Source organism: Streptomyces cinnamoneus (genome assembly GCF_002939475.1).
Taxonomy (GTDB): Bacteria; Actinomycetota; Actinomycetes; order Streptomycetales; family Streptomycetaceae; genus Streptomyces; species Streptomyces cinnamoneus_A.
This window is the reverse complement of record NZ_PKFQ01000001.1, coordinates 3635953-3748935: the sequence shown is the minus strand read 5'-3', so window position 1 is coordinate 3748935 and position 112983 is coordinate 3635953. Positions and strand designations below refer to the sequence as shown.

The following is a 112983-nucleotide window of genomic DNA, read 5'->3' as shown; positions in this document are numbered from 1 at the left end:
GCGCCCGGGCGAGGACGGGCGTGAGGTCCCGGTCGCCCGAGGCCGCCAGCACCTCCGGAACCGTGGCGTAGGGCACCAGGGAGCGCAACGTGGAGATGGTCGGCGGCATCATCAACAGCTCGCCGCGGTCGTAGCCGGCGGCCGCCTCCGCGGGCGCGGCCCAGACGGTGCGGTCGGCTTCCGTGGAGGCGTTGCGCGTGCGCTGGCCCTCGGGCAGGGCGGCCACGAAGAACCACGTGTCATAGCGGCGCGGTTCGAACTCCGGTGTGATCCAACGGGCCCACGCGCCGAGCAGGTCGCTGCGCAGCACCAGGCCGCGGCGGTCCAGGAAGTCGGCGAACGCCAGCTCGCGGCTGACCAGCGCGGCCCGGTCGGCCTCCCAGTCCTCGCCCGTCGTGTCCGCGACGACCGTGTCCGGCGCCGGGCCGGCGAGCAGCACGCCCGCCTCCTCGAAGGTCTCGCGGACGGCGGCGCAGACGATGGCCTGCGCGGTGGCCTCGTCGGTCCGCAGGCGGTGTGCCCACTGCGCGCGGGACGGCCCCGCCCAGGGCACGTCCCGCTCGTCGCGCGGGTCCACCGAGCCGCCCGGATACGCGTACGCGCCTCCGGCGAAGGCCATGGAGGCGCGTCTGCGCAGCATGTGCACGGCGGGGCCGGCGTCCCCCGAGCGCAGCAGCAGCACGGTCGCGGCACGGCGGGGCGCCACGGGCCGCAGCGTGCCCTGGCTGAGCGCTCTGATCCGGTCCGGCCACTCCGGCGGGTACCACTGGCCGTTCGAAGGTGACATGGCCGGATGCTATGCGCTTACGGGCGGATGTTCGAGAGGGCCAGGTCGGAGAGGCTTCGCCCCTCACGACCTGCTCTCACGACCGGCTCTCACGGCGGCGCTTGTCACCACTTCCGCCCGGAGCCGGACACGGTCAGTGCCGGCGGTCCAGGTCGATGCCGGTCAGGGCCCTTCAGTCCCGGACTTCCACCAGGAACTCGACCTCGACCGGCGCGTCCAGCGGCAGGACCGCCACGCCGACGGCCGAGCGCGCGTGCACGCCCTTCTCGCCCAGCACCTCACCCAGCAGCTCGCTCGTGCCGTTGATGACACCCGGCTGACCGGTGAAGTCCGGCGCGGAGGCCACGAAGCCCACGACCTTGACGACGCGCACGATCTTGTCGAGGTCGCCGATCACCGACTTCACGGCGGCCAGGCCGTTGAGCGCGCAGACGGCCGCCAGCTCCTTGGCCTGCTCGGCGCTGACCTCGGCGCCGACCTTGCCGGTCACCGGGATCGAACCCTTGACCATGGGCAGCTGGCCGGCGGTGTGGACGTACGCGCCGGAGCGCACGGCCGGCTGGTACGCGGCCAGCGGCGGCACCACGTCCGGCAGGGTCAGGCCGAGCTCGGCGAGCTTGTCCTCGACGGCGCTCATGCCTTCTCCCGCTTGAGGTAGGCCACGAGCTGCTCGGGGTTGTTGGGACCCGGCACGACCTGGACCAGCTCCCAGCCGTCCTCGCCCCAGGTGTCCAGAATCTGCTTGGTCGCGTGCACGAGGAGCGGCACGGTCGCGTATTCCCACTTGGTCATGGGCCCGACTGTAATGCCTCGCGCCGACAGCCCCGCGAACGCCCGGAGCGGCCGGCCGGACCGTGACCGGTCAGGCCGCGCTCCGCTCGGCGGCGCCCGCCTGCCACTCGCGCCCGATCGTCCGCAGCAGCGCCGGGTACACCAGCAGGTACCGGAAGGGCTTGATGGCCGCCATGTACGCGACGCCGAGCAGGCCGTTCGGCTTCACCAGGACGGCCATCTGGCCGCGGTAGCCGCCTGCCCCGTCCGGGACCCAGCCGATGTGCATCAGCGCGTGCACCGTCCGGTTGCCCATCTCGGCGACCCATTCGTCGTGCGTCTGGTAGACGGAGGTGAACGGAGTCGACGCCGTGTCGGGACCCCTCGGGCCGTCCCGGAGGTCCGCCGGCAGCCGGTCGTGCAGCGTCGGCACCCGGGCGCCGACGCCGGAGTCGTCCTTGTCCCAACCGAGCAGCTTCCCGAGCTTCCAGCGGACCGCGAAGAGGAAGCTCGCCACGGGGGAGGAGACGGGCGACGCCGCCTCCGGGTCTCCGTTCGCGAACTGGCGGACCAGCCAGGCGAGGTCGTCAGGCCCGCCCGGTGTGGGCAGGGCCCAGACGTCGTCGATCCGGAAGTCGCCGGCGATCTCGTGGATCCGCCAGGGGCGGGAAGTGTGTGCGGAATTGGGCAGTCTCATGGGTGGCCCCCCGTCTATACGATGCCGTATAGAACGAGGTTAGACCCATCTATACGGCACCGTATAGATGGGGGCAGACGTGAGGGGAGACACACCATGGGCGCGGCCCGCACGCCTCGCGGCGCATGGATCGAAGAGGGCCTGCGGGCCCTGGCCTCCGGCGGCCCCGACGCCGTCCGCATCGAGTCGCTGGCGCAGGCGCTCGGCGTCAGCAAGGGCGGCTTCTACGGCTACTTCCGCAACCGGGGAGCACTGCTCACCGAGATGCTCGACACGTGGGAGCACGAGGCCGCCGAGGGGATGGTCGAGCGGGTGGAGGCCGGGAGCGGGGACGCCAGGGCCAAACTGGACCGGCTGTTCACCTTCGTCGCGTCCGCCGAAGGCCCGGCGACGGGCGTCGCCACCGAACTCGCCGTCCGCGACTGGGCCCGGCGCGACGAATCCGTCGCACAGCGCCTGCGGCGCGTGGACAACCGGCGGATGGACTATCTGCGCTCGCTGTTCGGCTCCTTCTGCCCCGACGAGGACGAGGTAGAGGTCCGCTGCATGATCACCTTCTCGCTGCGGATCGGCACGCATCTCATCGCGGCCGACCACGGAGCATACGACCGCGACGCGGTCATGGCGCTGACCAGGCGCCGACTCCTGGCGTAGCCGGAGGCTGGAGGACAGCCGGAGGGCAGCCGGAGCGCCGCTGGCGCCAGGGGACGCCGTCGGCCCGCACCCGGCCCTGGGCGGGCCGCCGCCGAGCCACCGAGCCGCCGAGCCGACAGTCCAGCGGTGCGGCGGTCCAGCAGCCCGGCGGTCCGCCAGTCCGGCAGTCCGGCAGTCCAGCAGTCCAGCAGTCCGCCGCCAAGTCCGCGGGATACCGGGGGCGGTGGGCGTGGAAGGCGCGTGGCCGCCCTCGCCGCGTGCCTCACCCCTCACCCCCCGTGCCTCACCCTCCGCGCCTCGCCACTCGAACGACCTGAAGTCACCACCTGGCGCCACGCGGCCGTTGCGGACGAATTAGGCTCCGAATCATGAGCAGGCTCCATGTCGTAAGCGGCAAGGGCGGTACCGGCAAGACCACGGTCGCCGCGGCCCTCGCGCTCGCCCTCGCCTCCGAGGGCAAGCGCACCCTGCTGGTCGAGGTCGAAGGCAGACAGGGCATAGCGCAGCTCTTCGAGACGGAGGCGCTGCCCTACGAGGAACGGAAGATCGCCGTCGCACCCGGGGACGGCGAGGTGTACGCCCTCGCCATCGACGCCGAGCAGGCCCTCCTCGACTACCTCCACATGTTCTACAAGCTCGGCAGCGCCGGGCGGGCGCTGAAGAAGCTCGGCGCCATCGACTTCGCGACGACCATCGCGCCGGGGCTGCGGGACGTCCTGCTGACCGGCAAGGCGTGCGAGGCGGTGCGCAGGAAGGACCGTACGGGCCGCTTCGTGTACGACCACGTCGTCATGGACGCGCCGCCCACCGGCCGGATCACCCGCTTCCTCAACGTCAACGACGAAGTGGCCGGGCTGGCCCGCATCGGGCCCATCCACAACCAGGCGCAGGCCGTCATGCGCGTGCTCAAGTCACCCGAGACGGCGGTGCACTTCGTGACGCTGCTGGAGGAGATGCCGGTTCAGGAGACGGCGGACGGCATCGCGGAGCTGCGGGCGGCGAACCTGCCGGTGGGCGGCGTCGTCGTCAACATGATCCGGCCCGCGATACTCGACGAGGCGGCCGTCGAGGCCGCCTCGAACGGCCGGCGTGAAGACGTGGCGCACGCCCTCACGTACGCCCTGGAGCGCACCGGCTCGGGCGGCGCGCGGCGCACGGGACTCGTGGAACCGCTCGTCGACCCCCTGCTGGAGCAGGCGCGCGAGCACACGGAGCGCCTCGCGCTGGAACAGCGGGGCCGCGCCGACATCGCCCGTCTCGGCCTGCCCACCTACGAACTCCAGCTGCTCGGCGACGGCGTCGACCTGGGCGGCCTCTACGGCATGGCGCGCGCACTGCGGAAGCAAGGATGCCCGTGACCGGCACCCACGCGACGGCCGCGCCACGGACGACGACGACCGAGACAGCCGTACCCCCGCGCCGCACGGGCGGGAACGGGGGGAGCCCCCGGCCGGAAACCGGGGCAGAAGCAGACAAGGGGGGCTCAGTGAGCCTCGACTCGGCAGCGGCGCCGCTCGACATCGACACCGTTCTGGACAACCCGCGCACCCGCATCGTCGTGTGCTGCGGCTCCGGCGGCGTCGGCAAGACCACCACCGCGGCCGCCCTGGGCGTACGGGCGGCCGAGCGCGGCCGGAAGGTCGTCGTCCTCACCATCGACCCGGCGCGGCGGCTCGCCCAGTCGATGGGCATCGAGGAACTCGACAACGTGCCCCGGCGGGTGCCCGGCGTCGACGGCTCCGCCGGCGGCGAGCTGCACGCGATGATGCTCGACATGAAGCGGACCTTCGACGAGATCGTCGAGGCGCACGCGGACAAGGAGCGCGCCCGGGCCATCCTGGAGAACCCCTTCTACCAGTCCCTGTCGGCCGGTTTCGCCGGCACGCAGGAGTACATGGCCATGGAGAAACTCGGCCAGCTGCGCGCCCGCGACGAGTGGGACCTGATCGTCGTCGACACCCCGCCCAGCCGCTCGGCACTGGACTTCCTGGACGCGCCGGGGCGGCTGGGGTCGTTCCTGGACGGCAAGTTCATCAAGGTGCTGATGGCCCCGGCGAAGATCGGCGGCCGGGCCGGCATGAAGTTCCTGGGCGTCGGCATGTCGATGATGAGCGGGCCCCTGAACAAACTGATGGGCGGCCAGCTGCTGCGCGACGTACAGACCTTCGTCGCCGCGATGGACACCATGTTCGGCGGCTTCCGTACCCGTGCCGACGCCACCTACCGGCTGCTCCAGGCACCGGGCACGGCCTTCCTGGTAGTCGCCGCACCGGAGAGCGACGCCCTGCGGGAGGCCGCGTACTTCATCGAGCGGCTGGCCGCGGAGCGGATGCCGCTCTCCGGGCTGGTCCTGAACCGGGTCCACGGCAGCGGGGCGGACCGGCTCTCCGCGCAGCGCGCGCTGGCCGCGGCCGAAACGCTCACGGACGTCGCCGGGCCTCCTTGCGATTACACAGAAAATCTTGCCGGTTCCGGCATTGTGGATCGTGGCAGCGGGCAGGCTGGCTCACGTACCGCTGATGGCCCTGGCACCCTCGCTCCCACGGACACGTCCTCTCCCGGCGCTCCCACTGTGCTCGACATTCCCGAGAGTGGCTTCCCCCAGCCCACGCACTCAGGAGCCACAGAGCCGGGAGACACGGAGCCGGTGGTCACAGGCTCGACGGTGGCGATCGATCCACAAGATCCAGAAGATGCAGAAAATGCAGAAGCATCGCCCGATCCAGAAGCGTCGCCCGAGGGGGCGCCCGAAGGCGACTCCAGGGCGCCCGTGGAGGCGGCCTCGGCAAGGCTGGCGGCGGGACTGCTGCGTCTGCACGCCGAGCGCATGCAGGTGCTCGCCCGCGAGCAGCGCACGCGCGACCGCTTCACCGCCCGGCACCCGGAGGTCCCGGTGGCACAGGTGCCCGCCCTGCCCGGCGACGTGCACGACCTGGCGGGCCTGCGGGCCATCGGCGAACGCCTCGCGGACCAGAGCCGGCCGGAGGATTGATCACCGGAAGCACCGGAAGCACCAGCCGCCGGAAGTACTTCCTGCCGGAAGCGCCGATCGTCGGCAACGCCGGCTCAGCTCAGGGACGGACGGACCGCCCGGCCCGGAGGCCTGACCGCCGGGAGCGCTGACTGTCCGAAGCGCTGACCTGCCGAGCACCGGGCTGCCGGAAGCGCCGGCTGCAAAAAGCCGCCGAAGGACCGACCCGCGGAAGACTGCTGCTCATGCGTCGCCTGTGCACGCGTCGACCGTTCACACAGCGACCGCTCACGCACCGACCACTCATACGTCACCCGAGGACCGGACGGCGGCCGGGTCGGGGGTGCCGGGACTCCTAGCCGACGGCCGCGTACTCGTCGTACTCCGGGTCGCCCAGCGGCAGGATGCCGGCGCCGCGCTCGTACTCGCTCCGCGCGGTCTCCAGGAGCCTGCGCCAGGAGGTGACCGTGGGCCTGCGACGCAGCAGAGCGCGCCGCTCCCGCTCAGTCATCCCGCCCCACACGCCGAACTCGACGCGGTTGTCCAGCGCGTCGGCAAGACATTCGGTCCGCACGGGGCAGCCGGTGCAGACCGCCTTCGCCCTGTTCTGCGCTGCGCCCTGAACGAACAGTTCATCCGGATCGGTAGTGCGGCAGGCGGCCTGCGCACTCCAGTCGGTTACCCAGCCCATGCTGGCGCCGTCCTCTCCCGAATCGGGGCTCCCCCACGGCGGCAGCGGCATATTCACCGTTGCCAGTTGAGGACGTTACGGAAGGCGGGCAGGGGGCAACACCCCCTTCGGGCCCAATCTTGAATGGCCCGAACGGACTATGCGTACGCGGCAGATCACCCAACGGAGTGAGCTGGCGACATCAGCGACTTTCCCTGACACAAATGGGTGATTCACCCACCTCGTGAAGGGCAGCCGGTGACACAGGTGGCAATACGGGCACATCTCATCACTCACAAGAGTGAGAGCAGTGGTGATGCTGAACCGCATCGCAGTGACTGGCGTGAAACAGCGTAGGCGAACACACCTGCGTCTGTCCGCCGAATGAGAACGTAGGCTTCGCCCCATGGCTATGAAGCGCTCGGGCGGGGGTCCGACAGTGACCAGGCAGGCCGCGAAGTTCCTCGGCGTCAGCGTGCTCTCCGGAGTCGTGCTGGCGGGGCTGGCCCTGCCGGGCATCGGAGCTTTCGGCCTGGCCGCCAAGGGATCGGTCGAGGGGTTCGACGAGATCCCCGCAAACCTCAAGACCCCACCGCTCAGCCAGCGCACCACCATCCTCGACGCCCAGGGCGGAGAGATCGCGAAGGTCTACTCCCGGGACCGCACGGTGGTGCCGCTGAACGAGATCTCGCCCTATATGCAGAAGGCGATCGTCGCGATCGAGGACTCGCGCTATTACGAGCACGGCGCGGTCGACCTCAAGGGCGTCCTCCGCGCGCTCAACAAGAACGCCCAGTCCGGCGGCGTCTCCGAGGGTGCCTCCACCCTCACCCAGCAGTACGTCAAGAACGTCTTCATCGAGGAGGCCGGCGACGACCCCGACAAGGTCGCCGTGGCCACGCAGCAGACCCTCGGCCGCAAGGTCAAGGAGCTGAAGTACGCCATCCAGGTCGAGAAGGAACTCGGCAAGGACCGCATCCTCAACAACTACCTGAACATCACCTTCTTCGGGCAGCAGGCCTACGGGGTCGAGGCAGCCTCCCAGCGCTACTTCAGCAAGCACGCCAAGGACCTCACCCTCGGCGAGTCCGCGCTGCTGGCCGGCATCGTCCAGTCCCCCAGCCGCTACGACCCGGTCATGGCCCCCAAGGAGGCCACCAAGCGCCGCAACACCGTCCTCCAGCGCATGGCCGAGCTGAAGAACGTCACCCCCGCCGAGGCGGCCGCCGAGCAGGCCAAGCCGCTGAGCCTCAAGGTCAGCAGGCCCAAGAGCGGCTGCATCACCGCCGTCGACGGGGCCGGCTTCTTCTGCGACTACGTCCGCGAGACCTTCCTCCAGGACCCGGTCTTCGGCAAGACGAAGGAGGCCCGGGCCAAGCGGTGGAACGAGGGCGGCATGACCATCCGCACCACCCTCGACCCGCAGACCCAGAAGTCCGTCCAGAAGTCGATCACCGATCACGTCTACCAGAGCGACCCGGTCGCCACGGCCGTCTCGATCGTCGAGCCCGGCACCGGCAAGGTGCTCGGCATGGGCCAGTCCCGCCCGTACGGCTTCGGTGAGAACCAGACGCAGATCAACCTGTCCGCCGACCACGCCATGGGCGGATCCAACTACGGCTTCCAGGTCGGCTCGACGTTCAAGCCGATCCTCGCCGCGGCGGCCCTGGAGGAGGGCACCTCCCCCAACAAGACGTACTCCTCGCCGTACTCGATGCCCTACCCGAGCGAGGTGGAGACGTGCGGCAAGCCCTGGAAGAACGGCGGCGGCGAGACCGTCAACAATGAGAACCGCAGCGAGCGCGGCCCGTACGGGATGAAGGAGGCGACCGCGAAGTCGGTCAACACCTACTTCATCCAGATGATCGAGGACATCGGCATCTGCCCGGTGACCAAGATGGCGGACAAGCTGGGCGTGAAGCCCGCCGACGGCAGCAAGCTCCAGCAGGTGCCGTCGATCGCCCTCGGCACCTCGGGCATGTCCCCGCTCACCATGGCCTCCGCCTACGCGGCCTTCGCCAACCGCGGCACCTACTGCACCCCGGTGATCGTCGAGTCGGCCACCGGCCCCGACGGCAAGGCGCTGCGGGTGCCGAAGACGAAGTGCTCGCGGGCGATGTCCGAGCAGACCGCCGACACCGTCAACACCCTCCTCCAGGGCGTGATCGAGGACGGCACCGGCAAGGAGGCCGGGCTCTCCGGCCGTGACAGCGCGGGCAAGACCGGCACGACCGACGAGCGCAAGGCCGCCTGGTTCGTCGGCTACACCCCCAACATGGCGGGTGCCGTCTGGGTCGGCGGCCCGGGCAGCAAGAAGGTGGAGATGGAGAACATCACCATCGGCGGCGTCTACCACGACAAGGTCTACGGCGCGGACACCCCCGGCCCCATCTGGCGCGACGCCATGGCGGGCGCGCTGGACGGCAAGGACGCCCCCACGTTCGGCACGGTGAAGGTCTCCGACTCCGAGCGGGACGCGGGCGGCGACAAGGGCGACAAGCGCACCCCGAACCGCCCCGCCAAGCCCGGCAACAAGCCCGGCGCGAACAAGCCGGGGTCCGGCAAGCCGGGCAAGCCCGCCACCAACAAGCCGCGCAGCGCCACCGACGGCGACCAGCCCGACCCGGCGCAGCCGAACGGCATCCTCCCGGGGATCATCGGCGGCCCCGACGAGCGGTGACAAACCTTCCGCCTGCGGAAGAGAAGAGGGGCGCCCGGACCGTGATCACGGTCCGGGCGCCCCTCTTCTTCTGGTGTCCCGTGGAGTCCGTACGGGGGCGGTCAGCCGGTCCGTACGGGGGCCGGTCAGCCGGTCGTCCGTACGGAGGCGGTCAGCCGGCCAGCCGGCGCTTGACCTCGGCGGCGACGCGGCCGCCCTCGGCGCGGCCGGCGACCTTCGGGTTCACGATCTTCATGACGGCACCCATGGCCCGCTGGCCCTCGGCGCCGCCGGCCTTGGCCTCGGCCACCGCGTCCGCGACGATCGCGGCCAGCTCCTCGTCCGACAGCTGCTTCGGCAGGTACTCGGCGAGCAGGTCGCCCTCGGCGCGCTCCCGCTGGGCCGACTCGGCCCGGCCGCCCTTGTCGAACGCCTCGGCGGCCTCGCGGCGCTTCTTCGCCTCGCGGGTGATGACCTTCAGCACCTCGTCGTCGGACAGCACGCGCGGAGACTTGCCCGCGGTCTCCTCGTAGCTGATCGCGGAGAGCGTGAGGCGCAGCGTGGCGGAGCGCAGCTCGTCTTTCGCCTTGATGGCGGCCGTGAGGTCGTCCTGAAGCCTGGACTTGAGCGTGGTCATGCCGCAATCTTCGCATCCCGCCCCGGCGCGCGCCCCGCATTAACCGCCGGCCGCCCCGCCCGGCGCGGCTTCCCGCCACCCCGGTGGGGGCAACTCCCTTGCCCCCACCGGCCGGTGAACCAGCACCCCGCACCGTCTGCGACGATGGGCACCATGCGTGCGCGATACGGAGTACCCCTGGGAATCACGGCGGTCGGCGCGGCAGGCCTCGCCTATGCCGCCGGCTACGAAGTCCGCTCCTTCCGGCTGCGCCGGGTCACCGTGCCCGTGCTGCCCGCCGGCATGCGGCCGCTGCGGATCCTCCAGGTCTCCGACATCCACATGGTCGGCGGACAGCGCAAGAAGCAGCGCTGGCTCCAGTCCCTGGCGGGCCTGCGCCCCGACTTCGTGATCAACACCGGCGACAACCTGTCCGACCCGGAGGGCGTGCCCGAGACCCTGGACGCGCTCGGCCCGCTGATGGACTTCCCCGGCGCGTACGTCTTCGGCTCGAACGACTACTACGGCCCCAAGCTGCGCAACCCCGCCCGCTACCTGCTCGAGAAGGCCACCGGCCGGCACGGCCTGAACGGCAACGCCCCGGCCGTCGGCGTGATCCACAACCCCTGGGAGGAGCTGCGCGACGGCTTCGACGCGGCGGGCTGGGTCAACCTGACCAACACCCGCGGCTCCCTCAAGATCGACGGGCTGGAGATCGCCCTGACGGGCCTCGACGACCCGCACATCAAGCGGGACCGGTACGAGCACGTCTCCGGGGGCCCCGAGGAGGCGGCCGACTTCTCGCTCGCCGTCGTCCACGCCCCCTACCTGCGGGTCCTGGACGCCTTCACGGCCGACCGCTACCCGCTGATCCTCGCCGGCCACACCCACGGCGGCCAGCTGTGCATCCCCTTCTACGGGGCCCTGGTCACCAACTGCGACATCGACACCCGCCGGGTGAAGGGCCTGTCCACCCACCGCGCGGGCGGCCACCAGTCGTACCTGCACGTCTCGGCCGGCTGCGGAACGAACCGCTACACCCCGGTCCGCTTCGCCTGCCCCCCGGAAGCCACGCTGCTCACGCTCGTCGCCCGCGACTGAGCCCCCACCGGCGCGGGTGAGGGCCTTCCACCCCCTCACCTGCGCCTCCCCGGGGAAACCGGATTTCGCCTCCGCGCTCCGGTCCGCTAAAGTAGTTCTCGTTGCACCGGGGTGTAGCGCAGCTTGGCAGCGCGCTTCGTTCGGGACGAAGAGGTCGTGGGTTCAAATCCCGCCACCCCGACTGGCGTAACAGCAGCTCAGGGCCGGTCTCCTTATCAAGGAGACCGGCCCTGAGTCGTTTTTGGAGTGCCTGGGAGTCCCGCGGGGAGTGAGCGGGGAGTGGATCAAGGAAAGCGGAATCCCATAGGTCACCCCTGGGGTGCCCGCAGCAGCTCATCCAGGACGCGCACAGGTGATGTAGGGCACATCGCGCGTCGTGTAGCCAGCGCTGCTTCCCAAACCTCGGTCAGCCCCTCCATCAGTCTCCGGCGCATCCCCGGGGTGATGTGGTCGTACCGAGCCTGAACCGAACCGTCCAGGTGGCCCAGACGCTCGTCCATCAGCTTGGGCGGCGTCCGGAGATCCCGCATGATCTTCTTGTTGGTGTGCCGGAGCCCGTGCGGAGTCAACCCCTGTGCAATCGGCACCCAGCACATCTCAGCACGGCTGGCGGCGTTCCTCCCCCGTGCCGGCACCCCCGGCCATGGATCAGTCAGCAGCGGCACCGGGCGCGCCACCTGTGGGGCCTTCTTCGGGTACCACCCGGTGGCAGCCGGCTGGAACAGCCAGGTGGCGAATCCCGATCTACGCCAGTGAGCCGCGTGCTGCCCCGGCACGCCTCTGCCCCGCACGTAGCCCAGCTCTGCGATAGCCGCCTCCACCCTCAGCCGAGTCTCCTCCTTCACCGCCCCGGGCCTCCTCGTACGAGGCCACCAGCAGCCCGCCCGGCCGACTGGAGGTGGGGGTGTGACGGTCGTCGTCGCCGCTCTGGCCGTCGGTGCCTGATGATTCGCCGGGCAGTCCGTGGCGGGCCGGATCAGGCGCGACCACTTGCCGCGGCCGCCATGAGCGGTTCCGCGGCCTCCTCGGTCGTATCCGGAGGCACGACCAGCAGGTCCCAGCGCCCCCGGCCGGGGGCGAGCAGGATGATGGTGTGCGGGGCGGATGCCGCCACGGTCCTGCGCAGGCGTACGACCTGGTTGAAGACGAGCGTCCGGCCGGGCACCGCGGACCACGTCGTTCCGTTGACGGTGACGCTGGTGATGTGGCCCCACGCGCGCGGCAACCCGGCGAGCAGCCAGGGGAGTTCGGCGAGCAGGTCGTGCGAACGGGGCCACCACGCTCCGTCGATGGGCCGGGGCATGCCCGCGTGGGGAGCCAGGCGCAGGCGGAGAAGAGGTCGGGACGGAGGAGGGGGTTGCAGCGCGGTGGTCATGAAAGCTCCTGTCGACTGCCGTGCGGCGGAGGAGGTGAGTGACCGGTGTCAGGCGCGGCGGGCGGCCACGCGGTCCGGAGTGGGCCAGCGCACGTCGTGCACCCAGCCGAGGCGTTCCAGGAGGCGGATGACGGCGGCGGAGGGGTCGAGCTGGCCGCGGTCGACGCCGTGGCGGGCGCTGGTGGGGTCGGCGTGGTGGAGGTTGTGCCAGCTCTCGCCGAACGACAGCAGGGCGAGGGGCCACAGGTTGGTTGCCCGGTCGTGACGCCGGGTGCGGAACGGGCGCTCACCGACCATGTGACAGAGGGAGTTCACGCTCCAGGTGACGTGGTGAAGCAGCGCGATACGCACAAGTCCCGCCCACAGCAAGGCGGTTACGCCGTACAGCCACGTACCGCCGATGACCCAGCCCACCGCGAACGGCAGGGCGAGGGTGAGGACGCACAACGCCGGGAAGGCGCGGGCGACGGCGCGGATGTCGCGGTCGGCCAGGAGATCGGGGGCGTAACGCTCCGGCGGCGTATGGTCGTTGCGGAACAGCCAGCCGACGTGCGCGTGCAGCAGACCGCGCAACTGGCCGCGCAGATGCGTGCCGTAGCGGTACGGGGAGTGCGGATCACCCGGCCGGTCGGTGAAGGCGTGATGGCGGCGGTGGATGGCTACCCATCCGATGACGTCACCCTGGAAACTCATCGAACCGGCGACCGCGAGCGCGATCCGCACGGGGCGGACGGCCCGGTAGCCGACGTGGGTGAGGCCACGGTGGAAGCCGACCGTGACGCCGAGGCCCGTGATCGCGTAGAGGACGAGGGCGAGCACGATGTCGGCGGGATGGATGAGACTCCCCCACAGCAGCCAGCCGGCCAGGCCGATCGCCACGAACGGCAGGACGACGATCACCGCCGTCACCGTGACGTACAGCCGCTCACCGCCGTCGCGCGCGGGCGCCGGGCCGTCCTGTGGGAAGGGGGACGTCCCGTCGTAGCCCTGAGGCGGCAGGACGGGGGCCGACGGTGTGACCGTCGTGGACCTGGTCGGACTGAGTGGCATACGTTGCTCCTCGGCCTGGATGCGGATGGCGCGGCCGGGGTCACGGGCTGCCCATGTGAGGGGAGTCGCGAGAACGGGGCCGGTTCGGACACCGGCATTCGAAGAGCCCTCGCCTTCTCCACCGTACTCCCGCACGCTCCGTAACGAGGCGGGCCGAATCGCGTGGCCGCCGCGTTGACACGGACCGTTGCCGGACGTTGACTGGCAGCACGGTGCAGGGCCATGCCACCCCGGAACGCACGGCGAAGCATTCCGCCTTCCCGCCTCGCCCAGCCCCCGCGGGAACCCATCTACCGGACAACAGCGAGGCCGGCCATGACCGTTTCACGGGCCATCAGGAACCAGGCGCAGACGATGCAGGGAAGGATCACGGAAGAGCTCGGACGGGTCGCCCGCAACAGGCGACTGCAACGCCGGGGCGGGGCCGACCGGGTCTCCGGAGGCCTGAAACAGGCCGTCGAGAAGGCCAAGGAAGCCTTCAGGCGGAACGGAAGCGGTCCCCGATGATGTACGACCAGACGCGCGCCCAGCAGCCCGCGGGCCGAACTCCGGATCCGGCCGGGCGCCGCGGCCCGGGCCCGGAGCCGCTGCTCCCGTCGAACGAACAGGACGAGATCATCCAGCGCCTCCGGCACGCCCTCAACACCTTCGCCGACGCCCCGCTCGAGGCGCTGGAAGAGGCCGAGAGCGCCTATGACGAAGCCACCGCCCAGCTCGTGAACGCCCTCGCAAAACGGCGGCGTCTCCTGCGCGCCGGCTGGCAGGACCAGGGCCCCGGAACACAGTCCGACGAACTCCGACACGCGCTGAGGCAGTACCGGGAGATCACTCAACGACTGCTCCACATCTAGGCCGCCGCATACTCCGCGCGGCGGCGGAGCGCGGAGTAGTGTGGGCAGTACCGAGAGCATTTCGCACACCGGCTTCCACGCCGGGTCGTTCTCGGCGAACCATGAAACCCGGGCCGCCGCAGAAGCGGCCCGGAGACGGGTCCGCATCATGTTGGCGACCTTGCTTCCACCTCTGCCGCACACCGAGCCCGTCGCAGCCCCGGCCGCGCGTCTCACCCTGAAGACCGACGGCACCTCACGCGGGCTCCTGGACGGTGCCTGGTGGCCCCGCTCCCGGGATCTGATGAGCGAACTACCCGCACTGACCGACGTGTTGGACCCCTTGTGGGGCCGCATCACCCGCATCGCCGTCAACCCGAAGCACTGGCCGGTCGTCCCCCGCAAGATTCCCGTGGACGGGCACATCGTCAAGGTCGGCTGGTTCGCCCCGGAGATCGACCCCCACAAGCTGCTGCTGCTCTCCTACAGCACCGGCCGCTGGGACCTGCTGATCATCCCGCCCGAAACCGGGGCGGAGTCGGCGGCCCGGCTGATGGCTGCCGCGTCCGACTTCGATGGCCCACCACTGACCGCGAGCGCGCTCATCGCCGCGGACGAGGCCCGGCACGGCGTGTTGGCGACGCACGGCGTGTTGGCGACCGACGAGCCACTGGACCCGGACGAGGCATGGGAGTTCGAGGGCGGCGCCGCCGCGGTGTCCGCAACCGTTCCCCGACAGACCGGTCCGCCCGGCCGGGCCAGCCGCCTGATCATCGGTATGTGAGGTGGCCGCCATGAACGCCTTCCTGACAGCCGCCTCCTTCGTGGTCCTCGTCGCAGCGGCGGCGTACCTGATCCACCGGCTCAACATCCAGCACGCCGACAGAATCGCCGTGCACCAGTACAGCGCCCGCCTGCCCGGCCGCCGCGGCCGCGGCACGCCGCAGCCCCTGGTGGAACCGGGCCGGTTCGCGTCGCCGACCACCGGCGAACGGCAGGACTATCGCGACGGGGGCCGCGGCCGTACCACTCACCACGGGTGACCAGCCAGCTTCCGTCAGCGGCCTCGCGCACGGACCATCGACTCCACTCGTACCCCCGCGTGTGGGCTGGGGGGTGCGGACTCTTCGTCTGTCACCCGGCGCATCCCTGGAGGGAACGGGGTGGGTCCTCTGTCCTGCTGCGCAGGCTGTCGGACCGGCCGTTGCTCCGCCTCCGCCGAAAATACGCCCCTGCCGGAGCGGGCACCGGGAGCCGGAACTCCGGCTCCCGGTGCCCCCCGGCGGATGGTCTTCCGAACCGAGGCGTCATGTCCCTCTCACAGCTCACCGTCCACCTTCCGTCCGGCCACCTACGACCTCCCCTCGGCGACACCCCGGACGCACCCCTTTCGGCCCCGCCGCACCGGTCTGTCCCCCTTGCGCCTGTTCTCCCGGGAGATGCGCGATGAAGGCCGAACCAGGGCGGGGACAGACACGGAAGCCGGGGGACGGCGAGCTCTCAGCCATGACTCCGGTGCGGTTGCGTCGGCTGAGCCGCTGGCTGGTGGAGGACCTGCGTGAGGATCTGGCGGGGCTGTACGTGGGGTCCCGCGCAACGCCGCCGGGTGATCCGTACCGCCGCCCCAGCCGCCAGAACTTCGTGGACCGCCTCATCGTGGACATGCGCCGACCGGAATTAGCCATGGTGATCGCCGAGACGGACCGCCTCATGGGATGCGCCTTCGGATTGCCGGTACAGTGCGACGGCTCCTGGTGGCTCGGCTTCGAAGGGACACTGCCGCGCAGCGTCGGGCAACTCACCGTGTCCGGGAACGCCTTCGCGTTCACCGGCATTCTGATCCGGCCGCATCCGCAGGACCGGGGACTCGCCCGTCAGGTGCAGGAGCGGCTGCTGACCGGCCATCAGGCCATGCTCGGCGCGACCCTGGTGGACCGGGCCGATCGCCCGACCCTCGCTGCGTTCCGCTCCTGGGGGTGGCTGGACATCGGAGAGCTTCGCAGGCCCCTGGGCGCCGCCACGCTCCGCGCGCCGGTGTTTCCCCTCGGGGAACGCACCACGGTGAGGCTGGAGGGCCTTGTCACCATGCCGGGAGACGGTGGCCCGGGTGGGGCCTGACAGGCGGTCGGCCCGCGTTCGGATGCTGGTGGCCGAGCAGGCGGTCCGACGAGGTGCCCGGGTGAGTGTGGTGGACGTGTGCACCGCGGCCGTGGCCGCGCTGCCGGTCGGCGGGGCCGGCCTGTCGGCGATGTCCCGGACCGCGGCGAGCCATCCGCTGTGCAGCACCGACGACATCAGCGAGCAGTTGGAAGAGCTCCAGCTCACGCTGGGCGAGGGGCCCTGCGTGGACGCCTATGTACGTGGCTCGGCCGTCCTCACACCCGATCTGCTCACCAGCGGACTTCAGGATCACTGGGCCGTGTTCGCGGACGCGGCCCTGGAGGCCGGAGCGCGCGCGGTGTTCTCGCTCCCCCTGCAGAAGGGGGCGATCAGCCCCGGGTTCTGGACCTGTACGCCGGCGTTCCGACCGTACTGGACAAGGAGGAACTGGCCGACGCGCTGGCGTTCGCCGATCTCGCGACGCTGCTCCTGCTCGATACGAGGATCGACGAGGCGGGCGCGCCGACCGGCGGGCCGATGCCGGACCGCGGCTTCGAGGATCTGGGCACGTACCGGGCTGAGATCGACCAGGCGAGCGGGATGCTCACGGTTCAGCTCGGAGTCGGCATCGAAGAAGCCTTCGTCCGGCTCCGCGCCTACGCCTATGCGCAGGGACGCCGGCTCGCGGACGTGGCCGCCGACGTGGTGGCCCGACGGCTTCGTTTCTCCCCGGACGCGGAGCCGGATCAGGCCGAGGAGGAACCCTGACGCATCGGTCCCGGCCAAGGAATGTGCCGTACTTCCCGTCCCCTCGGGCAAGGACTAGTCTCGATCGAGGGTGCCCACGATGGATCAACAGCTTCTGGCCAAGACCTTCGTCGAGCTGGCCGACAACCTGGTCGCCGACTTCGACCTCATCGATTTCCTGCGCCTGCTGACCGACCGGTGCGTCGGCATGCTCGACGTCAGCGCCGCCGGGGTACTGCTCGCCGACCGGGACGGCAAACTCCGCGTCATGGCCGCCTCCGACGAACAAGTGCGCCTGCTGGAGCTCTTCCAGCTGCAGAACGATGAGGGCCCCTGCCTTGAGTGCTTCCGCACCGGCGTACCGGTGATCGTCTCCGACCTCGGTACGGTGACCGCCCGCTGGCCGCGCTTCGCGGTGGCGGCCCGGCGCAGCGGGTTCGGGGCGGTCCAGGCCCTGCCGATGCGTTTGCGGGACGAGGTCGTCGGCGCCCTGAACCTCTTCAGCACCGCCCCCGGCCCCTTCGACCCGGCCGCCGTACCCGTCGCCCAGGCCCTGGCCGACGTGGCCACCATCAGCCTGCTGCAACAACGCACCGCCCAGCGCAGCACGGTGCTCAACGAGCAACTTCAGACGGCGCTGAACAGCCGGGTACTGATCGAACAGGCCAAGGGGAAACTCGCCGAACGCCAGGGCATCGATATGGAGCAGGCGTTCACCGCACTGCGCGGTTACGCCCGCTCCCACAACCGGCGCCTGGCCGATGTGGCCCGCGCCCTCATCGACGGCTCGGAACCCCTCGCCGGTCTGGGGTCCTGACCCACGCCCTTGCCGGGGCTCGCTCCGGCGCCGCCTGTGCCCCGAGCGTCGTCACACTGCCCTCCTGCGATCGTGGGCCTCGGCCATCACCTGGTCGCGCAGGCGCGCACAGGTGCGGTAATCAGCCCGGAGACGTGCATCTGCGAGAGACCGAGTTGCAGGGTGATGCGGCCTCGGTCCGCAGATCCCACCGCTCCTCTTGGATCACTCTTGTGCGCTGCGCGGCATACACCTCTCAACGATCAAAACGCGTCCGGCCGGGCTGAAGCCGTCCCGGAACCTCCGTCTCCCGGGCCACTCCACGGATCACTTGCGGAGTTCGCGGTCCCTACGGTCCTCGCGCCGCCAACGCGCCCGGTGCTGACGGCTGTAGCGGCGGTCCCAGCGGTCCTGACGATCGCGGCGCGCCTGGTAGTCCCGATAGTTCCCCAGACCGGAACCGTCGTCGTGGATCCAGCCTCCCCCTCGTGCGCGGCCGTGCCGGGTGACGCCGAAGACCAACACGGCCGCAGCCACCCACCAGATGGGGCTGAAGAAGCCGAGGCCGAACAAGACCACGATGAGGATGAGGAGCAGCACGAACACGGTGGGCCTCCCCGGGAGCGGGACACAGCATCGATACCGGGGACTGGGGCTTCACCCCACAGCGTAGTCCTGCCGCAACGGTTGTGGATACCGTGCGTCGTCAGAGCGTCCAGTGCGGCATGAATGGCTGCTTGACACCTGTCGGGGGACTGCGGCGAGGGCTAGCGTCGACATGCCGCCCCTGCCCCCGGCAGCGTCGCACCGCCAGATCCCGCCACCCCGACTTGGTCGCGCCAGATCAGGACCCTGATCCTTTCGGGGGTCGGGCCCTGGTCCCTTTCCTGGGCTGTTCGCGGATCCGGGGTTACCCTCGCTCCTGCCAATGATCTTGAGGTTGGGGGAGTAGAACCGTGCGCAGCGCCACCGTGACACCCGAGGGCGACAGGATCCGCTGGGCCGAGCTGCCGGGGCGTGAACCCACCCGTGTCTACGTCCATGGCCTGGGCTCCACCTCGCCCGCCTACTTCGCCGAGGCGGCGGCCCATCCGCTGCTGGCGGGGCACCGTTCCCTGCTGATCGACCTGCTCGGGCACGGCATCAGCGATCGGCCCGGCACCTTCGACTACACCCTGGAAGCCCACGCCGACGCCCTTGCCGAGGCGCTCACCTCCGCGAACGTCGCCGGTGCCGAGCTGATCGCGCACAGCATGGGCGGGTCGGTCGCCATCGTCCTGGCCGCCCGGCACCCGCACCTGGTCTCCCGCCTGGTGCTGATCGACGCCAACCTGGACCCGATGCAGCCAACGCCCGGTTCCGGTGGCAGCAGGGGCATAGCCGCGTACTCCGAGGAGGAGTTCCTCGCGGGCGGCTGGCGGGAGGTGCGCGACCGGGCGGGGGCGCACTGGTGGTCCACCATGCGCCTGGCCGGGCGGGAGGCGCTGCACCGCAGCGCGGTGCACCTGGTGCGCGGCAGCGTTCCCACCATGCGGGAGCTGCTGCTGGACCTGACGATCCCCCGCACCTACCTCGTGCCGGAGGCCGACGGTCCGGTGGTCGGCGGCGATGCGCTCGCCGAGGCCGGGGTCGCCGTGGTGCCGGTCCCCGACTGCGGGCACAACATCATGCTGGACAACCCGGAGGCCTTCGCCCGCGCGACCGCCGAGGCGCTCGGGGGGCCGGACGCCGAGGAGTAGGGTCAGCCGGCCGCGTTGCGGCGCAGGCGGCCGGGAGTGGTGCCGCGGCGTTCCCTCAGGAGCGAGGTGAGCGTCGTGGCGTTCTCGTAGCCCACCCGGCGGGCCACCGCCTCGGTCGGCAGGTCGGTGGTGCGCAGCAGGTGGGCGGCCTGTTCGAGGCGGATGCTCTGGGCGAAGCGCAGGGGCGAGACGCCCATGACGCGGTCGAGGGCGCGCTGGAGAGTGCGTTCGCTGGTGCCGAGGGCACGGGCCGCGTCAGCGATGCGCAGGGGCTGGTCGAGGTGTTCGCGCACCCAGCGCTCGTAGGCTCCGACGGTCGGGTCGGCGCGGGCGAGGTGCCCGGGGATCGCGTAACTCGCCTGCGTGGGGCGGCTGTCGATGACCAGATAGCGCGCCGCCAGGTCGGCGAGGGGCGGACTGCTCTCGCGGACCAGGGCGAGCGCGAGGTCCAGGTGGGCCATGGCGGCGCCCGCGGTGGTGACGCCGGGGGCGTGGGTGAGCATGTGGGTCTCGTCCAGGGCCACTTGGGGATAGCGCTGCCGGAAGTCCGGCGCCAGCCACCAGCTCGTGGTCGCCTGCAGCCCGTCCAGCACCCCGCTCTCGGCGAGGACGAAGGTGCCCGTGCAGGCGGCGGCCAGGGGCACCCCGGCCGCGCGGGTCTCGGCCACGATCTCGCGGACGGCCTTCTGGGCGGGCGCGCTGACCCAGTCGGTGAGCGGTCCGGGCTGCCTGTGCCCGACGCCGGGGACGACCAGCAGGTCCGGGCCGGGGGCCGCTTCGGGTGCCACCGCGTTCACCCGGTGCCCGGCGGCAGTGCGCACCGGCCCGTAGGGGCTGACGCACGTCACCTGCCAGGGCGCCGGGGGCTGCGACAGCTCGCCGCGGAGTTCGTTGGCCGTCTGGAGCACGTCGAGCACCGAGGCGAGCCCCGAGTCGAAGACTCCGTCGACCACCAGCACCGAGATCTTCATGTCGGAAACGGTAAGGGACGTGTCGGCTACGCCACCGGGGAGGCACTCCGGCAGTCCATAGTTTGATCACATCGGATGACGACGGAGCCGAACGGACGGCAGGCGAGGGCACGGTCAGGGGTACGGGCGCGGGCGAGGCCGAGCTGTACTGCTCGGTCCTCGGCCTGCCCGTCAGCGCCGGAGCAGACGGCGCGTTGACCGAACTCTGCGTACGTACGGACGAGGAGCCCCGCCCTACGAGCACTGACACCGCCGCCGTCACCGCCGCCGTCACCGGCACCGGCACCGCGGTGAGGGCCCCGGGCGGGAACCGACCGGGAACCGGCCGGGACTACCGCGTCAGGCGGTTCTCTCCTGACCGCCTGCGTCCGGTCCCTTCTGACCGCCGGCGGCCGGTCTCTCCTGACCGCCGGTGTCCGGCCGGCCCATGGCCTCGGGGTTGATGAAGGTGAACATCTTCTCCGCCTCGATCCGGGCCCACGGCATCTCGTGCATCCACTCCTCCCACGCCGTCCGCCCGTAGACCTCGATCAGGAACCGTTCCAGAACGGGGTCCTCGGCCGGGCTCACCTCCACCGCCTTGCCGTGGACGGTGATCTGGAGCAGCTCACCGTCGAAGACAGTGGCGCTGACGGCCGGGCGGGCGCGGAGGTGGCGGAAGCGGGCGGAGTCCGGGCCGGAGCCGAAGAGGAAGTGGCCCCGGAGGAAGAGACCGTCGACGGGTCCCACCCGGGGCTCGCCGTGAGCCGTCACGGTGGCGAGGGCCATGGTGGAGACGCCTCGCAGGCGCGCCACGACACCGGCGGCGTCGAGACGGCGGTCCTCGTCGATGATCGACCGCAGGTGCGGACCCGCGGTCGCGTAACTGTCGTCCAGGAGCCGCTGGAGGGCGGTCATGTCTTCTGGAGTCTCGTACATGCTGCCGATTGTGGGGGGCGCGACTGACAACGGGACGGCTCCCGGCGGTTGCCTGGCCCACTCCCCCTCGACCGGGTGAGCGAGTTGTGCACAACTGCCGAGTAATCCACAGACTGCGACGCTCCGGCCCGAGTCGTCAGCCGTCCGGCGCAGAATGGGGGGCATGACTGAGAGCAACGGGTCCCCGCGGGGCGATACGGCCATGCCGGACTGGGAAACGCGCTTCCGGGCGCCGCGCGTGGGACTGCCGCGATGGGCGAAGGACGCGCCGGACCGGTCGCTGTTCACGTCCAACGCCACGGGGACGTTCGAGCTGTACGCCTGGGACCGCACCACGGGCGAGCACCGGCAGGTAACCGACCGGCCGAACGGGACGACGGGCGGCGTGCTCTCGCCCGACGGCGAATGGATCTGGTGGTTCTCCGACACCGACGGCGACGAGTTCGGCGTCTGGGTGCGGCAGCCGTTCCACGGCGGCGAGGACCGGCCGGCGACGCCGGGGCTGGAGCCCTCCTACCCCGACGGCCTGGCCCTGGGCCGGGACGGCACGGCGGTCGTCGGCCGCTCCACGGACAAGGGCGGGTCGACGGTCCACCTCGTGCGCCCCGGCCAGGAGCCCGTGGAGATATACCGGCACCAGCAGTCGGCGGGCGTCGGCGGTCTGTCGCACGACGGGTCGCTGATCGCCGTCGAGCACACCGAGCACGGCGACGCCATGCACGCGTCGATCCGCGTCCTGCGGGCGGACGGCAGCACCGTGGGCGAGCTCGACGACACCCGCGGCGGCACCGAGGAGCTGGGCCTGTCCGCGATGGGCTTCGCCCCGGTGGACGGGGACTCCCGGCTGCTGGTCGGGCACCAGCGGCGCGGCCGCTGGGAGCCGATGATGTGGGACCCGGTCACGGGAGAGGAGACCGCGCTGGTCATCGACCTGCCGGGCGACCTCGACGCCGACTGGTACCCCGACGGCACCGCACTGCTGATCGACCACAGCCACCACGCGCGCAGTGAACTGTGGCGGTACGAGCTGGCGAGCGGCGAGCTCACCCGCCTCGACACCCCGCCGGGCACGGTGTCCGGGGCGCTGCCCCGCCCCGACGGGACCGTGGAGTTCCTCTGGTCCTCCGCGGCCAAGCCCCCGGTGGTGCGGTCGACGGCCGGCCACGTCGTGCTGACCCCTCCGGCGGTGCCGCACGGGATCGCCCAGGCTCCGGACTCGGTCCCGGTCTCCGACATATGGGTCGAGGGACCCGGCGGCAAGGTGCACGCGCTGGTGCAGAAGCCCGCCGGGGAGGGGCCGTTCCCGACCGTCTTCGACATCCACGGCGGCCCGACCTGGCACGACAGCGACGCCTTCGCGGCCGGGCCGGCAGCCTGGGTGGACCACGGCTACGCGGTCATCCGGGTCAACTACCGCGGCTCGACGGGCTACGGGCGGGCCTGGACCGACGCGCTCAAGCACCGCGTGGGGCTGATCGAGCTGGAGGACATCGCCGCGGTGCGGGAATGGGCCGTGGCGTCCGGCCTCGCCGACCCCGAGCGGCTGGTGCTGGCCGGCGGCTCGTGGGGCGGCTATCTGACGCTGCTCGGCCTCGGCACTCAGCCCGAGGCCTGGGCCGTGGGGCTCGCCGCCGTACCCGTCGCGGACTACGTGACGGCGTACCACGACGAGATGGAGGCGCTCAAAGCCCTGGACCGCACCCTGCTGGGCGGCTCCCCGGAGGAGGTGCCGGAGCGCTACGCCGCCTCGTCACCGCTGACGTACGTCGACCGGCTCCGGGCGCCCGTGTACATCTCCGCCGGGATGAACGACCCCCGCTGCCCGATACGCCAGATCGACAACTACGTGGAGCGGCTCGAAGAACTCGGCCACCCCCACGAGGTCTACCGGTACGACGCCGGTCACGGCTCGCTGGTGGTGGAGGAGCGGATCAAGCAGCTCCGGCTGGAGATCGCGTTTGCGGACCGTCATCTGAACCCTCGGGGTTCTCAGGGCGGCCCGGCTGAGCCGGCCCTTCCGGGTCCTCGGGGGTGATGCCGAGTTCGAGGTCCCGGGCGGCCTCGGCCTCACGGCGGAAGAGACGGAACCACATGAAGAGGGTGAAGCCCGCGAAGACGAACCATTCGCCGGTGTAGCCGAGGTTCTGGAAGGCCTTGAGATCGAGGCCGCTGCCGGGGGCGGTGGCCGGCGGCACGGCGGTCAGGGGGGAAGCCGCCTTCGACACGGTGATCCACGCGTCGTACACCTCGTACGGCACGAGGTTCACCAGTGAGGCCGCGCTGATCACACCGAGCTGTCCGGCGGGCAGCCCGCCGGACGCCCGGACGCCCTTGGACGTGGGGCTCTCGGAGGACTGGAGCGCCCCCGTCACGGTGACCTGGCCGGAGGGCGGGGCGGGGACCTTGGCGGAGTCGTCCTTGGAACCGGCGTCGCCGGGCAGCCAGCCCCGGACGACGGGCACCGCCTTGCCGCCGTCCGTGCGCAGCAGCGTGAGCACGTAGAAGCCCTTGCGCTCGTCCAGATCGCGGTCGGGCACGAGGAGTTGGTGATCGGTGTCGTACCGGCCGGTGACGCTGGCCTGCCGGCCCGACGTCTCGGTGGTCACCGGCAGCAGATCGCGCAGCGGTGCCGCGTCGGCGGTGCGGGCCTCGTCGGTCTGGGCCTGCTGCTCACGATGGGTGTCGACACGCGTTTCGAAGCGGCCGAGCTGCCAGCTGCCCATGAACAGGCACACCGGGATCGCGAGCGCGGTGAAGACGTTGATCCCCCACCACCGGGGAGTCAGCAGGAACCGATACACACCACCACGGTACGGGCACCGTGGCGCGCCCCCTCCGGCGGGGGACGTCGTGGGGCACTCCGGCAGCCCTCCCCCGGCGCTCCCCCGGCAGCCCCCAAGTCGTCGGCTAAGACGTCGGCTAAGACGTCGGCGTCGTGGTCGCCAGGGGGCCCGTGCGGTAGATCGTGCCGGCACAGGCGTTGGGGATGGTCGTGTCGACGGCCTTCGGTTCGCCCACGTCCGGGGTGTGGCTGAGGACGACGCTCGCCGGGGGGCTGCTCGGGGCGGGGGCATTGGCCTGGGGCTTCCCGCCGGCTGCCGCCGTGCCGGAACCGGGGGCGGCCGAAGGGCTGGCCAGGGGGGCCGGGGTGGCGGGGGCGGGCTTGGCGCAACCGCTGGGGCCGCCGCCGGCGGCCGGCACCCAGGCGAACTTGACCTCGTACGCCTGCCCCGGCTGAAGGATCACCTGGCTCGGCTCGGTGGCGGGGTCGGGCAGGCCGGCGGCCGCGTCGCCCGCCGTGTGGTCGACGACCGAGACGCGCGTGCTCTCGGCGCTGCCCTTGGGGCGCGCGGTGACCTCTCCGGGACCGCCCACGGTGCAGACGGTGCGGGAGACGTTGACGACGCGGAAGACGCCGTAGACGCGGCCGTGATCGTCGGCGGCACCGACGCTGCCGCTGCCCTGTCCGAGCTGGTCGCGGTCACATGTGGGCGAGGCCGCGGCGAGCGTCGGGCCGGGGGTGGTGGTGCCGCCGGTGGCCGAGCCCGAGGGACTGTGGGCGTCCCCGCTCGGCTTCCGCTCGTCGCCCTTCGTCTTCTCGCCGTCCTTCTGCCCGTCCTGGCCGGTGGTGGTCTCCTCGCCGTCGGTGCCGTCACCGGACGCGTCGTGGTGACGCCCCTCAGCGGCGTCGTGGGTGCGTTGACGGCTGCTGGAGGCGTTGGCCGGGCGGTCCTCGGTGGCGTTGCCGGCCGTGGTGGCCGCATGGATGAGTACGGGCAGAGCCGTGGCCCCGAGGATCACCACCGCCGCGGCACCGACGACGGCCTGGCGGCGCCGGGTGCGCCGGACCGGAACGGCGTGGCGCAGCTTCTCCAGCGCGTCGCCGGACGGTTCGAGACCGCCGACGGTGTCGTGCAGCAGGCGTCGCAGCGCCTGCTCGTCGAGAGCGGGACGGGCGAAGTCGGAGCCCGGGCAGGCGGAGTTCTGGCCTGCGGAGCTCTGACCCGCGGAGCTCTGGCCGGCCGCAGGGCCGGTGTCCCCACCGCCTACGACGGCCGCGAGGCCGTCAAGCCCCGGGCCGGGCTCCTCGAATCCCCAGCCGGCGAAGCCGCCTCCGCGAACGTGCCCCTCACCCTGGCGCTGGCCCCGGGCACCAACCGACCCGGCGCCCTCAGACATACCGGTGCACTCGGGCACGTCAGGGCCCTCAGACCCACTGATGCCCTCAGACATACCGGCGCCGTCCTCGGGCACGCCAGCACCCTCCGGCATTCCAGAACCATCCGGAAAACGGCGGCTCATACCGGCGCCTCCATGGCGATCCGGAGCGCCGCGATGCCGCGTGAGCCGTACGCCTTGACCGAGCCCAGGGAAAGCCCCAGGGTCTCCGCGACCTGGGCCTCGGTCATGTCGGCGAAGTAGCGCAGGACCAGGACCTCGCGCTGGCGACGCTGCAGTCCACGCATCGCTTTGATCAATTGGTCGCGCTCCAGCTGTTCGTACGCCCCTTCTTCGGCGCTCGCCATGTCGGGCATCGGCTTGGACAGCAGCTTCAGTCCGAGGATGCGGCGGCGGAGGGCAGATCGGGACAAGTTGACGACAGTCTGCCGCAAGTAGGCGAGGGTCTTCTCCGGGTCGCGGACGCGCCCGCGCGCGGAGTGCACCCGGATGAAGGCTTCCTGCACCACGTCCTCACAGGAGGCGGTGTCGTCGAGGAGCAGGGCGGCCAGGCCGAGCAGCGACCGGTAGTGGGCGCGGTACGTCTCGGTGAGGTGGTCGACTGTGGTGCCGGCCGCCCGCGCCTCGTCAGCGTCCGCCGGCACTGTGGTCATCGAGGACACCGCGGACACGGACGGCATGGGCGACGCGGACGACATGGGTGACGACATGGGCGATACGGACGCCACGGACGGCATGGCCGACAGAGGCGACATGGACGGTACGGCCGGCATCGACGCGACGGATGTCACCGGCTGTACGGCCGCGACCGGCGGGACGGCCGAAACGGACGACACCGCCGCGGACGCCTGGGACGCCGGTGACGCCGCAGGCGCGGCGGACACCCCGGGCGCGCCCGGAGACATCTGCGGCGGCATCTGCGGAGGCGCAGCGGGCGAGGGGACGGACGGCGGCGGAGTCGCCGACGCCGGCGACTGTGCGGGGCGGGGGGCTGACCAGGGAGCGATCACCGGCATGCCGCCCGGACTGCCGGGACGTGAGCGCACCGGGGCGCCACCTCGTCTCGGGACGGTTGCGATGCTGATGACCTCTGCCACGCCTGTTGGACACGCTTCCCCCCGTCAGGGTTGTACGCGTGAGGCATCGCGGTGGCGATTGATGACGCGTCGGTCGACGATGCGCCCTTTGCCCTCATGCGTACCAGCTCTTCCTCGATGCCCCTGTTTTGGTCCCGCCGCGAGAGACGGCAACAAAGACGCTCCCCGCCCAGACCGCGGTTGCAGTTGGGCGGGGAGCGAAATCGTCGAACAGATCGTCTGCCCAGTTCAAGAGGTCTGGACCAACAAGTTGATCACACGACCTTCACGTTGGTCACGGGACCTTCACGCACCGCCCCAGTATTACGGAGCAGTCAGCTCCGACGCCACGGATTCCGCGATCTGTGCGGTGTTCAGAGCCGCCCCCTTACGGAGATTGTCGCCGCAGACGAAGAGCTCGAGCGCCTGGGGGTCGTCCAGTGACCGCCGCACCCGCCCCACCCACGTCGGGTCGGTCCCCACCGCGTCGGCGGGCGTCGGGAACTCCCCATCGGCCGGGCTGTCGCACAGCACCACACCGGGGGCGTTGGCCAGGATCTCGTGGGCCCGCTCGACGGTCACCTCGGTCTCGAACCGCGCGTGCACGCTGAGCGAGTGGGTGGTGATCACGGGTACGCGCACACAGGTCGCGCTCACCCTCAGATCCGGCACCCCGAGGATCTTGCGGGTCTCGTCGCGGACCTTGAGCTCCTCGGACGACCAGCCGTCCTCCTTCAGCGAACCGGCCCACGGCACCACGTTCAGCGCCACCGGCGCCGGGAACGGCCCGGTGTCGTCACCGACCGCACGCCGTACGTCGCCGGGCTGCGTCCCCAGCTCCGTGCCGACGACGGCCGCGAGCTGCGTGCGCAGGGCGTCCACGCCCTCCTTGCCCGCCCCCGAAACGGCCTGGTACGAGGAGACGACCAGCTCGCGCAGCCCGAACGCGGCGTGCAGCGCGCCCACCGCGACGATCATCGACAGCGTGGTGCAGTTGGGGTTGGCGATGATCCCGCGCGGGCGCAGGCGTGCGGCGTGGGCGTTGACCTCGGGCACGACCAGCGGAACGTCCGGGTCCATCCGGAACGCAGCCGAATTGTCCACGACCACCACGCCCTTGGCCGCCGCGATCGGCGCCCACTGCGCGGCGACGGCCTCCGGCACGTCGAACATGGCGACGTCGACGCCCTCGAACACGTCCTCGCTCAACGCGACGACCTCGACCAGCTCCCCCCGGACGGTCAGCTTCCGCCCTACCGAGCGCGCGGACGCGACGAGACGGATCTCGCCCCAGATGTCCGCGTGCTGGGAGAGGATCTCCAGCATGACCTTGCCGACGGCGCCGGTCGCGCCGACGACGGCGAGCGTGGGCCCGGCGGCGCGGCCACGGGCGCCCGCGCCGAGGCCCGTACGGGTACGAGCCTCCGCACCCGGACGGTCATCCGCACGCTCACTCCCGGGGTCACCGGCACGGCCACCCGCATGACCACCTGCACGGTCACCTGCATGACCACCCGCACGGCGACCTGCGTGGCCGTCCGCGGGGCCACCCGTACCGGCGATCCCACCGACAGCCCCACCGCCGAAACCCTCGACGCGCTCGAAGCCCTCGGAGCCACCCGGCAGGACCGGACGGCCCTCCGGGTGGGCGGCCGTCATCGGCCGGTGCCTCCGTACACGACCGCCTCGTCGCTCTCGCTGTCCAGGCCGAAGGCGGTGTGGACGGCGCGGACGGCCTCGTTCACGTCGTCGGCGCGCGTGACGACCGAGATGCGGATCTCGGAGGTCGAGATCAGCTCGATGTTCACGCCGGCATTCGACAGGGCCTCGAAGAACGTCGCGGTGACGCCCGGGTTCGTCTTCATCCCGGCGCCGACGAGCGAGATCTTCGCGATCTGGTCGTCGTAGCGCAGCGAGTCGAAGCCGACGCGCGTCTTCGTCTTCTCCAGCGCCTCGATCGCCTTGTGGCCCTCGGTCTTCGGGAGGGTGAAGGAGATGTCGGTCAGGCCGGTGGACGCCGCGGAGACGTTCTGGACGACCATGTCGATGTTGATGTCGGCGTCCGCGATCGCACGGAAGATCGTCGCGGCCTCGCCCGGCTTGTCGGGCACCCCGACGACCGTGACCTTCGCCTCGGAGGTGTCGTGAGCGACACCCGAGATGATCGCCTGCTCCATCGGCTGGTCCCCTTGCGGCTCGTTGCTGACCCAGGTGCCCTTCAGTCCGGAGAAGGACGAACGGACGTGGATCGGGATGTTGTAGCGGCGGGCGTACTCCACGCAGCGGTGGAGCAGCACCTTGGAACCGGAGCTGGCCAGCTCCAGCATGTCCTCGAACGAGATCCAGTCGATCTTGCGGGCCTTCTTCACGACCCGCGGGTCGGCGGTGAAGACACCGTCGACGTCCGTGTAGATCTCGCACACCTCGGCGTCCAGCGCGGCCGCCAGCGCGACGGCGGTGGTGTCGCTGCCGCCGCGGCCCAGGGTGGTGATGTCCTTCTTGTCCTGGGACACACCCTGGAAGCCGGCCACGATCGCGATGTTGCCCGCGTCGACGGACTGCTGGATCCGGCCCGGCGTGACGTCGATGATCCGCGCTTTGTTGTGGACCGAGTCGGTGATGACTCCGGCCTGGCTGCCCGTGAAGGACTGCGCCTCGTGGCCGAGGTTTTTGATCGCCATCGCCAGCAGCGCCATGGAGATGCGCTCTCCGGCGGTCAGCAGCATGTCGAACTCGCGCCCGGCAGGGATCGGCGAAACCTGCGCGGCGAGATCGATCAACTCGTCCGTCGTGTCACCCATCGCGGAAACCACGACGACCACCTGGTGGCCGTTCTTCTTGGCTTCCACGACTCGCTTGGCGACCCGCTTGATGCCTTCGGCATCGGCAACGGAGGAGCCTCCGTACTTCTGCACGACAAGGCCCACGTGCGCTCCTAGCAGCTATACGTCTTGCGGTCGGTTCAGTCTAACGAGCGCCCCGAACCGGCCATGCGGATATCGCATCGTGAGACAGGCCGCCCGGCGAACCCGACGAGCAGGGGCGCGCGGGCGTGACACCGCCCCGCCGCGCCGGCATCGGGCCCCAGGTCGTACGGGCCCAGGCCGCGAGGGGCCGGGCGTCGTACGGGGCCGGGCGTCGTACGGGTGCCGGCGTACGGGTCCGGCGTACCGGGCTTACCGCGGCCCGCCCTCAGGACCCCGCAGCCCCCGACGCCCGTTTCGCCGCTCCGCCGATCTCCGCGGCCATGAGCCGGCCCGCCTCCTCGGCCAGCTGCTCCTCCGTGCCGACCGCGTCCGTGTCCAGGCCGTCCAGCTCGCCCAGCGGCTGGTCCAGCCGTACGTGCGCGACGAGGGACTGGAGGGCGCGCAGGCACGCCGAGGCCGTCGGGCCCCAGTTGGTGAGGTAGGAGAACTGCCACCACCACAGGGCCTCGTTGACGCGGCCGTCGCGGTAGTGGGCCATCCCGTGGCGCAGGTCGGTGATGATGTCCGCGAGGTCGTCGGAGATCCGGCAGGCCACGGGGGCGCTGCGCGGCACGTACGGGTCGAAGAGCTCGGAGTAGACGTCGATCGGGTCGAGCATGGCCGCGAAGCGTTCGCGCAGCTCGTCGACGTCCGGCTCGGGCCCGACGTCCGGCTCGTAGCGCTCGTCCGGCACGAAGTCCTCGTGCGCGCCCAGCCGGCCGCCGGTGAGGAGGAGCTGGGAGAGCTCCAGGAGCAGGAAGGGCACCGCGCTGTCGGGCTCGTCGCCGCGGGACACCTCGGTGACGGCCACGATGAAGCTCTCGACCGAATCCGCGACGGAGACCACGAAGTCGTCGGGGTCGCGCTTCGCGTCGTGCAGGGTTGCGTCAGACATCGAGAAGTCGTCTCCCTTCGAAGGCACGCCCGAGCGTGACCTCGTCGGCGTATTCGAGATCCCCGCCCACGGGCAGCCCGCTGGCGAGCCTGGTGACCTTCAGCCCCATGGGCTTGACCATGCGCGCGAGGTACGTGGCGGTGGCCTCGCCCTCCAGATTGGGGTCCGTGGCCAGGATCAGCTCGGTGACCGAGCCGTCCGCGAGCCGGGCCAGCAGCTCGCGGATGCGGAGGTCGTCCGGTCCCACGCCCTCGATGGGGCTGATCGCCCCGCCGAGCACGTGGTAGCGGCCGCGGAACTCTCGCGTCCGCTCGATCGCGACGACGTCCTTGGGCTCCTCCACGACACAGATGACGGCGAGGTCGCGGCGCGGGTCCTGGCAGACCCGGCACCGCTCCTCCTGCGCCACGTTGCCGCAGACCGCGCAGAACCGGACCTTCGCCTTGACCTCGGTCAGCGCGTGGGCCAGCCGGCGGACGTCGGCCGGTTCGGCCTGGAGGATGTGGAAGGCGATCCGCTGCGCGCTCTTGGGACCGACGCCGGGCAGCCTGCCCAGTTCGTCGATGAGGTCCTGGACCACGCCTTCATACACGGATCGGGTTCTCCTTCGGACTCTGCTTCTGCTTCGGCGTCCGCCTCTGCTTCTGCCTCTGCGATTGTGCTGTGGACTTCTGGGACGGCGCCCACCGGACTGCGATCTTCTGGGCTGTGATCTTCCGGGCTGTGATCTTCGCTGCGGAGGGCTTCGCCGTCGTGTCGGCCGGGTTACGGGTCCCGGAACGCCCCCGGAACGCCGCTCCGGCCGGACCGGCTAGAACGGCAGGCCGGGGATGCCTCCGCCGCCCAGGCCCTGCGCCAGCGGGCCGAGCTTCTGCTGCTGCACCTGCTGGGCGGTCGCGTTGGCGTCCCGCACGGCGGCCAGCACGAGGTCGGCGAGGGTCTCGGTGTCCTCCGGGTCCACGGCCTTCGGGTCGATGACCAGGCCCTGGAGCTCACCGGCACCGGTGACCGTGGCCTTCACCAGGCCACCGCCCGCCGTGCCCTCGATGAGCGTGCGCGCCAGTTCCTCCTGGGCCGCCGCGAGGTCCTGCTGCATCTTCTGGGCCTGCTGGAGCAGCTGCTGCATGTTGGGCTGGCCACCACCGGGGATCACGGTCTCGCTCCTGGCTGTCGACAACTGTTTCTTCATGCTTCGGTAGCCCGAGCCTACGTGCTAGCCGGGCAGCGCGCCCTACGCCGCAGGAAGGAGAACGTGTGGAGAGTGGGAGTGGCCGGGACGCGCCGGTGTGCGCCTGCCCGGGAGCCTTCCCGCTACTCGTTCTTCCCGCTTTCCCCGCGCTCCCGGCCCTGCCCGTCGCGTCCCTCGCCGCTCTCCTCGTCCTGCGCGTCCTGCCCGTCCTGCCCCTCGTCCTACTCGTTCGCGATCTCTTCGATGACCGTCGCGCCCAGCTCGCGCACGATCAGGTCGTGCCCGGTGAGGGCGGTGTCGTCGAGGTCCGGGTCGTCCTCTGCGGGGACGTCGTCCTCGATCGGGACGGGTGGCGGCTCCGGCTGGCGGTACTGCTGCGAGGGCCCGGCGGCCGGGGGCGCGGACTGCGCCGGGCGGGCCTCCGGGGCGGGGCCGGGGGGCGCCTGCTGGGGTGCGGGCGCGGGAGCCGGCGTCTGGGGCCGGGCGTAGGCCGGGGCGGCCGGAGGGGCGGCGGGGGCTCCCCCGCCGAATCCACCGCCCATACCGCCGCCGAAGCCGCCACCCGGGGGCGTGGCTCCTCCGCCGGGCGGGTTGCCGCCGCCGGAGGGGTCGACGAGCAGCTCGGTCTTCCACGGCAGGCCGAGGTCGCCGAGGGCCTGGCGCAGTACGTCCTCGCTGCCGCTGTTGGCGAAGCTGTCCCGCGCTCCGGCGTTGGAGAAGCCCACCTGGAGGGTGGTGCCGTCGCAACCGGCGACCTGGGCGTTCTGGCTGAGCAGGATCCAGGTGAAGCGGCGGCGGTTCTTGACGGCCTCCAGGATGTTCGGCCACAGCTGTCGTGCCTGTGTGGCGTCGCCCTGGGGTCCGCCACTGCCGGGTCCGGCGGCGGGCGCCGCCGGCGTCTGGGCCGGGGCCGGGGTCGCTGCCGTAGGCCAGGCGCCCGTCTGGGGGGCGGAGGCGGGGGTGAGGGCGCTGGTGGACGCGGCGGGACTCGCCGCAGCCGTGGGCCAGGCACCGGCCTGCGGTGTGGCGGGCTGCTCTGGGGGCTGCTGGCCGGGGGTCGCGGCCATCGGCCAGGCGCCGGGGCGGGAGCCGCCGGGGGCCACGGGCGGTTGTACGGGCTCGGGAGCGGCCGGCGCCGGGGCGGCGGGGGCCTGGGCCACGGGGGCGGGCGGGGCGGCGGCGGTCGGCACGCCGGTGCCCGACACCGCGGCACGGGCCGCGGCCGCGCCGGACAGCCCCGCGCCCGGCTCCACCACCGGAGCGTGCGCCTCCGGCCCGGGTACGTACCCCACGGCGCCGCCGGCCGGGACGCCCGCGGCCACGCCGCCGGCGAGGGCCCCCGCGGCCGCCCCGCGCTCGAGCCGGTCGAGCCGGGCCCGTACCGAGCGCTCGTCGTCGAAGGCGGCGGGCAGCAGCACCCGGGCGCAGATCAGCTCCAGCTGGAGCCGGGGGGAGGTGGCGCCGCGCATCTCGGTCAGGCCCTGGTTGACCAGGTCGGCGGCACGGCTGAGCTCGGCGGCGCCGAAGACGGAGGCCTGGGCCTGCATGCGCTCGATCACGTCGACCGGGGCGTCGATGAGGCCCTTCTCCGCCGCGTCCGGAACGGCGGCGAGGATCACCAGGTCCCGCAGCCGCTCCAGCAGGTCGGCCACGAAGCGGCGGGGGTCGTTCCCGCCCTCGATGACCCGGTCGACGACCTCGAAGGCCGCCGCCCCGTCGCCGGCCGCGAAGGCCTCGACGACGGCGTCGAGCAGGGAACCGTCCGTGTAGCCCAGGAGGGACGTCGCCATGGCGTACGTCACACCGTCCTCGGCGGCACCGGCCAGCAGCTGGTCCATCACGGACATCGAGTCACGCACGGAGCCGGCACCGGCGCGGACGACCAGCGGCAGCACGCCGTCCTCGACGGGGATCTTCTCCTGCTCGCACACCTCGCCCAGATAGTCACGGAGGGTGCCGGGGGGGACGAGCCGGAACGGATAGTGGTGCGTACGCGACCGGATCGTCCCGATGACCTTCTCGGGCTCGGTGGTCGCGAAGATGAACTTGAGGTGCTCCGGGGGCTCCTCGACCACCTTCAGCAGGGCGTTGAAGCCCGCCGAGGTGACCATGTGCGCCTCGTCGATGATGTAGATCTTGTAGCGGCTGGAGGCGGGTCCGAAGAAGGCCTTCTCCCGCAGCTCACGGGCGTCGTCGACGCCACCGTGGGACGCGGCGTCGATCTCGATGACGTCGATCGATCCGCGGCCGTTGCGCGCGAGGTCGAGGCAGGACTGGCACTCGCCGCACGGCGTCGGCGTCGGGCCCTGCTCGCAGTTCAGGCAGCGCGCGAGGATGCGCGCGCTGGTCGTCTTGCCGCAGCCGCGCGGCCCGCTGAACAGGTACGCGTGATTGACCCGGTTGTTCCGCAGCGCCTGCTGCAACGGGGTGGTGACATGCTCCTGCCCGATGACCTCGGCGAAGGACTCGGGACGGTAGCGGCGGTAGAGCGCGAGGGACGACACACCTACGACGATATCGGGCCCCACTGACAAGTGGCCTCGCTCACATTTTCCAGGCCCCCCCCACCAGGGCCGACCGGCGGAAACGGCCCGGGAAACACAAGGGCCCCCCACGTACCCGCCAGAGCCCACTTACCCTTGCTGCCTTCCGGCCCTGGGGGAGTTGGGTGAGATAGCGCCACGCGAGGGGCTTACCCCCACCCTAGCGGATCCCGGAGGGTGCGAGGACACCCCCGGCCCCCGGAGGGACCCCTCGGCGAATCGGGTTCGCGAGCACTGCTCCGGGTCTTGTATTGTTTGCGGCGGAGGATTCGCCTAGAGGCCTAGGGCGCACGCTTGGAAAGCGTGTTGGGGGCAACCCCTCACGAGTTCGAATCTCGTATCCTCCGCCAGTGCCTCACCGGGCACGATGTCGAAGGGCCCCACCGCTTGCGGTGGGGCCCTTCGACGTTCCGTGGTCTCAGTTTTGGTCTCAGTTGCGCGGGGTGGACGGCTGCGGAGCTCCACGGACAGACTTCCGGTGGGCTCCGCCGAGGAGCACGTCGCTGACCTGCGAGCGCGAGCCTCCTTCCCGGCCTCGCCGCAGCATCACGACAGCGATCGCCAGGCGCCCCCTTCCCATCCGCAGGGCGGGCAAGCTTGATCAACAAGCAGGCGCCTGATCACGATGCTTGTTCGGGTCGTTTGCTACTTTTCGCGGCCCTGGGGAGGGATATCGTTACTCCCCCAGCAGGACACGCCCGTCGTGTACATGCCGGACGCGCCCGAAATAGGGTGACCAGTGGGACCACCGCGGCCCTCGGTCGCCGCCCTTATGACGAGCAAGGACACCCCGACTGATGGCAGTGACCCAGCAGGAGATCGAGAACCGCTTGTGGGACGCCGCTGACGAGTTGCGCGTGGCGATGCCCGAAGCGCAGTACTCCTCGGTCGTCTTCCCGCTGATGTTCTGGAAGTACCTGTCGGACACCTGGGAGCACCACCACCAGGAGTTTCTGGCCGAGAATGAGGGCTTGGACGGCCTCTCTGCCGAGGAAGCCCGAGAGATCGAGTACCGCGACTACCAGTCGTTCGAGATCCCGTTCATCCACCCCGGTACCGTCCAGGAGCGTCGTGCCTCCTGGTCGTCCATCCTCGCCACCGTCACCCAGCCCGGCCTGGGTCAGCGGATCCGCGCCTCCCTGCAGGCCATCGAGACGGCCAACCCTGACAAGTTCTCCCGCCTGTTCGGCAACATGGCCTGGACCTCCGAGGAGGTGCTGTCGGGGGACGTGTTGGCGGCGGTCATGCAGGCGATGGATCGCACCCCGAAGATGCATGAGGGCAACATGTCCCATGACGTGCTCGGTGGGGCGTACGAGTACCTGCTGAAGCGGTTCTCCGACGGCTCCGGCACCCGCGCCGGCCAGTTCTTCACCCCGCGCGAGGTCGTCGAGCTGATCGTTGAGGTCCTGGAACCCAAGGGGTACGAGTCGGTGTACGACCCGACCTGCGGGTCGGGCGGCATGCTCATCGCCTCCGCGAACCTCCTGAAGACGCGTGGCGGGCGTGGCTACACGCTCAAGCTGTACGGGCAGGAGGCCGTACCAGACACTGCGGGTGTAGCACGCATGAATCTCTTCATGCACAACCTCACCCAGTTCAAGGTCGAGGTCGGCGACACCCTGAAGGACCCGCGCTTCACCAAGCCGGACGGGTCCGTGAAGCAGTTCGACGTGATCCTCGCCAACCCGCCCTACAGCCTGAAGTGGAAGCCCTGGGCCAAGGACCCGCGTGCCATCGGCGGGGTCGCCCCGCAGTCGACAGCGGACTGGGCGTTTGTGCAGCACATGATCGCAAGCATGGACCCGAAGAAGGGCCGTGCCGGTGTCGTCCTTCCCCACGGTGTCCTCTTCGCAGGGGCCAGGAAGCAGCCATCCGCCAACGCGTCCTGGACGACAACCTCCTGGAAGCCGTGATCGGTCTGCCGGCGAACCTCTTCTACTCAACCGACATCCCGACCTGCATCCTCGTATTCCGTGCCCCCGGCACCAAGGCCGAGGAGCGCCGGAACGGGGTGCTGTTCATCGACGCCTCCAAGCGGTTCACCAAAGCCAAGAACCGCCATGTCCTGACTGAGGCGGACATCGCCGATGTGGTGACTGCCTACCACTCAAAATTCGACGCCGCCGGCAACCCGGTGGACCCCAATGGACCAGATGGGCTCTCGGTGCGGCTCGTCCCCACCACGGAGATCGTGGCGAACGGGTACGACCTCAACATCGGCAGGTACATCAAGCAGGCCGCAGCTGAGGCCGAAGACCTCGACACCCTCATCAAGGCGTACAACGTCGCCCGAGCCGAGCGTCAGAAGACCGAGCAACGGATGCTCGAGGTACTCGTCGCCGCCGGGATCGAGGGCTTCAATGAGTGACGGCTATCCGATTCGTCCGCTCGGAGAGGTGATGCGCCTCGACATCCAGCGCACACCGATGGAGCCTGCAACCACCCACCGTCTGGCCGGGGTCCTGAACGCAGGACAGGGGCTGGTCGCAAAAGGCGAACTCGACGGCGGAGACACAGAGTACGCGGCGATGAACGTGCTGCACGTTGACCAGGTCGTGATGCGGAAACTGACCGCCTGGGAAGGCCCGATCACCGTAGTACCTGCCGAGTTCGACGGATTCGTCGTCAGCAACGAGTTCCCGACGTTCACGCTTGGCCCAGAACTGATGCCCGACTGGATGAGGCACGTCTGTCGCTCACCGCGACTGTGGGCAGAAATGAAGAACCGAGTAAGCGGGACAGTCCAACGGCGCAAGCGTCTCAACCCAGAGCAACTCTTGCAGATCCAACTGCCGATCCCTCCCCGCGAGGTACAGGCGCGGATCATCGAGATGCTCGACGCGGTCGACGACCAGATCACCGCACTCGACGCCGAGGCCGACGCCCTGTCTAAGGTCGAGTCGGGCCTCCGGCGCAACCTCTTCAACAGGCTCGTGGTGCCCGTGGTTCCGGCGGGCGAGAAGTTCGAGATGCGGCTCGGGCGGCAGAAGTCAGCCCGACAGTCCATTGGTGACCACGTACACCCATACCTGCGTGCGGCCAACATCGGTGTCGGGACGCTCGATCTGAGTGATCTGAAGACCATGAACTTCGAGCCTCGGGAGCAGGAGAAGTATGCCGTACACCCTGGCGACGTCCTCCTAGTGGAAGGCGGGTCGATTGGCCAGGCGGCGCTCTGGGCGGGCGAGGTCGACGGATTCGTCGGCTTCGACAAGCATGTCATCCGCATCCGGGCACGAGAGGGCGTCTCGACACCGGAGTACGCACTCCAGTGGTGTCACTGGGCACGCGAGGATGGTCAGTTTGCAGGGCAGGCCACCGGTATCACCATCAAGGCGCTCGGCTTCTCCCGCGCCAGCAACATGAGCGTTCCTGACCTCCCCGTCGCGCAGCAGGCCAGGTTGACTGGTCCCCTGGCGGCAGCCGCCGAGCAGGTGGTAGCGACACGCGCGGAGGCCAGCCGTCTTCGTCAGGTCCGGGCGGCGCTGCTGTCGGGATTGCTGGACCGCACCATCGACATTGAGTCTGCCGATTCGGAGGTCTAAGGCGTGGCGAAGGGCATTCGGGAACGCGAGTTCCAGAACCTGATGATCCAGTGGTCCCTCCCGATGGGCTGGGGCTTCACAGCGGGCAGGTCGCTACAGCGTGAGACCACGCAGACGGTAATCGCCGGACAACTGCGGGACGCCATCGTCCGGTTAAACCCCGGTGTAATCGACGGATTCGACGTGGATGCGGTGGTCGAGGAGATCGTCACCACGGTCAACGCCGTTGAAGGCGGACTCGTACGGGCCAACGAGCAGGTGCTGCGCCTGCTGCGCGGGTATAAGGAGTTCCGGGACACCGACGGCGTGTGGCACGCCCTGAAGGTCATCGACTTCGCACGCCCGACTGCCAACACCTTGGTCGTGTCGGACGAGGTGACCATAACCGTCCCCGGCAAGACCTCTCGCCGCTTCGACCTCGTGTACTGGGTCAACGGCCTGCCCCTGGTAGTGGTCGAGGTGAAGTCGCCGACCGCGAAGTCGGCCTGGGCCGACGCCGCCCGTGAGATCAACAACGTGTATGCCACCGAGTACCCGTGGTTCTTCACGCCCAATGTCTTCGCCGTTGCCTCCGACGGATTAAAGCTGCGGTTCGGTGCCGTCGGCTCGCCCACGAATCTGTGGCAACCGTTCCGGTCTACCGCCGACGACGAGAACTTGTCCGGGCAGGCAGACGTGCAGCGCTCCGCCCAGCTGCTTCTCAACCCGTCGACCGTCCTGGACATGCTCGCCAACTTCACCCTTTTCGACACCGCTGGCGGCGGGGCGGACAAGAAGTATCTGCCCCGCTACCCGCAAATGGAGGCCGCGCACCTGATCCACGAGCGGGTCCTGGAGGGCGGCTCCAAGGGCCTTGTCTGGCACCACCAGGGGTCCGGGAAGACACTGCTGATGGTGTTCGCCGCCTCGCTGCTGTTGGCCGACACCCGAACCGAGTCGCCCACGATCATCCTGCTCTCGGACCGGACCCATCTCGTCCGGCAGACCTCCGGGGTGTTCACCTCCGCGATGGGGGACGCCTACTTCCACCAGCCGGCCACCAGCAAGGAATTGCGCTCCCTACTGGCTGACGATGTGCGGGGCGTCATCTCCACGACCGTCCACAAATTCGCCGACGCCGGCAAGCACCTGTCCACCCGAAACAACATCATCGTGCTGGTCGACGAGGCACACCGCACCCAGTCCGCCAAGTCGAAATCCCTGGCCGGCCAGATGCGCGCAGCCTTGCCACACGCGAAGTTCTTCGGCATGACGGGCACCCCCATCAGAAACCTCGCCACCGACACCTTCGCCCTCTTCGGCGAGGAGGCCGACCCGGGCAGGGTGATGCACCGGTACTCAGTGTCCCGGTCCCTGCTGGACGAGGCGACCGTACCGGTCATGCTGGCCCCGCGCCCTGTCTCCTTCGAGATAGACGACCAGGCGTTGCAGGCCGAGTTCGACCAGTTCGCCGACGACTTCGATCTCGACGACCCCGACCGTGAGACCTTGTCCCGCAAGTTCGGTCGCCTCACCTCGGTGTTCGCCAACCCCGAACGCATCCACGCGGTCTGTCAGGACATCGTGGACCACTACCTGGCCGGCGCCTACCGCAACGGCCTCAAGGCCCAGGTCGTGGCGTTCAACCGTGAGCTGGCCGTGGCGTACACGGACAAGATCAACGAGCTGCTGGCCGGCTTCGAGGCGTCACAGGTGCTCGCCGAGGTCGGGAAGCATGGCCGGATCACCGCCGAGGTGAACATCTCCGTCTCGGACTCCAAGGATGAAGATCCCGCCATGCGGCCGTACCAGCTCTCGGAGACCGAGGAGGAGGAGCAGAAGCGCCGGTTCCTCGCCGCCGACGACCCGCTGTGCTTCCTGGTGGTGACCGCGAAGCTGATGACGGGCTTCGACGCCCCCAACGAGGGTGTCCTCTACCTGGACAAGCCGCTGAAGGCCCACACCTTGTTCCAGACGATCACCCGCCCGAACCGCACCTGGGTGTCTCCGACCGGGTTCGTTAAGACGTCGGGCGTGGTGGTCGACTACATCGGCCTGGCCGAGGAAGTCCAGCGGGCCGTTGTCGACCCGACCACAAGGGGGACCGGCAAGGGGGGCGGGTTCGTCACCGACCTGTCCGAGCTGGTCGCCGAATTCCGCACCATCTTCGCCCGTATCGAAGACCTGTTCGCGGACGTGGACGACCTGGATCTCACTGTCCACGGATACGAGTCCGTGCGAGCCATCAACGTCTTCCTGGACTCCAATCCCGGCGCCGCCGAGGTTTTCTCCAGGGACTACCGGCTCCTGGCCCGCCTGTACCCGCTCATCAACACCGACAAGCGGGTCGCCAAGTACCGTGACGGTTTCGCGCTGTTCGGATCCGCCTACACGACCCTGTTCAAGAAGTCGTCCGACGAGGAGAGGAAGGAACGGCTGGCCGAGCTGGGGCCGATGGTCCTGGACATCATCAACGCCCACGTTCACTCATTCTCCGTGGTCGCCTCCCAGGAGGAAGCCCTCGTCCTGGACGCCCAGGGCATTGCCATACTCAAGGAGCTGCTGGCCCTCGTCCGCCCCAAGAGCGACAAGGGCGGCGGCGAGGACAAGAGGCCGCCGTCCGCGGCGGAGATCCTGGCCCATATCAAGGCCGCCCTCGACAAGGGCGTCGAACCGGGGTCCGCAAAGTACACGGCCCTCGCGGAGCGGATCAAGCAGCTGCGAGACCGGATTATCCAGAACGCCCAGGACGCCCTAGAGTTCCTGTCCGAGGCACTTCGGATCGCCCGCGCCATCGTGAACGCCGAGAAGCACCCCGACGAAGCAGTCGTGCTCGACGACGACCATGTGGGTGTCCTGTCGCGGATCATCCACGACCACGCACCGTCCGGCCTCACGGTCACGGAAAGGAACCTGGCCGAAGAAATCGACCAGGTGGTCACTCGCACCCTCGCCCAGGCATGGGACAACGCGGACGCCCGCAACCGAGGCGCCCGGCGCGCAACCGCCGCGGTCTTCCGCCGATACATGTTGAAGCCGGTCGGGGAACCGTACGACTCCACCGTCGCTTACATCGAAGCCCACTACCTCGTCGACTGACGAATGCACGGAGGCCCGGCAACCCGTGGCAGTTGCCGGGCCTCGTCGCGCTGTGTGGGCCTAATGCGCTCCCTGGCGCTCACCTGGCCCGTGCTCCAGTGTGGTTCGGCCGCGGTGAGCGGCATTCCGGCGTGCTACCACTCGTTGGAGTCGCCATACCTCTTGTCCGAGCCCCACAGCAGGCCACCGACCTTGGCGGCGGTGTCCTGCAGGACGCGGCCCGTCAGGTGCTGGTAGCGGCGGCGCATGCGTGCCGACTTGCCGGGCTCCCAGCCCATGATGGCGTCGACGATCGCGTCGGGGACGCCGAGGATCAGCAAGACCGTGGCGGCCGTGTGGCGGGCGTCGTGGAGGCGGCCTTCGCGGACTCCGGCCGCCTTCAGCAGGTCCTTCCACTTGTGGTAGTCGGTGTTGGGGTTCAGCGGCTCACCCGTCGGTGAGGTGAAGACGTACCCCTTCTCCACCCACAGGTCGCGTGCCAGGCGGCGTTCCCGGTCCTGTTCCTCCTTGTGCCGTCGGAGGAGCTTCATCAGCTCCTCCGGCACGCCGATGGGCCGCTTGCCCGCGCGGGACTTAGTGTTCTTGGTCTCGCGCCGGATGTTGATCTTCTGCGGGCAGTACCCGGGGTTGCGTCCGCAGCGGTTGCCGCAGCCGTGCTTGTACCGGGGGCGGAGCCGACCGCGGCTGACGCGGATCACCCCGGCCTCCCAGTCGACGTCGGTCCACTGGAGGCCGAGCACCTCGCCCTGGCGGAGGCCGAGGGCCAGGGCGATGACCCAGCGGGCGGTGTTGCGGTGGCGTTCGGCCTCCAGCAGGAGCCGCTGGACCTCCTCGACCGAGTAGGGCTCGACCTCTTCCTCTTCGAGGCGGGGCGCCTTGGCGATAGTGGCCGGATTGACGGTGATGTGGCGGCGGCGTACGGCCTCGTTCAGGGCGGCGCGTACGGTCCGGTGAGCCTGGTGGGCCGTGCCGGCGGCGCTGCCGGTGTCCTGCATCTTCTTGTAGAAGCGCTCCAGGTGCTCCGGCTCCAGCTTCTCCAGCCGGTGGGCGCCGAGACCGGGGATGAGGTGGTGGTAGACCGCGACGCGGTAGCCGTCGATGGTGTTCTCGGAGACATGCAGGGCGGCGATGTTCTCCACCCAGTGGGTCAGCCAGGTCTTGACCGTCCAGGACTGACCGGCCTTACGGACGGTGCCGGCATCGCGCTGCCGCTCGAGTTCACGGACCTTCTTGGTCACCTCGGCGCGCGTCTTGCTGGAGACGTGGCGCCGGTCGGGAGTGCCGTCGTCTTTGACGCCGACCGTGACGCGGCCGTGCCAACGGCCGTCCTTAGCCTGGTAGATGGATGAGGCACCATTCGGCTGGCGAGATCTTGTCATGTCGCCGCCCCTCAGGCCGCAGCCGCGAGGTCGCCGGCGGTCAGGCGCCGTGCGAGGAACTCGTTCACCGCCTCTGCGGGTATTCGGCGAAGGCTGCCGATCTTCACGGACGTGATCTCGCCGGAGGTGACGTACTCGTACATCTTGGTGCGGCCGATGCCGATACGCCGGGCGGCTTCGGCGACGGTGAGCCCGACGAGCGTGGGGTCGCCGTGGGAGCCGTTCCGCTCCGCCATGAGCGTGCGGAGGTTCTCCTCCGGGACGCCGAGGAGATGGGCGATCTGGGAAACGGGCAGGGCGTTCTTGGGCAAGGGTGATCCTCGTCCCGGCCGGCCGTGAAGGGGCGGCAACCCCAGGCCATGCCGTATCGATCGTTCAGGGATGGGCGTTGTTGATGTGCTGCCTGCCGTCCGGCGTTCGTAGCGCCGGAGCGTCAGGTGAAGCGGTTATTCGGCGTCGGGCTTGGCAGGAGCGGCGTCGCCGAGCAGGCTCCGGTGCCGGGCGGGTACGGAGTCGTAGCGCGTGAAGTCGTTACCGGCGGCGCCGGAGAGTTCGTAGGTGAGCAGGCCCTTGACCATGTCCGCCTGGTCGGGGTGGGCCTTGATGTAGTCGTCGATGTCGGCCTTGGCGCGGTCCAGGGGCTTGCGGGCGGCCCGCCAGTCCTTCCAGCGCTCGACGTATTCGCCGACGAGCCTGCGCACCTCGGTGTTGGAGACGTGGCCCGGCGGGCTGGCCAGGTCGTCGAGCGGGATGTCGAAGACCTTGCAGAAGCCGAGGGCCTCGTCGAGGTTGACCCTACGGCGAGGCTTGCCGCTCTCGATGCGCCAGATCGCGGACTGGTTCACCGGATGGCCGACCTCGGCCATCCGCTCCGCCAGCTTCTGCGTGCTCCAGCCGCGGATCTCGCGCTCGAGCTTGATGCGTTCGGCCACGTTGTTCTCCGGCAGGGGCCGGTCGGGGCCGGCGCGGGCGGCACCTTCGTCACTGCTCACTGCTCACACCTCCTCGCGGCACACCTGATCCGGACCACCATGGCCCGGGGTGAACAGCTAACTCCATTTCGATTCCAAATGCAACTCATTCCGGAGCGCATCAGATGGGGTAGTGTGGTCGGCGTCCGCCGTTGAACGGCGCCGGACACGCAGAAGCCCCCGGTGCTACGAACACCGGGGGCCGAAAGAAGAAACCTCACAACCGCCCATCCCTGAACGATCAGACCGGCCTGGCCGGGGTTGCCGCCCCATATGGCCTGCCGGGTGAGGAGTTTCCTTGCCAAAGGGTACGGCCCAGCCGCCGGAGATGCCATCCCACCAGGCGGCAGGCCCCGCATCGCCGACCGACATGACCGTCCAGCCGCCGCACGACGCGGAGGCCGAGCGCGCCGTCCTCGGCGCCTGCATGCACGGACCCGACGTGATCGACGAGGTCCGCGCCATGCTGGACGCGGGCGACTTCTACCGCCCGCACCACGAGACCATCTGGCGAGCGCTCCTCGCCCTGCGTGGCGAGGACAAGCCGACCGACCCGATCGCCGTGAGTGACCTCCTCACGCGCCAGGGCGACATCAACCGGGTCGGCGGGATCGTCTACGTCCACCAGCTCTACGGCGCCCCGCCCTCGGCCAGCCACGCTGCCTACTACGCGGACATCGTGCGCAGGGCAGCGGCTCTGCGCCGTCTGCGCGAACACGGCATCCGCACCGTCCAGCGCACGCAGGAGCCGGGTGCCGACCCCGACGAGATCCGCTCCGCCATCGAGACGGACATCGGTGCCGAACGGGAACGGGCACTCGCCTCCGGCTGCGGACGCCTCTCCCGGTACCTGGTTGACGGCTGGCGGTTCGTCACCGAGACCGGCGCCGACAAGGAACCGCTGTGGGGCACTCGGGAGAAGACCGCGTGGGCGTCCGGCGAGAGCCTGATGATCGTCGGGGCTCCGGGCGTCGGCAAGACCACCCTGGCCCACCAGGTCATCCTCGCCCGCATCGGCCTCCAGGAGTCCGTCCTCGACATGCCGGTCGCGCCCAGCAAGCGGGTGCTGTACCTGGCCATGGACCGCCCGCAGCAGATCGCCCGCGCCATGGCACGCCGCATCGGCGTGAAGGACGAGGCGATCCTGCGGGAACGGCTCGCGGTCTGGCAGGGACCGCTGCCCGCCACCCTGGACAAGGAGCCCGACCTCCTCAGCGATCTGGCCGCTGCCCACCAAGCCGACACCATCGTGATCGACAGCCTGAAAGACGCGGTGAGCACTCTCGTCGACGACGCCCTGGCCGTCGCCTTCCAGAACGCCCGCATGCGGGCCCTGCGCAACGGCGTCGAAGTCATGGAGCTCCACCACCAGCGCAAATCCCCGGCCGACGCGTCGCGAGACCAGCGGCCGGCACTCGACCGCGTCTACGGCTCCACCTGGATCACCTCCGGCGCGGGCAGCGTCCTGTTCATCTCCGGGGAAGCGGGTGACCCAGCCGTCACGCTGCACCACCTCAAGACGCCGACCGGCGAGATCGGCCCACTGCAGCTGATCCACGACCACGCACACGGCACCACGACCGTCGACCCCGCCCTCGACCCGGTCACCATCCTGCGGGCCGCCCCCGGCGGCCTCAGCGTGCGCGATCTCGCCATCGCCCAGACCGGCACGACCAACCCCGACCGAGCCGCCGTCGAGAAAGCCCGCCGAACCCTGGACAGCCTGGTCAAGGCAGGGCTGGCCACCAAGACCGAAGGCATCGCAGGCGGCACCGGTGGCGGGCAGCAGACCCGCTACCACGCCTCCGCACGCCACATCGCCGTCGTCAGCTGACCCCGCCGCGCGAGCGGTCGGACCGTTCACGGGACCGTACACGCGCCCCTCACGGGATCACGGCCCGAAAACCGTTCACACCGCTCACGCTCGCGACAAAACCGCAGGTCAGACGATCACGCGACCGCACACGGCGTACACGCGCCGAGCGTTCACGCGCGAGCCCCCCTTTAGAAGGGGGCTCGCGTGTACGCCCCTCCGTGAACGCCTCCACCAACACCCCACGAACGCCCCGAACCGGGACCGGAGCACCACCACGTGACCACGCTCGCCCTCAGCACTCCCGCCTCCCCCAGCCGCCAGGTGACCGGCTGGGACCGCGCCGCCATCACGGCCCTCGGCGGCGCTGGATGCGCCCTCTCGTACGACGCCCTCCAGCAGATGGCCGCCGCCATCCACGTCCGCGGATTCCTGACCTACCTCTTTCCTCTCGTGATCGACGGGTTCATCGCCTACGGTGTTCGCGCCCTGCTCGTCCTGCGGACCGCGTCCTTCGGCGCCCGCCTCTACGTGTGGACGCTCTTCGGCACCGCGACCGCCGCCAGCATCTGGGCCAACGCCCTGCACGCCATACGCCTCAACCAGCAGGCCCCACCGGAGGGCCTGCACCTCGGCGACGCCACCGTCGGTGTCCTCTCCACCCTCGCCCCGCTCGCCCTGGCCGGCGCCGTGCACCTGCACATCCTCGTCGCGCGCTATACCGCAACCGCCCCCGACCCGACCGACGACGGCCCCCAACCGGTTCCGGCGCTTCGCCGCCTGGCCGCCGGCGACGTGGACCTGGACGAACCGGGGAGTGCTGAGGAGACGGCCGGTCCCCGTCGTATCGGCCGACCGCCCACGGCAGACCTCGACGAACTGGTCGACCTCGCCCGGCCGCTCTTCACGGCGGACGAAACACCCACCCGTGACACCGTCCGCCGGACCATCCGGACCGCTGGTCACCGCATCAGCCAAGAGCGGCTCACCCAGGTCATGCAAGCCCTGCGTCGGCCATCGGCAGAACCGGCCGGACCCGTCCCCAGCGGCTGACCGAAAGTCTTCGCAGGTCAACGCCCTACCGGACCGAATGCGGTCCGCCCGGAGGCGGGACCGGTCCCCGCCTCCGGACAGTTTCAGGGGTTCGACTCCCTTAAGTTCGCGCCATCCAGGGGACCGGGTCCCGCGCGGACAATGGAGACCGTCCCCAAAACAAACGTTGATGCGACCCCAATTCCAGCCAGCACCCGGATGGCCCGCTGGACCAGGGACCGCAGACCGTAAACCGCATCAGTTGGCCGCCGCCTCAACCCGAAGCACAACAAATTGGGTCGGAAGCAGAGCTTCCGCCAAGCACGGACGCGGCCGAGCAAGTTATCGGCGAAGACGCTCTTCGCCGGGTCGCCCGAGGGCGAGCAAGTTATCGCAAGAGCATTGCTCCCGCAGCCCGGCCGAGGCCGAGCAAGTTGGAGCTTTGGATACTCCCCCGCCGGGGGAGTATCCAAAGCTGCCTCCGCCCCGGGGGTGGCGGAGGCAGGCCAGCGTAGGGGGGCCAGCCAAGCGGTCCCCCACGGGGCTGCGACGGCACTTGCCGTACCCGTTCATCGGCGAGGGCTTCCACGTCGCGCCAGGCCGCGTTGGTGCCCCCTCCGTCTGGAGCCGGTGGACGCAGACGTGGTGAGGATCGCAGCACTCTGCCCGTGACGGCTCATCGCTGCATACACTGTCGGTTCGCACGAACACAGTGGCCACTCCCCAATTCGTCTGGGGAGTGGCCACTTCTGTGCTCCGCGATCAGACGAAGCGCTTGGCGTGGATCTCCTCAACGAACGAGGTCCAAGCGGTGCCGGTGAAGGTGATGGACGGCCCGTTCTTCCTCTTCGAATCCCGGACCGGGACGACACCAGGCAGGTCGTCAGAGACTTCGACGCACTCGGTTCCGTTACCGCTGTGGCTGGACTTGCGCCAGGTCAGTTCAGTGATGCTCGCAGCGTGCATGGTGCTCCTCACGTGCCTTACGGATCAGATCAGTTGACGCCTGCGGGGACAAGACGTCCAGGTCCAGATGGTCGTAGAAGGACCTGTATACCTCCACTTCCCTCGGCGCCTCCAAGAAAGCGCCGTTGAGGCCGCTCTCCCAGTACACTGCCTCGTTTTTCCCCGGCCGGGACAGCAACAGGAGCGCTCCAATGGAGATCACTCCGCCGGGCATGCCCCTGTCGTAGGGCAGGACGCGGAACGTGACGCGGGGGCGCGTGGCGAGGTCCAGCAGGTGGGTCAGCTGGGCGCACATGACATCGTGGCTGCCCACGACCCGGTAGAGCGCCGACTCGTCCAGGATGCTCCAGAACCACACGGGGTCATCGCGATCGAGGATGATCCTGCGCTCCATCCGCGCCTCGACCTTGTCTTCGATGTCGCCGCCGAACAGTGGTGCAGCGGACGTGATGATCGCGCGTGCGTAGTCCTCGGTCTGAGTCACGCCGGGAACGATGTTCGCGAAGTGCTGGATGCGGGTCGCTTCCGCTTCGGCAATGAGGTAGGCGTGGGACCACACTGGATACGTGGCCTGCGTGTGGAGGTCCTTGCGGACGTGGTGCCACATCGCGGCCAGTTCCCCGTCCCCGCCCACGGCATCGTCGAGGAGCTTGCCGGCTTCGGCGCTGGGGACCTCCTTGCCCAGCTCGATTCCGGCGATCATGGCTTGCGAGAGCGGGATCAGCGCTCCGAGACCGGCCTGCGTCAGCCCCTTGGCCTTGCGGCGGTTACGAAGCATCTTCCCGGCGAGTGACGCGAGGTCTCGCAATGGGTCAAGTTCCCTTGGTGCAGGCATCGTTGCCCTCCCTGAGGTATCAGCGCGTCAACTGATATACGGCCTCAAACGTCGATACCGCAAGCATGGCGACCCCGCTGGAAACGGTCCTACGGTGGATGACCTGGCCGGGTCCTTGAAGACTTCGATGCCGGGGCCCGGCCTGCCCTGCGCGTGGTGGGCCGCCGTGTCCCGAGGCGATGAGTAGCGGCGGCCCACCACGCCGCCAAGAACTCTCACCCCTCGTGGAGCCCCCATGCCCGTGTTCCCTGGCACCGCCATGCCCGGACCCGCCCCCAGGCTGACGTTGCAGCAGCGCCTGCGCGCCTCCGTGAAGCCGCTCGTGGACCCGCCGGAGGACTCCCCGGGGGCGGCGTTCGTGGCGGCGCACGGCGACCCGGCGACCTGGTCCGGCGAGACCTGCGATGCCTACCTCGACCTTGTCCACGCCGAGGGCCTGCGGTGACGGCCCCGGTTCACGAGCATGCCTTCGACGAGGCGACGGTCCAGGCCGTGATCCGTCGGGCGCTGGACCGCTTGCCGCTCGCTGACACCGTGGACAACCTCATCGCCGCCTTGTGCTGGCACACCGAGCGCCTGCTCCCGGCCGTCGAGACGAAGGACTGGTCTGCGCACGGGCAGGGCGAACTCGTCACCGTGATCGTGGACGGGGTGCGCAAGAAGCTCGACGCCCGACCCGCATCCGGTGCCGTCGCCGCCGCCCGTGCCGTCTACGCGCAGGAAGTCGCCCGCGCCTGCCGCGCGCTCCTCGGCCTGGCCCTCGTCGAGCCCGGCGACGAGGAACGGCTGCGAGGGGGCCCGCAGTGAAGGGCCGGCACGCTCGCGACGACTCCCCGATCGACTTGTCGCACCCGGCGCGCATGGTGCTCGCACTCCTCGCGCTCGGGCTGGCCGCGCCCGGGGCGATCCTTGGCCGCCACGTGGCCACCGGGTACCTCGTGGCCGGGAATCAGGCCCACACCCTTGACCCGGCGAAGGCGACGGTCGTTACGGTGCCGGACGCTCGCCCCGAAAGCTGACGTGGAACAAGGCAGTTCAACCGATCCGGTCCTACCGCGAGGAGTGATCATGCTGCCGGACATGCTCCAGACGTCTCCGTACCTGACACACGTCGACCCGGGAGCCGACCCGCCGATCACCTACTGGACCGATACCTTCGGGCCCGCCTTCCCGGAAGGGGATACCCCTGCGGCAGACGCGGCCTTCGGGATCGTGGGCCTTGACCGCAGGCTCGTGTGGGAGAGCGATCGCGAGATGCTGGCGATGCTCCGGGCTTGCGCGGCCGAGCCCCAGGCCGCTGAGCCTTTGGTGACGCAGTACGGCGCCAGCCGGGTCACCGCAGCCGCAGCCCGGAACTGGCTCCAAGCACCCGAGGATCTGTGCCGGGCCTACCGGCTGGTGTCCGGAGAGATCGAGGTCACCGCCCACTGCAACTGGGGGTGTCGCTACTGTCCCGTGGCCACCGACCCGAAGCCGCGGCGGACCATGCCGATGGACCTGTTCGAAGAGATCGTCGCCAAGCTCACCGCCGTCGGCACGATCGACTACGTCACCTTCCAGTTCTTCAACGAGCCGACACTGGACAAGCACTTCAACGACCGCGTGACCGTGCTGGCCGAGCACGGCATGCAGCTCGCCCTGTACAGCAACGCCTCGGCGCTCACCCAGGACAAGATCGACACACTGAAGCGACACGACGTCCTGCGGCACCTGATCGTCAACATGCCCAGCGCCGACCCGGACGAGTTCGCACAGCTGACCGGCTCACGGAGCTACCCGCACACGGTGCGCAACCTTCGCGCGGCAATCGACGCGGGCCTGCGCACCCAGATCGTCGTCAACGGCGTCGCCGAGGACCTGGCCCGCAACCTTGACGGCGTCACCCGCCGCTACCAGCCACTCGGGGTCGAGGTCTTCCCGAGCCTGACCTGCGACCGGGCCGGCGACGTGGGCGGCCCGTACGCCCAGGATGTCCACGTCGAGGGGCGGCTGACGGGGTGCGGCTGGCCCGTCCAGCACGCCAACATCAGCGTGACCGGGGACCTCTTCCTGTGCTGCAACGACTACTACCAGCGCGAAGTCTTCGGCAACATCCGCGACGGCTCCATCGACGAGCTCATGACCAGCGACGCAGCAGTGGGTCTGCGCCGACGCGTGTTCGGAGTGGCCGACGCTCCCGACGACTTCCTGTGCCGACGCTGCCACAACCAGGCTCCGGACTTCCCCAACCGGGACTTCCGACCGATCGCCACCTTCGGGTAGGGGAGGGACCATGCCGGATCACCCCGTGAAGATCTGGTACGTCGCCGGACAGCGCCTGTGCAACCTGAAGTGCCCGTACTGCGTATCCACCGGCGACTGGGCCAAGAGCAACCGGTACGACTGGAAGAGCCCCATCGACCGGGACACCTTCGCCACCGTCGTGGATTGGATCGCCTCACGGCCCCGCCCCGTCGAAGTGCGCCTGGGCAGCCTCGGGGAGCCCTTCGCCTCCACGTTCTTCCTGGAGAAGGCCGCTTGGCTCACCCAACAGTCCGGCGTGCGATACGTGGAACTGCTGTCGAACGGCTCTCTCATCAGGCAGCGGCTGCCCAAGCTGGAGCCCCTAGCGAATCTCGGCAAGCTGTCGCTGTGGCTGACCTGGCACGAGGGACAGCTCCCGCTGGAGAAGTTCCTGGAAGCGGCCGTATTCGCCCAGGAGGAATACGGCTGCTTCGTCGTCGTCAACACGCTGCTCTTCGACAGCCACGACACCAGCGGCATCCAGCGGGTACGCGACGCTGCACGCGCTGCTGGTCTGCGCTTCAACGTAGACCTCGGCTACGACCCCGCAGCCCCCTCGGATTCCTTCGACCACGCGGGTAACCCGTCCCGCACCGTGCCCGCGATGCGTGACGCGGACGTGGTGGCCGCGGTGAACGCCTGCGGCGGCGACACCGCGCTCACCCAGGCCGCCCTGGCCGGCCTGTCCTCGCCCCTGGGCCGACCCTGCCGCGCCGGGCACGACTACCTGTTCATCGACATCCACGGCCAGGTCTACCGGTGCTCCAGGTACGCGGCCCTGGACCGTGCACCGCTCGGCAGCGTCCTGGACCCCGGCTTCGAGCTGCCGCTGCGGCCCGAGCCGTGGGCACCATGCGAAGCGGCCAGCGGCTGCTGCAACAAAGAGGACTTCCTCAACCTGCAACTCGCCGCCCCCTTGCGGACCCGGGACGTACCCAGCCTCGGCTGGACGAACGCCTGACCTTCACCGCCGACACCACGGAGGACTTCGATGCTGCTGGGAGACATGACCTGGCCCGACTTCCACCACCGTGCCCAGGACGGCTACGCCCTCGTGCCGGTCGGCGCCGTAGAGCCGCACGGCCCGCACCTGCCGCTCGCCTCGGACACGATGATCAGCGACTACTTCGCGACGCGGCTCGCCGGCACCCTGGGCAGCTTCGTCACCCCCTCGATCGGCTACGGGATCGCGACCGAGCCCTACCGCCTCGGCGGCACCTTCCCCGGGGTCATCAGCATCAGCGGCACGACCTTCATAAACCTCATCCAGGACGTGCTGTCCTCGCTGGCCGACAACGGCGTCCGCAAGTTCGTCATCGTGAACTCGGCCATCGACAACACCGGCTTCCTGTGTGAAGCCGTCCGCTCGTTCACCGAGCGCGCCCCGGACGCCCGAGTCGTGATCGTCGCCTGGTGGGACGTCGTCGACGAGCAGTTCCGCGACGACCTCGCCGCCGAGACCGGCATCGCCCGACGGGACGATCACCACGCCGCCATGGTCGAGTCCAGCCTGGTCATGCACATCGCCCCCGACTCCACCCGGCCCGATCAGCTCACCGCGGCGCCCAGCACAAGCCGCGCACCGCGCCGGATGCACTACCACGTCTACCCGCTGCCGTCAGAGGCCGCGACCGAGTCCGGCATCGTCTACACCGCCGACAAGGCCAGCGCCGCCCTGGGCGAGCGGGTCGCCGACCAGGTCACCCGGCAGCTCGAAGCCGCCATCCGCCTGGAGTTCAACGACCCGCCCCACAGCACGTAGCCACGCCCGTCTGAAGCACAGCACTCAGGGCATGGCCCGGTCGGCCTCGCCCGTGAGCGGACAAAGGAGAAGCCAGTGGCACCAGCACGCCCCGGCCAGGACGACACCCACTTCCTGCTCTCCCCGTCGGCCTCCTACCCCCAGCCCTTCGCCTGCCTGATCGACCGCCACGGCCAGGTCGCCTACGCCTGGTCCAGCACCCTCGACCAGCCCGCACCCGAGAGCGAACCGCCGGCTTACCTGCGCGGCTGGAACCACGTCGAGCTGGGTGCCGACGGAAGCCTGTACGCCATGGTCCCGCTGCACGCGCTGCTCAAGCTCCGCCCGGACTCCAGCGTCGCCTGGCGGGCCGAACTGCCCGTGCACCACGACCTCGACCTCCACCCCAACGGCGAGATCTACGCCCTCACAGAGGAACCCCGAACCGTGCCCTGGCCAGGCGGCGCCCGCGTCCTGCTGGACAACACCATCACCATCCTGAGCAGCGACGGCGAAGTCCACGCCGCGCACTCGCTCCACGACATCCTCACCACGGACCCGGTCCTGAAGGCCCTGATCGAGAAGGAAGGTGACCAGCGCGCCACAGGCGGACACCTGCCGGACCCGACCACGTACGGATTGGATGGCCGACGCGGACAGGACATCTCCAGGCGGCTACGGGACCTGCCCGGCTCGCCGTGCGACGTTCTGCACGCCAACACCATCGAGATCCTCCGCGCTCATCCCCAAGGGCTGTGGGACGAGGGCGATGTCCTGGTCTCCCTGCGCAACCTCGACCTGATCGCGGTGCTCGACCTGCACGCCCAGGCGGTGCGCTGGTTCTGGGGACCGGGCGAACTCTCCGCTCAACACCAGCCCTCCGCCCGCCCCAACGGCACCGTGCTCGTCTTCGACAACGGCCAGGCTCACGGTCGCTCCCGCGTCCTGGAGATCGACCCGGCCACCGACCGGATCGTGTGGCAGTACATGGCGAACCCGCCCGAGAGCCTGTTCTGCGAGATGGCCGGCGGCTGCGAGGAACTGCCCGGCGGCAGCATCCTGATCAGCGACGCCCAAGGTGGACGCGGCATCGAAGTGACCCGCGACGGCCACATCACGTGGGCCGTACGGATCAGCACCCGCCAAGCTTCGGCTATCACTTCCCGAGCCGAGTTCTACCGGATGACACCGATCCCGTACGCCACTGTCGCTCTCCTGGACGGAGACTGCCCCGCACGGGACATGGTCCGCTCCCGCCTGCGGTGCGAACTGCGGGACAACCTGCCCCTCACCCTCCGGAGCACCCTGTGATCAGCGTCATTATCCCGACCGCTGACCGTCCAGGGCCTCTGCACCGCGCTCTGCGCAGCCTGGCACGCCAGACCTTCCGCGACTTCGACGTCATCGTCGTGCGCGACGGCGGCCCGCCCGTGCGGTCCGTCATCGACGCCTGGAAGCACGACCTGCCCATCACCTTGATCGATATCGATCCCCGGCAGGGCGTCTCGCACGCCCGCAACACGGGCCTGGCCGCAGCCGGCGGGGACTACGTCGCATTCCTCGACGACGATGACATCTACCTCCCGGCCCACCTGGAGATGGCCCACCGCGCCCTGGAAGGCGGCCACGCCGAGACGGTGTACGGCGGGGCGCTCATCAGCCCCCACTGGATCGAGTCCGCACCCCGAGACCCCGAGGCGTTCCTGCGCAAGGACTACCCCTTCGACGACGCCTTCCTGATGGTGGCCAACTACATCCACACCGGCTCGGTCGTAACCCGGAACTTCGCCTCCACCAGCGTCCGGTTCGACGAGGAGATGACGCACTGCGAGGACTGGGACCTGTGGCTGTCGCTGCGCCGGACCGCCGGCTACGAGTTCGCCTTCCTCGACGACATCACATGCGTCTACCACCAGGTTCCGCGACCCAGCGCCGTCTTCTCCGCGTACCTGACCAGCCCCACGCCGTTCACCCGCGCCCGCGCCCATCTGTACGAGAAGTGGCCGGACCCGCATCCGCTCGTCAGGAGCTACCGCGAATGGTTCCGGCGGTTCGACGCACGCCTCGACGCTCGCATAGAGCGCGAACAGCCCGTCCCACCGCACGTCTACGAACTCGCGGTCCGCGGACTCCACCCGGGCTTCGTCGACTCGACTGCGCCCAGCACCGCACTGCTCGACCGGATCCTCCCGGTCGATGACGCGGCGAATGCGCGGCATGAAGAACCGGTTGCCGGCAGCCTCCTGCTAGGAACCGGCCGTGCAGCCGAGTGACCGTACGGCGGCCTACGACGGCTTCGCCGAGACCTTCGCCCAGGAGGCCGCCGTCAGCGCCTACAACGCCTTCTACGACCGGCCCACGGTCCTCGCCCTCCTCGGCGACGTACGCGGCAAGCGCGTCCTGGACGCCGGGTGCGGCCCTGGTCTGTACATGACCGAGCTGATCGCGCGAGGGGCCGAGGTCATCGGCTTCGATCAGAGCGCCGACATGGTCGACCGAGCGCGCTCGCGCGTCGGCTCCAACATCCAGGTGCGTCGGCACGACCTCGAAGACCGGCTCGACTGGCTGCCCAACGGCACGATCGACATCGCCCTCGCCGCGCTGGTCATCCACTATGTCCGGAACCGCTCAACCGCACTGGGCGAACTCTTCCGAGTGCTGCGCCCCCAAGGCCGACTCGTACTGTCTACCAGCCACCCAACGGCCGACTGGCTTGCCGACAGCGGCAGCTACTTCGACGCTCGAGAAGCCGAAGAGACCTGGTCGTGCGGTCTGCGGCACCGCTACTGGCGTCAGCCGCTTCAAAGCTGGATTGAAGAGTTCACCAGCGCCGGGTTCGCCATCGAACGCCTGGTCGAGCACCGCCCGCATCCGACAATGGCCCACGAACACCCCGCCGACTACGCCAGACTCTCCCGAGAGCCAGGATTCATCGCCTTCCGGCTCATGAAACGCACCCCTCCCTGACATGCCGAGTCGAAAAGCGAGAGAGGCGTATGACCACACCGACGCTGACCGTGGTGAGCGGGCCGCCCGGCACGGGAAAGACAACACTCGCCCATGTGCTCGGCCAGGAACTCGGCTGCCCCGCCATCATCCGTGACGAGATCAAGCAAGGGATGGTCCTGTCCACCCCGGGATACCAGGGTGGCGGCGAAGATCCACTCAATTACCCGACCCTCGACGCGTTCTTCGAAGTGACGAGGGTCCTCCTCCACGCGGGGGTTACGATCGTCGTGGAGGCCGCGTTCCAGGACAAGCTATGGCGGCCGCGCCTGGAACCCCTCATGGACCTGGCCCAGCTGCGCGTCATCCGCTGCACCACCTCCGCCGCCGTCGCCCACGATCGGATCGCTCACCGCGTGAAGCACAGCGGCCATCGCGCCGCACACGCTGATCACGACCTTCTCGAAGCGATCGTCTCCGGGGAACACTCACACGAATCGTTCGTGCCGATCTCCCTCGACGTACCCACACTGGTGGTGGACACCTCGGACGGCTACCACCCGGGCATCGCAGACATCGTCTCCTTTGCCCAAGAGCCCGCATCTACGCAGCCCCAGCAGAAGTAGAGCAGACGCCCATCCATCGCCCTCCTCAGGATGAAGCACCGCGACAACCAACAACCGCCCGCGCGTACATCCACGGCATCGACTCCGCCCTGGGTGACGTGCCTCTACCGCCCGGGGCATCACCTGGATCCAGCGGCCCGGACCTGGATATGCCGGAACCGCTTCGGGAGACTATGAGGCCGACCTAAGGTGGGCTCCGTCACCGAACGAGGGAGTGCCAGCATGGACCCAATCACCGCAGCGGCACTCACCGCGCTGGCCGGCGGTCTCGGCGGCGAGGCCGGACGTCAGGCGTGGCAGGGACTCGCCGCGCTGGTGCGGCGCCCGTTCGGGCGAGCCGCTGCACAGGGAACACAGGACGACGGGACACCCCAGGTCAGCTCCGGCGAACTGGAAGTCGCCGCACTGGAGGAGGAGCCTGCCGACCCGATGCGCGCGCAGGCACTGGCCACCGCCCTCGGCGTACGGGCGGCCCTGGATGGAGAGTTCCGTGTACTGCTCGATGAGTGGTGGCAGCGGGCACACGCCAACTCCTCGGGCGGCAACGTGCACAACAACATCAGCGGCGGCACCCAGAATGGCCCAGTGCTCCAAGGCCGGGACTTCTCAAGTCTCACCTTCAACATGACACGCACCATGGCCTCCTCCGACAGGGACTGATCGGTAGAGGGCTCGCCAAAGCTCGCAGCGCCGTGGCGCCGGATCACGCGACCGGGTCAGGGGATCCCGGAACCAGGCGCCAGTAAGCGAACCCCCTACAGCAGTGCGTTCCTGATGGTTACCCGGTGGGAATCATTCAGACTGCGCATTCAGCCAGGTCTCGATAAACATCGACGCCTCCTTTTCCTCTGCCGCGGACTGCCGCAGATCCTCTTCCCATTCCACACTGCGAAACAACCCTCTCTGCCGCCATTCGTTCAACGGCATTTCGAGGTCCTCACCATTGGCCTCGTCGAGAATACGCCTTGCCGCACTATAGACCAGGCGCAATTCGGCACCGGCAACATGGTAGTCATCATGCGCCGGAAGAAGCCGCTTATGCAGGGGCAAATCCCTATCCACCTCGACGCACCCGAGATAACTGGCAGCTGCTTCACTCATTGCCGCATGCAGGTCCGCCGCCTGATCCTCGCTGAGCCCGGAAACGGTGGAGACGGCAAGGTTGCAGGACCCGATCAGAGTAGTAAGTCCAGGCACCGTGAGGGACTTCCAGAGCGCGGGTTCCCGAGCGAGGAAATGAGCAGCGAGATCAGCAGCCGCAACACCTTGACCGTTGAAGAATAGACTCGCGACGGCCACACCCAGATCACGCCGATACTCGGGGACAACCCGCGAGACCTGAGTTAGCACCTCTCGGTCGATCTGCCCGGGTAGCACCTCATCTTCATCAAATAGCAAAGCGATACTCTTGCGGCTCACAGTTCCCCTTTCCCATGATTTATCCCTGTAGAGCTCCGATAGCTCCGACCGCGACAGTTCGTTACGAAAGTCCGCCGACGTCAAACCGGGCGGCGCTGGAACAACAGATTTCTTTGCGTACTCAAACTGAGCCTGCGCCAGGGTTTCCGGCTGCCCGAACACAAGCGCGGAGATGCGAATCTGCCCTCCTCCTTCCGACGCCACAGTTCCGATACCCGAGAAGACCAGCGACTCCCGAGCGGCATCATGAAGCGTTGTAGTCGCCGTAGACGTCGTCAGCCAACGCGGGTCGAAGGTGATGACCACCTTCCTCGCCCCGACACGAAAGACGAGGTGGGGATCCTTGGTCAGGACTCCAGTCGGCTCCTTGAGCGGAACCTCGGGTGGATTGTTGCAGCGCATAGCGCCTTCGAAGGAAACCAGAAGGCCACGATGCACTTTCTCTGCCGTGCGCTCGCAGAGCGTCACCGCCTCCGCGTCCCATGTCTCAAACAAGGGACGAACGATCCGGATGAACTCCCCCGGCGCCATCCCCTGCCCGCCAAACGGCCTCGTGCTGTCGAGTCCGGCTTTCCTGGCCGCAGCTGCCACCGCATTGCTCTGCGCAAGCATCGCCATCCGTGGCAGGTTCACCAAGTCGACACTGGAGAACCGGGCTCGCCAGATCTGTGACGACTTGCGCAGTGCCTCAGCGAGGGCCTCATCGGTAGCCTCGACTGCTGACGGTGGGCCCGTCATTGTGATGTTCACGTCGCCATGGATCGCCCCTGCTTGAATGGCCGGGCCAGCCACCTGCCCCGATAGCTCGTTTCCGACATGCGACGGTTTCGGGAGAGCGCCCTTTCCGCCCCCTACTTGCTCCACTGCCGCCTCCCGCTCATCCTCACGCCACGTGATCAGGCCACCTGACAGGCAGTAAACACCATCTGCCGTACCAGCAAGGGGTGTTCAAGGCACCCCGAAGACTGTCGACCAGGCAGCAAGGCAAGGCATCTCGTAGCGGCTATGGAGGAGCAGATTTCCAGCCTCAAGGGCGAAGGCAGAACGGGCCACTGGGAGCAGCTCGCCAAGCTCACGCCGAAGGGGCGGCCAGCGGTGCTGGTCTCAGTTCTGGTCTCATTCGCCCCCGTCCGGCTCCGTCCGGACAGGGCCGCCCCGGACGCTCCATCGCAGGTCAGGGCACCTACGACCCCCGCCGGACCCCCGTACGAACATTTGGAAAGCGTGTTGGGGGCAACCCCTCACGAGTTCGAATCTCGTATCCTCCGCCAGTGCCTCACCGGGCACAAACCGAAGGCCCCGACCGGGAAACCGGCCGGGGCCTTCGGCGTTCTCCGGCCTCGTCCTCGGGGCGGCCGCGCCTGCGGCGGTGCCGCGGGGCGTCACGGGGCCGGCCTCGGGGTGCCGGCCGGGCGGCATTGATGCGGACCAGCCCTAGCCATACGGGCCGGGGGTATGGTCCGATCTCTCACACACCGCCCCACCCGGCGCGGGTTGACCGGCAAGTCGACAGGGAAGAGGCACCAGCAGTGACGAGCACCAGGCGGTCTCCCGGGCGGGCACTCGCCCGGCTGCTGACCGCGTGCGCCGTCCTGCTCGGGCTCTTCCTCATGCACGGCGCCCCGGCCTCCGCGGCCACGGACTGCCATGCGGCCGTACAGGAGCCGCACGGCGCCGTTCCCGCCGAGCACGAGCCGCACGGCGCCGTTCCCGCCGAGCACGAGCCGCACGGCGCCGTTCCCGCCGAGCACGCTGCCCACGGTGAGCCCGGGGCGGCCGCCGGAACCGCGCCGGTCGCGTCCCCCTCAGCCGTGCACATGGACGCGCAGGCCCGCACCGGCGGGCACGGGACTCAGTGCGTGGCGACAGCGCCGCGCGACCGCCTTCCACTGCCGACGATCTGGCTCCTGGCCTCCGCCGCGGCCTTCGTCCTGGTCGGGTGGGCGCTGGTGCGCCTGCGGGCGGCAGCAGGAGGCACGGGGCGCCGGGGCCCGCCCGGGTGCGGGCGTGACCTTCTGCTGAGAAAGTGCGTAGCGCGGAACTGACAGGCACCTCGCCCGCGCCCGGTGTCCGGGCGGCGTCGGGCCACGTGTCCTGATCAACCGCGCGCCTCGCTACGGCGCGCACACCCCGAAGGCTTTGTGATGTCGTTCACTTCTCGTATCGCTCCCCGCCGTCGAACCCTGGTCGCGGCCGGTACGGCCGTCGTCCTCGCGGTGACGCTGGCGGCCTGCGGATCGTCCAAGGACTCCGACTCGTCCATGCCCGGCATGGACCACGGCGCCCACCCCTCGGCGTCGTCCTCGTCCCCCTCCGCGTCCGCGTCCGGCATGGACCACGGCCACGGTTCGACGTCCGGCATGGACCACGGCGGCATGGACCACGCCGGCATGGGCGACGGCCTGGCCGACACCAAGGACGGCTACAAGCTGACCTCCACCGCCACCGAGCTGCCGGCGGGCAAGGACAGCGCGTACTCGTTCCAGATCACCGGCCCGGACGGCAAGCCCGTCACCGCCTTCGCCGTCGACCAGACCAAGCGGATGCACTTCTACGCCGTCCGCGCGGACCTCACCGGCTTCCAGCACCTGCACCCGTCCATGACCGACGACGGCACCTGGACCGCGGCCCTCACGGCCCTCCAGCCGGGCACATGGCGCACCTACGCCTCGTTCACACCGGACGACGGCCCGGGCAAGGGCAAGGACTTCGTCCTCAGCCGCACGGTCACCGTCCCCGGCGCCGCCGAGAAGACGCCGCTGCCGCAGGCCACCACCAGCACCGAGGTCGACGGCTACACGGTCACGGTCAAGGGCGTGCTGATGGCCGGGATGGCACACCCCGCGACGGTCAGCATCAGCAAGGACGGCGAGCCCGTCACCGATCTGCAGCCCTACCTGGACACCTACGCGCACCTGACCGCGTTCCACGAGGGCGACCAGGCGTTCGCGCACCTGCACCCGGAGACGAAGGTCACGGGTGATCACGGCGGGCCGGACCTGTCGTTCCAGGCCATGCTGCCCAAGCCCGGCAACTGGCGGATGTTCCTGCAGTTCCAGACCGGCGGGAAGCTCCACACCGCGGCGCTGACCCTGAGCGTCAGCTGACGCAACATACGGGGCGGCATCACGGTGCCGCCCCGTACCGGGGTCAGCGCGTGGCCGTCGCGGACGGCGAGCCGGTGCCGGGCATCCTGCGCCTCTGGGAGATCCCAGCAGTCGGCGAGGTGACGATGCCGCCGGCCCTCCCTGATCCGCCCGATCCGCCCGCTCCAGAGCGAGGGCCGCACCGTCGTCATGGCGGGTGAGGTCTCCCCCGCCATGGCCGGGGAGGCCTCCGGCACCGCGGGCGGCGGCGCGCCGCGCCCGTTCCTCCGCACACCTCCGCGGCGTCACCGGTTCACCCCCCTTCACAGATACCCCCCAGGGGTATATCGTTGCGTTCAGCAGGAGGCGCCGGGAACCGACCCGGCCCTCTCGGACGACCTGCGCACCCGCGCACCGACGACGTGAAGGAAGCAGCCATGACCACCCAGACGAACTCCACCTCCTGCTGCACCCCCGCCGGCACCTGCGGCACCGGCGGCCAGGCCGACGTCCAGGGCGGCGTCACCACGGTCTACAAGGTGACCGGCATGACCTGCGGCCACTGCGAAGGCGCGATCTCGCAGGAGGTCTCCGCGATCCCCGGCGTGACGTCCGTGAAGGCCGTGGCCGCCACCGGTCTGGTGACCGTCACCTCCACCGGCGCGCTGGACGACGAGGCCGTCCGCGCCGCCGTCGACGAGGCGGGCTACGAGCTCGCCGGCCGCGCCTGAGCCGAAACCCGCAGCACCGCAGTCCTTTTCGCCGGGCCGCGCCGCTCCACTGATATGGACGCCGCGCGGACCGGCCCTCCCCAGGAGTACGCGATGACCAGCATGGCCCCCGAGAAGCCGGCGACACCTGCCCCGTCCGGCGCCGAAGTCGAGCTCTCCATAGGCGGCATGACATGCGCCTCGTGCGCCGCCCGCATCGAGAAGAAGCTCAACCGGATGGACGGCGTCACCGCGACGGTCAACTTCGCCACCGAAAAAGCCAAGGTCGCCTACGCGCCGGGCGTGGAGGTCGCCGACCTGATCGCCACCGTCGAGAAGACCGGCTACACCGCTCAGGAGCCTCCCAAGCCGACGGCCCCCGCGGCGGCGGAGACGCCCCAGGAACAGGAGGCCGGTCACAGCGGTGGAGCGCTTGACGCCCTGCGGCAGCGGCTGCTGGTCTCGCTGGTGCTCTCGGTGCCGGTCGTGCTGATGGCCATGGTCCCGGCCCTGCAGTTCGACAACTGGCAGTGGCTTTCGCTCACCCTGGCCGCTCCCGTCGTCGTCTGGGGTGCACTGCCCTTCCACACGGCAGCCTGGACCAACGCCCGGCACGGGGCCGCGACCATGGACACCCTCGTGTCGATCGGTACGCTCGCCGCGCTCGGCTGGTCGTTGTGGGCCCTCTTCTTCGGCCACGCGGGGATGCCGGGCATGCGCCACGGCTTCGACTTCGCCGTCTCCCGCGCGGACGGCTCGTCCTCCATCTACCTGGAGGCCGCCGCCGGCGTGACCGCCTTCATCCTCGCCGGGCGCTACCTGGAGGCGAAGTCCAAGCGCAAGGCCGGCGCCGCGCTGCGGGCCCTGCTCGAACTGGGCGCAAAGGACGTGGCCGTGCTGCGCGACGGCCGCGAAGTCCGCGTCCCCGTAGGGGAACTGGCCGTCGGCGACCGGTTCGTCGTACGGCCCGGGGAGAAGATCGCCACCGACGGCACCGTCGTCGAAGGCGGTTCGGCCGTCGACGCCTCCATGCTGACCGGTGAGTCCGTGCCCGTCGACGTGACCGTGGGCGACGCCGTCACCGGCGCCACTGTCAACGTCTCCGGCCGCCTCGTCGTCGAGGCCACCGGTGTCGGCGCCGACACCCAGCTCGCCCGCATGGCGAGGCTCGTGGAGGACGCCCAGAACGGCAAGGCCGCCGTCCAGCGCCTGGCCGACCGGATCTCGGGTGTGTTCGTGCCCGTCGTGCTGCTGATCGCCGTCGGCACGCTGCTGACCTGGCTGCTGGTGACAGGCGACACGGCCGCCGCGTTCACCGCCGCCGTCGCCGTGCTCATCATCGCCTGCCCCTGCGCCCTGGGCCTGGCCACCCCGACCGCCCTCATGGTCGGCACCGGCCGCGGCGCCCAGCTGGGCATCCTCATCAAGGGCCCCGAGGTCCTGGAGTCCACGCGCCGCGTCGACACCGTCGTCCTGGACAAGACCGGCACCGTCACCACCGGCAAGATGGCCCTGCACGAGGTCGTCACCACCCCCGGTGTGACCGAGCAGGAGCTGCTGCGCCTGGCCGGCGCGCTGGAGCACGCCTCCGAGCACCCCCTGGCCCGGGCCATCGCCGACGGCGCCGCCGAGCGCACCGGCACCCTGCCCGTCCCCGAGAGCTTCGAGAACATCGCCGGGCTGGGCGTCCAGGGAGTCGTGGACGGGCACGTGGTGCTGGTCGGCCGCGAGAAGCTGCTCGCCGAGTGGGTCATCGAGCTGCCGGCCGAGCTCGCCGCCGCCAAGGCCGCCGCGGAGGCCGAGGGCCGCACCGCCGTGGCCGTCGCCTGGGACGGCCGGGCCCGCGGCGTCCTCACCGTCGCCGACAAGGTCAAGGACACCAGCGCACAGGCGGTCGCCGAACTCCGCCGCCTCGGACTGACCCCCGTCCTGCTGACCGGCGACAACAAGGCCGTCGCCGAGGCCGTGGCCCGCGAGGTCGGCATCGACGAGGTGATCGCCGAGGTCCTCCCGCAGGACAAGGTCGACGTCGTCAAGCGCCTGCAGTCCGAAGGCCGTACGGTCGCCATGGTCGGCGACGGCGTCAACGACGCGGCCGCCCTGGCCACCGCCGACCTCGGCCTGGCCATGGGCACCGGCACCGACGCCGCCATCGAGGCCGGCGACCTCACCCTCGTCCGCGGTGACCTGATGGTGGCCGCCGACGCGATCAGGCTCTCCCGCCGCACCCTCGCCACCATCAAGGGCAACCTCTTCTGGGCCTTCGGCTACAACATCGCCGCCCTCCCCCTCGCGGCGGCCGGCATGCTCAACCCGATGATCGCCGGCGCGGCCATGGCCTTCTCCTCCGTCTTCGTCGTCACCAACAGCCTCCGGCTCCGCCGCTTCGGCTGACCCAGGCTCCGCACGCCCCGGCGGCCGCGTCCGGCAACCCCGGACGCGGCCGCCGGGCGTTCCAGACGGCAGGGTGGGCGGGCGGGGCCGAAGAGGAGCCGGTGGGCCGCGCCCGCCTCAGCGTCAGCTCCCCGACCTCCGCACCGTGCAGTTCCCCCGCACCGTCTTGCCCGGGTCGCTTTCCGAGCGGGCCGTCAGGGTGATCGTGCCGGTGCGGTCGGCGTTCGCCTTCGCCGTGACCGCGACGTCGACGGGGACCGTGGTGCCGGCGGGCGTGGACGTCAGGTGGGTGGGCAGCCAGGCCGACCAGCCGCGGCCCGTGGTCGTGGCCGTCAGGCGGTAGACGTCCGAGGACAGGTACGGGTCGGTGCCCGGGGTGGTCCCGCCCGTGTTGGTGAGGGGGAAGGTGCACAGCGCCCGACCACCGGCGGGCTTGCCCTTCGCCTTGGCCCTGCCCAGGGCCAGGCCGCGGGGTTGCGGGCCCGGGCCGTCCAGGGAGCGGACGCCGACCGAGTAGGAGAGCACCCCGGTGGCGTCCCGGCGCACGTCGAGGACGTAGAAGTGGAGCCTGTTGGCCTCGTCGACGTATTCGTACGAGCTGCCGGAGTCGGCGCCCGCGTGGAAGAGGGCGTCGCTCAGCTGCCGGTAGTCCCCCATGGTGATCTTCTGCGGGGTGCCGTCCGGGCGCGTGAAGTCCACCAGGCCTATGTCCTCGGGGTGGGCGTCGACCACCCAGGCGAACGGGGCGCGGTCCGCGTTCTTGGTCTTGGCGAGCAGCACTCCGCTGTCGGGTGTGAAGGAGTCCATGCCCATGCGGTCCACGACCTCGACCGTGTAGTTGTCGTAGCCGCCTCCGTCGCACAGCGGGTCGGTGGTGCGGTCGCAGGCCGGGGACAGGTCGCGTTTCATGGTGACGTTGACGCCGGCCAGGCCCTTCTCGCCGGGCGGGGCCGAGCGCGCGGTGACGCGGGCGACGACGAGGCCGGAGTTCTTGAGGGCGTCGCGGTCGAGGCGCAGGACGTTCTTCTCGTCGACGATACCGAGTTTGATCTTGTCCCGCAGGACGTGCTGGGCACCCATCGAACCGCCGGCCGTGGCGGGGATCTGCCAGCGGGTGTGGGGGCCGCCCGGTCCGTTGAAGGAGCCCCGGGAGAGCATGCCCCAGATGCCGGTGTAGGAGCGGCTGAGCGGCGTGCCGTAGGGGTTGTTGTAGTTGTCGCCTATGCCCAGGATGTGGCTGAGTTCATGGGCGAACGTGGCCATGCCGGAGCTCTCGGTCTGGGTGGACGAGCCGTTCGCCGCGTTGGGCCAGATGCGGGCGGCCGCCTGCCAGGACGTCCACGGCACATAGCGGGTGGCAGCCGTGGTGCCGCCGCCGGGGACCGGGGACGGCGGGCCCCAGGCGGCCGGTACGTCGCGCGGGGACGCGAACTTCATCGGGCCGAACTCCTGCCAGGCGGACGACTCGTCCACCCCGGCGGTCAGGTAGAAGACGAAGTCGAACTCCCCGGCCCGCCCGGCCCCCACGTCGGCCACCCACGCGCTCTTGCCGTCGGTCCGGATGTCCTTGCCGCACGTGTCGCCCTGGGGGCAGGCGCCGGGGTTCATGCCGGGCTCGATGCCGTACTGGTAGGACTTCCCTGGCATGCGGTAGACGCCGAAGGCCGTGAGGTCCACGCCCATGCGGCCGCCGGAGTCCTCCATCCAGTACTCGTTGATGGTGTGGCCGTGGTTGAGGGTGCCGGGCTTGTTGAGGAAGTCCTCGTAGAACCTGGGCAGCCGCGCGCGGGGAACGCCGGAGGCGCTGGGCAGCGGATTGCCGAAGATGGTCGACCCGGGCGGCTTGCTGACCGAGAACTCCTCGTCGGGGTAGTCCAGGAGCACCAGGGCGCCCTTGAACGTGCGCCGCGTGGGCTTCACGTCGGGGTTGGCCCAGTCGGTGCCGGGGACCGGGCGGTACTCGGCCCACGTCATGTCGTCGGGGTTGCGCCAGCGCTGCGGGTCGACGGGCTGGACGAGGCGCGGCCTGGGCCGGGAGGCGTCGTCCGTCGCCCGTGCGGGTCCCGCGGCGAGCGCCGCGCCCAGGAGGCCGAGCAGGAGCGTGACGACGCCCAACGGGCGTAAGCGGCTTGGCCGTCGGGGCCGGTGGGGGCGTCTTGCGCGGGGGTACATGTCTCACCTCTCGCCTGAGTCGTACGGACTCGCTGTCGATGAGGGCATGACAACGCTTGGGGTGGTCGGGTCCACCGCGGTCAAGGTAGGGCGGGGAGGGGTGTGGCGCCAGAGTGCCCGCGTGACATTCCTGAGGCGGCGGCGCACCCGCCGTCGAGGGCCCGGTCCTCGCCGCCCCGCTTCCGTGCGCCCCCGGCGCCCGGCAGTATTCGCTTGTGACGTGGCAGGCCGGGCTCGTAGGTTCGTAGGCTCCCGCATCGGTGGTCGCGGGGCCCCCGCACGGGCCGACGGCTCCTGGGACCACCCCGACGCCCGGAGCAGACACGTGGAACACAGCGCCCCCGTCCCCTTCGCCACCTCCCGGTTACGCCCTTCCGCCGCGCCGAGCGAGGTGGGCGCATGCTGCTGAGCGACGCCGACGGGCTCTTCGCCGCCCTGGCCGCCATGGACCTGCCGAAGGGGGACTACGTGGTGTGCGGCTCGGCCGCGCTCTACGTACGGGGGTTGCGGCCGCGCATGGGCGACCTGGACGTCCTCGCGCGCGGGGCCGCCTGGGAGCGGGCGCTCACGCTCGGCGAGCCCGAGGCCACGGTCTCCGGGTACGGCCGGCGCGTCGTGCATCCCACCGCCGACATCGAGATCATGGACCGCTGGACACCGGGCTGGTCCGTCGACCGCCTGATCGACGACGCGGACGTCATCGACGGCGTCCCCTTCATGCGCCTCGGGGACGTGCTGCGCTGGAAGATCGCCGCGAGCCGCCCCAAGGACCTGCCCGACATCGCCGCCATCCGCCGGCTCTACGGCGTCTGGGCCGGCAGGAACGAGCCGCCGCTCTTCACCGCGCCCGCCCCCGAAGCCGCACCGCCCGAGCACCACGACCACCAGCTCACCTGACCCGCCCCGGGCCACGGCCTCGGCGGCCACACCCGGGACCGCACCGGCCGGACGCGGCAGCGTCGGCGAGCACGACGCCCGCGAGCCCCCCCCCGCCGTCACCCGCCGTGCCGAGGCCGGCGGCAGGGCTCCGAAGCGCTCGACCGTGGAACCACCGGGCGGTCTTCAGGGCGTGGAGCGCGTCGAGTGCGGCGATGTGTTCGGTGAAGTACCGGTCCGGCCCTGGACATTCGGCACCGCCGGTAATTGATCATTTTCGTCGGCGGTCGCCGGCGGGGCATTCGCAGTGATTCCCCGTCTTCGCCGCACGGGGAATTCGGCCCGTTATTCGGCCGCCCGGCCATGCGGCCGACCGCGGCCCGCCCGGCGCGTCAGGGGAGTGCGGGCTGGACCCCCGTACCTGCCCGCACTCCCCTGTCCCCCTTGGCTCCCCCTCGGGCAGGACGAAAAGCTATTCGGCCGTTCACACACGGCCCTCGGCTAATCCCTGACCTCCACTGTGGTGCCTATGAGGCGTGAGAGAAAGGACACAGCGCGCCACCCACCGGACAAGACGCGCCACGATTCGGGCGATCATTGTCGGCATGAATGAGTCGTGCCCCGAGAACGACCGGCACGAGTCCGTCGCCGTGGCGAAGTTCCTCCTCGCGTCGGCGGCGGCCACGGGAGCCGACCCGCACGGCATCGTCCGTGAGGCGAGCCTGTCGAGCGATGCGCTGACCGAGGCGGACGCCCGGGTCCCCTCACCGGCCATGTTCGCCTTGTGGGAACTGACGGACCGGGTCATGGAGGTCAAGGACACCGCGCTGACCATGGCGGGCCAGTACCGGCTCGGGGCCCTCGACCTCCTGGACTACCTCGCCACGAGCGCCCCCACGCTGGGCGAGGCCATGCGGTTGACCCTCCGCTACCTGCCGTTCATCAGCACGAACTGCCGGCTGGAACTGGTCGAGGAGAACGACCGGGAGACGACCTACGCCTTCAGCCACTTCCAGGACGGCGGGCCGGCCACCGACCTGTCCGAGCGCTTCTCGCTCGCCGTGCTGTGCATCCGCGCCAACGAGGCGACCCGCCAGCTCGTCCGGCCCGTCCACGTGGGCTTCGCCCAGGAGGCGCCGCGGCGGCACGCCGATCTGGCCGAGTTGTTCTCCGCCCGGCAGCGGCTGGACTTCGGTCAGGCCACCGGCAGCTTCACCTTCCGCACCTCCGACCTGCGGCTGCCCATCGCCACCGCCGACCCCGCCCTGCACGCCATCCTGCGCCGCTACGCCGACACCCTGCCGCTGCCCACCCCGGAGACCTGGGAGTCGCGGTTCCGGCGGCTGCTGACGGAGAGTCTGGCCGACGGCACCGTGGGGCTCGACGCGATGGCCCGCCGCCTCGCCGTCAGCCCGCGCACCCTCCAGCGCCGCCTCGCCGACGCGGGCACCACCTGGCGCGCGGAGCTGGACGCGGCCCGCCGGACGCGGGCCGAGAAGGCGGCGCGGCAGGGCGGCACGCCCGTGTCCGTCCTCGCCGACCGGCTCGGCTACTCCGACGCCCGCTCGCTGCGCCGCGCCCGCCGCCGCTGGGAGGACGTGCCCGCGACGCCGCAGGCGTGAGCGCGGCCGGCGGCGCGCCGGAAGCGGGAGCGCGTGCGGCGCGGGCCGCCCGGAGGGAGGATCGGCGTATGGCTCACCTGGACCACCCCCTCCGGCTCGCCCAGCAGCCCGAAGCCGACGAGCTGCTCTCGCGCAGCCCGCTGGCCGCCCTGACGGGGATGCTGCTGGACCAGCAGATCCCCATGGAGTGGGCCTTCACCGGCCCGCACACCGTCGCCGCCCGCCTCGGCCGCGACGACCTCGACGCGCAGGAGATCGCGGCGTACGACCCCGAGGCGTTCGCCGCGCTGTTCTCCGAGAAGCCGGCCGTGCACCGGTATCCCGGGTCGATGGCGAAGCGGGTCCAGCAGCTGTGCCAGTACCTCGTCGAGCACTACGGCGGTGACGCGAGCGCCGTGTGGCGTGACGCGCCCACCGGCGGGGAGCTGCTCCGGCGGCTCGTGGAACTGCCCGGCTTCGGCAGGCAGAAGGCCCAGATCTTCCTCGCGCTGCTGGGCAAGCAGTTAGGGGTGCGGCCCGAGGGCTGGCGGGAGGCGGCGGGCCCGTACGGCGAGGAGGGGTCGTTCCGCTCGGTGGCCGACATCACCGGACCCGGCTCCCTGGAGAAGGTCCGTGCGTACAAGCAGGAGATGAAACGAGCAGCCAAGAAGGCAGCGGGGAAAGGCTGACGCGCCGCCCGGGCATCACGCCGCCACGCGGCGCGTCGCCGCGCGACCGCTGGCGGCGGCCGGAAGACTGGGCCCATGACCAGAGCTGCCAAGGCCTTTCTCGAAGGTGGTCCGGACGAGCTTCCCGAGCGGATCGTCCCGATCCTGCCCCCCGGCGTCGAGTTGAAGGTGCCGTACCGCGGCGGGTACGAGCACTTCAAGTCCACTCCGCGCCACCAGGAGACCGAGGAGGGCAGGCTGCCCGTCTACGAGTGGTGGGAGCGGACGGAGATCGCCGAGTAGCGCGCCCGGCGGCGGGCCCTCAGCGCCTGCGGCGCGTCGCGCCGAAGAGCGAGCGGCAGATCTCCCGGCCGATCCGGGTGCCGCCCGAGCGGGCCAGGGCCGTGAACGTGCCGCTGGACCACCTGGCCGACGGGCGAGGGCTCCGCCTCACGCGGCTCCCGTCGCGGCTCCTCCCGTCGCGCCGCCGTCCCGGCCGGCGGCTCGGGGGCCGGCCGGGGTGGGGCCGTCGTGGTGAGCTCCTCGTACGCCGACCGCATCCACAGCCTGTGCGTAACGTCCGTACGGCTCCGGCGCCCGCACCGCTCCGGCCGGCGCCGGGAGCGTCCGGACGGCAGACGCCGTCCCGGAGCAGGGCGCCGAGGCCGAGGGCGGGCCCGTGAACGCGTCACCCCGCCGCGCTGCCGGCGGCGGGGACCGGAAGGGCGGGGCCGGGGCGGGGGAAAGAAGTTCCGTCGCTCATAGGTCCCATCCATCACTCCCGGTATGCGGCTGATTGTCACCTTCGCACTCCCGCGCCATGGCTGCGCTCGGAGCCGCTCGCCCGGTAGGCTTTCCGTGTGATCTTCAAGCGCATCGGAAATGGGCGGCCGTACCCCGACCACGGCCGGGAAAGCACCCGCCAGTGGGCGGACGTCGCCCCGCGCCCGGTACGTCTTGACCAGTTGGTGACCACCAAGCAGCAGCTCGACCTGGAGACCCTGCTCGCCGAGGACTCGACGTTCTACGGCGACCTGTTCGCCCACGTCGTGAAGTGGCGGGGCGACCTCTATCTGGAGGACGGTCTGCACCGCGCGGTGCGCGCCGCGTTGCAGCAGCGCCAGGTGCTTCACGCGCGCGTGCTCGAACTCGACTGACCGGCCCCGGCCCGGGCGCACGGGGTTGCCCCGAAGGCGCGGGCGGAGCCCTTCACGCCCCCATCCGAACGCCTGTCGTGGACGGCAATTGGCCCTTTTGGGTTGGCGTGTGCGCAACCCGTTGATCATCTAGTAGGCAGCGGCTGTGCCCAGCACTACGCTGCGCCCATGAGCATGCTCACCCCTCCCGGCATGGGTGGTAAGTACCGCATCACGGGCCATCGCTTCCCGCACATGCGCCGCCCTCGGAACCGCCGCAGGATCGTGCTCGCCTCGGTGGCCACGGCCGCCGTGCTCGGGCTGGCCGGATGGGGGACGCTCCAGCTCGTCGACGTCTTCTCCGGCGGTGGCGGCGGGACCGAGGCAGCGGCGCCCGCGAAGAAGAGCACCGACTGCAAGAACGGCGGGGCGCAGGCGGCCGGGCGCAAGGCGCCCAAGGAGCTGCCGAAGCCCGGTGACATCACCGTCAACGTCTACAACGCCACCCCCCGCGGCGGCCTCGCCAAGATCACGGCGGACGAGCTGGAACGGCGCGGATTCAAGATCGGCAAGGTGGGCAACGCCCAGTCCGACTACGACAAGAAGGTCACCGGCACGGGCGTGCTGCTCGGTTCGCGGGAGGCGCTCGACGGGGCGCTGAAGGTGCTGGGCACGCAGCTGACCGGCACGGAGGCCAAGAGCGACCAGCGCGAGGGGCAGGACGTCGACCTCGTCCTCGGCGACGGGTACAAGACGCTGACGCCCAAGGAGGACGCGGACCGGCTGCTGACGGCGCTGGAGGACCAGTCGCACCAGTCGCCGTCCGCCTCCGCCCCGGCGCCCTCGTCGGGAGCCCCGAAGGACTCGCCGGGCCAGGGCCGGGCGGACGGGGCGAAGGGGAGCAGGTGCTGAGCACCGGGTGCGCCGAGCGGGAACGGGGAAGGGGACGGGCCGCCACGGCCGTCCCCTCCGGTTCCCGCGCTCGTCGGGCTTAGGGGGTGTCCGATGGGCCCGTGCTGACCCATCGGACACCCCCTAGCCCGCGCTCCCGTACATGCGGTCGCCGGCGTCGCCGAGGCCCGGCACGATGTAGCCGTGCTCGTTGAGGCGCTCGTCGACGGAGGCCGTGACGACGGTGACCGGGGCGCCCTTGAGCTCGCGCTCCATGACCTCGACGCCCTCGGGGGCGGCCAGCAGGCAGATCGCGGTGACATCGTCGGCGCCGCGGCTGATCAGCTCGTTGATCGCCGCGACGAGGGTGCCGCCGGTGGCGAGCATCGGGTCCAGGACGTACACCTGGCGGCCCGAGAGATCCTCGGGCATGCGGGTGGCGTAGGTCTCGGCCTTCAGGGTCTCCTCGTTGCGGATCATCCCCAGGAAGCCGACCTCGGCCGTGGGCAGCAGCCGGACCATGCCGTCGAGCATGCCCAGGCCGGCGCGGAGGATCGGCACCACCAGCGGACGCGGGTGGGAGAGCCGGACGCCCGTGGTCGCGGTGACCGGGGACTCGATGCTGACCTGCTCGGTGCGCACGTCGCGCGTGGCCTCGTAGGCGAGCAGGGTCACCAGCTCGTCGGCGAGGCGCCGGAAGGTGGGGGTGTCGGTGCGCTTGTCGCGCAGAGTGGTGAGTTTGTGCGCCACCAGCGGGTGGTCGACGACGTGGATCCGCATACGTCGACATTAACCGAGCTTCAAGGCCCGGGCGCCCGCCCGTACGTCGGCGGGGGGCTCACCGGTACCTCTTCGGCGTCCCGAGGAGGGTCTGTCGCCGCCCTGGCATCAAACCACCACTTAGGGGGAAAGTGGGCACGTACGCCCGGCCTGTCGCCGGGCGAGGACCTCGGCACGAGGTGGTGCTGCCCATGGCTGGCCATGACAGGCGGGGGACGGGACCGGCGGCCCGCACGCCCCGCACGACCACGAAGTCCCAGGAGAAGCGGCAGGAGCAGCTCCCGGAGAGGCTCCTGAAGAAGGCCCGGGCGCCGCGCGAGCCCGAAGGCCCGGCCGCCCGGGGGAAACCCGCGAGGCCGGAGCGGATGGAGAAACCGGAGGACGGCTCGGAGAGCTCCGAGGACCGCAGACGGCGACGCGCCCAGTTCCTCCGCGAGCTGAACGAGGCGAAGGAGCTGCGGGACAGGGTGCAGCCGCGCCGGGCCCGGGCGGCCCGGATGCGCCAGCAGATGCGGATGCGAACCTTCCGCTGGTAGGCCGGACGGGCCGCGCCCCGGGGGCGGGGACGGCCCCCCGCCGCGCCGCCCCCGCCGCGCCCGTACGGGCCCCGCACGGGCCTCGCGTGAGGGACATCTCTTCGGACTGCTGCACGACGCAGCGCGGAAGACCTCTCGCAACGCCCATGTTTCTGCCACGATTCCGAGTGGGCGGGGTGGTCCCCGTCCGACCCGGCACCGCCTATGACCAGTGGGAGAGTCACGGTGTACTTCGCCGCATTGCTCGCGCGCACCGACGACGGGTGGGAAGCGAGCGACACAGAACTCGACAACGTCGAAACCCTGGCCGATCTCGTCGACCTCGCCCGGGAGAACTCGGTGGACGACGACACGGTCCTGGCCCTCATCGAGCAGGAGGACAGCTGGTTCGCCATCGTCCGGGTGGACGGCGAGGACGATCCCCGCGTCTACGTCTCGGACGCCGTCGCCGCGAACCGCAGCTCGTACGGCGCGATGCTCGTCGACGAGCTGATCGGCCGCGAGGAGGACGCCGACGACGAGCTGGACAGCCTGGACCTCGACGGCACGGAGGACGGCGAGCCGGAGGAGGACGAGGGCGACGGCGACGCCGCCGAGCGCGCGCCCTCCGGACCGCTGGGCGACGGGGAGCTGCTGTCGGACCTCGGGGTGAGCGGGAAGGAGCTCCGGGCCCTCGACGGGGACGCGCTCGGCACGATCACCGACGCGCTCGGCTGCCGCGAGGTGCTGGAGGCCGTCCGCTGACACCCGTGCCGCCCGCTCCGCGGGGCTCGCCCACACTGGTGCCATGAACGGAGCCGTCCACACCCAGCCCCACGACCCCGTACGGGATCCGTGGCGGCCCGCCATGCGGGCCGCCCTGGAGGAGGCCGAACGGGCCCCCGGCACCGGCGACGTGCCGGTGGGAGCCGTCGTGCTGGCTCCGGACGGCTCCGTGATCGGGCGCGGCCGCAACGAGCGCGAGGCCACCGGCGACCCCACCGGCCACGCGGAGGTGCTCGCCATCCGCGAGGCCGCACGGGCCGTCGACGAGTGGCGCCTCACGGGCTGCACGCTGGTCGTCACCCTGGAGCCGTGCACGATGTGCGCGGGCGCGATCGTCCTCTCCCGCCTGGACCGGGTCGTCTACGGCGCCGCCGACGAGAAGGCGGGCGCGGCCGGGTCCCTCTGGGACGTCGTGCGCGACCGCCGCCTCAACCACCGCCCCGAGGTGATCGAGGGCGTCCTCGCGGACGAGTGCGCCGGGCTCCTCACGCGCTTCTTCCGCGCCCGTTGAGCATCGTCACACCCATTCCGCCCGGAACCGATTTCGGAACACGGCCCACCGTCCGCTAAGCTTCCTCTCGGTAGCGTGTCCGAGCGGCCGAAGGAGCACGCCTCGAAAGCGTGTGAGGGGGCAACTCCTCCGTGGGTTCAAATCCCACCGCTACCGCTTCAGGGAAACCGCCTCGATCCGCCTCGCGGACCGGGGCGGTTTTCGTTTGCCCGGCGCCCCCGGTGCGGCCCCCGCGGGGGCCCCGGCGCGCGCCCGCCACCGACGGCCGTCCCCCGCTCCCCCGCCTCCGGTGGACAAGTACCCGCCCATATCGTGCAATTCGAGTGAACCGCCCGCATCGCGCCCGCACCCCCCTCAGACCGTCCGGCCCGCAGCGAGGAGCACCCCCGTGCCCGGTGACGAGGTAGACCAGCGTCTGCGGTTCCACGTGCTCGGGCCCGTGCGGGGCGAGCGGGACGGCAGACCCCTGGCGCTGGGCCCGCCGCAGCAGCGGGCAGCCCTGGCGGTGCTGCTGCTGCGACGCGGCCGGCCCGTCACCGCGCACGATCTCGTCGACGCGCTGTGGGGCGCCGCCCCGCCCGCCCACGCGACGGCCACCCTGCGGTCCTACGTCTCCCGGCTGCGCGCCGTGCTCGAACCGGACGCCGACCGTCGGGCCTCCGTGCTGACGGACACAGCCGACGGGTACGCCCTGCGGACGCCGGCCGCCGCTCTGGACGCCACCGTGTTCGAGGAGCACCTGGCGGCCGCCGCCTCGGCCCGGAGCGCCGGCGACGTCGCGGGGGCGTACGAGCGGCTGGGCGCCGGCCTCGCCCTGTGGGGCGGCACCCCGCTCGCCGCCCTGCCCGGCCCGTACGCCGAGCGCGAGCGGGAGCGGCTCACCGAACTGGGCGTCACCGCGCGCGAGGACCTCTTCGAGTGCGCCCTGGCCCTGGGCCGGACCGCCGACGCCGTGGCCGGACTGCGGTCCCTGGCCGCCCTCCACCCGTTGCGCGAACGCGCCCACGCCGTCCTCATGCTCGCCCTGCGGAGCGCGGGGCGGCCGGCCGAGGCGCTCGCCGTGTTCGCCGCGGTCCGGCAGCGGCTCGCCGAGGAGACCGGCGCCGTGCCCGGCCCGGAGCTCACCCGGGCGCACGAGCAGGTCCTGGCCGGCGGCCCGGGCGGGCCGCCCGTGCCACCGGCGACCGCCGTGGGCCCGTCGCCGGCCGGGCCGGACCTGCTGCCGGCGCAGACCCTCCGCTTCACCGGCCGGGAGGCGCTCGCCGCCCGGGTGGGCGAGGCCCTGACGGCGGGCGGCGGCACGCCGGTCGTCGTGCTGACGGGAGCCGCCGGAGCGGGCAAGACCGCCCTGGCCGTGCACGCGGCCCGCGCCGTGCGGGCCGCGTTCCCCGGCGGGCTGTTCTTCCTGGGCCTGCGGGGCACCGACGCGGAGCCCCTCGGCACCGGCGCCGCCCTCGCCCTGCTGCTGCGCGCGCTGGGCGTCACCGACGGCGCGCTGCCGGAGGGGGACGGGCGCCGGGCGGCCCGCTGCCGCGCGCTCCTCGCCGACCGGCGGGCCCTGCTGGTCCTGGACGACGCGCGCGACGCGGAACAGGTCCTGCCCCTGCTGCCGGGCGCACCGGGCTGCGCCGTCCTCGTCACCGGCCGGGAGGGCGTGGGCGGCCTGCCGGGGGCGCGGGAGGTCGAGGTGCCGGCGCTGGAGGAGGCGGAGGCGCTCCGGCTGCTGACGGCGGTCGCGGGTGACGCCGGGGCCGGTGCGGGCGAGAAGGCGGCGCGCGCCGTCGTCGCCGCGTGCGGGCGGCTGCCGCTGGCCGTGCGCGTCGCCGCGACGCAGCCCGGCGCCCGCACCTCCTGGACGCTCGACGACCTGGCGGGCCGGCTCCGTGCCGAGCGGGACCACCTGACGGAGCTGCACGCCGGGGGCGCCCCCGCCGAGGCCGCGTTCCGCGTGGCCTACGACGCCCTCGCCGCGGCGCCGGCCCGGGCGCTGCGCCTGCTGGCCCTGCCGGACGTGTCCGCGCTGGACGAGGAGTCGACGGCCGCCCTCCTCGGCGGCCCCGATACCGCCCCCGGGCCCGCGGCCCTGCTCGGTGAGCTCGCCGGCGCGGGACTCCTCCAGCCGCTCGGCCGGGGCCGGTACGGCCGTCACGACCTGCTGCGGGACTTCGGCCGGCGGCAGAGCGAGCGCACCGACAGCCCGCCCGTCCGGGACGCGGCCCTGCTGCGACTGCTCGACCACCAGCTCGCCACGGCCGTCACCGCGCTGCGCCGCGTCCGCCCCGACAGCGCCGTACCGCGTCATCTGCACCACCGTCTGACCACCACCGGGCGCCCCCTCCCCGACACCGACGCGGCCCGCGCCTGGCTGCACGGGGCCCATCCCGACGTGGTGGCGACGCTCCGTCAGGTGCTCCGCCTGGACACGCCGGACTGCGTACGCCCCGCCGTCGACCTGCTCGTCGTCTGGGCCCGCCTGACCGACGGCACGGCCCTGCGCGGGGAGCTCGACGGGCCGGCCGGGCGGGCGCTGGACAGGGCGCGCCAGCACGGCGAGGAGGCGAGCGCCGCCCGCGCCCTGTGGCTGCTGGGCGCGCCCCGGCTGGGCCCCGACACCTACGAGCGTGCCGAGCGCGACCTGCGCGCGGCCCTGCGCCTGGCCGAGGCCGCCGGCGACGAACCGGCCGCCACCCTCGCCGGCCGTGAACTGGGCATCGTGCTGGAGGCCCTGGGACGGGCCGGGGACGCCCTGCCCCTGCTCGTGGCGGCCGAGGAGCGCCTGCGCGCCGAAGGCGCCGTCACCGACGCCCTGGAGGCCCGGGCGGACACGGCCGTCGCCCTCGCCGCCCTCGGCCGCCACGACCAGGCGCTGACCGCCGCGGGCGAGGCCACCGAGGGGGCCCGCCGGGCGGGCCACGGCCCGGCGCTGGCGCACGTGCTCCACCAGGCGGGCCGCGTCTTCCTGCGGGCCGGCCGGTCGGCGACCGCCGTGGAACGGCTGCGCGAGGCGCTGTCCCTGGAGCCCGCCCCGCGCCGGGAGGCCCTGCTCCTGGCCCGGCTGGCGCACTGCCGCCTGGAGCAGCTGCGGCACCGCGACGCGCTCACCGCGGCCGACCGCGCCCTGGCGATCGAGGGCGGGCTGGGCGACGACCACTGCCGGGGCGTGGCGCTGGCGGCACGGGGCCGGGCGCTGCTGGGCCTCGGCGAGCCCCGGGTGGCCCTGGGCTGCCTGCGCGAGGCGCGGGACGTGCTGGACCGGCGCGGGGCGGTGGAGGCGGGGGAGGTGACGCGGCTCCTGGCGGAGGAGTTCCCGGCGGACCGGGGCGCCTGACCGCCGCCGGCCCCGGGCCCGGCAGGAGCGGCCCCTCAGGCCGGCACGCTCCCGACCGCCGACGGCGGGAACGCGTCCAGCCAGGTGAACGCCGGCTCCACGCCGGCGATGCGGATCACCTTCGAGATCATCGGCCCGCCCCGCACCACCCTCAGCCGCGCCCCGCACCGCAGCGCGCGCCTGCGCGCCCGGAGCAGCAGCCGCACCCCGCTGGCGTCCAGGAACGTCACGCCCCTCAGATCGACGACGAGATCACCCCGGCGCCGTCCCGCCACGTCCTCCAGCCGGGGCCCGAGGACCTGCTCCGCCAAAATGTCGATCTCACCCAGCAGTTCGACGACGACCGCCCCCTCCACCACGCGCCGCCGCATGGTGAAGGCCAGCTCGTACACGCCCATGGGGAATCCCACCGCCCTCCCTCATCGGGCACACCTGTGCCTTTCTGGTGCCCCGGCCGAAGGTCCGTCTCACCTCCGTCGCCCACCCGTGACCCGGCGGTTCCGCACACGCGGAAGGCCCCGGCTCCGAACCCGTGCGCGCATCGGTCCGAAGCCGGGGCCTCCGGCGGGCGCAGGACGGGGGAGGCGGCGCCGGTGGCCGGGCCGCCTCCCCCGACGAGGACGCGGGCTCCAAGTACGGACCGCGGTCGGGGGGATGCGCGCGGTCCGGACCCCGCAGAGAGGTCCACGTCCGAAGGCCCGGCGCATTCCTGCCAGATCCGCCGGGCCCCCACCATCCTCCGCTCCGGCGCCGGGCGCGCGGTGCGGCGAAGGGCCCCGCCCGTAGGGCCTTAGGGCCTTAAAAGCGGTGTGAGGGGTGTGAGTACCTCCACACCGCCCTCGCGCTGCCACGCCGACGCGAACCAGCCATCCGTACGTATGCACGGATAGACTCTCGCGACCGCACACGGGACGGCAGGGGAGGCAGTGCGCGATGGTCCAGACGAAAAAGGTCGTGCTGTGGGGACTCGGCATCTTCGTGGCCTACACGATCATCCACTCCCCCGCCCGGTCGGCCGAACTCGTCCAGATAGGCTTCGAGGGGATCTCGGACGCCGCCAAGAACATCGGCGAGTTCATGACCCAGCTGATCAACTGAACCGGGCCGGCGCTCCGCCGGGAGAGCCGGAGCCGAGCCTGCAAAGCGAAGAGGGCAGCCTGTGATTCGCCACCTCGTCCTGTTCAAGCTCAACGAGGGCGTCGAGCGCGACGACCCGCGCGTGGTCGCGGGCGTGCGGGCGTTCGAGGAGCTGGAGAAGGCCATCCCCGAGCTGCGCTCGTGGGAGTGCGCCTGGAACATCTCGGACCGGCCGATCGCCTACGACTACGCCATCAACTGCTCCGTCGAGGACACCGACGCGCTCCAGCGGTACCTGGACCACCCCGCCCACCAGGCGGGCGTCGGCCAGTGGCGCGAATTCGCCACCTGGGTCATCGCCGACTACCCGTTCTGACGACATCCGGCGCCCGCCGCAGCGCGGCGCCCGGGCCGCCCGACACACCGCCGCAGGCCCGCGCGGCCATGCCTTTCACCGCCCCTCACCACCTCGGTGGGGGGCGGTTTCCGTCGTCAACACGGCCAACCCGAGGTGCTTGCTACAGCGGACATGTCTTGTGATGCTATGACCGCTTTTGCCCGATGAGTTGACCAAAAAAGGGTGGTGACCGTGCCGGCCCGTACTGCGCCCGAAGCCCCCCTCCGGCGCGACAAGCCCACCGACGAGGCGGACCCGACCGAAGCGTCCGACGAGCAGCCCCGCCGGGCCGGCCACGAGGACCGGGCGACCCCCGGGGACCACGAGCGCCACGAGGGCCCCGAGGAGCCCGGCGAGCCCGCCGCACCGCCCTCCACCCGGGAGAGCCGGGGCGCCGACGCCCGGGCCCTCACCCAGGTGCTGTTCAAGAAGTTCGCCACCCTGGAGCCCGGCACGCCCGAGCACGCCCGCGTGCGCGCCGCCCTGATCGAAGCCAACCTCCCCCTCGTCCGGTACGCCGCGGCGCGCTTTCGCAGCCGCAACGAGCCGATGGAGGACGTGGTCCAGGTGGGCACCATCGGCCTCATCAACGCCATCGACCGCTTCGACCCCGACCGCGGGGTGCAGTTCCCGACCTTCGCCATGCCCACCGTGGTCGGGGAGATCAAGCGCTACTTCCGCGACAACGTCCGCACGGTCCATGTCCCGCGCCGCCTCCACGAGCTGTGGGTGCAGGTCAACGGCGCCACCGAGGACCTGACCGTGCTGCACGGCCGCTCGCCCACCACCGCCGAGATCGCCGACCGGCTGAAAATCGCCGAGGACGAGGTGCTGGCCTGCATCGAGGCGGGCCGCTCGTACCACGCCACCTCGCTGGAGGCCGCCCAGGAGGGCGACGGCCTGCCCGGCCTGCTGGACCGGCTCGGCTACGAGGACCCCGCGCTGGCCGGGGTGGAGCACCGCGACCTCGTGCGCCACCTGCTCGTCCAGCTTCCAGAGCGGGAACAGCGCATCCTTCTGCTGCGCTACTACAGCAATTTGACGCAGTCGCAGATCAGCGCGGAGCTGGGGGTGTCGCAGATGCATGTGTCCCGGCTACTCTCACGAAGCTTCGCCCGTCTGCGTTCCGCAAATCGAATCGATGCTTAACCCTTCCGGGTGACACCCGCCCCGAGGTCATGGGGAAGATAAGTCGACTTGACGCTACAGCGTGTTGCCGACATGTGACATTCTGCTGGAACTGCGTTTGCCACAGCGCAGCCTCCGGTATTCAGGTGGAGGCGCAGCCCCCCGGCCGTACCCTCGACCGGGGTGACCGCTGCGAACCCGTCCGCGACCTCAAGGGGGTGGCATGTCCGTAGACCTGGGCAGCGCGAAGGTGCTCGCCAACGACGCACCGCACACCGTGCTCGACGACTGCGAAGCCATCGACACCCGCACCCTCTCCCGCTCCCTCTTCCTGCGGCTGGCCACGCTTGAGCGGGACAGCGCCGAGCGTACGTACGTCCGCGACACCCTCATCGAGCTCAACCTCCCTCTCGTGCGCTACGCGGCGGCCAGGTTCCGCAGCCGCAACGAGCCGATGGAGGACATCGTCCAGGTCGGCACGATCGGCCTGATCAAGGCGATCGACCGGTTCGACTGCGAACGGGGCGTGGAGTTCCCGACGTTCGCGATGCCGACCGTCGTCGGTGAGATCAAACGCTTTTTCCGGGACACCAGCTGGTCCGTGCGCGTCCCGCGCCGCCTCCAGGAGCTGCGCCTGGCCCTGACCAAGGCGAGCGACGAGCTGGCCCAGAAGCTCGACCGCTCGCCGACCGTGCCCGAACTCGCCCTGTGCCTGGGCGTCTCGGAGGAGGACGTCGTCGACGGCCTGGCCGTGGGCAACGCCTACACCGCCAGCTCGCTCGACTCGCCGTCCCCCGAGGACGACGGCGGCGAGGGCTCGCTGGCCGACCGGCTGGGGTACGAGGACACGGCGCTCGAAGGCGTGGAGTACCGCGAGTCCCTCAAGCCCCTGCTGGCCAAGCTGCCGCCGCGCGAGCGGCAGATCATCATGCTGCGGTTCTTCGCCAACATGACCCAGTCGCAGATCGGCGAGGAGGTCGGCATCTCGCAGATGCACGTCTCCCGGCTGCTGACCCGCACGCTGGCGCAGCTGCGCGAGGGGCTCATCTCCGACTGACGGGACGCCCGGCGGCCGGGGGGCGCACGGACGGTGTACACCTGACGATCCGTCAGCCACACTGGGCCGATGCGACGGAAGACGCTCGTCTCCGCCTCGGCGACCGCGCTCTGCTCGCTGGGTCTGGGAGCGCTCGCGGCGTTCGCGACGGGCTGCGGCGGCAGCCACCGCGAGGGCTATGTCGCCACGGGAGCCGCCGGCCCCGGCGCGCCCCGACCGGCAGGCGAAACGGTCCGGCCGACCGGGGCCGTGGAGTACGTGCCGCTGGAGGGCCCCGGCGGGACGCCCTCCGCGACACCGCGCACCACCCCGGCCCCGCGGACCACCGCACCCACTCCCGGCACCACGGCGACGACCGGATCACCGCCGTCCGCCGCCACGAGCGGCCGCACGGACCACACCGGCGGCAGCGCCCCGTCCTCGGGCGCGCCGCGACGCGCCGCGAAGCCCGCGCGCCCCGCGCCGACACCCGGCGCCGGGAGGGGCGCACCCACGGCCCCGGGCGGCCCGGGCCCGGCGGTGCCGGGCACGCCCGCGCCCTCGGCCGGACCGGCCGAGCTCTACGTGAGCGAGCCGCGCCGGGAGCCGGACGGCCGGCGCTGGTGCGAGCGCGTCTCCCTCACGTTCGCCAACACCGGCGGGCGCCCCGTGACCGAGGCGACCGTCACCCTCGGCACCCACGTCCTCGGGATGCTCGGCACCGACTGGGCGACGGTCACCACCACCCGTCCGCTGCCGGCCCCGCTGCCGCCGCGGCAGGCCGTCGAGTACGACTGGACGGTCTGCGTCGACGCGTGGCGCGTGCCCCTGGGCATGCGGGTGGAGACGCGCGACGTCTCGGTGGAGTGGAAGTGACGTTCGCGCGCCGTGACGCCGGGCGGGCACGCCCGGTACGGGATCGCTCCCGGATCAGCCCAGCGCCAGCCAGACCGCGCCCGCGACCACCGCGAGCGCGACGATCACGCCGATGATCATGCCGGGGCGCGGTCCGGAGCTCGCGCGGGCCCGCGACGAGGCGGGGGCGGCGGGCGTCCGCCGCCCGGTCGGGCCCTCGTCGACGAAGGCTCGGAACATCTGGGTGTTGCCCGCCGGGTCGTAAGCGCCCTCGGGGCTCTGCTGATGGGGGTTGGCCATGGGCCAGGACCCTAGCGAAAGGCCGTGCCGCCTTGGGCGCGGGGCCACCGCTTTACGGCCACCCGAGGAACCCTTGAGGGTTCCTTTACCCGATTTGTAGGATTTTCGTTTGCCTTCAGCAACCAACCTTTCGTAAGGTTGCTCCAAGCAACCAAAAATCCACGACCGGATCGGGAGCCGAGGGAACCCATGGCCGCACAGGAGCAGTACGAAGAGCTGGCCCGCCAGCTCAGCGCGATCGGCGCGGTCAAGCGCGGCCTCAGCCGGGCGCTCCCCCAGGACTGCTCCCCGGCCACCGCCATCATGCTCAACCTGCTCAGGCAGCACGGCGAGATGCGCATGAGCCGGCTCGGCGAGCTGCTGGCCATCGACGCCTCGGTCACGAGCCGGCACGTCGCCTACGCCACCGAGCGCGGCTGGATCGACCGGCAGCCCGACCCCCTCGACAAGCGGTCCCGGCTGCTGAGCCTGACCCCGAGCGGCTCAAAGCTGCTGGACGAGGTCTCCGAGCGCTACACCGACGCGCTCGCCTCCTGCCTGCGGGACTGGTCCGACGACGACGTCGGCCACCTCATCGGCCTGATGCGGCGGCTCCGCGAGAGCTTCGGCGACTGCCGGCCCCGTACGCCCTCCCCCACCACCTCAACCCGTACACCCGTCTGAACCGAGAAGGGAAGTCCATGGCCAAGTCCACACCAGCAGGTGTGCGGGACGCCTCCGGAGCCTCGGCATCCACCGAAGCGGCGCCCATGTCGCACCGTCAGATCATGGAGGCGCTCTCCGGCCTGCTGCTCGGCATGTTCGTGGCGATCCTGTCGTCCACGATCGTCTCCAACGCGCTGCCCGAGATCATCCACGACCTCCACGGCAGCCAGTCCTCCTACACCTGGGTCGTCACGGCCTCGCTGCTGGCGATGACCGCGTCCACCCCCCTCTGGGGCAAGCTGTCGGACCTCTTCAGCAAGAAGCTGCTGGTCCAGATAGCCCTCGTCGTCTACGTCGCCGGCTCGATCGTCGCCGGCCTCTCCCAGAACACCAGCATGCTCATCGCGTGCCGCGTGGTCCAGGGCATAGGCGTGGGCGGTCTCTCCGCCCTGGCCCAGATCGTCATGGCCGCGATGATCTCCCCGCGTGAGCGCGGGCGCTACAGCGGTTACCTCGGCGCCACCTTCGCCGTTGCCACCGTCGGCGGCCCCCTCCTCGGCGGCGTCATCACCGACACCGACTGGCTCGGCTGGCGCTGGTGCTTCTACGTCGGCGTGCCCTTCGCGATCATCGCGCTCATCGTCCTCCAGAAGACGCTGAAGCTGCCCGTGGTGAAGCGGAACGTCAAGGTCGACTGGCTCGGCGCGTTCTTCATCACCGCCTCCGTGACCCTGCTGCTGATCTGGGTCACCCGGGCCGGCAAGGACTACGACTGGCTGTCCTGGCAGACCTACGCGATGGTCGGCGGCTCGGTCCTGCTCGCCGCGCTGTTCCTGCTGGCGGAGGCCAAGGCGGCCGAGCCGATCATCCCGCTGCGGCTGTTCCGCAACAAGACGATCGCCCTGTCCTCGCTCGCGAGCCTCTTCGTCGGCGTCGCCATGTTCGCCGGCACGGTCTTCTTCTCGCAGTACTTCCAGCTGGCGCGCGGCGAGTCGCCGACGATGTCCGGCGTGCTGACCATCCCGATGATCGGCGGCCTGTTCGTCTCGTCCACGGTCTCCGGTCAGATCATCACCAAGACCGGCCGCTGGAAGGCCTGGCTGCTCAGCGGCGGCGTGCTGCTCACCGCGGGCCTCGGCCTGCTGGGCACGATGCGGTACGACACCCCGTACTGGCACCTGGCGGTCTACATGGCGCTCACGGGCCTTGGCATCGGCATGATGATGCAGAACCTGGTCCTCGCCGCGCAGAACCAGGTCGAGCCGAAGGACCTCGGTGCCGCGAGCTCCGTCGTCACCTTCTTCCGCTCCCTCGGCGGCGCGGTCGGCGTCTCCGCGCTCGGCGCGGTGCTGGCCAACAAGGTGCCGGACTACGTCAAGGAGGGCCTGACCGCGCTCGGCCCGAAGGCCGCGGCGGCCATGGGCCACGGCGGCGCGGGCGGGGGCGGCATCCCCGACCTCGACAAGCTGCCGGCGCCGCTCCGCACCGTCATGGAGAGCGCCTACGGGCACGGCATCGGTGACGTGTTCCTGTACGCGGCACCGTGCGCGCTGATCGCGTTCATCGTGACGCTCTTCATCAAGGAGGTCGCCCTCAAGGGCAACGGTGCCCCGCGGGCCACCGCCTCCGACCCGGCCTCCGCCACCGCGGACGCCGGAGAGCCGGCCCGGCAGGCCGGCTGAACGACCCCGGCCGGCCGGGGGGCGCTACGAGCGGAGGGCGCCCCGGCCGGCCGGAGGCCCGGACCGGAACGGCATGGAAGGGTCCCGGGCCACGGCCCCGGTGACGGTGCGCGACTTCAAGGCAAGGGACGGCCTGGGCGCACCGCACCGGGGCCTCACGCATGTCCCCGCGCGGCTCAGCGGCCGCGGTCCCGCATGGCCTCGATGCCGGCGATCACGGTGTCCACGGCGACGCTGAAGTCGCGCTCGAACATGTCGGCGACGCTCATCGAGAAGCGGGACTCCGCCAGTTTCATCGCGTCGCGGTACTTCTCGGTGAAGTCCGGGCGCTCCTCGATCGTCTTCAGGGTCTGGCGGTAGTGGTCGTCCTGGCTGACGCCCGACCTGCGGCAGTTCTCGTTGTAGAGCACCTCGCTGCTGGTGAAGCCGTAGACGAACTGGAAGAGCGCGGACAGCGCGCCGGCCATCGACTCGTCCGGCAGGCCCGTGCGCCGCATCACCCCGATGACGGCGTTGGAGAACTCCATCGCGTTCGGGCCGATGTTGAGGTAGCGGCCCAGCAGCTGGGGCACCCACGGGTGCCGCAGGAGTTGCCGGCGGTACCCGGCCGCCAGGACCCGCAGCTGTTCGCGCCAGTCGGTGCTCTCGTCCGCCGCGTCGGGCAGGGCGATGCCGGCGCACACGTGGTCGAGGGCGTACTCGAGGAGGTCGTCCTTGTTGGCGACGTACCAGTAGACCGACATGGCGGTCACGCCCAGCTCGGCCGCCAGGCGGCGCATCGAGAACTTCGCCAGACCCTCGGCGTCGAGGAGCCGCACGGTGGCGGCCACGATCCGCTCCCGGTCGAGCGCACCCTCCCCGGCCTCGCCCTCGGCCGCCGCTTTCCGCTTCGGAGTGGTTCCTCCGTCGAGCCAGACGCTGACCCGGGAGCTGTCCGCGCGAACACCGCTCGCCATGGCGGGGACTTCCTTTCGCTGCTTGCTTGCCTGGAATGCTAACCACGGGACGGCCCCGGACCGCCCGCGGCGGCCGGCCCGGGGTCCGTGGACCCGGGCCGGCCGCCGCGGCACCGTACCCGTGCCTGCTACCGCTTGCGCTCCGCCCGCCACAGCAGGGCCCCGGCCAGGAGGCCGCCGGCCAGCACGGCCCCCGCGCCCACCAGCTGGCTGGCCTGCACGCCGGAGGCGAAGGCGTCCTGGATCTCCGAGCGCTCCGCGGCCGTGTCCGCCTTCGACAGCGCCGCCGGCAGCGACCCGGCCCCCGCGGCGACCGCGGGGAGCAGCGCCGCGAAGCGCGAGTTGAGCACGGCGCCCAGCACCGCGACGCCCAGTCCGTTGCCGCACTCCTGGAGCGTGCCGTTGACGCCCGCGCCGACGCCCGCCTTCTCCGGCGGGATCGCCGACATGATCGCGTTGGCCATGGCGGGCATGGAGAGGGAGATGCCGACGCCCATGAGGATCAGGCCCAGCAGCATCCCGCCGTACGCGTGGGCTCCCAGCACCGCGATCGACGCGAGGCCGGCGGCCAGCAGGCCCATGCCGCCCGCGATGGCCACGGGGGTGCCGACCTTCGGCAGCAGCCGGGCGCCGACGCCGGTGAGGTTGAGGACGACGATGACCAGGGCCAGCGGCGTCATGCGCAGACCGGTCTCCAGCGGGTCGTAGTGCAGGACCAGCTGCAGGTGCTGGGTGAGCAGGAAGAACGAACCGCCCATCCCGAAGGCCACCAGGATGCCGCCCGCGACGGCGCCGGTGAAGCGGCTGTTGCGGAAGAAGTGCATGTCGAGCATGGGGTACGGGCAGCGGCGCTCCCACAGGGCGAAGAGCGCGAGCACGGCCACGCCGCCGACGCCGGAGCCGAGCACCCGGCCTGAGGTCCAGCCGTGGACCGGGCCGGAGATGATCGCGAAGACGACGCCCGTCATGCCGACGGTGGACAACAGCGCACCGAGCAGGTCGGGGCGGTCGCCGCTGGGGCTCTTCGACTCGGGCACCCACTTGAGGACGGCCAGCAGGCCGAACAGGGCGACCGGCAGGTTTATCAGGAAGATCGAGCCCCACCAGAAGTGGTTGAGCAGCGCCCCGCCGATGAGGGGCCCGGCGGCGAAGCCGAGGGAGCCGACCGCCCCCCACAGGCCGATGGCCTTGGGACGCTCGTCGTCGTCGAAGACCTGGACGACGACGGCGAGGGTGGTGGTCATCAGCAGCGCGCCGCCCACGCCCATCCCCGCGCGGGCCGCGATCAGCTGACCGGTGGTCTGCGACATCGCGGCCGCGAGCGATCCGAGGCCGAAGAGCACCAGACCGGCCGCGAGCATCTTCTTGCGCCCGTAGCGGTCGGCGGCGCTGCCCGCGGTGAGCAGCAGACCGGCCTGGACCAACGAGTAGGCGTTGATCATCCACTGGATGTCGGCGGTGGCCGCGCCCATCTCCTCGGTGAGGGAGGGGATGGCGACGGTGAGGACCGTGTTGTCGAGCAGGACGGTCAGCTGCGCGAGGCAGATGACGCCGAGGACCACCCACCGGGTGGGATTGCGGTGCGGTTTCTCCTCGCTGCTGCGGTGCGGCGAGGCGGCGGTCGTCGCCGTCATGTCGGGCCCCCCTTGTACGGTGTACGACTGGTTGATGTCGTACACCGTACAAGACTTCCTCTACGACGTACAAGCGCTTTACCGGGGGGCCGTCAGGTCGTAGAGGACGACGTCGCCGACGGTGGTGGCGGTGAAGTGCGCCTCCACCCAGGAGGTGATCTCCACGGCGTATCCCCGGCCGGTGCCGCCGCGCTGCCGGCCCGCCCCCTCGCCGGAGGCGACGAAGTAGTGGATCTCCTTGTCCTCCACCAGGGCCCGGAACCGCTCCACCGTCGGGGAGGGGTCGCTTCCGTTGAAGCCGCCCACCGCCATCACCGGCCGCTCGGCGGCGAGTTGGAAGCTGGCCGCGTTCTGCGAGCCGACGGCCGCGGCCGCCCAGGTGTACGAGCCGGCGTCCCGCTTCAGCGCGACCACCGCCTGCGCGCTCACCCGCCGCCCGCCGAGCAGCCCGCCCATGCCGCCCGGACCGCCGGGCCCGCCCTCCGGACCGCCGGGCAGGGCCTTGGCGCCGCCGCCCGCGCCGCGCCGGCCGTCCTGGCCGGGACGGCAGTCGCCCTGGGCGCCGGCGCGACCGCCGGGCCCCGCGCCCTTGCGCACACCGGAGCCCCACCCGCCGCCGGGCCCGCCGCAACCGGCCGGACCGCCCGCACCGGGAGGACCGCCCGGGAAGCCGTCGCCTGGCCGCCCGGCGCGCCCCGCCTTGCCGCCGCCGAAACCGCCGCCGCGCACCGCCGGGCCGGCGGTCACGATGGAACCGCCGTGCGCGGTGTCCACCGTGTTCAGCGTGTAGGCCAGCGGCGCCGCCAGCGCGCTCGCCACGGCCAGCGCCCCCGCCACCCGGGCCGACACCCGGTCCGTGCGACGGCGGGCGAGCAGCAGCAGGGCGGCCGCCACCAGGCCCCCGGCGAGCACCGCCCACTTCAGCCACGGCAGCCAGTGGGGCGTGCGCCTCAGCAGGACGTGGGCCCACACCACCGTCAGGACGACCACGCCCGCCAGCAGGACCGTCGCCCGCCGCTCCCACAGCAGCACCGCGCCGGCGCCGGCGAGCGCGGCCACGTAGGGGGCGAGGGCGACGTTGTAGTACTGGTGGAAGATCCCCGACATGAAGCTGAAGATGAGGAAGGTCATCAGCAGCGACCCGCCCCAGGCGAGCAGCGCCCGCCGCCGGGCCCGGCCCTCGTCCCCGGCCCGGCGCGTCAGCCACAGCCCGGCGACGAGCAGGACGAACGCCGCCGGCAGCAGCCACGCGATCTGACCGCCCATGTCCGAGCCGAACAGGCGCGTGATCCCGGTCTCCCCCCACCGGCCGCCGCCGGGGCCGGCCGGGCCGCCGCCCACGCTGCCCGTCTCGTTGCCGTTGATGCGGCCGAGACCGTTGTAACCGAAGGTGAGTTCGAGGAAGCTGTTGTGCTGCGAGCCGCCGACGTACGGGCGCGAGGCCGCGGGCCACAGCTCGACGACCGCCACCCACCAGCCGCCCGACACCACCATCACCAGCCCCGCCAGCAGCAGTTGACCCAGCCGGCGCAGGGGCCTGGCCGGTGCGCACACCGCGTAGAGCAGCGCCAGCGGCGGCAGGACCAGCCACGCCTGGAGGGTCTTGGTGAGGAAGCCGAGGCCGAAGCACAGCCCGGCCGCCAGCAGCCACGACGTGCGCGCACCCTCCAGCGCCCGCAGCACGCACGCCACCGCGCACACCGTCAGCAGGCACAGCAGCGCGTCGGGGTTGTTGAAGCGGAACATCAGCGCCGCGACGGGCGTCAGCGCCAGGACCGCGCCCGCGAGCAGACCGGCGGCCCGCCCGAAGGACCGGCGCACGGCTCCGTACAGCACCCCGACCGTGGCGACGCCCATCAGCGCCTCGGGCACGAGGATCGCCCAGGAGCTGAGCCCGAAGAGCCGCACGGCCAGGCCCATCGGCCACAGCGCGGCCGGGGGCTTGTCGACCGTGATGGCGTTCCCGGCGTCGGAGGAGCCGAAGAAGAAGGCCTTCCAGCTGGTGCCGCCCGCCTGCGCGGCGGCCGAGTAGAACTGGTTCGCGTATCCGGAGGCGCTCAGGTCCCACAGGTAGAGCACCGCGGTGGCGGCCAGCAGCGCCAGCAGGGCGGGTGAGGGACGGCGGAGGGTCATCGGGGGTTCCCCTGACTGTGGTGCGGAAAGACCCAGGCGCGCAGCAGCAGGAAGCGCAGGGCGGTCGCCGCGAGGTTGGCGGCGACGAGGACGGACAGTTCGGCGCCGTGTCCGGGGCTGCCGCCGGCGAGGTCGAGGGCGGCCAGCGAACCGCTGGTCAGGGCGAGGCCGATGCCGAGGACGACGAGCCCCTGCGCCTGGTGGCGCAGGACCCGCCCGCGGCCCCGCACCCCGAAGGTCAGGCGCCGGTTGGCGGCGGTGTTGCCCACGGTGGTGACCAGCAGCGCGGCGGCGTTGGCCGGCTGCGGCCCCGCGCCGGCGCCGGTGCGCAGCAGCCAGTACAGGCCCAGGTACGCGAGCGTGGACAGCGCACCCACCACGAGGAAGCCCAGCAACTGCCGGGCCAGGCCGCGCGGCACGTCCAGCGCGTGGTCGCGCGGGTCGTCGCCGAAGGGCCGGGCCAGCCGGTCCAGCGGCAGCCGGCCCGTCGCCAGGGCGCGCCCCACGCGCCAGACGCCGCGCAGGTCGTCGGTGGCGGTGCGCACCAGGTGGACGGAGCTGTCCGGGTCGTCGACCCAGTCGACCGGCACCTCGTGGATGCGCAGCCCCGCCCGCTCGGCGAGCACCAGCAGCTCGGTGTCGAAGAACCACCCGGTGTCCTCGACCAGCGGCAGCAGCCGTTCGGCGACGTCCTTGCGGATGGCCTTGAACCCGCACTGCGCGTCCGAGAAGCGCGCGGCCAGGCCGGTGCGCAGGATCAGGTTGTAGGCGCGGGAGACGAACTCCCGCTTGGGTCCGCGCACCACGCGCGAACCGCCCGTCAGCCGGGATCCTATGGCCAGGTCGGAGTGGCCGGAGATCAGCGGGGCGACGAGCGGGAGCAGCGCGTTCAGCCCCGTCGACAGGTCGACGTCCATGTAGGCGAGCACCGGGGCCTCGGACAGCGTCCACACCGTGTGCAGGGCCTGCCCGCGCCCCTTCCGCTCCAGCCGTACGGCCGTGACCTCCTCGATCGCGTCGTCGAGCAGGGCCGCGACCTCGGGGGTGCGGTCGGTGCTGGCGTTGTCCGCGATGGTGATCCGGAAGCGGTACGGGAAGGTGTCCGCCAGGTGCGCGTGGAGGCGGCGGACACAGGCTTCGAGGTCCTCCTCCTCGTTGTGGACGGGGATGACGACGTCGAGGACGACCGTCCCGTCACGGGGCAGGGGCCCACGGGCCGGGAGAGGTGACGGCGGTGCGGTGCGCCGGGTGGTCTGGGGCATGGACCCGACCCTGTCGGCCGGCGCTGTCGTCCCGGTGTGGCCGGCCTGTGGGCCGGCTGTGAATGTCGTCCGCCCCGCCGCGCGCCACCGGGAGTTCCACCGTGAAGACCGTCCGCCCGGGCGCGCTCGCCACCCGCACCGCGCCGCCGTGCGCGGCGACGACGGCCCGGACGATCGCGAGCCCCAGCCCCGTCCCGCCGCCGGCCCGCGACCGGGAGGCGTCGCCGCGCGCGAAGCGCTCGAAGACATGGGGCAGCAGCGCGGCCGGGACGCCCGGGCCGTCGTCCTCCACCTCCACCACCGCGCACGCGGCGCCCGGCCGCACCCGCGCCGTGACGGTCGTGCCGGCCGGGGTGTGCGTACGCGCGTTGGCCAGCAGGTTCACCAGCACCTGGTGCAGCCGGGCGCCGTCCCCCGGCACCCGCACGGGGGCGTCCGGCAGGTCCAGGCGCCAGGTGTGGCCGGGTCCCGCCGCGTGGGCGTCGCTCACGGCGTCGACGACGAGCGGGGGAAGGTCGACGTCCTCGCGCGCCAGCGGGCGCCCGGTGTCCAGGCGGGCGAGCAGCAGCAGGTCCTCGACCAGGACCGTCATCCGGCGCGCCTCGGACTCGATGCGGCCGAGCGCGTGCCGGGTGGCCGGGTCCGGCTCCTGCCCGGCGCGGCGGGTGAGTTCGGCGTAGCCGCGGATGGACGCCAGCGGCGTGCGCAGCTCGTGGCTGGCGTCGGCGACGAACCGGCGCACGCGCGTCTCGCTCTCCTGCCGCGCGGCGAGGGCCGAACCGACGTGTCCCAGCATCCGGTTGAGCGCGGCGCCGACCTGCCCGGCCTCGGTCCTCGGGTCCGCCTCCGCCTCGGGGACGCGCTCGAGCAGGGCCACCTCCCCGCTGTGCAGCGGGAGTTGCGCGACCCGGGTGGCGGTGGACGCCACGCGCCGCAGGGGCCGCAGGGCGATCCGTACGATCGCCCCCGCGGCGAGCCCGGCGGCGACCAGCGCGGTGGCGCTGACGCAGACCTCCACCAGGACGAGGGTGCTGAGGGTCTCGCGCACGGCGGTGGTGGGGATGCCGACGAGGTAGGTGGTGCCGTCGGGGGCGGTGACGGACGTGGCGCGGTACGCGCCCCGGCCGGGCAGGCCGACGTCGTGCGGACGGCCGTCGCGGGGCAGCCGGGCGAGGGCGGCGCCCTGGGCGGGGGTGAGCGGCTCCAGGGACTCGTCGCCGTAGCCCGGCTCCCAGGGCGCGCTGACGGCCGAGTCGCGCACCCGGCCGTCCGCGCCGAGGACCGCGCCGACGGTGCCGATGGGCCGGCCGCCGCCCCGGACGAACCGCAGCCCGCCGCCGTGCGGGCCGGGCGGCGCGGCCGCCCGCACGGCCACGTCGCGGAGCTGGCCGTCGAGCTGCCCGTAGAGGTAGCTGCGCAGCACGATCGTGGTGACCGTGCCGATCACCGCGCACACGATCGCGACCAGCGCGACGGTGGAGACGACCAGGTGGGTGCGCAGCGGCCGGGGGCGGCCGAGGCCGGCCGGCCGGCGTCTCACGCGATGGTGGCGGGCTGGACGGCGGGCTTGATCAGATAGCCGGCGCCGCGCCGCGTGTGGATCATGGGCGCCCGTCCGGCGTCGATCTTGCGGCGGAGGTAGGAGATGTAGAGCTCGACGACGTTGGCCTGGCCGCCGAAGTCGTAGCTCCAGACGCGGTCGAGGATCTGCGGCTTGCTGAGCACGCGGCGCGGGTTGCGCATCAGGAAGCGCAGCAGCTCGAACTCGGTGGCGGTGAGGTGGATCTCCGTGCCGCCCCGCGAGACCTCGTGGCTGTCCTCGTCCAGGACCAGGTCGCCCACGGTCAGCACGGACTCGGCGCGCGGCACCGCGGCCCGTGACCTGCGCAGCAGTCCGCGCAGCCGGGCGACGACCTCCTCCAGGCTGAAGGGCTTGGTGACGTAGTCGTCACCGCCGGCCGTCAGGCCCGCGACGCGGTCCTCGACGGAGTCCTTGGCGGTGAGGAACAGCACCGGCACGTCGGGCTGTTCCCGGCGCAGCCGGCCGAGCACGGACAGGCCGTCCATGTCGGGCAGCATCATGTCCAGGAGGACGGCGTCGGGCCGGAAGTCCCGGGCGGTGCGGATCGCCTCGGTGCCGTCGGCGGCCGCCCGCACCTCCCAGCCCTCGTAGCGCAGGGCCAGGGAGAGCAGGTCGGCGAGCGGCGCTTCGTCGTCGACGACCAGTACGCGTACGGCGCTGCCGTCGTCGTGCAGCAGCTGGGTGCGCCCGGTGGGCGGGGCGGTGGTCATGGTGGTGATGGTGGCGGCGCCGGGTGAGAGGGCCCTTTCGGCACTCTGTGAATCGTCTGAGAATCCGGCGGCCGCCGCCGGGCCGGGTCCGGAAACGCCACAGGCCCGGTACTTTCGTACCGGGCCTGTGGTCAGAGTAGCGGGGACAGGATTTGAACCTGCGACCTCTGGGTTATGAGCCCAGCGAGCTACCGAGCTGCTCCACCCCGCGACGGACGGGAGACGAATCTCCCGACAGTGCGCTCGGCAGGATTCGAACCTGCAACCTCTTGATCCGTAGTCAAGTGCTCTATCCGTTAAGCTACGAGCGCTCTGCTTCCCGGCTCTTTCGGCCGGTCGGCGTTGCGAGAACAACATTACATGAACCTCGCCGTCAGACGAAATCCATTCCCCGCACCGCCCCCGACCTGGGAAAACGCCACCAGCGGTGACTTTCGGCCGAACATCCGCAGGGGTTCGGCCGACTTCTCCCGAGGTGCCGGGGAGCGCACCGCGAGACCCCGCCAAGACGGGCGTCCCCGCCACGGGGACCGGCTCCACGCGAAAGCCCCGGCCGTCTCGGGGACGGCCGGGGCTTTCCGGCTGCGGAGGCGGAGGGATTTGAACCCTCGATGGGATTTAAGTCCCAAACCGCATTAGCAGTGCGGCGCCATAGACCGGACTAGGCGACGCCTCCAGCACACCCACGCGGGCGCGAGTGCTGCGTTGCAGATGATGACACAGCCCTGTGGCCGATCACCAATCGCACCCCTACGGTACCGGGCGCGCGGCGTCCTGGGCAAAGGTCTTTCCGGCGCGCAACGCGGGGCGTCCGGGCGCGTTAGTCCGCGTGAGGGTCTCTCGGGCGTACGTCCGAGAGACCCCGGCCCCGTACGCACCACCTCGCGCACCCCTGGAGTCCCCGCCCATGTCGCTCCTCCGCCGTCCCGCCCTCGCCGCGCTCCCCGCCCTCGCGGCGGCGCTCGCACCGGCCCTGCTCGCCGTCCCCGCCGTGGCCGCCCCGATCCCGCTGGACGGGCTGGACGGCGCCGACCACCTCACGATCACCGTCGCCGACAGCGGCAGGCGCCCGCGCACGTACGAGCTGTACTGCCATCCCTCCGGGGGCACCCACCCGCGCGCCAGGGAGGCGTGCGACCAGCTCGACGGGCAGTCGCAGTGGGGCAGGGACATGTTCGCGCCCGTGCCGGAAGGCCAGATGTGCACCATGATCTACGGCGGCCCGGAGCGCGCCCACGTCGCCGGCAGCTGGGCCGGACGGCCGGTGAACGCCGACTTCAAGCGGACGAACGGGTGCGAGGTGGCCCGCTGGAACAAGTTCTCCCTTCTGTTCGGAGAGTCGAAGGGCTCGCCGAAGGAAACTCCCCAGGGCTGACCCGAAGGTTCCCCAGAAGGCGGACACGAGGGGCATGTCCGGCCTGCCCGAGACGCCCCGGAGGGGGCCGGTGGCGCCTCACGACCCACCCGTCATCCGCAGTAGCGCCCGCCACGGCAGCCCTTAGACTTCCCCTCAATGACACGCCCCGGAGCGAACGCGAACCCACCCGGAGCGGTCGGCAAGGTGCGGTAACCAGGGAGGAAGCGTCGTCGTGAGCAGCAGGCCATCCCGAGGCGCTGCTCGCCTCGCAGCCATACTCGACGCCCTGCCCGATGCCCTGTTGCTGGTGAACTGCAACGGCACGGTGGTCAACGCCAACCACATCGCGCTGGAGACGTTCGAGGTGCCGGGCACCGGTCTCGTCGGGCGCGGGCTGCTCGACCTGCTGCCCGAGTTCGACTCGCGGCGCATCCCCGGCGGGCTGCGGCCGCCGCGGGACGACCCCGACGGAGGGCGCACCAAGCCCACGCGGATGGTCGCGCGACGCACGGACGGCACCCAGTTCCCCGTCGAGGTGACCAGCGCCAACCTCGACGGCCGCACGCCGTACGCCGAGCCGCACGCCTCCTACGACGACGAGCTGCTCATGCTGGTCGTCCGCGATCTGACCGGCACCCTCGACACCGAGGCCGAGCTGGCCCGTTCGCAGCGCCAGACGGAGATGATCCTGCGCGCGGCGGCGGAGGGCGTGGTCGGCGTCGACACCGCGGGCAAGGTCGTCCTCGTCAACCCCTCGGCCGCCCAGATCCTCGGCTACCGCGCCAGCGACCTCGGCGGGCGCGAGCTGCACCCGCTGATCCACCACTCGCGCCCGGACGGCACCCCGTTCCCGTACGAGGAGTCGCCCATCGCCGACACCCTGCGCTCGGGGCGCAAGCACCGGGTGCGCGGGCAGGCGCTGTGGGCCAAGGACGGCCGGGCGGTGCCGGTCGACCTGACGACCGCGCCCGTGCGGGACGGGGACCAGCTGGTCGGCGCGGTGATGACCTTCACCGACCGCCGTCCCTACGACGCCCTGGCCGCGCGCCACGAGCAGCTGGTGGAACTGCTGGACAGCTCGCTGCGCGGGCCGCTGGAGCAACTCCGGGCCGAGCTGGGCGGGCTGGCCGACGACCCGGCCGGGCAGCTGTGGCCCGAGGCCAACCAGATCCTGCACCATCTCGCCGCCGGATATGCCCGGATGAGCACGCTGGTCGACAATGTCCTCGCCTATCAGCGGCTCGACTCCGGGCAGAGCAAGCTCGTGCGCGAGAAGGTCTCCCTCGACGAGGTCGTCGCGGCGGGCGTGGAGGGCGCGGTCGAGCTGATCGGGCCGGGGCGGGCACAGTTCGCCGTCCACGCGCCAGCCATCGAGGCCGAGGTGGACGCGGAGCACTTCGCCCAGGCGCTCGCCCATCTGATCGCGGATGTGGCGGGGGTCGACTCGACGGGCAACGTGCCCTCGGGCGTCGCCTCCGGTTCCGCTTCCGGTTCCGGCGCGCTGCCCGGGGACTCGACGATCGTCGTGGCGGCGGCGCAGCGCGGCGAGGTCGTGCGCGTCGAGGTGCGCGGCCCCTACCCGGGCGGTGACCCCGTCCACGCCCCCCTGGTGCGCGGCATCGTCCACCGGCACGGCGGCGTCCTCCAGACACACGACGTGCCGGGCTCGGGCGGCGGCAAGGCCTACGTGCTGGAGGTGCCGGTCTCCGCCGAGGCGGGGCCGGTGCCGGCGGGCGCGGAGCGGCGCGGCCCGGACACCGAGAACCTCACGACCGTCATGCCGATGCCGACGCAGCGCGGCCGGGGTACGAGCCCGGACGCGGCGATCCCGGGCGCGCCCGCCGAGAGCGGCCCGTCCGGCGGCTCCGGCGCGAAGGCGCCGGCGGACGCGGCCCCGGCGGAGGCGCCCCCGGCCCAGGGCGGCGGCCGGCGGGCCCGCCGCGCCGAGGCGGCGCCGGCCCCGGCGCCCGACCGCGGCGCGGCACCGCAGCCCACCGGACGCCGGCGCGGGCAGGCGTGCCTGGAGGAGGAGCCCGGCGACGCCCCGGGCGGCCGCCCCGGCGCGGGGCTCGTGCCGCCGCAGGCCACGGGCACGCCCACGGGCCGCCGGGCGCGGCGCGCGGCCACAGCCTCCCCTGCGGACTCCGCTTCCGCCCCGGCACCGGGCGAGGCGGCGCGCACCGCCTTCGCGCTGCCCCCGGCGGACGCCGACCGGCCGGCCGAGCCGGAGCCGGCCCCGACCGGCCGCCGGGCACGGCGGGCCCTCACGGAGACCGCGCCGGACCCCCAGGCCCAGGGGCAGATCCCCGGCCAGGCCACGGCCGAACAGCCGGTCGAGCGCACGGCGTTCGCGCTGCCGCCGGCCGACGCGGACCGCGAGGCCCCCGCCGCCGAGCCCGCCGCCGGCCCGGCCGCCGACCGGGCGCCCACCCGGCCCGCGCCCGCGGACCCGGGCGGTCCGGTGCCGCAGCAGGCCGCCACCACGCACGGCCACGGCGTTCCGGCCCCGCCCGGACCGGTCCCGTTCGGCACGGAGGCGCCGGGCGCCCGGCCCCGCACGCCGCAGCCCGAGCCCGGAGAGGTCCACGGGGACCCGTCCGGCCCGCGGCCCCCGGCGGCGGCCCCCGACCGGGCGCCGGCCGTGCCGGTCCCGGCGGACGGCGCCCCCGCCGCGGCGTACCCGGAGGCCCACGCGATCCCCGCGCCGGCCACGGCCCCCGACCGGATGCCGGGGCACACCGACGGCCTCGCGGCCGCCTTCGGCGCGCCCGGTGCGGCCGCCCCGGAGGCGGGCGACACGCCCGCCCGCCCCGACGGTTCCCACGGTGAGCCCTTCGCCGGTCCCGTGCCGGCCGCGGCCCCGCCGCACGAGGCGCCCGCCGCCGGGCCCGCGGTGCCGGCCCCTCAGGCCCCGGCCCCCCAGCCCCCGGCGGCTGGGGCCGACGGCCCCGCCGGGGCTCCCTTCGCATCGCCCGCTCCCGGCGCACCCGCCAACGCCTCCCCGGCCGCGCCGCCTCCGGCACCGGAGGCCCCCGCGCCCGCCCCCCAGCCGGCGCCCGGCCCGGAGGCACCGGAGGCCGACGCGCCCGCGGCGCCCGCCCCGCAGCCGGCGCCCCAGGCACCCCAGGCCGACCCGGCCGACCCCGCGGCAGGCGGCCCCGCCCCGTTCGCCCCCGACGCGCAGGCCCCCGCACCCGAGGGCGCGGCCCCCGCGCCCACCGGGCGGCGCCGGGCCCGGCGCGCGCTGGCGGAGGAGCCGGGCGCCCCGGCGGCGCGGCCGATCAGCGTGCGGACGCTGGGCCAGGGGCCCGGCGCGGGCGAGACGCCGCCCGGCGGGACGCCCGTCGCCGGTTCCGGGCGGCGGCGGAAGCTGGCCAACCCCTCCGAGGGCGAGCGGGAGGCACAGGCGCAGGCCCAGGTGCAGGCCCATGCCCAGGCCGCCCAGGCCCAGGCGGCGGGCGCCCCGGCCCCGGCGGCCCCGCCGGCTCCCGGCACGGCCCGCCCGCATCCGCTCGGCACGCCCGAGGGCCGGGCGTTCACCGTGGGGGCACCGGACGAGGGCGCCGAGGGGCCCGAGCCGCTCGACGGCCCGAACGGCGCGGTCGAGGTCGTGGAGTCCGTGCGTCCGCCGATGGACGACGAACTGCCGCCGGAGCCGCTGGACAACCCGCGCCGGCTGCTCGTCTGGCCCGCCCCGGACCCGTCCACGGAACAGGCGCTGACCGAGCGCGGCTACCGCCCGGTGATCGTGCACTCGCGCGAGGAGGTGGACGCGCAGACCGCCGCCTACCCGGCCGCGCTGTTCGTCGACCCCCTGACCGGGCCGATCACCCGGACGGCGCTCCAGTCGCTGCGCGAGGCGGCGGTCGCCGCCGAGGTGCCGGTGCTGGTGACGGCCGGTCTGGGACACGCGACGCGGGAGGCCGCCTACGGCGCCGACCCGGCGGTGCTGCTCAAGGCGCTCGCGCCGCGCGACAGCGAGATGCACCCGCCGCGCGTGCTGCTGATCGAGGAGCACGAGCCGATCGCCAACGCCCTGACGGCGACGCTGGAGCGGCGCGGGATGCACGTGGTGTGCGGGGCGACGGACTCCGAAGCCGTGACGCTGGCGGCGCAGACGCGCCCCAACCTGGTGGTCATGGACCTCATGCAGGTGCGGCGCCGCCGCGCGGGCATCGTCGACTGGCTGCGCGGCAACGGCGCCCTGAGCCGTACACCGCTGGTCGTCTACACCTCGGCGGACATCGACCCCTCGCAGCTGCCGCGTCTGGCGTCGGGCGAGACGGTGCTGTTCCTCGCGGAGCGCTCGACGAGCGCGGAGGTGCAGGGCCGCATCGTGGACCTGCTGGCCAAGATCGGTACGAACTGACCGCTGCGGGCCGGACCGGCCGCGCCCGGCGGCCGGTCCTCAGAACCCGGTCGGGGCCGGCCCCGGACCGGGGTCGGCCTCAGGGGGCGCCCCTCGTACCGGGGCGCCCCGTCCGTGCCGGCGCCCGCTACGCGGCGTGGCCGCCGTCGACGGAGATCTCGGCTCCGGTGACGTAACGGGCCTCGTCGCTCGCGAGGTAGGCGACCATCGACGCCACCTCTTCGGGCGTGCCGAACCGGCCGACGGCCGTCATGGCGCTCTGTCCGGCGGCGTACGGGCCGCCCGCCGGGTTCATGTCGGTGTCGGTGGGACCGGGGTGGACGATGTTCGCGGTGACGCCGCGGTCGCCGACCTCCCGCGCCAGCGCCTTGGTCAGGCCCGTCAGCGCGGCCTTGCTCATCGCGTAGAGCGTGCCGCCCGGGCCGGGCACCCGCTGGGTCATGCAACTGCCGATGGTGATGATCCGGCCGCCGTGCCTCATCAGCGGGACCGCCGCCTGGGCGGCCAGGAAGCAGCCGCGCACGTTCACGGCGAGGACGCGGTCGACGTCGGCGAGGGTGAGCTGTTCGAGCGGCCCGAGCACACCGACGCCCGCGTTGTTGACCAGCACGTCGAAGCGGCCGAACGCCTCCGCCGTCCGCTGCACCGCCGCGGCGGCGGTCGCCGCGTCCCCGGCGTCGGCCCGGACGGCGAGCCCCCGCCGGCCCTCCGCCTCGATCGTGCGGACCACCTCGCGGGCCGCGGCCTCGTCGGCCACGTAGGTGATCGCCACGTCCGCGCCCTGCGCGGCCAGCCGCAGCGCGACAGCCGCGCCCACGCCCCGGCTGCCCCCGGTCACCAGCGCCGCCTTGCCGTCCATGTGCCCTCCACGTTTTGTTCGTTGCAACTTCAATCACTTACGGGTTCCATGGAACCGCCGGACGGACGGAGGCGCTGGCGGAAATCGGTCCCCGCGTTCGGGAGTGTGGCGGACTTGTTTCTTCCGAATCACTTTCCGGTAGTGACTTACCGCCGGATACGCCAGCAGAATCGCCGGGAACGACCCTCGCGTAACGACGCGCAGAATGGGGAGGCCCCCGGTGCAGAGCACGATGCAGGACGTACCACTGACCGTGACGAGGATTCTGGCCCACGGGTCGACCGTCCACGCCAACGCTCACGTCACGACCTGGACAGGCGAAGGCGCACCCCGGCGCCGGAGCTTCGCCGAAGTCGGCGCCCGTGCCACCCGGCTCGCCCACGCCCTGCGCGCGCTGGGCGTGCGCGAGGGGGACCCGGTCGGGACGCTGATGTGGAACAACGCCGACCACGTGGAGGCGTACCTCACCGTCCCCTCCATGGGCGCCGTCCTGCACACGCTCAACCTCCGCCTGCCCCCCGAGCAGCTCGCCTGGATCGTGCGGCACGCCGCGGACCGCGTCGTCATCGTCAACGGCTCGCTGCTGCCGCTGCTCGCGCCCCTGCTGCCGCACCTGGACTGCGTGGAGCACGTCGTCGTCTCCGGGCCGGGCGACCTGTCCGCGCTGGAGGGCTGCCGGCCGCAGGTCCACGCCTACGACGAGCTGATCGCCGGGAGTCCCGCCGAGTCCTACGACTGGCCGGAGCTGGACGAGCGGCAGGCCGCCGCCCTCTGCTACACCTCCGGGACGACCGGCGACCCCAAGGGCGTGGTCTACAGCCACCGTTCGATCTACCTGCACGCGATGGAGGTCAACGCGGCGGCGTCCTTCGGGCTCAAGCCGGGCGAGACCTGCCTGCCCGTCGTGCCGATGTTCCACGTGAACGCCTGGGGGCTGCCGCACGCCGCGTTCATGGCGGGCACCTCGCTGCTGATGCCCGACCGCTTCCTCCAGCCCGCCCCGCTGGCCGAGATGATCGAGTCGGAGCGGCCGACGGTGACCGCCGGCGTGCCGACCATCTGGCAGGGGCTGCTGGCCGAGCTCGACGCCAAGCCGCGCGACGTGTCGTCGCTGCGCACGGTGGTCAGCGGGGGTTCGGCGTGTCCGCCGTCGCTGATGAAGGCCTTCGAGGAGCGCCACGGCCTGACGCTCGTTCAGGCGTGGGGCATGACCGAGACCTCACCCCTGGGAACGGTGGCCCACCCGCCGCCGGGCCTGGGCGCCGAGGAGGCGTGGCCCTACCGGATCACGCAGGGCCGCATGCCCGTCTCCGTGGAGGCGCGGCTGATCGGCCCGGGCGGCGAGACGCTGCCCTGGGACGGCCGCTCGGCCGGTGAGCTGGAGGTGCGCGGGCCGTGGATCGCGGGCGCCTACCACGGGGGCGCGGACGGCGAACCGCAGCGCCCCGAGGACAAGTTCAGCGAGGACGGCTGGCTGCGCACCGGTGACGTCGGCACGATCACGGCCGACGGCTTCCTCACCCTCACCGACCGGGCGAAGGACGTCATCAAGTCGGGTGGCGAGTGGATCTCCTCGGTCGAGCTGGAGAACCACCTGATGGCCCACCCGCAGGTCGCCGAGGCGGCCGTGGTGGCCGTGCCGGACGAGAAGTGGGGCGAGCGGCCGCTGGCGGCCGTGGTCCTCAAGGACGGCTCGTCGGTCGGCTACGAGGGGCTGCGGGCCTTCCTCAGCGAGCGGATCGCCCGCTGGCAGCTGCCCGAACGCTGGGCCCTCGTCCCGGCGGTGCCGAAGACGTCGGTGGGGAAGTTCGACAAGAAGGTGCTGCGCAGGCAGTACGCGGACGGCGAGCTCGTGGTGACGACGCTGGGCTGAACCGCCGCGCGTCCGCGCAGCGGCTCGGGGTGGCCGCGAGGCCCCCGGCGCGCCCACCGGCACGCTGGGGGCCTCCGCCGCGCCCCGCCGAGCGGGAACACCCCGTCAGCGACGTCCCGTTCTGCGGGCACGGCCGTGCGGCGACGTGCTCAGGGCCCGTCCACGAGCGCGTCGACGACGGCCTCGGCCATGGCCCGCTCACCGTCCTCGTTGGGGTGGAAGGGGGCGGCGGGACGGATCCGGGGGTAGGTCGTCAGACCCTCGACCCACCGGTCCGCGAACGGGCGGCAGGCGTCGTGCCCGAAGGTCGTGCCGTGGGTGTTGACGTAGAGGTCGCCGTGGGCCACCGCCTGGCGGCGCAGCATGGCGTTGAGGTTGCGCACGGTGCCGCGCAGGTACGGCAGGTCGCCGTCGGCGATCCGCAGGGACCTGCGGCAACCCTCGACGTCGTCGCCGATCAGGGTCGGGTAGCCCACGACGGCCACGCGGGCGTGCGGGGCCCGCCGGTGCACGGCGTCGAGCGCGGCGGCGATCTTGGGGGCGGTGTCGTCGATGCGCCGCTGGAGCTCGTCGCCCCCGCCCTCGCGGGTGTACGCCCGCTGGCAGGGGGCGTCCCGGGGGACCTCGCCCGTGGGGTGGACGCACCGGGCCAGGACGTCCATGAAGCCGACGTCGTTCCCGCCGATCCCGAGGGTGACCAGCGCCGTGTCGGGGCCCAGCGCGGCGAGTTGGGGCGCGTTGCCGGTCACCGGCTGGCGCTGCCAGAGGTGCTCGGTGGCGGCGCCCGCGCAGCTGACGTCCGTGAAGCGGCCGAAGCCCAGCTCCTCGCGGACGAGGGAGGGGTAGTTGGCGTCCGACCGGCCGCACGCGGTGTCGGTCTGCCGGGGGACGGACGGGGCGGAGGTGAAGGAGTCGCCGAGGGCCACGTAACGCTCGCCGTGGGACCGTGGGGTCGCGGCCGTGGCGGAGGCGGGGGCGAGGACGCCCGCCGCCAGGGTCGCCGCGGCGCCGAGCGCGGTGAGGGCGGACCGGACTCTGGTGCCGTTGCTCCGGGGCATGGCTGTGCCTCCTCGTGACGGACGTTGTCTGAGTCGCGCCGCGCCAGCCTCGGGCGCGGCGCGCGGAGCGTCAATCGGCTGTCCGTCGTTTCGGCGACTTGTGACCGGATACCGGAGCTTCGGCGTCCGGGAGGCCGGGCTTGACGGCCGTCCCGGTCGCCGGTGGTCAGCAGGCCCTGCGCCGGGCCGGCGGGAGCAGGGTCAGGTGCGGGGCGGGCCGCCCGGGGCGCCGGCCGGGCGCGGTGGCCGCGCGGCGGTCGCGCAGGTCGGTGCCGCCGGCCCCGTGCCGGGCCGCCGGCGCGGCCTCGCCCCCGGTCCCGGCGCCCGCCGTCGCGGGCCGCCAGGGGTCGCCGCGGCGCTTCGCCGCGTACATGGCCTCGTCCGCGCCGCGCAGCAGCTCCGAGAGTCCGGCGCCGGGCCGGTGTCCGGTGTGGCACAGGCCGATGGAGGCGCGCGGCGCCAGCGTCACGCGGCCCGTGTCGAGCGGGGCCGACAGGCGCGCGGAGAGGTGCGCCATCTCGGCGGCCGGGTCCGTGCCGGGCGCGATCCGGACCACGGCGGTGAACTCGTCGCCGCCCAGCCGCGCGGCGAAGCCGCCCCGCTCGCGGCACCAGGCCGCGAGCCGCCGGCCCACGGCGGCGATGACCTGGTCGCCCACGTCGTGCCCGTGGGTGTCGTTGATCTGCTTGAAGCCGTTGAGGTCCAGCAGCAGGACCACGGCGTGCGGGTGCCGGACGGCCTTCCGCGCCCGGGCGGTGAACTCCTCGCGGCGCATCAGGCCGGTGAGCCGGTCCGTCCGGGCCGCGCGGACGCGGCGGCCGAGGTAGCAGGCGTGGGTGACCCAGCCGATGGTGGGGACGGCGACGGGCAGTGCCTGGAGTATGAGGTTCATCGGGCGCCTTCCTGGGTTCGCGGGGAACGGTCTCCTCGGTCCGAGCGACGGCCCGATCGCGGCGGCGGCCACCGGCGGCTGGCCGGCGGGGCGCGCGGCCGGATCGGGCCGTCAAGCAAGGACGTCCCCGTTTCCGGCGGGCGGGAGCGCGTCCGGTGGCTCCCGAACCGTGGGGAATGCGGAAGTTGTGTGTGCGCGACGGACTTTCCCCGATGCTCCGCTGAAACGATTCGCCGCCTGGGGCGCGAGGACCCTTCCGGTGTGAAGTGTGAAGCGGTGCGGGAGATCGGTGGATGTGCGGTGATGATGGGGGTTTATCCAGCAAAGATCATGCTTGCGGGGGAATGAGGACAGACGGGGGGTTCGGTGGAGATCTGATGGGCAAGTCTGGAGGCGCGACGTCGAACCAAGCGCCGCGGCGGCCGGCCAACCGCCCGGCACCGTCCGGTAGTTCGTTCTGGAGGACTGACATGGCAAGCACCCGCACCGCCGCCCGCGTATTCGCCGCCCTCGCGGCCCTGCCGATGGCCGCCCTGCTCCTCGCCGGCGTGGCCCAGGCCGACGACGGCACCCAGGTGGCCAACAGGGGGGCGAACGCGGCGGCGGCCGGCATCGTCGGAAGCGGCGTCGGGGGAAGCAACCACGGCAACTCGACGACGGCCCAGCAACAGGCCACAGGAACCGGCGCCTCGAATCAGGCCAACACGGCGAGTGCCATCGGATACGGCGGCCATACGGTCATCCAGCAGGAGAACGTGCGGATCACGTTCACCAACATGTGGTGAGCCCGGGGTGATCCCCTGAACCCGGGGTGACACACAGGGTGACGTGGTGAGAAGTGGACTGGGTCAGCACGAACCGCGCGGCGGCACTCCGGTGCCGCCGCGCGGCGTTCGCGCGCACGGGAGAGGGCGGCGAACGCCTGGCGTCGCGGGCGCGCGTACCGCCAGGGGGCGCCGGCGTGCGGACGCCCCCGCGGCGGGGACCCCTCGCGCGTGCGGGCGACCGCGCCCGTTGACAGCGAGGACCGATCTGACGGACAGTCAGATAGTGTGAGCGACGACGCCGCACGGGACCCCGAGTCCGACGCCCTGTACGCACGCCTCAAGGCGTACGAGGGCTCTCCCGCCGCCGTGTCCGGCCGGGGCCGGGACCCCGTCAACGCGCCCATGATCAGGCACTGGTGCGAGGTGATGGGCCACACCGACCCGGCCTGCGCCGGCCCCGATCCCGTCGCCCCGCCCGCCATGCTCCAGGCCTGGACGATGGGCGGGCTGTCCGGCCGCCCCGAGGGCCGCCCGGCCGCGTACGGCGAACTGCTCACCCTGCTCGACGAGGCGGGATGCACCGCGGTGATCGCGACGGACTGCGAGCAGGAATACCTGCGCCCGCTCCGGCCGGGCGACGAGATCACCTTCGACGCGGTGCTCGAATCCGTCTCGCCACGCAAGACCACACGGCTCGGCACGGGTCACTTCATCACCACCCGCACCGAGATCCAGGCGAACGGACGGCTCGCCGGAACGCACCGCTTCCGCATCCTGAAGTACGCGCCCCGGCCGCCGGCCCCACCGGCCGCGCCCGCCGAGCGCCCCCGCCCCGTGGTCAACCGGGACAACGCCGGGTTCTGGGAGGGCGTCGCCGCTCACACCCTGCTGATCCAGCGCTGCGACGCCTGCGGCACCCCGCGCTTCCCCTGGCTGCCGGGGTGCGGGAGCTGTGGATCGCCCCAGTGGACGGCGGTGGAGGCGTCGGGGGACGGGAGCGTGTACTCGTACGTCGTCGTGCACCACCCGGCGGCGCCCGGCTTCGAGCCGCCCTACGCCGTCGGGCTGGTCGAACTGGCCGAAGGCGTACGGATGATCAGCAACGTCGTCGGCGTGGCGCCGGACGAGGTGCGCGTCGGCATGCCGGTCCGGCTGGAGTTCGCCGAGGCGGACGGGCTGACGCTGCCGCTGTTCCGCGCCGGACCCGGGGCGCTGCCCCGGGGGGTCCGTACGGCCACGCCGCCTACGGCCACGGCCGGTACGACCACGGCCGGTACGGCCACGGCTTGTGCCGCCCCGTCCCCGGCCCGTACCGCCGACCGCACGCCGGCCTCGCCCGTCCCGCCCGGCGCACCGGCCTCACCCGTCCCGCGTGCCTGGGCTCCCGGCGACGTGCTGGCCCCCCTCACCGTGCCCGTCACGCGCACCCTCATCGTCGCGGGCGCGCTGGCGTCCCGCGACTACCAGGACGTGCACCACGACCCGGAGGCCGCCCGGGCCAAGGGCGCGCCGGACATCTTCATGAACATCCTCACCACCAACGGCCTCGTGGGCCGCTTCCTCACCGAACGGCTGGGTCCCGGCGCCGTGCTGCGCGCCCTCGCCGTCCGCCTCGGTGTCCCCAACTACCCCGGAGACGAACTGGTGCTGACCGGAAGCGTCACGTCCGTGGCGGGGGCCGGCCTCCGGGTCGCCCTGGCCGGCACCAACCGCCTCGGCCGCCACGTCACCGGCACGGCCACCGTCGCCCTCCCGGGGCGGGTCCGGTGAGCGGCCTCGGCGGGGTCGCGGCCGTCGCCGGCATCGGCGCCACGGCGTTCACCAAGGACTCCGGCCGCAGCGAGCTGGCCCTGGCCGCGGAGGCCGTGCGGGCGGCCCTCGCGGACGCCGGGCTCGGGCCGGGCGACGTGGACGGCATGGTCACCTTCACCATGGACACCAGCCCCGAGATCGCCGTCGCCCAGGCCACCGGCATCGGGGAGCTGTCGTTCTTCTCCCGCGTCCACTACGGCGGCGGCGCGGCCTGCGCCACGGTGCAGCAGGCCGCGCTGGCGATCGCGACGGGGGTCGCGGAGGTCGTCGTCTGCTACCGCGCGTTCAACGAGCGCTCGGGGCGCCGCTTCGGGGCGGGGGTGCGGCGGCGCGAGCCGTCGGCGGAGGGGGTGGCCCTCGGCTGGGCGCTGCCCTTCGGACTGCTCACGCCGGCCTCGTGGGTGGCGATGGCGGCCCGGCGCTACCTCCACGTCCACGGTCTGACGCCGGAGGTCTTCGGCCATGTCGCCGTCACCAGCCGGCGGCACGCGGCGACGAACCCGGCCGCGCACTTCCACGGCCGCCCCGTCACCCTCGCCGACCACGCCGCGTCGCGCTGGATCGCCGAGCCGCTGCGGCTGCTGGACTGCTGCCAGGAGACCGACGGCGGCCAGGCCCTGGTCGTCACGAGCACCGCCCGCGCCCGTACGCTCCGCCACCCGCCCGCCGTGGTCGTCGCCGCCGCGCAGGGCGCGGGCCGGGCGCAGGAGCAGATGACCAGCTACTACCGCGACGGAATGACGGGACTGCCCGAGCTGGCGGTGGTCGCACGGCAGTTGTGGCGCGACAGCGGGCTGCGGCCGCACGACGTCGATGTGGCCGTCCTCTACGACCACTTCACGCCGTACGTACTGATGCAGTGGGAGGAGTTCGGCTTCTGCGCTCCCGGCGAGGGCGGCGCCTTCACGGCGGCCGGGGCGGTGCCCCTCAACCCGCACGGCGGCCAGCTGGGCGAGGCCTACCTCCACGGTATGAACGGCATCGCCGAGGCCGTGCGGCAGTTGCGCGGCACCTCGGTGAACCAGGTCGCGAGCGCCGCACACGTGCTCGTCACCGCGGGGACGGGGGTTCCCACGTCGGGGCTCATTCTCGGCGCAGACGGATGAAACCAGGGCGTGTCACCGCAAGCCGGTACGGTCCCGGCCCCTTGACTCGGCCGTATGCACCGACGGAAAAAGATCATCGGATATCTCGTCGCCCTGATGGCGGCGCTGGCCCAGGTGGTCGCCCACGCCGTGCCCGTCACGGCCGCCCCGGCCTCGGGGCCCCTCGTCTTCCGGGGCAAGGGCTTCGACACCTGCCAGGCCCCGCCGCTGACCACCCTGAGCGCGTGGGGGCACTCCGGATACGGAGCCGTCGGCGTCTACTACGGCGGCCGAGGCCGCGCCTGCCCGAACCAGAAGTACCTCAGCCACCGGTGGCTGACCGGCGCCCGCGACCTGGGCTGGCGCGTGCTGCCGATCTTCGTGGGCTCGCAGTCGCCCTGCGTCCTCGCCGAGTCCAAGCGCGGCTACCCCATCGGCGACTACCCCGAGGACCAGGGCACCGACGAGGGCCGCGAGGCGGTGCGGGCCGCCTCCGCGCTCGGCATCACCTCCGGCAGCCCGCTCTACCTGGACATGGAGGCGTACGACTACGGCGACGAGGACTGCGGCGGCACGACCCTCGCCTACATCCGCTCCTGGAGCGCCGCCGTAGACCGCCGCGGCTACGTGCCCGGCTTCTACAGCAGCGCCGAGTCGGGCGTGCGCCACATGGAGCTCTCCCGCCGGGCGGGTGTGAGCGACCTCCCGGACATCCTGTGGTTCGCCCGCTGGCGGGTCCCGGCCTCCACCGACCATGAGCGCGCCCTGTCCTCCGGGGCCTGGCAGCCGCACCGCCGCATCCACCAGTACGCCGGCAACGTGAGCGAGACGTACGGTGGCCGGAAGCTGACCATCGACCGCAACCTGATCGACGCCCCGGTGGCCTCCATCGAGTGAGGGGAGCCGGGGCGCGGCCCCCCGGCGGCCCGCCGGGGAGGACGCGCGGGACCGGCCGGCTCCCCCGCCCCGCCCACCGGTCCCCTCCCCCTCCAGTAGGTGGGGCCATCCCCACGGCTACGACCTGAGGCGGACCGCGCTCGGCACCTCCGGCCGATCCACCACGTGCGGGGACGCTCCTAGCGTGGAGGTATGACAGCAACCGCGACGCCTGTGTGCACCAGCGCATCCACTGCCGCCGTGTACCCGTCGTTCACCTCGTACGTACGGGCCCGCGGCGCGGTGCTCCAGCGCACCGCCCGCTCACTGACCTCGAACCCGTGCGACGCCGAGGACCTGCTGCAGACGGCGCTCACCAAGACGTACCTGGCCTGGGACCGCATCGAGGACCACCGCGCCCTCGACGGCTACGTCCGCCGGGCCCTGGTCAACACCCGCACCTCCCAGTGGCGCAAGCGCAGGGTCGACGAGTTCCCCTGCGAGGACCTGCCGGAGCGGGAAACCACCCCGGCCCCGGACCCCTCCGAGCAGCAGGCGCTGCGCGACGCGATGTGGCGAGCCGTACACCGGCTGCCGGACCGGCAGCGGGCCATGGTCGTCCTCAGGTATTACGAGGACCTCACCGAGGTGCAGACCGCCGAGCTCCTGGGAGTGTCGGTCGGCACGGTGAAGAGCGCCGTCTCCCGCGCCCTGGGCAAGCTCCGCGAGGACCCGGAGCTGGCCCGGGCGGCGTGAGACGCGGGGTCCGGGCACCGGCCCGGGTGGAGTGAGGGACGGGTTCCGGACACCGGCCGCACCCGCGACGGCCAGTCACCGGACATCGGCCGGCTACCGGGGACCGGTCCGCCGCCGGAAACATCGGCCCCAGCCACGGCGACCCGGTCCGACGCCGGAAATATCGGCCAGCCGCCACGAACCTGTCAGCCACCGCGCCCCGGCCAGTTACCGCGACCCGGTCCGCCACCGCGACCCCGGTCCGCACCGGTAACCGGTCAGCCGTCGAGGACGGCCAGATCGAGCCGGCGCAGACGCTCGGGGTCGGCCAGGATGTCGATCTCGACGATCTTCCCTCCGGTGATGGTGAAGGCCAGAACGGACATCGGCTGCCCGTCCGCGAACGACACGACGCCCGCGGTCCCGTTGACAAGCGCAGGCCGCGCGACCGCGGCGAACCGCGCGAAGGACATCGCCTGCCCGGCCACGGCCGCCGCGCCGCGCACCACGGCTCCCGGACGCAGCGCGCCGCCGTCGGACCGCGCCACGACGTCGGGGTCGAGCACGGCCACGAGCGCGTCGAAGTCGCCGCTGCGGGCGGCCGCCAGGAACGCGCTGACGACCTCCCGCTGGCGGGTCAGGTCGGCGTCCGGCGCCGGGGCCTCTCCCCGTACCCTCCGCCGTGCGCGGCTCGCGAGCTGGCGGGCGGCCGCGGGGGTGCGCCCGACGAGAGGAGCGATGTCCTCGAAGGGCACGGCGAACATGTCGTGCAGGACGAAGGCGAGCCGTTCGGCCGGCGTCAGCGTCTCCAGCACCACGATCAGGGCGAGCCCGACCGAGTCCGCGACGAGCGCCTCGTGCTCGGGGTCCTTGACGTCCTCGCCGCTCACGACCGGGTCGGGCAGCCGCACGTCGAGCGACTCCTCACCCCGCGAGGCGCGCGAACGCAGCATGTCCAGGCACACGCGCCCGACGACCCTGGTCAGCCAGCCGCCCAGGTTCTCCACGTCGCTCGTGTCCGTGCGGCTGAGTCTGAGCCACGCCTCCTGCACGGCGTCCTCGGCCTCGGCCAGCGAGCCGAGCATGCGGTAGGCCACGGCCCGGAGCTGACCGCGGTGCTGCTCGAAACGATCGGCCAGGAAATCCTTCTCGTCCATTCGTCACATCTTCCGCTCGTGATCCGTCAGTGCAGTGACGGTAGAACGCGAGCGAATGTGACACGGAGGAGAGAACGATGGACTCCCAGGCCCAGCGGACCCCCGAGACCCCCGCCCCTCTCCAGGCCCGGATGCAGAACCCGGCGGCCGTCATTCCGGAGACCATGCCCGCGATCCTCAGCGTCATGAAGGCCGCGGAGAAGGGCGGCGTGCCGCGGAAGACCCTGGAACTCGTCCACCTGCGCGCGAGCCAGATCAACGGCTGCGGCCACTGCGTGGACAGCGGCGTGCGCAGCGCCCGCAAGGGCGGCGAGACGGACGAGCGCCTCTTCGCGGTGGCGGCCTGGCGCGAGGCCCCGTACTTCACCGACGCCGAGCGCGCGGCGCTGGCCCTGGCCGAGTCGGTCACGCGGCTGAGTGACAGCGCCGACCCGGTGCCGGACGCGGTCTGGAACGAGGCCGCGCAGCACTACGACGAGCGCCGGCTGGCGGGCCTGTTGCTCTGGATCGCGACGAGCAACTTCTTCAACCGCCTGAACGTGCCGACGAAGCAGATCGCGGGAGCCGGCTGGTAGGGGTGCGCCGCCCGCGCCCTCTTCCCGTGCCGTGGCCGCGTTCCCGGTGGAGCCCGACGGGACGGCCGAAGCGCTCGGTCCGCCCCACCGCCCGGGGGAACGCGGTGCTCAGCCGCGTTCCGGCTCCACCGGCAGCCACAGCTCGGCGTCGGCCTCGTTCTTGTCCGGCGACAGGCGGAGCCGCAGGATCTCGGGGCCGGGGCGGCTGCGGTAGGGGTTCGACGGGAACCACTGGGTGAACGCGTCACGCCACAGCTCCTGGACGGCCTGCGGCATCGGGCCGCAGGTGGTGAACACCGCCCAGGTGCCCGCCGGGACGTCCAGGGCGGACATGCCCTCGGGGGCGGCCGCGGAGGTGACCACTCCCTGGTAGTAGTCGAGTTCCGTCCCTTCGGCGCGGCTGGGGTCCAGGTCGTCGCACACCGCGACGACACCCCGCGGCTCCTGGTCCGACAGCTTCTCCAGACCTCCCATGACCTGCGGGTCGATGCCACGGACGAAGTCCATGATTGCTTGGTTCGGCCCCGCGTGCACCAGGGGCACACGGGTCTTGAGGCCGACGACGGTGAAGGCCGGCTTGTCCGCTATGCGGTAGCGCATACTGCTGCTCCCCTCAAGGATGAGGCGGAAGGACATCCGGGGCTGGGAGCTGAGCGCGGCACCGGCGCGCCGGGCCTCGCCCGGCCCGACGCCGTGCATGGCGCGGAACGCCCGCGCGAAGGCCTCGCCCGAGCCGTAGCCGTAGCGCACCGCGATCTCCAGCAGCGTCTCCCGCGCGGCGAGCACCTCGGCGCCGGCGACCGTGAGGCGCCGGCGCCGGACGTACTCCGACAGCGGCATGCCCGCGAGCGTGGAGAACATCCTGCGCAGGTGGTACTCCGAAGTCGCCGCGATGCGCGCCAGTTCGGCCACGTCGACCGTCTGGTCGAGGTGCCGCTCGATGTGCTCCATGGCCTGGTTGAGCTTCTCCAGCACGCCCCGTTCCCTTCCTCTTGACGATCACCACGCTAGGCGGCGGCCGCCCTGCCGGACCCGACATCCCGTGCCCGATCATGTCGGGTGGGCACGGCCGTCCGGCCGGAGCGCGGGGGCCCGCTGCGACGCAGGCCGGCCCGCCTCAGGCGGCGGGCCTCATCGTCTTCTTGACCAGCTCGTAGCCCGGGATCACGACCTTGGCGTCCTCGCTCTCCACCCCGTCGACGTGCAGGACGGTCACGCCCTTCGGCGCCTTCACCGCGATGTCCCGCCGCCGCGTCGGCTCGTCGAGAAGAACGCTCCGCTGCGTGTAGACGACCTCCACCGCCGGCAGGCCCCCGAGCGTGAGCTCGCTGTACTCGGGATCGCTGACGCCCTTCTCCTCGGCGACGAACTCCTCCAGCACCTGGCGGGGTGACGCGTCGGGCCGGTCGGTGGTCCACACCCGGATGAAGCCGATGACTCCCGTGGGCCGGGCGGAGAGTTCACAGGCGCCCTTGAGCGTCGGGTGGCCGAACACCTTGCGGAACAACTCGGCGTCCTCGTCCGAGACCCCGGTGAGCTTCCACTCCTTCGGCGCCTCGAACGAAACGGGCAGCACACACGTGGTCCCGGCATCGCCGATCCTCCCGTCCTTGGGAGCGGCCTTGGGCCTGGCGGTTTCCGTGGGCTTGGCGCTCGCCTTCGGCTTGACGCCTTCCTCCGCCGTACCGGCCGAGGCTTCAACCGCCTGGGGAGCGCCCCCGTCCTTGTCCCCAGCGGACGAGCAGCCGGTGAGCACACCGAGGGCGAGCACGGTGGACACCGCACTCCAAGCAATCCTGCGCATAAAAGTTTTTCCCCGTTATTGAGACAAGCCGCGCAAAGCTATACCAACGCCCGCGAGCTGCTCAAATCGTTTACGGGGCGCTTGCACACCAGACCCACCGCAGACCCACCGCGCTCCTCAGCCGTCTCCCTCGGAGAAGTCGTACCGAAGCTCGTACAGGTGACCCGCCTTGGCCGTCACGGTCACCTCGATGGGGCGTTCCCCGTCGCCGTAGACCACGCGAAGCGTTCTCAGCACCGGAAGGTCGCTCGGCATTCGGAGAGCCGCGTACTGCTCCTGGGTGGGCACGCGCGCCGACACGTGGTCGACACAGCGCCGTGGAGGGTGCCCCATGTCGGCGAGCAGCCGGGGAGTGCCGCCCCGGACCTTGCGGCGTTCCATCATGGCCGTGCCACGGGCGAGGTCGAGCGGGTGGTAAGACTTGACGAGTTCCACCGGTTCTTCGTCGAACAGCAGAATCTGTGAGCGCATCAGGCACACGTCGCCCTTGCTCAGCTTCATGGCCGCGGCGACGTCGGCAGGCGGTTCGACCTGCGCGACCTCCAGCAGCCTGCTGCTGGCCCGCACGCCACGCCTCTCCGACTCCGTGATCCACCGACAGGCCTGTCCAGGCTCGGCGGGAGCCGCGTGGGAAGCGGGCTGGACGGTCCGTTGGCGGTGCTCTCGAACGGTGACCGCCGCGCCGGGGCAGTGCGCCTCGCGACGGTGTGCGAGGGGAGACGGACGGCCCGACTCATCCGTGAGGCTGCCGGCACGCGCGCCACACATCGCTCCCGTCGAACGACGAACAGGGGGCGACGTGGTCCCGCTCCCCCAATCCCGGGCCAGTGCACCGTGGAGACCGAGGTGGACGGAGTCCGCACCGCATTCGTGTTCACCACGGTCGAGGACTACGGCGAACCTCCGCTCAAGGACCCGCGACTGAACAAGGCGGTGGCCTCCACGGCGTTCCACGACTGCGGGAGGGCACGACTGCGGGAGGGCCTGGAGAACCGCTCCGCGCCCCCGGGCCGGCCCGGCCCGGCCCGGTCACAGCCCGAACAGCACTCCGCGCCAGGTCCACCCCGCGCGGAGGACCGCGCCCCGCAGGGGTTCCTTCATCTCCGAAGGATCGAAACGGAACACCTCGTTCAAGCGCAGGCGCCCGTCGGCCCCCCGCTCGAACTTCCACTCCCGGCTCACCGCGGTCACCTGCCCACGGACGTACGTACGGGAGTCCTCACGCGGCCGCGCCTCCCACTGCTCGTCGACGGCACGCACCTCGTGGCGCGCCGGAACCAGCCGCATCCGCGTCGTGAGAGTCAGACGCCGCTCCGGAACCCGCCACTCCGCCACCAGGTCGGCCCGCTCCTGGGGGAGAGCGTTGCGCACGCGGTACGGCACGCCCGGCCCGTTGACCGCGAGCAGCGCGGCCCGGACCTCAGCGGCGGAACGCGGTGCGACACCGGTGTCGGGATGTCTGGTGCCGGTCAGTCTGTCGAGAAAACCCATCGGGCCAACCTATGGACAGGCTTTCGCCCCCACACACTCACCCCCGCCGCCAGACCGGCCCGGCCGGGCCTGACGCACCAGCGGAAGCGCGATACTCAGCCTGGATACCGAGGCCGCGCCGCGGCTCGGGCTCCCACGCGAAAGGGGTGCCCCTCAACCAGGGGCACCCCTTCTGACCAGCGCCTACGCTGGGCTGGGCGGAGGCTGAGGGATTTGAACCCTCGGTGACATCGCTGCCACGACGGTTTTCAAGACCGTTCCCTTAGGCCGCTCGGGCAAGCCTCCCCGCACCGCCTCCGGGGCAGTGCGGGGACAGCCTACCGGGTGGGGCGTCCGGGCGGTGAGCCGTGGGGCTGGCCGCCGGCGGCACCGGGTGGGCGGGGGCTGTCAGTTGTTGTCGCCGCGGCGCTCGCCCAGGGTGATCTCCGTCGTGGACTGCTTGCCGTCGCGGATGAAGGTGACGGTCACCTTGTCGCCGGGCTGGT

The 112983-nt window shown here is 71.8% G+C and carries 103 protein-coding genes, 7 tRNA genes, 1 other RNA gene and 4 pseudogenes (2 of these 115 cut by a window edge); 63 read left to right on the top strand and 52 right to left on the bottom strand.

The window, feature by feature from the left end; all coding sequences use genetic code 11:
- From CYQ11_RS16410 to CYQ11_RS16395, 4 genes are all read right to left on the bottom strand, one after another.
- Window positions 1-787: the 5' portion of an NUDIX hydrolase gene (locus CYQ11_RS16410; RefSeq protein WP_240003442.1), read on the bottom strand. It extends 188 nt beyond the left edge of the window; the window shows 787 of its 975 coding nt (coding positions 1-787); its start codon is at window positions 785-787; its stop codon lies off the left edge, out of view.
- 172 nt (window positions 788-959) lie between these two features.
- Entirely contained in the window at window positions 960-1424 is a 465-nt protein-coding gene (locus CYQ11_RS16405; RefSeq protein WP_099199807.1) for a RidA family protein, read from the bottom strand.
- Complete coding sequence (gene sp36 / locus CYQ11_RS16400; protein WP_003967454.1) at window positions 1421-1579, bottom strand: Sp36 family protein; 159 nt, start codon at window positions 1577-1579, stop codon at window positions 1421-1423. Before sp36 ends, CYQ11_RS16405 begins: the two co-directional genes overlap by 4 nt.
- A 70-nt stretch (window positions 1580-1649) precedes the next feature.
- On the bottom strand, window positions 1650-2255 hold the full coding sequence (locus tag CYQ11_RS16395; protein WP_099199808.1) for a DUF2867 domain-containing protein: 606 nt from the start codon (window positions 2253-2255) through the stop codon (window positions 1650-1652).
- 96 nt (window positions 2256-2351) lie between these two features.
- Here CYQ11_RS16395 and CYQ11_RS16390 point away from each other — a divergent pair, with 96 nt between their 5' ends.
- From CYQ11_RS16390 to bagB, 3 genes are all read left to right on the top strand, one after another.
- On the top strand, window positions 2352-2909 hold the full coding sequence (locus CYQ11_RS16390; protein ID WP_099199809.1) for a TetR/AcrR family transcriptional regulator: 558 nt from the start codon (window positions 2352-2354) through the stop codon (window positions 2907-2909).
- A 368-nt stretch (window positions 2910-3277) separates the two neighbouring features.
- Window positions 3278-4267 (top strand): ATPase BagA, encoded by a 990-nt coding sequence (gene bagA / locus CYQ11_RS16385; RefSeq protein ID WP_099199810.1) that lies wholly within the window; start codon window positions 3278-3280, stop codon window positions 4265-4267.
- A complete protein-coding gene (bagB, locus tag CYQ11_RS16380; protein ID WP_099199811.1) occupies window positions 4258-5901 on the top strand; it encodes an ATPase BagB in 1644 nt (547 codons plus the stop codon). The genes bagA and bagB overlap by 10 nt, the downstream gene beginning before the upstream one ends.
- 334 nt (window positions 5902-6235) lie before the next feature.
- On the opposite strand, the gene CYQ11_RS16375 is transcribed toward bagB, so the two are convergent.
- Window positions 6236-6571: a WhiB family transcriptional regulator gene (locus CYQ11_RS16375; protein WP_181143676.1), complete on the bottom strand. Its 336-nt coding sequence runs from the start codon at window positions 6569-6571 to the stop codon at window positions 6236-6238.
- A gap of 385 nt (window positions 6572-6956) precedes the next feature.
- Between CYQ11_RS16375 and CYQ11_RS16365 the strand changes: the two genes are divergently transcribed.
- Window positions 6957-9230 (top strand): transglycosylase domain-containing protein, encoded by a 2274-nt coding sequence (locus CYQ11_RS16365; protein WP_099199814.1) that lies wholly within the window; start codon window positions 6957-6959, stop codon window positions 9228-9230.
- 151 nt (window positions 9231-9381) lie between these two features.
- On the opposite strand, the gene CYQ11_RS16360 is transcribed toward CYQ11_RS16365, so the two are convergent.
- On the bottom strand, window positions 9382-9846 hold the full coding sequence (locus CYQ11_RS16360) for a GatB/YqeY domain-containing protein (protein WP_099199815.1): 465 nt from the start codon (window positions 9844-9846) through the stop codon (window positions 9382-9384).
- 153 nt (window positions 9847-9999) lie between these two features.
- Between CYQ11_RS16360 and CYQ11_RS16355 the strand changes: the two genes are divergently transcribed.
- Together CYQ11_RS16355 and CYQ11_RS16350 are read left to right on the top strand one after the other, a co-directional pair.
- The gene (locus tag CYQ11_RS16355; protein WP_099200198.1) at window positions 10000-10926 is read left to right on the top strand and encodes a metallophosphoesterase; all 927 of its coding nucleotides are present in this window, start codon (window positions 10000-10002) and stop codon (window positions 10924-10926) included.
- Window positions 10927-11033: 107 nt separating this feature from the next.
- Window positions 11034-11107, top strand: a tRNA-Pro gene (locus CYQ11_RS16350).
- Between the two features lie 127 nt (window positions 11108-11234).
- Here the strand turns inward: CYQ11_RS16350 and CYQ11_RS16345 are convergent.
- The 3 genes and pseudogenes from CYQ11_RS16345 to CYQ11_RS16335 form a co-directional block, all read right to left on the bottom strand.
- A pseudogene (locus CYQ11_RS16345) lies at window positions 11235-11780 on the bottom strand (helix-turn-helix domain-containing protein); the annotation flags it as partial.
- A gap of 122 nt (window positions 11781-11902) precedes the next feature.
- A complete protein-coding gene (locus CYQ11_RS16340; protein ID WP_099199816.1) occupies window positions 11903-12301 on the bottom strand; it encodes a DUF5994 family protein in 399 nt (132 codons plus the stop codon).
- Window positions 12302-12349: 48 nt separating this feature from the next.
- Complete coding sequence (locus CYQ11_RS16335) at window positions 12350-13351, bottom strand: acyl-CoA desaturase (protein ID WP_099199817.1); 1002 nt, start codon at window positions 13349-13351, stop codon at window positions 12350-12352.
- A gap of 503 nt (window positions 13352-13854) precedes the next feature.
- Here CYQ11_RS16335 and CYQ11_RS16325 point away from each other — a divergent pair.
- The 6 genes from CYQ11_RS16325 (at window position 13855) to CYQ11_RS16300 (ending at window position 17845) form a co-directional block, all read left to right on the top strand.
- Window positions 13855-14202: a hypothetical protein gene (locus CYQ11_RS16325; protein ID WP_099199819.1), complete on the top strand. Its 348-nt coding sequence runs from the start codon at window positions 13855-13857 to the stop codon at window positions 14200-14202.
- 40 nt (window positions 14203-14242) lie between these two features.
- Entirely contained in the window at window positions 14243-14965 is a 723-nt protein-coding gene (locus CYQ11_RS16320; protein ID WP_099199820.1) for a DUF5994 family protein, read from the top strand.
- A gap of 10 nt (window positions 14966-14975) precedes the next feature.
- Complete coding sequence (locus CYQ11_RS16315; protein ID WP_099200200.1) at window positions 14976-15224, top strand: hypothetical protein; 249 nt, start codon at window positions 14976-14978, stop codon at window positions 15222-15224.
- A gap of 463 nt (window positions 15225-15687) precedes the next feature.
- Window positions 15688-16299 carry a hypothetical protein gene (locus CYQ11_RS16310; protein WP_099199821.1) on the top strand — a complete coding sequence of 204 codons (612 nt, stop codon included), beginning with the start codon at window positions 15688-15690 and terminating at the stop codon, window positions 16297-16299.
- A 519-nt stretch (window positions 16300-16818) separates the two neighbouring features.
- On the top strand, window positions 16819-17049 hold the full coding sequence (locus CYQ11_RS30310; RefSeq protein ID WP_341533603.1) for an ANTAR domain-containing protein: 231 nt from the start codon (window positions 16819-16821) through the stop codon (window positions 17047-17049).
- 79 nt (window positions 17050-17128) lie between these two features.
- Window positions 17129-17845, top strand: coding sequence for a GAF and ANTAR domain-containing protein (locus CYQ11_RS16300; RefSeq protein WP_099199822.1), 717 nt, complete (start codon window positions 17129-17131; stop codon window positions 17843-17845).
- A gap of 306 nt (window positions 17846-18151) precedes the next feature.
- Here CYQ11_RS16300 and CYQ11_RS16295 read toward each other — a convergent pair whose 3' ends face one another.
- Window positions 18152-18430, bottom strand: coding sequence for a hypothetical protein (locus tag CYQ11_RS16295; RefSeq protein WP_099199823.1), 279 nt, complete (start codon window positions 18428-18430; stop codon window positions 18152-18154).
- Window positions 18431-18780: 350 nt separating this feature from the next.
- Between CYQ11_RS16295 and CYQ11_RS16290 the strand changes: the two genes are divergently transcribed.
- The gene (locus CYQ11_RS16290) at window positions 18781-19563 is read left to right on the top strand and encodes an alpha/beta fold hydrolase (RefSeq protein ID WP_099199824.1); all 783 of its coding nucleotides are present in this window, start codon (window positions 18781-18783) and stop codon (window positions 19561-19563) included.
- A gap of 2 nt (window positions 19564-19565) precedes the next feature.
- On the opposite strand, the gene CYQ11_RS16285 is transcribed toward CYQ11_RS16290, so the two are convergent.
- Both CYQ11_RS16285 and CYQ11_RS16280 read right to left on the bottom strand, forming a co-directional pair.
- On the bottom strand, window positions 19566-20534 hold the full coding sequence (locus CYQ11_RS16285; RefSeq protein WP_181143675.1) for a GlxA family transcriptional regulator: 969 nt from the start codon (window positions 20532-20534) through the stop codon (window positions 19566-19568).
- A gap of 339 nt (window positions 20535-20873) precedes the next feature.
- Complete coding sequence (locus CYQ11_RS16280) at window positions 20874-21452, bottom strand: pyridoxamine 5'-phosphate oxidase family protein (RefSeq protein WP_099199825.1); 579 nt, start codon at window positions 21450-21452, stop codon at window positions 20874-20876.
- Window positions 21453-21654: 202 nt separating this feature from the next.
- Between CYQ11_RS16280 and CYQ11_RS16275 the strand changes: the two genes are divergently transcribed.
- A complete protein-coding gene (locus CYQ11_RS16275; protein ID WP_181143851.1) occupies window positions 21655-23487 on the top strand; it encodes a S9 family peptidase in 1833 nt (610 codons plus the stop codon).
- Here CYQ11_RS16275 and CYQ11_RS16270 read toward each other — a convergent pair.
- The 10 genes from CYQ11_RS16270 to ffs form a co-directional block, all read right to left on the bottom strand.
- Window positions 23384-24253, bottom strand: a complete 870-nt coding sequence (locus CYQ11_RS16270) for an SURF1 family protein (protein WP_099199827.1) — start codon at window positions 24251-24253, stop codon at window positions 23384-23386. The two genes, CYQ11_RS16275 and CYQ11_RS16270, sit on opposite strands and share 104 nt — an antisense overlap.
- A gap of 118 nt (window positions 24254-24371) precedes the next feature.
- Window positions 24372-25631 carry a hypothetical protein gene (locus CYQ11_RS16265; protein ID WP_240003444.1) on the bottom strand — a complete coding sequence of 420 codons (1260 nt, stop codon included), beginning with the start codon at window positions 25629-25631 and terminating at the stop codon, window positions 24372-24374.
- 119 nt (window positions 25632-25750) lie between these two features.
- Window positions 25751-26284, bottom strand: a complete 534-nt coding sequence (locus CYQ11_RS16260) for a SigE family RNA polymerase sigma factor (protein ID WP_240003445.1) — start codon at window positions 26282-26284, stop codon at window positions 25751-25753.
- 747 nt (window positions 26285-27031) lie between these two features.
- Window positions 27032-28366 (bottom strand): aspartate-semialdehyde dehydrogenase, encoded by a 1335-nt coding sequence (locus CYQ11_RS16250; protein WP_275666404.1) that lies wholly within the window; start codon window positions 28364-28366, stop codon window positions 27032-27034.
- Complete coding sequence (locus CYQ11_RS16245; protein ID WP_099199828.1) at window positions 28363-29634, bottom strand: aspartate kinase; 1272 nt, start codon at window positions 29632-29634, stop codon at window positions 28363-28365. Before CYQ11_RS16245 ends, CYQ11_RS16250 begins: the two co-directional genes overlap by 4 nt.
- A gap of 265 nt (window positions 29635-29899) precedes the next feature.
- Window positions 29900-30568, bottom strand: a complete 669-nt coding sequence (locus CYQ11_RS16240; RefSeq protein ID WP_099199829.1) for a DUF5063 domain-containing protein — start codon at window positions 30566-30568, stop codon at window positions 29900-29902.
- On the bottom strand, window positions 30561-31160 hold the full coding sequence (gene recR / locus CYQ11_RS16235; RefSeq protein WP_099199830.1) for a recombination mediator RecR: 600 nt from the start codon (window positions 31158-31160) through the stop codon (window positions 30561-30563). Before recR ends, CYQ11_RS16240 begins: the two co-directional genes overlap by 8 nt.
- Before the next feature lie 219 nt (window positions 31161-31379).
- Window positions 31380-31721: a YbaB/EbfC family nucleoid-associated protein gene (locus CYQ11_RS16230; RefSeq protein WP_099199831.1), complete on the bottom strand. Its 342-nt coding sequence runs from the start codon at window positions 31719-31721 to the stop codon at window positions 31380-31382.
- 257 nt (window positions 31722-31978) lie between these two features.
- Window positions 31979-34261 (bottom strand): DNA polymerase III subunit gamma and tau, encoded by a 2283-nt coding sequence (locus tag CYQ11_RS16225; protein WP_099199832.1) that lies wholly within the window; start codon window positions 34259-34261, stop codon window positions 31979-31981.
- Window positions 34262-34357: 96 nt separating this feature from the next.
- Window positions 34358-34452: signal recognition particle sRNA small type (ffs, locus tag CYQ11_RS16220), an RNA gene on the bottom strand.
- A 110-nt stretch (window positions 34453-34562) separates the two neighbouring features.
- On the opposite strand from ffs, the gene CYQ11_RS16215 reads away from it, so the two are divergent.
- From CYQ11_RS16215 to CYQ11_RS16200, 4 genes and pseudogenes are all read left to right on the top strand, one after another.
- Window positions 34563-34650, top strand: a tRNA-Ser gene (locus CYQ11_RS16215).
- A gap of 447 nt (window positions 34651-35097) precedes the next feature.
- A pseudogene (locus CYQ11_RS16210) lies at window positions 35098-36671 on the top strand (type I restriction-modification system subunit M).
- Window positions 36664-37848: a restriction endonuclease subunit S gene (locus CYQ11_RS16205; RefSeq protein ID WP_240003446.1), complete on the top strand. Its 1185-nt coding sequence runs from the start codon at window positions 36664-36666 to the stop codon at window positions 37846-37848. Before CYQ11_RS16210 ends, CYQ11_RS16205 begins: the two are co-directional and overlap by 8 nt.
- A 3-nt stretch (window positions 37849-37851) precedes the next feature.
- Entirely contained in the window at window positions 37852-40926 is a 3075-nt protein-coding gene (locus CYQ11_RS16200) for a type I restriction endonuclease subunit R (RefSeq protein WP_099199833.1), read from the top strand.
- Between the two features lie 134 nt (window positions 40927-41060).
- On the opposite strand, the gene CYQ11_RS16195 is transcribed toward CYQ11_RS16200, so the two are convergent.
- From CYQ11_RS16195 to CYQ11_RS16185, 3 genes are all read right to left on the bottom strand, one after another.
- The gene (locus tag CYQ11_RS16195) at window positions 41061-42305 is read right to left on the bottom strand and encodes a tyrosine-type recombinase/integrase (RefSeq protein WP_099199834.1); all 1245 of its coding nucleotides are present in this window, start codon (window positions 42303-42305) and stop codon (window positions 41061-41063) included.
- 11 nt (window positions 42306-42316) lie between these two features.
- Window positions 42317-42616, bottom strand: a complete 300-nt coding sequence (locus CYQ11_RS16190) for a helix-turn-helix domain-containing protein (RefSeq protein WP_099199835.1) — start codon at window positions 42614-42616, stop codon at window positions 42317-42319.
- A 135-nt stretch (window positions 42617-42751) separates the two neighbouring features.
- Window positions 42752-43297, bottom strand: a complete 546-nt coding sequence (locus CYQ11_RS16185) for a helix-turn-helix transcriptional regulator (RefSeq protein ID WP_099199836.1) — start codon at window positions 43295-43297, stop codon at window positions 42752-42754.
- A gap of 277 nt (window positions 43298-43574) precedes the next feature.
- On the opposite strand from CYQ11_RS16185, the gene CYQ11_RS16180 reads away from it, so the two are divergent.
- Both CYQ11_RS16180 and CYQ11_RS29555 read left to right on the top strand, forming a co-directional pair.
- Window positions 43575-45110: a DnaB-like helicase N-terminal domain-containing protein gene (locus tag CYQ11_RS16180; RefSeq protein ID WP_420894511.1), complete on the top strand. Its 1536-nt coding sequence runs from the start codon at window positions 43575-43577 to the stop codon at window positions 45108-45110.
- Between the two features lie 258 nt (window positions 45111-45368).
- Window positions 45369-46142 (top strand): DUF2637 domain-containing protein, encoded by a 774-nt coding sequence (locus CYQ11_RS29555; RefSeq protein ID WP_240003447.1) that lies wholly within the window; start codon window positions 45369-45371, stop codon window positions 46140-46142.
- A 741-nt stretch (window positions 46143-46883) separates the two neighbouring features.
- Here the strand turns inward: CYQ11_RS29555 and CYQ11_RS16170 are convergent.
- Together CYQ11_RS16170 and CYQ11_RS16165 are read right to left on the bottom strand one after the other, a co-directional pair.
- On the bottom strand, window positions 46884-47087 hold the full coding sequence (locus CYQ11_RS16170) for a DUF397 domain-containing protein (protein WP_099199838.1): 204 nt from the start codon (window positions 47085-47087) through the stop codon (window positions 46884-46886).
- Entirely contained in the window at window positions 47065-47895 is an 831-nt protein-coding gene (locus tag CYQ11_RS16165; RefSeq protein WP_099199839.1) for a helix-turn-helix domain-containing protein, read from the bottom strand. Before CYQ11_RS16165 ends, CYQ11_RS16170 begins: the two co-directional genes overlap by 23 nt.
- Window positions 47896-48157: 262 nt before the next feature.
- On the opposite strand from CYQ11_RS16165, the gene CYQ11_RS16160 reads away from it, so the two are divergent.
- The 11 genes from CYQ11_RS16160 to CYQ11_RS16115 all read left to right on the top strand — a co-directional run bounded on the left by CYQ11_RS16160 (window position 48158) and on the right by CYQ11_RS16115 (window position 56178).
- The gene (locus CYQ11_RS16160; protein WP_099199840.1) at window positions 48158-48367 is read left to right on the top strand and encodes a hypothetical protein; all 210 of its coding nucleotides are present in this window, start codon (window positions 48158-48160) and stop codon (window positions 48365-48367) included.
- Window positions 48364-48729, top strand: coding sequence for a DUF6415 family natural product biosynthesis protein (locus tag CYQ11_RS16155; RefSeq protein ID WP_099199841.1), 366 nt, complete (start codon window positions 48364-48366; stop codon window positions 48727-48729). Before CYQ11_RS16160 ends, CYQ11_RS16155 begins: the two co-directional genes overlap by 4 nt.
- 53 nt (window positions 48730-48782) lie before the next feature.
- A complete protein-coding gene (locus CYQ11_RS29550) occupies window positions 48783-48941 on the top strand; it encodes a hypothetical protein (RefSeq protein ID WP_181143674.1) in 159 nt (52 codons plus the stop codon).
- A gap of 49 nt (window positions 48942-48990) precedes the next feature.
- A complete protein-coding gene (locus CYQ11_RS16145) occupies window positions 48991-50184 on the top strand; it encodes a radical SAM/SPASM domain-containing protein (RefSeq protein ID WP_099199843.1) in 1194 nt (397 codons plus the stop codon).
- Between the two features lie 10 nt (window positions 50185-50194).
- Entirely contained in the window at window positions 50195-51166 is a 972-nt protein-coding gene (locus CYQ11_RS16140) for a hypothetical protein (RefSeq protein WP_099199844.1), read from the top strand.
- A gap of 30 nt (window positions 51167-51196) precedes the next feature.
- Entirely contained in the window at window positions 51197-51967 is a 771-nt protein-coding gene (locus tag CYQ11_RS16135; protein WP_099199845.1) for a creatininase family protein, read from the top strand.
- A gap of 75 nt (window positions 51968-52042) precedes the next feature.
- Window positions 52043-53257 carry an arylsulfotransferase family protein gene (locus CYQ11_RS29050; RefSeq protein ID WP_107489254.1) on the top strand — a complete coding sequence of 405 codons (1215 nt, stop codon included), beginning with the start codon at window positions 52043-52045 and terminating at the stop codon, window positions 53255-53257.
- Window positions 53254-54219 (top strand): glycosyltransferase family 2 protein, encoded by a 966-nt coding sequence (locus CYQ11_RS16130; protein WP_181143673.1) that lies wholly within the window; start codon window positions 53254-53256, stop codon window positions 54217-54219. Before CYQ11_RS29050 ends, CYQ11_RS16130 begins: the two co-directional genes overlap by 4 nt.
- Complete coding sequence (locus tag CYQ11_RS16125) at window positions 54206-54913, top strand: class I SAM-dependent methyltransferase (RefSeq protein WP_099199846.1); 708 nt, start codon at window positions 54206-54208, stop codon at window positions 54911-54913. Before CYQ11_RS16130 ends, CYQ11_RS16125 begins: the two co-directional genes overlap by 14 nt.
- Before the next feature lie 29 nt (window positions 54914-54942).
- A complete protein-coding gene (locus CYQ11_RS16120; RefSeq protein WP_099199847.1) occupies window positions 54943-55518 on the top strand; it encodes a P-loop nucleotide/nucleoside kinase family protein in 576 nt (191 codons plus the stop codon).
- Window positions 55519-55740: 222 nt separating this feature from the next.
- Window positions 55741-56178, top strand: a complete 438-nt coding sequence (locus tag CYQ11_RS16115; RefSeq protein WP_099199848.1) for a hypothetical protein — start codon at window positions 55741-55743, stop codon at window positions 56176-56178.
- A 132-nt stretch (window positions 56179-56310) separates the two neighbouring features.
- On the opposite strand, the gene CYQ11_RS16110 is transcribed toward CYQ11_RS16115, so the two are convergent.
- Window positions 56311-57687, bottom strand: coding sequence for a hypothetical protein (locus tag CYQ11_RS16110; protein ID WP_146104692.1), 1377 nt, complete (start codon window positions 57685-57687; stop codon window positions 56311-56313).
- 779 nt (window positions 57688-58466) lie between these two features.
- Between CYQ11_RS16110 and CYQ11_RS16105 the strand changes: the two genes are divergently transcribed.
- From CYQ11_RS16105 to CYQ11_RS16090, 4 genes are all read left to right on the top strand, one after another.
- The gene (locus CYQ11_RS16105; RefSeq protein WP_099199850.1) at window positions 58467-58982 is read left to right on the top strand and encodes a hypothetical protein; all 516 of its coding nucleotides are present in this window, start codon (window positions 58467-58469) and stop codon (window positions 58980-58982) included.
- 99 nt (window positions 58983-59081) lie between these two features.
- Entirely contained in the window at window positions 59082-60044 is a 963-nt protein-coding gene (locus CYQ11_RS16100) for a DUF8832 domain-containing protein (RefSeq protein ID WP_099199851.1), read from the top strand.
- 416 nt (window positions 60045-60460) lie between these two features.
- A complete protein-coding gene (locus CYQ11_RS16095; protein ID WP_099199852.1) occupies window positions 60461-60754 on the top strand; it encodes a heavy-metal-associated domain-containing protein in 294 nt (97 codons plus the stop codon).
- 93 nt (window positions 60755-60847) lie between these two features.
- The gene (locus CYQ11_RS16090; RefSeq protein WP_099199853.1) at window positions 60848-63127 is read left to right on the top strand and encodes a heavy metal translocating P-type ATPase; all 2280 of its coding nucleotides are present in this window, start codon (window positions 60848-60850) and stop codon (window positions 63125-63127) included.
- A gap of 123 nt (window positions 63128-63250) precedes the next feature.
- On the opposite strand, the gene CYQ11_RS16085 is transcribed toward CYQ11_RS16090, so the two are convergent.
- Window positions 63251-65242, bottom strand: coding sequence for a M6 family metalloprotease domain-containing protein (locus CYQ11_RS16085; protein WP_240003448.1), 1992 nt, complete (start codon window positions 65240-65242; stop codon window positions 63251-63253).
- 456 nt (window positions 65243-65698) lie between these two features.
- On the opposite strand from CYQ11_RS16085, the gene CYQ11_RS16080 reads away from it, so the two are divergent.
- The 4 genes from CYQ11_RS16080 (at window position 65699) to CYQ11_RS16065 (ending at window position 68747) form a co-directional block, all read left to right on the top strand.
- Entirely contained in the window at window positions 65699-66196 is a 498-nt protein-coding gene (locus CYQ11_RS16080; RefSeq protein WP_099199855.1) for a hypothetical protein, read from the top strand.
- A 584-nt stretch (window positions 66197-66780) separates the two neighbouring features.
- Window positions 66781-67797, top strand: a complete 1017-nt coding sequence (locus tag CYQ11_RS16075) for an AraC family transcriptional regulator (protein WP_099197762.1) — start codon at window positions 66781-66783, stop codon at window positions 67795-67797.
- A 68-nt stretch (window positions 67798-67865) separates the two neighbouring features.
- Window positions 67866-68465 carry an HhH-GPD-type base excision DNA repair protein gene (locus CYQ11_RS16070; protein WP_181143672.1) on the top strand — a complete coding sequence of 200 codons (600 nt, stop codon included), beginning with the start codon at window positions 67866-67868 and terminating at the stop codon, window positions 68463-68465.
- Window positions 68466-68540: 75 nt separating this feature from the next.
- Window positions 68541-68747 (top strand): DUF5988 family protein, encoded by a 207-nt coding sequence (locus CYQ11_RS16065; protein WP_099197763.1) that lies wholly within the window; start codon window positions 68541-68543, stop codon window positions 68745-68747.
- Between the two features lie 19 nt (window positions 68748-68766).
- On the opposite strand, the gene CYQ11_RS30300 is transcribed toward CYQ11_RS16065, so the two are convergent.
- The gene (locus tag CYQ11_RS30300; RefSeq protein WP_240003158.1) at window positions 68767-68898 is read right to left on the bottom strand and encodes a DUF853 domain-containing protein; all 132 of its coding nucleotides are present in this window, start codon (window positions 68896-68898) and stop codon (window positions 68767-68769) included.
- A gap of 406 nt (window positions 68899-69304) precedes the next feature.
- On the opposite strand from CYQ11_RS30300, the gene CYQ11_RS16060 reads away from it, so the two are divergent.
- Together CYQ11_RS16060 and CYQ11_RS16055 are read left to right on the top strand one after the other, a co-directional pair.
- Window positions 69305-69601, top strand: a complete 297-nt coding sequence (locus tag CYQ11_RS16060; protein ID WP_004929488.1) for a type II toxin-antitoxin system VapB family antitoxin — start codon at window positions 69305-69307, stop codon at window positions 69599-69601.
- 168 nt (window positions 69602-69769) lie between these two features.
- Window positions 69770-70492: a LytR C-terminal domain-containing protein gene (locus CYQ11_RS16055; RefSeq protein ID WP_099199856.1), complete on the top strand. Its 723-nt coding sequence runs from the start codon at window positions 69770-69772 to the stop codon at window positions 70490-70492.
- Window positions 70493-70615: 123 nt separating this feature from the next.
- On the opposite strand, the gene upp is transcribed toward CYQ11_RS16055, so the two are convergent.
- Window positions 70616-71251 carry a uracil phosphoribosyltransferase gene (gene upp, locus CYQ11_RS16050; protein ID WP_099199857.1) on the bottom strand — a complete coding sequence of 212 codons (636 nt, stop codon included), beginning with the start codon at window positions 71249-71251 and terminating at the stop codon, window positions 70616-70618.
- 293 nt (window positions 71252-71544) lie between these two features.
- Between upp and CYQ11_RS16045 the strand changes: the two genes are divergently transcribed.
- From CYQ11_RS16045 to CYQ11_RS29545, 5 genes are all read left to right on the top strand, one after another.
- Window positions 71545-71787, top strand: coding sequence for a hypothetical protein (locus tag CYQ11_RS16045; protein ID WP_099200212.1), 243 nt, complete (start codon window positions 71545-71547; stop codon window positions 71785-71787).
- Window positions 71788-72012: 225 nt separating this feature from the next.
- Window positions 72013-72531 (top strand): tRNA adenosine deaminase-associated protein, encoded by a 519-nt coding sequence (locus tag CYQ11_RS16040; protein ID WP_099199858.1) that lies wholly within the window; start codon window positions 72013-72015, stop codon window positions 72529-72531.
- A 43-nt stretch (window positions 72532-72574) separates the two neighbouring features.
- Window positions 72575-73063 (top strand): tRNA adenosine(34) deaminase TadA, encoded by a 489-nt coding sequence (gene tadA / locus CYQ11_RS16035; protein WP_099199859.1) that lies wholly within the window; start codon window positions 72575-72577, stop codon window positions 73061-73063.
- A gap of 69 nt (window positions 73064-73132) precedes the next feature.
- A tRNA-Ser gene (locus CYQ11_RS16030) sits at window positions 73133-73219 on the top strand.
- A 232-nt stretch (window positions 73220-73451) separates the two neighbouring features.
- Entirely contained in the window at window positions 73452-76391 is a 2940-nt protein-coding gene (locus tag CYQ11_RS29545; protein WP_181143671.1) for an AfsR/SARP family transcriptional regulator, read from the top strand.
- A gap of 35 nt (window positions 76392-76426) precedes the next feature.
- Here the strand turns inward: CYQ11_RS29545 and CYQ11_RS16020 are convergent, their stop codons facing one another.
- A complete protein-coding gene (locus CYQ11_RS16020) occupies window positions 76427-76801 on the bottom strand; it encodes an STAS domain-containing protein (RefSeq protein ID WP_146104691.1) in 375 nt (124 codons plus the stop codon).
- A 523-nt stretch (window positions 76802-77324) separates the two neighbouring features.
- Here CYQ11_RS16020 and CYQ11_RS29540 point away from each other — a divergent pair.
- The 5 genes from CYQ11_RS29540 (at window position 77325) to CYQ11_RS16000 (ending at window position 80905) form a co-directional block, all read left to right on the top strand.
- Entirely contained in the window at window positions 77325-77489 is a 165-nt protein-coding gene (locus CYQ11_RS29540; RefSeq protein WP_181143670.1) for a hypothetical protein, read from the top strand.
- Window positions 77490-77550: 61 nt separating this feature from the next.
- Complete coding sequence (locus CYQ11_RS16015; RefSeq protein WP_099199862.1) at window positions 77551-77844, top strand: Dabb family protein; 294 nt, start codon at window positions 77551-77553, stop codon at window positions 77842-77844.
- A gap of 213 nt (window positions 77845-78057) precedes the next feature.
- A complete protein-coding gene (locus CYQ11_RS16010; RefSeq protein WP_099200214.1) occupies window positions 78058-79014 on the top strand; it encodes an RNA polymerase sigma factor SigF in 957 nt (318 codons plus the stop codon).
- A gap of 202 nt (window positions 79015-79216) precedes the next feature.
- Window positions 79217-80050 (top strand): RNA polymerase sigma factor SigF, encoded by an 834-nt coding sequence (locus CYQ11_RS16005; RefSeq protein ID WP_099199863.1) that lies wholly within the window; start codon window positions 79217-79219, stop codon window positions 80048-80050.
- Between the two features lie 69 nt (window positions 80051-80119).
- Window positions 80120-80905 carry a hypothetical protein gene (locus CYQ11_RS16000; RefSeq protein WP_099199864.1) on the top strand — a complete coding sequence of 262 codons (786 nt, stop codon included), beginning with the start codon at window positions 80120-80122 and terminating at the stop codon, window positions 80903-80905.
- Window positions 80906-80959: 54 nt separating this feature from the next.
- Here CYQ11_RS16000 and CYQ11_RS15995 read toward each other — a convergent pair whose 3' ends face one another.
- On the bottom strand, window positions 80960-81184 hold the full coding sequence (locus tag CYQ11_RS15995; RefSeq protein WP_099199865.1) for a hypothetical protein: 225 nt from the start codon (window positions 81182-81184) through the stop codon (window positions 80960-80962).
- Between the two features lie 189 nt (window positions 81185-81373).
- Here CYQ11_RS15995 and CYQ11_RS15990 point away from each other — a divergent pair, with 189 nt between their 5' ends.
- Window positions 81374-81847: a MarR family winged helix-turn-helix transcriptional regulator gene (locus tag CYQ11_RS15990; RefSeq protein WP_099199866.1), complete on the top strand. Its 474-nt coding sequence runs from the start codon at window positions 81374-81376 to the stop codon at window positions 81845-81847.
- An 86-nt stretch (window positions 81848-81933) separates the two neighbouring features.
- Window positions 81934-83511: an MDR family MFS transporter gene (locus CYQ11_RS15985; RefSeq protein WP_466362188.1), complete on the top strand. Its 1578-nt coding sequence runs from the start codon at window positions 81934-81936 to the stop codon at window positions 83509-83511.
- A 176-nt stretch (window positions 83512-83687) separates the two neighbouring features.
- Here the strand turns inward: CYQ11_RS15985 and CYQ11_RS15980 are convergent, their stop codons facing one another.
- From CYQ11_RS15980 to CYQ11_RS15940, 9 genes are all read right to left on the bottom strand, one after another.
- A complete protein-coding gene (locus CYQ11_RS15980) occupies window positions 83688-84467 on the bottom strand; it encodes a TetR/AcrR family transcriptional regulator (RefSeq protein WP_099199868.1) in 780 nt (259 codons plus the stop codon).
- Window positions 84468-84595: 128 nt separating this feature from the next.
- On the bottom strand, window positions 84596-86101 hold the full coding sequence (locus tag CYQ11_RS15975; protein ID WP_099200215.1) for an MFS transporter: 1506 nt from the start codon (window positions 86099-86101) through the stop codon (window positions 84596-84598).
- A 78-nt stretch (window positions 86102-86179) separates the two neighbouring features.
- On the bottom strand, window positions 86180-88234 hold the full coding sequence (locus CYQ11_RS15970; protein WP_099199869.1) for an ArnT family glycosyltransferase: 2055 nt from the start codon (window positions 88232-88234) through the stop codon (window positions 86180-86182).
- Window positions 88231-89496 (bottom strand): bifunctional glycosyltransferase family 2/GtrA family protein, encoded by a 1266-nt coding sequence (locus CYQ11_RS15965; protein WP_099199870.1) that lies wholly within the window; start codon window positions 89494-89496, stop codon window positions 88231-88233. Before CYQ11_RS15965 ends, CYQ11_RS15970 begins: the two co-directional genes overlap by 4 nt.
- On the bottom strand, window positions 89429-91036 hold the full coding sequence (locus CYQ11_RS15960) for a sensor histidine kinase (protein ID WP_240003449.1): 1608 nt from the start codon (window positions 91034-91036) through the stop codon (window positions 89429-89431). The genes CYQ11_RS15965 and CYQ11_RS15960 overlap by 68 nt, the downstream gene beginning before the upstream one ends.
- The gene (locus CYQ11_RS15955) at window positions 91033-91788 is read right to left on the bottom strand and encodes a response regulator transcription factor (RefSeq protein WP_099199871.1); all 756 of its coding nucleotides are present in this window, start codon (window positions 91786-91788) and stop codon (window positions 91033-91035) included. Before CYQ11_RS15955 ends, CYQ11_RS15960 begins: the two co-directional genes overlap by 4 nt.
- A 137-nt stretch (window positions 91789-91925) precedes the next feature.
- Window positions 91926-91999 (bottom strand) — tRNA-Met (locus tag CYQ11_RS15950).
- 27 nt (window positions 92000-92026) lie between these two features.
- A tRNA-Arg gene (locus CYQ11_RS15945) sits at window positions 92027-92099 on the bottom strand.
- 274 nt (window positions 92100-92373) lie between these two features.
- Window positions 92374-92464: transfer RNA gene (locus CYQ11_RS15940), tRNA-Ser, on the bottom strand.
- Between the two features lie 231 nt (window positions 92465-92695).
- Between CYQ11_RS15940 and CYQ11_RS15935 the strand changes: the two genes are divergently transcribed.
- Together CYQ11_RS15935 and CYQ11_RS15930 are read left to right on the top strand one after the other, a co-directional pair.
- On the top strand, window positions 92696-93163 hold the full coding sequence (locus tag CYQ11_RS15935; RefSeq protein WP_099199872.1) for an SSI family serine proteinase inhibitor: 468 nt from the start codon (window positions 92696-92698) through the stop codon (window positions 93161-93163).
- A gap of 214 nt (window positions 93164-93377) precedes the next feature.
- A complete protein-coding gene (locus tag CYQ11_RS15930; RefSeq protein WP_099199873.1) occupies window positions 93378-97514 on the top strand; it encodes a response regulator in 4137 nt (1378 codons plus the stop codon).
- A gap of 127 nt (window positions 97515-97641) precedes the next feature.
- Here CYQ11_RS15930 and CYQ11_RS15925 read toward each other — a convergent pair whose 3' ends face one another.
- Entirely contained in the window at window positions 97642-98373 is a 732-nt protein-coding gene (locus CYQ11_RS15925; RefSeq protein ID WP_099199874.1) for a 3-oxoacyl-ACP reductase family protein, read from the bottom strand.
- 220 nt (window positions 98374-98593) lie between these two features.
- Here CYQ11_RS15925 and CYQ11_RS15920 point away from each other — a divergent pair, with 220 nt between their 5' ends.
- Window positions 98594-100246, top strand: coding sequence for a long-chain fatty acid--CoA ligase (locus CYQ11_RS15920; protein WP_099199875.1), 1653 nt, complete (start codon window positions 98594-98596; stop codon window positions 100244-100246).
- A gap of 149 nt (window positions 100247-100395) precedes the next feature.
- Here CYQ11_RS15920 and CYQ11_RS15915 read toward each other — a convergent pair whose 3' ends face one another.
- Window positions 100396-101304 (bottom strand): SGNH/GDSL hydrolase family protein, encoded by a 909-nt coding sequence (locus tag CYQ11_RS15915; protein ID WP_099199876.1) that lies wholly within the window; start codon window positions 101302-101304, stop codon window positions 100396-100398.
- Window positions 101305-101470: 166 nt separating this feature from the next.
- Entirely contained in the window at window positions 101471-102196 is a 726-nt protein-coding gene (locus CYQ11_RS15910; RefSeq protein WP_099199877.1) for a GGDEF domain-containing protein, read from the bottom strand.
- Between the two features lie 470 nt (window positions 102197-102666).
- Here CYQ11_RS15910 and CYQ11_RS15905 point away from each other — a divergent pair, with 470 nt between their 5' ends.
- The 6 genes and pseudogenes from CYQ11_RS15905 (at window position 102667) to CYQ11_RS15885 (ending at window position 107492) form a co-directional block, all read left to right on the top strand.
- The gene (locus CYQ11_RS15905) at window positions 102667-102981 is read left to right on the top strand and encodes a hypothetical protein (RefSeq protein ID WP_099199878.1); all 315 of its coding nucleotides are present in this window, start codon (window positions 102667-102669) and stop codon (window positions 102979-102981) included.
- A gap of 267 nt (window positions 102982-103248) precedes the next feature.
- Window positions 103249-104172 (top strand): annotated as a pseudogene (locus CYQ11_RS30295) (bifunctional MaoC family dehydratase N-terminal/OB-fold nucleic acid binding domain-containing protein); the annotation flags it as partial.
- A gap of 183 nt (window positions 104173-104355) precedes the next feature.
- Entirely contained in the window at window positions 104356-104733 is a 378-nt protein-coding gene (locus CYQ11_RS30290) for a MaoC/PaaZ C-terminal domain-containing protein (protein ID WP_243469303.1), read from the top strand.
- Window positions 104730-105881, top strand: coding sequence for a lipid-transfer protein (locus tag CYQ11_RS15895; protein ID WP_099199880.1), 1152 nt, complete (start codon window positions 104730-104732; stop codon window positions 105879-105881). Before CYQ11_RS30290 ends, CYQ11_RS15895 begins: the two co-directional genes overlap by 4 nt.
- Before the next feature lie 54 nt (window positions 105882-105935).
- Entirely contained in the window at window positions 105936-106757 is an 822-nt protein-coding gene (locus CYQ11_RS15890) for a DUF1906 domain-containing protein (RefSeq protein WP_240003450.1), read from the top strand.
- A 192-nt stretch (window positions 106758-106949) separates the two neighbouring features.
- Window positions 106950-107492, top strand: a complete 543-nt coding sequence (locus tag CYQ11_RS15885) for a SigE family RNA polymerase sigma factor (protein ID WP_099199882.1) — start codon at window positions 106950-106952, stop codon at window positions 107490-107492.
- A 257-nt stretch (window positions 107493-107749) separates the two neighbouring features.
- Here the strand turns inward: CYQ11_RS15885 and sigJ are convergent, their stop codons facing one another.
- The gene (sigJ, locus tag CYQ11_RS15880; RefSeq protein ID WP_099199883.1) at window positions 107750-108628 is read right to left on the bottom strand and encodes an RNA polymerase sigma factor SigJ; all 879 of its coding nucleotides are present in this window, start codon (window positions 108626-108628) and stop codon (window positions 107750-107752) included.
- 77 nt (window positions 108629-108705) lie between these two features.
- Here sigJ and CYQ11_RS15875 point away from each other — a divergent pair, with 77 nt between their 5' ends.
- Window positions 108706-109203, top strand: a complete 498-nt coding sequence (locus CYQ11_RS15875) for a carboxymuconolactone decarboxylase family protein (protein ID WP_240003451.1) — start codon at window positions 108706-108708, stop codon at window positions 109201-109203.
- Window positions 109204-109311: 108 nt separating this feature from the next.
- On the opposite strand, the gene CYQ11_RS15870 is transcribed toward CYQ11_RS15875, so the two are convergent.
- The 6 genes and pseudogenes from CYQ11_RS15870 to CYQ11_RS15845 all read right to left on the bottom strand — a co-directional run.
- A complete protein-coding gene (locus CYQ11_RS15870) occupies window positions 109312-110178 on the bottom strand; it encodes an AraC family transcriptional regulator (RefSeq protein WP_099199884.1) in 867 nt (288 codons plus the stop codon).
- Window positions 110179-110320: 142 nt separating this feature from the next.
- Entirely contained in the window at window positions 110321-111007 is a 687-nt protein-coding gene (locus CYQ11_RS15865) for a lipoprotein (protein WP_146104690.1), read from the bottom strand.
- 117 nt (window positions 111008-111124) lie between these two features.
- Window positions 111125-111691 (bottom strand): annotated as a pseudogene (locus CYQ11_RS15860) (GntR family transcriptional regulator); the annotation flags it as partial.
- Between the two features lie 345 nt (window positions 111692-112036).
- Complete coding sequence (locus CYQ11_RS15855) at window positions 112037-112498, bottom strand: hypothetical protein (RefSeq protein ID WP_099199887.1); 462 nt, start codon at window positions 112496-112498, stop codon at window positions 112037-112039.
- Window positions 112499-112696: 198 nt separating this feature from the next.
- Window positions 112697-112783 (bottom strand) — tRNA-Ser (locus CYQ11_RS15850).
- A gap of 102 nt (window positions 112784-112885) precedes the next feature.
- Window positions 112886-112983, bottom strand: partial view of a S1C family serine protease gene (locus CYQ11_RS15845; RefSeq protein ID WP_181143669.1) — the final stretch only. The gene runs 1486 nt beyond the window's last position; 98 of the gene's 1584 nt are visible here — the last part of the coding sequence; the start codon falls outside the window, past its right edge; the stop codon is at window positions 112886-112888.

What these genes read in the sequence shown, in the direction of transcription:
- CYQ11_RS16405 (WP_099199807.1), bottom strand. Translation starts at nt 1,424, where the DNA reads ATGAGCGCCGTCGAGGACAAGCTCGCCGAGCTCGGCCTGACCCTGCCG.
- sp36 (WP_003967454.1), bottom strand. Translation starts at nt 1,579, where the DNA reads ATGACCAAGTGGGAATACGCGACCGTGCCGCTCCTCGTGCACGCGACC.
- CYQ11_RS16395 (WP_099199808.1), bottom strand. Translation starts at nt 2,255, where the DNA reads ATGAGACTGCCCAATTCCGCACACACTTCCCGCCCCTGGCGGATCCAC.
- CYQ11_RS16390 (WP_099199809.1), top strand. Translation starts at nt 2,352, where the DNA reads ATGGGCGCGGCCCGCACGCCTCGCGGCGCATGGATCGAAGAGGGCCTG.
- bagA (WP_099199810.1), top strand. Translation starts at nt 3,278, where the DNA reads ATGAGCAGGCTCCATGTCGTAAGCGGCAAGGGCGGTACCGGCAAGACC.
- bagB (WP_099199811.1), top strand. Translation starts at nt 4,258, where the DNA reads ATGCCCGTGACCGGCACCCACGCGACGGCCGCGCCACGGACGACGACG.
- CYQ11_RS16375 (WP_181143676.1), bottom strand. Translation starts at nt 6,571, where the DNA reads ATGGGCTGGGTAACCGACTGGAGTGCGCAGGCCGCCTGCCGCACTACC.
- CYQ11_RS16365 (WP_099199814.1), top strand. Translation starts at nt 6,957, where the DNA reads ATGGCTATGAAGCGCTCGGGCGGGGGTCCGACAGTGACCAGGCAGGCC.
- CYQ11_RS16360 (WP_099199815.1), bottom strand. Translation starts at nt 9,846, where the DNA reads ATGACCACGCTCAAGTCCAGGCTTCAGGACGACCTCACGGCCGCCATC.
- CYQ11_RS16355 (WP_099200198.1), top strand. Translation starts at nt 10,000, where the DNA reads ATGCGTGCGCGATACGGAGTACCCCTGGGAATCACGGCGGTCGGCGCG.
- CYQ11_RS16340 (WP_099199816.1), bottom strand. Translation starts at nt 12,301, where the DNA reads ATGACCACCGCGCTGCAACCCCCTCCTCCGTCCCGACCTCTTCTCCGC.
- CYQ11_RS16335 (WP_099199817.1), bottom strand. Translation starts at nt 13,351, where the DNA reads ATGCCACTCAGTCCGACCAGGTCCACGACGGTCACACCGTCGGCCCCC.
- CYQ11_RS16325 (WP_099199819.1), top strand. Translation starts at nt 13,855, where the DNA reads ATGATGTACGACCAGACGCGCGCCCAGCAGCCCGCGGGCCGAACTCCG.
- CYQ11_RS16315 (WP_099200200.1), top strand. Translation starts at nt 14,976, where the DNA reads ATGAACGCCTTCCTGACAGCCGCCTCCTTCGTGGTCCTCGTCGCAGCG.
- CYQ11_RS16310 (WP_099199821.1), top strand. Translation starts at nt 15,688, where the DNA reads ATGACTCCGGTGCGGTTGCGTCGGCTGAGCCGCTGGCTGGTGGAGGAC.
- CYQ11_RS30310 (WP_341533603.1), top strand. Translation starts at nt 16,819, where the DNA reads ATGCCGGACCGCGGCTTCGAGGATCTGGGCACGTACCGGGCTGAGATC.
- CYQ11_RS16300 (WP_099199822.1), top strand. Translation starts at nt 17,129, where the DNA reads ATGGATCAACAGCTTCTGGCCAAGACCTTCGTCGAGCTGGCCGACAAC.
- CYQ11_RS16285 (WP_181143675.1), bottom strand. Translation starts at nt 20,534, where the DNA reads ATGAAGATCTCGGTGCTGGTGGTCGACGGAGTCTTCGACTCGGGGCTC.
- CYQ11_RS16280 (WP_099199825.1), bottom strand. Translation starts at nt 21,452, where the DNA reads ATGTACGAGACTCCAGAAGACATGACCGCCCTCCAGCGGCTCCTGGAC.
- CYQ11_RS16275 (WP_181143851.1), top strand. Translation starts at nt 21,655, where the DNA reads ATGCCGGACTGGGAAACGCGCTTCCGGGCGCCGCGCGTGGGACTGCCG.
- CYQ11_RS16265 (WP_240003444.1), bottom strand. Translation starts at nt 25,631, where the DNA reads ATGTCTGAGGGCGCCGGGTCGGTTGGTGCCCGGGGCCAGCGCCAGGGT.
- CYQ11_RS16260 (WP_240003445.1), bottom strand. Translation starts at nt 26,284, where the DNA reads ATGACCACAGTGCCGGCGGACGCTGACGAGGCGCGGGCGGCCGGCACC.
- CYQ11_RS16250 (WP_275666404.1), bottom strand. Translation starts at nt 28,366, where the DNA reads ATGACGGCCGCCCACCCGGAGGGCCGTCCGGTCCTGCCGGGTGGCTCC.
- CYQ11_RS16240 (WP_099199829.1), bottom strand. Translation starts at nt 30,568, where the DNA reads ATGTCTGACGCAACCCTGCACGACGCGAAGCGCGACCCCGACGACTTC.
- CYQ11_RS16205 (WP_240003446.1), top strand. Translation starts at nt 36,664, where the DNA reads ATGAGTGACGGCTATCCGATTCGTCCGCTCGGAGAGGTGATGCGCCTC.
- CYQ11_RS16195 (WP_099199834.1), bottom strand. Translation starts at nt 42,305, where the DNA reads ATGACAAGATCTCGCCAGCCGAATGGTGCCTCATCCATCTACCAGGCT.
- CYQ11_RS16170 (WP_099199838.1), bottom strand. Translation starts at nt 47,087, where the DNA reads ATGCACGCTGCGAGCATCACTGAACTGACCTGGCGCAAGTCCAGCCAC.
- CYQ11_RS16160 (WP_099199840.1), top strand. Translation starts at nt 48,158, where the DNA reads ATGCCCGTGTTCCCTGGCACCGCCATGCCCGGACCCGCCCCCAGGCTG.
- CYQ11_RS29550 (WP_181143674.1), top strand. Translation starts at nt 48,783, where the DNA reads ATGGTGCTCGCACTCCTCGCGCTCGGGCTGGCCGCGCCCGGGGCGATC.
- CYQ11_RS16145 (WP_099199843.1), top strand. Translation starts at nt 48,991, where the DNA reads ATGCTGCCGGACATGCTCCAGACGTCTCCGTACCTGACACACGTCGAC.
- CYQ11_RS16140 (WP_099199844.1), top strand. Translation starts at nt 50,195, where the DNA reads ATGCCGGATCACCCCGTGAAGATCTGGTACGTCGCCGGACAGCGCCTG.
- CYQ11_RS16135 (WP_099199845.1), top strand. Translation starts at nt 51,197, where the DNA reads ATGCTGCTGGGAGACATGACCTGGCCCGACTTCCACCACCGTGCCCAG.
- CYQ11_RS16120 (WP_099199847.1), top strand. Translation starts at nt 54,943, where the DNA reads ATGACCACACCGACGCTGACCGTGGTGAGCGGGCCGCCCGGCACGGGA.
- CYQ11_RS16115 (WP_099199848.1), top strand. Translation starts at nt 55,741, where the DNA reads ATGGACCCAATCACCGCAGCGGCACTCACCGCGCTGGCCGGCGGTCTC.
- CYQ11_RS16100 (WP_099199851.1), top strand. Translation starts at nt 59,082, where the DNA reads ATGTCGTTCACTTCTCGTATCGCTCCCCGCCGTCGAACCCTGGTCGCG.
- CYQ11_RS16095 (WP_099199852.1), top strand. Translation starts at nt 60,461, where the DNA reads ATGACCACCCAGACGAACTCCACCTCCTGCTGCACCCCCGCCGGCACC.
- CYQ11_RS16090 (WP_099199853.1), top strand. Translation starts at nt 60,848, where the DNA reads ATGACCAGCATGGCCCCCGAGAAGCCGGCGACACCTGCCCCGTCCGGC.
- CYQ11_RS16080 (WP_099199855.1), top strand. Translation starts at nt 65,699, where the DNA reads ATGCTGCTGAGCGACGCCGACGGGCTCTTCGCCGCCCTGGCCGCCATG.
- CYQ11_RS16075 (WP_099197762.1), top strand. Translation starts at nt 66,781, where the DNA reads ATGAATGAGTCGTGCCCCGAGAACGACCGGCACGAGTCCGTCGCCGTG.
- CYQ11_RS16070 (WP_181143672.1), top strand. Translation starts at nt 67,866, where the DNA reads ATGGCTCACCTGGACCACCCCCTCCGGCTCGCCCAGCAGCCCGAAGCC.
- CYQ11_RS16065 (WP_099197763.1), top strand. Translation starts at nt 68,541, where the DNA reads ATGACCAGAGCTGCCAAGGCCTTTCTCGAAGGTGGTCCGGACGAGCTT.
- CYQ11_RS16055 (WP_099199856.1), top strand. Translation starts at nt 69,770, where the DNA reads ATGAGCATGCTCACCCCTCCCGGCATGGGTGGTAAGTACCGCATCACG.
- upp (WP_099199857.1), bottom strand. Translation starts at nt 71,251, where the DNA reads ATGCGGATCCACGTCGTCGACCACCCGCTGGTGGCGCACAAACTCACC.
- tadA (WP_099199859.1), top strand. Translation starts at nt 72,575, where the DNA reads ATGAACGGAGCCGTCCACACCCAGCCCCACGACCCCGTACGGGATCCG.
- CYQ11_RS29540 (WP_181143670.1), top strand. Translation starts at nt 77,325, where the DNA reads ATGGTCCAGACGAAAAAGGTCGTGCTGTGGGGACTCGGCATCTTCGTG.
- CYQ11_RS16005 (WP_099199863.1), top strand. Translation starts at nt 79,217, where the DNA reads ATGTCCGTAGACCTGGGCAGCGCGAAGGTGCTCGCCAACGACGCACCG.
- CYQ11_RS16000 (WP_099199864.1), top strand. Translation starts at nt 80,120, where the DNA reads ATGCGACGGAAGACGCTCGTCTCCGCCTCGGCGACCGCGCTCTGCTCG.
- CYQ11_RS15995 (WP_099199865.1), bottom strand. Translation starts at nt 81,184, where the DNA reads ATGGCCAACCCCCATCAGCAGAGCCCCGAGGGCGCTTACGACCCGGCG.
- CYQ11_RS15990 (WP_099199866.1), top strand. Translation starts at nt 81,374, where the DNA reads ATGGCCGCACAGGAGCAGTACGAAGAGCTGGCCCGCCAGCTCAGCGCG.
- CYQ11_RS15985 (WP_466362188.1), top strand. Translation starts at nt 81,934, where the DNA reads ATGTCGCACCGTCAGATCATGGAGGCGCTCTCCGGCCTGCTGCTCGGC.
- CYQ11_RS15980 (WP_099199868.1), bottom strand. Translation starts at nt 84,467, where the DNA reads ATGGCGAGCGGTGTTCGCGCGGACAGCTCCCGGGTCAGCGTCTGGCTC.
- CYQ11_RS15975 (WP_099200215.1), bottom strand. Translation starts at nt 86,101, where the DNA reads ATGACGGCGACGACCGCCGCCTCGCCGCACCGCAGCAGCGAGGAGAAA.
- CYQ11_RS15970 (WP_099199869.1), bottom strand. Translation starts at nt 88,234, where the DNA reads ATGACCCTCCGCCGTCCCTCACCCGCCCTGCTGGCGCTGCTGGCCGCC.
- CYQ11_RS15965 (WP_099199870.1), bottom strand. Translation starts at nt 89,496, where the DNA reads ATGCCCCAGACCACCCGGCGCACCGCACCGCCGTCACCTCTCCCGGCC.
- CYQ11_RS15955 (WP_099199871.1), bottom strand. Translation starts at nt 91,788, where the DNA reads ATGACCACCGCCCCGCCCACCGGGCGCACCCAGCTGCTGCACGACGAC.
- CYQ11_RS15935 (WP_099199872.1), top strand. Translation starts at nt 92,696, where the DNA reads ATGTCGCTCCTCCGCCGTCCCGCCCTCGCCGCGCTCCCCGCCCTCGCG.
- CYQ11_RS15925 (WP_099199874.1), bottom strand. Translation starts at nt 98,373, where the DNA reads ATGGACGGCAAGGCGGCGCTGGTGACCGGGGGCAGCCGGGGCGTGGGC.
- CYQ11_RS15915 (WP_099199876.1), bottom strand. Translation starts at nt 101,304, where the DNA reads ATGCCCCGGAGCAACGGCACCAGAGTCCGGTCCGCCCTCACCGCGCTC.
- CYQ11_RS15910 (WP_099199877.1), bottom strand. Translation starts at nt 102,196, where the DNA reads ATGAACCTCATACTCCAGGCACTGCCCGTCGCCGTCCCCACCATCGGC.
- CYQ11_RS15905 (WP_099199878.1), top strand. Translation starts at nt 102,667, where the DNA reads ATGGCAAGCACCCGCACCGCCGCCCGCGTATTCGCCGCCCTCGCGGCC.
- CYQ11_RS15890 (WP_240003450.1), top strand. Translation starts at nt 105,936, where the DNA reads ATGCACCGACGGAAAAAGATCATCGGATATCTCGTCGCCCTGATGGCG.
- CYQ11_RS15885 (WP_099199882.1), top strand. Translation starts at nt 106,950, where the DNA reads ATGACAGCAACCGCGACGCCTGTGTGCACCAGCGCATCCACTGCCGCC.
- sigJ (WP_099199883.1), bottom strand. Translation starts at nt 108,628, where the DNA reads ATGGACGAGAAGGATTTCCTGGCCGATCGTTTCGAGCAGCACCGCGGT.
- CYQ11_RS15875 (WP_240003451.1), top strand. Translation starts at nt 108,706, where the DNA reads ATGGACTCCCAGGCCCAGCGGACCCCCGAGACCCCCGCCCCTCTCCAG.
- CYQ11_RS15865 (WP_146104690.1), bottom strand. Translation starts at nt 111,007, where the DNA reads ATGCGCAGGATTGCTTGGAGTGCGGTGTCCACCGTGCTCGCCCTCGGT.
- CYQ11_RS15855 (WP_099199887.1), bottom strand. Translation starts at nt 112,498, where the DNA reads ATGGGTTTTCTCGACAGACTGACCGGCACCAGACATCCCGACACCGGT.